The sequence below is a fragment of the Streptomyces decoyicus genome (assembly GCF_019880305.1).
GTDB lineage: Bacteria > Actinomycetota > Actinomycetes > Streptomycetales > Streptomycetaceae > Streptomyces > Streptomyces decoyicus.
Genome location: NZ_CP082301.1, coordinates 1,538,709 through 1,654,051, shown reverse-complemented (window position 1 = coordinate 1,654,051; position 115,343 = coordinate 1,538,709). Strand labels below are relative to the sequence as shown.

General features: G+C 71.0%; 100 protein-coding genes, 1 tRNA gene and 1 pseudogene (2 of these 102 cut by a window edge). 68 read left to right on the top strand and 34 right to left on the bottom strand.

Annotation, left to right across the window (positions count from 1 at the left end):
* The 5 genes from K7C20_RS07290 to K7C20_RS07270 all read right to left on the bottom strand — a co-directional run.
* Window positions 1–2,234 carry the 5' portion of a hypothetical protein gene (locus K7C20_RS07290; RefSeq protein WP_053208336.1) on the bottom strand. 298 nt of this gene lie to the left of the window's left edge, so 2,234 of the gene's 2,532 nt are visible here — the first part of the coding sequence; the start codon lies at window positions 2,232–2,234; its stop codon lies beyond the left edge, outside the window.
* 16 nt (window positions 2,235–2,250) lie between these two features.
* Entirely contained in the window at window positions 2,251–3,753 is a 1,503-nt protein-coding gene (locus K7C20_RS07285) for a caspase, EACC1-associated type (protein WP_053208335.1), read from the bottom strand.
* A gap of 4 nt (window positions 3,754–3,757) precedes the next feature.
* Window positions 3,758–4,168: an effector-associated constant component EACC1 gene (locus K7C20_RS07280; protein WP_048830083.1), complete on the bottom strand. Its 411-nt coding sequence runs from the start codon at window positions 4,166–4,168 to the stop codon at window positions 3,758–3,760.
* A gap of 132 nt (window positions 4,169–4,300) precedes the next feature.
* Entirely contained in the window at window positions 4,301–5,242 is a 942-nt protein-coding gene (locus K7C20_RS07275) for a pseudouridine synthase (protein WP_053208334.1), read from the bottom strand.
* Between the two features lie 195 nt (window positions 5,243–5,437).
* A tRNA-Leu gene (locus K7C20_RS07270) sits at window positions 5,438–5,525 on the bottom strand.
* A gap of 307 nt (window positions 5,526–5,832) precedes the next feature.
* On the opposite strand from K7C20_RS07270, the gene K7C20_RS07265 reads away from it, so the two are divergent.
* From K7C20_RS07265 to K7C20_RS07255, 3 genes are all read left to right on the top strand, one after another.
* On the top strand, window positions 5,833–7,158 hold the full coding sequence (locus K7C20_RS07265) for a M20/M25/M40 family metallo-hydrolase (protein ID WP_053208333.1): 1,326 nt from the start codon (window positions 5,833–5,835) through the stop codon (window positions 7,156–7,158).
* Between the two features lie 142 nt (window positions 7,159–7,300).
* Window positions 7,301–7,534: a chaplin gene (locus K7C20_RS07260; RefSeq protein WP_030086756.1), complete on the top strand. Its 234-nt coding sequence runs from the start codon at window positions 7,301–7,303 to the stop codon at window positions 7,532–7,534.
* A 172-nt stretch (window positions 7,535–7,706) separates the two neighbouring features.
* The gene (locus tag K7C20_RS07255) at window positions 7,707–8,516 is read left to right on the top strand and encodes a chaplin (RefSeq protein WP_030086755.1); all 810 of its coding nucleotides are present in this window, start codon (window positions 7,707–7,709) and stop codon (window positions 8,514–8,516) included.
* Window positions 8,517–8,601: 85 nt separating this feature from the next.
* On the opposite strand, the gene K7C20_RS07250 is transcribed toward K7C20_RS07255, so the two are convergent.
* Entirely contained in the window at window positions 8,602–8,790 is a 189-nt protein-coding gene (locus K7C20_RS07250; RefSeq protein WP_006607658.1) for a DUF5703 family protein, read from the bottom strand.
* A 47-nt stretch (window positions 8,791–8,837) separates the two neighbouring features.
* Between K7C20_RS07250 and K7C20_RS07245 the strand changes: the two genes are divergently transcribed.
* Complete coding sequence (locus K7C20_RS07245) at window positions 8,838–9,512, top strand: hypothetical protein (protein WP_030086754.1); 675 nt, start codon at window positions 8,838–8,840, stop codon at window positions 9,510–9,512.
* Window positions 9,513–9,654: 142 nt separating this feature from the next.
* Here K7C20_RS07245 and K7C20_RS07240 read toward each other — a convergent pair whose 3' ends face one another.
* Complete coding sequence (locus tag K7C20_RS07240) at window positions 9,655–12,381, bottom strand: helix-hairpin-helix domain-containing protein (protein WP_053208332.1); 2,727 nt, start codon at window positions 12,379–12,381, stop codon at window positions 9,655–9,657.
* Entirely contained in the window at window positions 12,378–13,361 is a 984-nt protein-coding gene (locus K7C20_RS07235; protein WP_030086743.1) for an aldo/keto reductase, read from the bottom strand. The genes K7C20_RS07240 and K7C20_RS07235 overlap by 4 nt, the downstream gene beginning before the upstream one ends.
* A gap of 127 nt (window positions 13,362–13,488) precedes the next feature.
* On the opposite strand from K7C20_RS07235, the gene K7C20_RS07230 reads away from it, so the two are divergent.
* Together K7C20_RS07230 and K7C20_RS07225 are read left to right on the top strand one after the other, a co-directional pair.
* Complete coding sequence (locus K7C20_RS07230) at window positions 13,489–14,544, top strand: LLM class F420-dependent oxidoreductase (RefSeq protein WP_053208331.1); 1,056 nt, start codon at window positions 13,489–13,491, stop codon at window positions 14,542–14,544.
* A 362-nt stretch (window positions 14,545–14,906) separates the two neighbouring features.
* Window positions 14,907–15,695 (top strand): hypothetical protein, encoded by a 789-nt coding sequence (locus K7C20_RS07225; protein ID WP_030086739.1) that lies wholly within the window; start codon window positions 14,907–14,909, stop codon window positions 15,693–15,695.
* Window positions 15,696–15,747: 52 nt separating this feature from the next.
* Here K7C20_RS07225 and corA read toward each other — a convergent pair whose 3' ends face one another.
* Window positions 15,748–16,743 (bottom strand): magnesium/cobalt transporter CorA, encoded by a 996-nt coding sequence (gene corA, locus K7C20_RS07220; RefSeq protein WP_030086737.1) that lies wholly within the window; start codon window positions 16,741–16,743, stop codon window positions 15,748–15,750.
* A gap of 59 nt (window positions 16,744–16,802) precedes the next feature.
* On the opposite strand from corA, the gene K7C20_RS07215 reads away from it, so the two are divergent.
* The 5 genes from K7C20_RS07215 (at window position 16,803) to K7C20_RS07195 (ending at window position 23,705) form a co-directional block, all read left to right on the top strand.
* On the top strand, window positions 16,803–17,501 hold the full coding sequence (locus K7C20_RS07215; protein WP_030086735.1) for a histidine phosphatase family protein: 699 nt from the start codon (window positions 16,803–16,805) through the stop codon (window positions 17,499–17,501).
* A gap of 120 nt (window positions 17,502–17,621) precedes the next feature.
* Window positions 17,622–18,212, top strand: coding sequence for a DUF3090 domain-containing protein (locus K7C20_RS07210; protein WP_078952757.1), 591 nt, complete (start codon window positions 17,622–17,624; stop codon window positions 18,210–18,212).
* 5 nt (window positions 18,213–18,217) lie between these two features.
* Window positions 18,218–19,099 carry an SCO1664 family protein gene (locus tag K7C20_RS07205; protein ID WP_030074437.1) on the top strand — a complete coding sequence of 294 codons (882 nt, stop codon included), beginning with the start codon at window positions 18,218–18,220 and terminating at the stop codon, window positions 19,097–19,099.
* A 132-nt stretch (window positions 19,100–19,231) separates the two neighbouring features.
* Window positions 19,232–20,461: a cysteine--1-D-myo-inosityl 2-amino-2-deoxy-alpha-D-glucopyranoside ligase gene (gene mshC / locus K7C20_RS07200; RefSeq protein ID WP_053208329.1), complete on the top strand. Its 1,230-nt coding sequence runs from the start codon at window positions 19,232–19,234 to the stop codon at window positions 20,459–20,461.
* Window positions 20,462–20,648: 187 nt separating this feature from the next.
* Window positions 20,649–23,705: an NPCBM/NEW2 domain-containing protein gene (locus tag K7C20_RS07195; RefSeq protein ID WP_030083969.1), complete on the top strand. Its 3,057-nt coding sequence runs from the start codon at window positions 20,649–20,651 to the stop codon at window positions 23,703–23,705.
* Window positions 23,706–23,811: 106 nt separating this feature from the next.
* On the opposite strand, the gene K7C20_RS07190 is transcribed toward K7C20_RS07195, so the two are convergent.
* Window positions 23,812–24,933: a PAC2 family protein gene (locus K7C20_RS07190; protein ID WP_078952832.1), complete on the bottom strand. Its 1,122-nt coding sequence runs from the start codon at window positions 24,931–24,933 to the stop codon at window positions 23,812–23,814.
* 261 nt (window positions 24,934–25,194) lie between these two features.
* On the opposite strand from K7C20_RS07190, the gene K7C20_RS07185 reads away from it, so the two are divergent.
* From K7C20_RS07185 to K7C20_RS07150, 8 genes are all read left to right on the top strand, one after another.
* Entirely contained in the window at window positions 25,195–26,538 is a 1,344-nt protein-coding gene (locus K7C20_RS07185; protein WP_030083965.1) for an enolase C-terminal domain-like protein, read from the top strand.
* The gene (locus K7C20_RS07180; RefSeq protein WP_053208522.1) at window positions 26,535–27,335 is read left to right on the top strand and encodes an SDR family NAD(P)-dependent oxidoreductase; all 801 of its coding nucleotides are present in this window, start codon (window positions 26,535–26,537) and stop codon (window positions 27,333–27,335) included. The genes K7C20_RS07185 and K7C20_RS07180 overlap by 4 nt, the downstream gene beginning before the upstream one ends.
* A gap of 61 nt (window positions 27,336–27,396) precedes the next feature.
* Window positions 27,397–28,428 (top strand): sugar ABC transporter substrate-binding protein, encoded by a 1,032-nt coding sequence (locus tag K7C20_RS07175; RefSeq protein ID WP_053208521.1) that lies wholly within the window; start codon window positions 27,397–27,399, stop codon window positions 28,426–28,428.
* Window positions 28,429–28,430: 2 nt separating this feature from the next.
* Window positions 28,431–30,056, top strand: coding sequence for a sugar ABC transporter ATP-binding protein (locus K7C20_RS07170; protein ID WP_053208520.1), 1,626 nt, complete (start codon window positions 28,431–28,433; stop codon window positions 30,054–30,056).
* Window positions 30,053–31,084 carry an ABC transporter permease gene (locus K7C20_RS07165; RefSeq protein WP_030083958.1) on the top strand — a complete coding sequence of 344 codons (1,032 nt, stop codon included), beginning with the start codon at window positions 30,053–30,055 and terminating at the stop codon, window positions 31,082–31,084. The genes K7C20_RS07170 and K7C20_RS07165 overlap by 4 nt, the downstream gene beginning before the upstream one ends.
* 8 nt (window positions 31,085–31,092) lie before the next feature.
* Window positions 31,093–32,094 carry an aldo/keto reductase gene (locus tag K7C20_RS07160; protein WP_030083956.1) on the top strand — a complete coding sequence of 334 codons (1,002 nt, stop codon included), beginning with the start codon at window positions 31,093–31,095 and terminating at the stop codon, window positions 32,092–32,094.
* A 23-nt stretch (window positions 32,095–32,117) separates the two neighbouring features.
* Window positions 32,118–32,951, top strand: coding sequence for an amidohydrolase family protein (locus tag K7C20_RS07155; protein WP_030083954.1), 834 nt, complete (start codon window positions 32,118–32,120; stop codon window positions 32,949–32,951).
* Between the two features lie 200 nt (window positions 32,952–33,151).
* A complete protein-coding gene (locus K7C20_RS07150; RefSeq protein WP_053208519.1) occupies window positions 33,152–33,937 on the top strand; it encodes an SDR family NAD(P)-dependent oxidoreductase in 786 nt (261 codons plus the stop codon).
* A gap of 27 nt (window positions 33,938–33,964) precedes the next feature.
* Here the strand turns inward: K7C20_RS07150 and K7C20_RS07145 are convergent, their stop codons facing one another.
* The 6 genes from K7C20_RS07145 to K7C20_RS07120 form a co-directional block, all read right to left on the bottom strand.
* Window positions 33,965–34,636 (bottom strand): FadR/GntR family transcriptional regulator, encoded by a 672-nt coding sequence (locus tag K7C20_RS07145; RefSeq protein ID WP_053208518.1) that lies wholly within the window; start codon window positions 34,634–34,636, stop codon window positions 33,965–33,967.
* A gap of 74 nt (window positions 34,637–34,710) precedes the next feature.
* Window positions 34,711–35,760, bottom strand: a complete 1,050-nt coding sequence (locus K7C20_RS07140; RefSeq protein WP_048829723.1) for a glycoside hydrolase family 18 protein — start codon at window positions 35,758–35,760, stop codon at window positions 34,711–34,713.
* Window positions 35,761–35,976: 216 nt separating this feature from the next.
* Window positions 35,977–37,581: a glycerol-3-phosphate dehydrogenase/oxidase gene (locus K7C20_RS07135; protein WP_030083944.1), complete on the bottom strand. Its 1,605-nt coding sequence runs from the start codon at window positions 37,579–37,581 to the stop codon at window positions 35,977–35,979.
* 2 nt (window positions 37,582–37,583) lie between these two features.
* Window positions 37,584–39,134, bottom strand: coding sequence for a glycerol kinase GlpK (gene glpK / locus K7C20_RS07130; RefSeq protein ID WP_053208517.1), 1,551 nt, complete (start codon window positions 39,132–39,134; stop codon window positions 37,584–37,586).
* A gap of 49 nt (window positions 39,135–39,183) precedes the next feature.
* Window positions 39,184–39,972, bottom strand: a complete 789-nt coding sequence (locus K7C20_RS07125) for an MIP/aquaporin family protein (RefSeq protein ID WP_030083941.1) — start codon at window positions 39,970–39,972, stop codon at window positions 39,184–39,186.
* A 229-nt stretch (window positions 39,973–40,201) separates the two neighbouring features.
* Complete coding sequence (locus tag K7C20_RS07120; protein WP_030083939.1) at window positions 40,202–40,966, bottom strand: IclR family transcriptional regulator; 765 nt, start codon at window positions 40,964–40,966, stop codon at window positions 40,202–40,204.
* Between the two features lie 261 nt (window positions 40,967–41,227).
* Here K7C20_RS07120 and metH point away from each other — a divergent pair, with 261 nt between their 5' ends.
* The 4 genes from metH (at window position 41,228) to K7C20_RS07100 (ending at window position 49,366) form a co-directional block, all read left to right on the top strand.
* A complete protein-coding gene (gene metH, locus K7C20_RS07115; protein ID WP_222892570.1) occupies window positions 41,228–44,737 on the top strand; it encodes a methionine synthase in 3,510 nt (1,169 codons plus the stop codon).
* Between the two features lie 256 nt (window positions 44,738–44,993).
* Window positions 44,994–45,695: an HAD family hydrolase gene (locus K7C20_RS07110; protein ID WP_030084826.1), complete on the top strand. Its 702-nt coding sequence runs from the start codon at window positions 44,994–44,996 to the stop codon at window positions 45,693–45,695.
* A gap of 375 nt (window positions 45,696–46,070) precedes the next feature.
* A complete protein-coding gene (locus K7C20_RS07105) occupies window positions 46,071–47,678 on the top strand; it encodes an ABC transporter substrate-binding protein (protein ID WP_030084824.1) in 1,608 nt (535 codons plus the stop codon).
* Window positions 47,679–47,767: 89 nt separating this feature from the next.
* Window positions 47,768–49,366: an ABC transporter substrate-binding protein gene (locus K7C20_RS07100; RefSeq protein WP_030084822.1), complete on the top strand. Its 1,599-nt coding sequence runs from the start codon at window positions 47,768–47,770 to the stop codon at window positions 49,364–49,366.
* A 113-nt stretch (window positions 49,367–49,479) separates the two neighbouring features.
* On the opposite strand, the gene K7C20_RS07095 is transcribed toward K7C20_RS07100, so the two are convergent.
* Window positions 49,480–50,151, bottom strand: coding sequence for a response regulator (locus K7C20_RS07095; RefSeq protein ID WP_020929992.1), 672 nt, complete (start codon window positions 50,149–50,151; stop codon window positions 49,480–49,482).
* A 38-nt stretch (window positions 50,152–50,189) separates the two neighbouring features.
* Window positions 50,190–51,140, bottom strand: a complete 951-nt coding sequence (locus K7C20_RS07090; protein ID WP_030084818.1) for a RecB family exonuclease — start codon at window positions 51,138–51,140, stop codon at window positions 50,190–50,192.
* Between the two features lie 173 nt (window positions 51,141–51,313).
* On the opposite strand from K7C20_RS07090, the gene K7C20_RS07085 reads away from it, so the two are divergent.
* The 3 genes from K7C20_RS07085 (at window position 51,314) to K7C20_RS07075 (ending at window position 54,403) form a co-directional block, all read left to right on the top strand.
* Entirely contained in the window at window positions 51,314–52,579 is a 1,266-nt protein-coding gene (locus K7C20_RS07085; protein WP_030084816.1) for a site-2 protease family protein, read from the top strand.
* A gap of 116 nt (window positions 52,580–52,695) precedes the next feature.
* The gene (locus K7C20_RS07080) at window positions 52,696–53,622 is read left to right on the top strand and encodes a tRNA (adenine-N1)-methyltransferase (RefSeq protein WP_053210174.1); all 927 of its coding nucleotides are present in this window, start codon (window positions 52,696–52,698) and stop codon (window positions 53,620–53,622) included.
* Between the two features lie 202 nt (window positions 53,623–53,824).
* Entirely contained in the window at window positions 53,825–54,403 is a 579-nt protein-coding gene (locus tag K7C20_RS07075) for a hypothetical protein (RefSeq protein ID WP_078953519.1), read from the top strand.
* Window positions 54,404–54,448: 45 nt separating this feature from the next.
* Here the strand turns inward: K7C20_RS07075 and K7C20_RS07070 are convergent, their stop codons facing one another.
* Window positions 54,449–54,742, bottom strand: coding sequence for a ferredoxin (locus K7C20_RS07070; protein ID WP_030084810.1), 294 nt, complete (start codon window positions 54,740–54,742; stop codon window positions 54,449–54,451).
* 249 nt (window positions 54,743–54,991) lie between these two features.
* Between K7C20_RS07070 and arc the strand changes: the two genes are divergently transcribed.
* From arc to prcA, 6 genes and pseudogenes are all read left to right on the top strand, one after another.
* Window positions 54,992–56,758: a proteasome ATPase gene (arc, locus tag K7C20_RS07065; protein ID WP_053210177.1), complete on the top strand. Its 1,767-nt coding sequence runs from the start codon at window positions 54,992–54,994 to the stop codon at window positions 56,756–56,758.
* A gap of 276 nt (window positions 56,759–57,034) precedes the next feature.
* Window positions 57,035–58,546: a depupylase/deamidase Dop gene (gene dop, locus K7C20_RS07060; RefSeq protein ID WP_078953518.1), complete on the top strand. Its 1,512-nt coding sequence runs from the start codon at window positions 57,035–57,037 to the stop codon at window positions 58,544–58,546.
* A gap of 189 nt (window positions 58,547–58,735) precedes the next feature.
* Window positions 58,736–58,954: a ubiquitin-like protein Pup gene (locus tag K7C20_RS07055; RefSeq protein WP_018087774.1), complete on the top strand. Its 219-nt coding sequence runs from the start codon at window positions 58,736–58,738 to the stop codon at window positions 58,952–58,954.
* Between the two features lie 250 nt (window positions 58,955–59,204).
* Window positions 59,205–59,429 (top strand): annotated as a pseudogene (locus K7C20_RS39225) (endonuclease domain-containing protein); the annotation flags it as partial.
* Window positions 59,430–59,511: 82 nt separating this feature from the next.
* Entirely contained in the window at window positions 59,512–60,357 is an 846-nt protein-coding gene (gene prcB, locus K7C20_RS07045) for a proteasome subunit beta (protein WP_030084802.1), read from the top strand.
* Between the two features lie 90 nt (window positions 60,358–60,447).
* Window positions 60,448–61,314: a proteasome subunit alpha gene (prcA, locus tag K7C20_RS07040; protein WP_030084800.1), complete on the top strand. Its 867-nt coding sequence runs from the start codon at window positions 60,448–60,450 to the stop codon at window positions 61,312–61,314.
* 44 nt (window positions 61,315–61,358) lie between these two features.
* Here prcA and K7C20_RS07035 read toward each other — a convergent pair whose 3' ends face one another.
* On the bottom strand, window positions 61,359–62,444 hold the full coding sequence (locus K7C20_RS07035; protein ID WP_409351341.1) for a LacI family DNA-binding transcriptional regulator: 1,086 nt from the start codon (window positions 62,442–62,444) through the stop codon (window positions 61,359–61,361).
* Window positions 62,445–62,555: 111 nt separating this feature from the next.
* Between K7C20_RS07035 and K7C20_RS07030 the strand changes: the two genes are divergently transcribed.
* The 11 genes from K7C20_RS07030 (at window position 62,556) to K7C20_RS06980 (ending at window position 74,144) form a co-directional block, all read left to right on the top strand.
* Window positions 62,556–63,815 carry an MFS transporter gene (locus K7C20_RS07030; protein ID WP_053210173.1) on the top strand — a complete coding sequence of 420 codons (1,260 nt, stop codon included), beginning with the start codon at window positions 62,556–62,558 and terminating at the stop codon, window positions 63,813–63,815.
* A gap of 9 nt (window positions 63,816–63,824) precedes the next feature.
* Window positions 63,825–65,186: a Pup--protein ligase gene (gene pafA, locus K7C20_RS07025; RefSeq protein WP_018087769.1), complete on the top strand. Its 1,362-nt coding sequence runs from the start codon at window positions 63,825–63,827 to the stop codon at window positions 65,184–65,186.
* 235 nt (window positions 65,187–65,421) lie between these two features.
* On the top strand, window positions 65,422–66,330 hold the full coding sequence (locus K7C20_RS07020) for an FKBP-type peptidyl-prolyl cis-trans isomerase (RefSeq protein ID WP_063754002.1): 909 nt from the start codon (window positions 65,422–65,424) through the stop codon (window positions 66,328–66,330).
* Between the two features lie 57 nt (window positions 66,331–66,387).
* Window positions 66,388–66,762 (top strand): FKBP-type peptidyl-prolyl cis-trans isomerase, encoded by a 375-nt coding sequence (locus K7C20_RS07015; protein ID WP_018087767.1) that lies wholly within the window; start codon window positions 66,388–66,390, stop codon window positions 66,760–66,762.
* 140 nt (window positions 66,763–66,902) lie between these two features.
* Complete coding sequence (locus tag K7C20_RS07010; protein ID WP_030084787.1) at window positions 66,903–67,871, top strand: helix-turn-helix transcriptional regulator; 969 nt, start codon at window positions 66,903–66,905, stop codon at window positions 67,869–67,871.
* A 16-nt stretch (window positions 67,872–67,887) separates the two neighbouring features.
* On the top strand, window positions 67,888–68,838 hold the full coding sequence (locus K7C20_RS07005; protein WP_030987042.1) for a helix-turn-helix transcriptional regulator: 951 nt from the start codon (window positions 67,888–67,890) through the stop codon (window positions 68,836–68,838).
* A gap of 67 nt (window positions 68,839–68,905) precedes the next feature.
* Window positions 68,906–69,166, top strand: a complete 261-nt coding sequence (locus K7C20_RS07000; RefSeq protein ID WP_053210172.1) for a hypothetical protein — start codon at window positions 68,906–68,908, stop codon at window positions 69,164–69,166.
* Window positions 69,167–69,182: 16 nt separating this feature from the next.
* Entirely contained in the window at window positions 69,183–69,386 is a 204-nt protein-coding gene (locus K7C20_RS06995) for a hypothetical protein (protein WP_030084781.1), read from the top strand.
* Between the two features lie 216 nt (window positions 69,387–69,602).
* Window positions 69,603–69,890, top strand: a complete 288-nt coding sequence (tatA, locus tag K7C20_RS06990; protein WP_030084780.1) for a Sec-independent protein translocase subunit TatA — start codon at window positions 69,603–69,605, stop codon at window positions 69,888–69,890.
* Between the two features lie 62 nt (window positions 69,891–69,952).
* Window positions 69,953–70,918, top strand: a complete 966-nt coding sequence (gene tatC, locus K7C20_RS06985; RefSeq protein WP_078953517.1) for a twin-arginine translocase subunit TatC — start codon at window positions 69,953–69,955, stop codon at window positions 70,916–70,918.
* A gap of 409 nt (window positions 70,919–71,327) precedes the next feature.
* Window positions 71,328–74,144 (top strand): DEAD/DEAH box helicase, encoded by a 2,817-nt coding sequence (locus K7C20_RS06980; protein ID WP_053210170.1) that lies wholly within the window; start codon window positions 71,328–71,330, stop codon window positions 74,142–74,144.
* A gap of 79 nt (window positions 74,145–74,223) precedes the next feature.
* On the opposite strand, the gene K7C20_RS06975 is transcribed toward K7C20_RS06980, so the two are convergent.
* Window positions 74,224–75,360, bottom strand: coding sequence for an LLM class flavin-dependent oxidoreductase (locus K7C20_RS06975; RefSeq protein ID WP_030084776.1), 1,137 nt, complete (start codon window positions 75,358–75,360; stop codon window positions 74,224–74,226).
* Between the two features lie 309 nt (window positions 75,361–75,669).
* Between K7C20_RS06975 and K7C20_RS06970 the strand changes: the two genes are divergently transcribed.
* Window positions 75,670–76,026 (top strand): L-rhamnose mutarotase, encoded by a 357-nt coding sequence (locus tag K7C20_RS06970; protein ID WP_030084774.1) that lies wholly within the window; start codon window positions 75,670–75,672, stop codon window positions 76,024–76,026.
* Window positions 76,027–76,152: 126 nt separating this feature from the next.
* Window positions 76,153–76,518: a VOC family protein gene (locus K7C20_RS06965; RefSeq protein ID WP_053210169.1), complete on the top strand. Its 366-nt coding sequence runs from the start codon at window positions 76,153–76,155 to the stop codon at window positions 76,516–76,518.
* 156 nt (window positions 76,519–76,674) lie between these two features.
* On the opposite strand, the gene K7C20_RS06960 is transcribed toward K7C20_RS06965, so the two are convergent.
* On the bottom strand, window positions 76,675–77,532 hold the full coding sequence (locus K7C20_RS06960; protein WP_030084770.1) for a siderophore-interacting protein: 858 nt from the start codon (window positions 77,530–77,532) through the stop codon (window positions 76,675–76,677).
* A gap of 49 nt (window positions 77,533–77,581) precedes the next feature.
* Complete coding sequence (locus K7C20_RS06955; protein WP_030084768.1) at window positions 77,582–78,496, bottom strand: 5'-3' exonuclease; 915 nt, start codon at window positions 78,494–78,496, stop codon at window positions 77,582–77,584.
* Window positions 78,497–78,723: 227 nt separating this feature from the next.
* Between K7C20_RS06955 and K7C20_RS06950 the strand changes: the two genes are divergently transcribed.
* Window positions 78,724–79,950: a quaternary amine ABC transporter ATP-binding protein gene (locus tag K7C20_RS06950; protein WP_030084765.1), complete on the top strand. Its 1,227-nt coding sequence runs from the start codon at window positions 78,724–78,726 to the stop codon at window positions 79,948–79,950.
* Window positions 79,943–82,549 (top strand): ABC transporter permease/substrate binding protein, encoded by a 2,607-nt coding sequence (locus K7C20_RS06945; RefSeq protein ID WP_030084763.1) that lies wholly within the window; start codon window positions 79,943–79,945, stop codon window positions 82,547–82,549. The genes K7C20_RS06950 and K7C20_RS06945 overlap by 8 nt, the downstream gene beginning before the upstream one ends.
* A gap of 128 nt (window positions 82,550–82,677) precedes the next feature.
* On the opposite strand, the gene K7C20_RS06940 is transcribed toward K7C20_RS06945, so the two are convergent.
* Together K7C20_RS06940 and K7C20_RS06935 are read right to left on the bottom strand one after the other, a co-directional pair.
* On the bottom strand, window positions 82,678–83,040 hold the full coding sequence (locus tag K7C20_RS06940) for a hypothetical protein (protein ID WP_150127328.1): 363 nt from the start codon (window positions 83,038–83,040) through the stop codon (window positions 82,678–82,680).
* Window positions 83,037–83,381: a hypothetical protein gene (locus tag K7C20_RS06935; protein ID WP_150127327.1), complete on the bottom strand. Its 345-nt coding sequence runs from the start codon at window positions 83,379–83,381 to the stop codon at window positions 83,037–83,039. Before K7C20_RS06935 ends, K7C20_RS06940 begins: the two co-directional genes overlap by 4 nt.
* Before the next feature lie 172 nt (window positions 83,382–83,553).
* Here K7C20_RS06935 and K7C20_RS06930 point away from each other — a divergent pair, with 172 nt between their 5' ends.
* Window positions 83,554–84,291 carry a helical backbone metal receptor gene (locus tag K7C20_RS06930; protein WP_078953516.1) on the top strand — a complete coding sequence of 246 codons (738 nt, stop codon included), beginning with the start codon at window positions 83,554–83,556 and terminating at the stop codon, window positions 84,289–84,291.
* Window positions 84,292–84,339: 48 nt separating this feature from the next.
* Here K7C20_RS06930 and K7C20_RS06925 read toward each other — a convergent pair whose 3' ends face one another.
* Window positions 84,340–85,494, bottom strand: coding sequence for a TDT family transporter (locus K7C20_RS06925; protein WP_053210176.1), 1,155 nt, complete (start codon window positions 85,492–85,494; stop codon window positions 84,340–84,342).
* 86 nt (window positions 85,495–85,580) lie between these two features.
* Here K7C20_RS06925 and K7C20_RS06920 point away from each other — a divergent pair, with 86 nt between their 5' ends.
* The gene (locus tag K7C20_RS06920; protein WP_053210168.1) at window positions 85,581–86,513 is read left to right on the top strand and encodes a LysR family transcriptional regulator; all 933 of its coding nucleotides are present in this window, start codon (window positions 85,581–85,583) and stop codon (window positions 86,511–86,513) included.
* 31 nt (window positions 86,514–86,544) lie between these two features.
* On the opposite strand, the gene K7C20_RS06915 is transcribed toward K7C20_RS06920, so the two are convergent.
* The 3 genes from K7C20_RS06915 to K7C20_RS06905 form a co-directional block, all read right to left on the bottom strand.
* Window positions 86,545–87,243 carry a gamma-glutamyl-gamma-aminobutyrate hydrolase family protein gene (locus K7C20_RS06915; protein WP_053210167.1) on the bottom strand — a complete coding sequence of 233 codons (699 nt, stop codon included), beginning with the start codon at window positions 87,241–87,243 and terminating at the stop codon, window positions 86,545–86,547.
* Window positions 87,244–87,373: 130 nt separating this feature from the next.
* A complete protein-coding gene (eat, locus tag K7C20_RS06910) occupies window positions 87,374–88,843 on the bottom strand; it encodes an ethanolamine permease (RefSeq protein WP_053210166.1) in 1,470 nt (489 codons plus the stop codon).
* A 132-nt stretch (window positions 88,844–88,975) separates the two neighbouring features.
* Window positions 88,976–89,707 carry a FadR/GntR family transcriptional regulator gene (locus tag K7C20_RS06905; RefSeq protein WP_030088535.1) on the bottom strand — a complete coding sequence of 244 codons (732 nt, stop codon included), beginning with the start codon at window positions 89,705–89,707 and terminating at the stop codon, window positions 88,976–88,978.
* A 73-nt stretch (window positions 89,708–89,780) separates the two neighbouring features.
* Here K7C20_RS06905 and K7C20_RS06900 point away from each other — a divergent pair, with 73 nt between their 5' ends.
* The 4 genes from K7C20_RS06900 to K7C20_RS06885 all read left to right on the top strand — a co-directional run bounded on the left by K7C20_RS06900 (window position 89,781) and on the right by K7C20_RS06885 (window position 94,737).
* Window positions 89,781–91,148, top strand: coding sequence for a glutamine synthetase family protein (locus K7C20_RS06900; protein WP_030088533.1), 1,368 nt, complete (start codon window positions 89,781–89,783; stop codon window positions 91,146–91,148).
* Window positions 91,149–91,159: 11 nt separating this feature from the next.
* Window positions 91,160–92,539 carry an aldehyde dehydrogenase family protein gene (locus K7C20_RS06895; RefSeq protein ID WP_048830314.1) on the top strand — a complete coding sequence of 460 codons (1,380 nt, stop codon included), beginning with the start codon at window positions 91,160–91,162 and terminating at the stop codon, window positions 92,537–92,539.
* Window positions 92,536–93,321, top strand: coding sequence for a 3-oxoacyl-ACP reductase (locus tag K7C20_RS06890; protein ID WP_030088529.1), 786 nt, complete (start codon window positions 92,536–92,538; stop codon window positions 93,319–93,321). Before K7C20_RS06895 ends, K7C20_RS06890 begins: the two co-directional genes overlap by 4 nt.
* A 123-nt stretch (window positions 93,322–93,444) precedes the next feature.
* On the top strand, window positions 93,445–94,737 hold the full coding sequence (locus K7C20_RS06885) for an HAD family hydrolase (protein WP_409351303.1): 1,293 nt from the start codon (window positions 93,445–93,447) through the stop codon (window positions 94,735–94,737).
* A gap of 115 nt (window positions 94,738–94,852) precedes the next feature.
* On the opposite strand, the gene K7C20_RS06880 is transcribed toward K7C20_RS06885, so the two are convergent.
* The gene (locus tag K7C20_RS06880; protein ID WP_053210165.1) at window positions 94,853–96,073 is read right to left on the bottom strand and encodes an amino acid deaminase/aldolase; all 1,221 of its coding nucleotides are present in this window, start codon (window positions 96,071–96,073) and stop codon (window positions 94,853–94,855) included.
* A gap of 203 nt (window positions 96,074–96,276) precedes the next feature.
* On the opposite strand from K7C20_RS06880, the gene K7C20_RS38095 reads away from it, so the two are divergent.
* The 4 genes from K7C20_RS38095 to K7C20_RS06860 all read left to right on the top strand — a co-directional run bounded on the left by K7C20_RS38095 (window position 96,277) and on the right by K7C20_RS06860 (window position 100,455).
* A complete protein-coding gene (locus K7C20_RS38095) occupies window positions 96,277–97,614 on the top strand; it encodes a hypothetical protein (protein WP_246655292.1) in 1,338 nt (445 codons plus the stop codon).
* Window positions 97,611–98,777, top strand: coding sequence for a type VII secretion-associated serine protease mycosin (gene mycP / locus K7C20_RS06870; protein ID WP_053208470.1), 1,167 nt, complete (start codon window positions 97,611–97,613; stop codon window positions 98,775–98,777). Before K7C20_RS38095 ends, mycP begins: the two co-directional genes overlap by 4 nt.
* A gap of 77 nt (window positions 98,778–98,854) precedes the next feature.
* Entirely contained in the window at window positions 98,855–99,586 is a 732-nt protein-coding gene (locus K7C20_RS06865; RefSeq protein ID WP_030083150.1) for an SseB family protein, read from the top strand.
* Between the two features lie 116 nt (window positions 99,587–99,702).
* A complete protein-coding gene (locus K7C20_RS06860; protein WP_030083148.1) occupies window positions 99,703–100,455 on the top strand; it encodes an MIP family channel protein in 753 nt (250 codons plus the stop codon).
* A gap of 107 nt (window positions 100,456–100,562) precedes the next feature.
* Here the strand turns inward: K7C20_RS06860 and K7C20_RS06855 are convergent, their stop codons facing one another.
* On the bottom strand, window positions 100,563–100,943 hold the full coding sequence (locus tag K7C20_RS06855; RefSeq protein ID WP_030083147.1) for a DUF1844 domain-containing protein: 381 nt from the start codon (window positions 100,941–100,943) through the stop codon (window positions 100,563–100,565).
* A gap of 333 nt (window positions 100,944–101,276) precedes the next feature.
* Here K7C20_RS06855 and infC point away from each other — a divergent pair, with 333 nt between their 5' ends.
* From infC to K7C20_RS06815, 8 genes are all read left to right on the top strand, one after another.
* Window positions 101,277–101,987, top strand: coding sequence for a translation initiation factor IF-3 (gene infC, locus K7C20_RS06850; protein ID WP_078952806.1), 711 nt, complete (start codon window positions 101,277–101,279; stop codon window positions 101,985–101,987).
* Window positions 101,988–102,114: 127 nt separating this feature from the next.
* A complete protein-coding gene (rpmI, locus tag K7C20_RS06845) occupies window positions 102,115–102,309 on the top strand; it encodes a 50S ribosomal protein L35 (RefSeq protein ID WP_006607578.1) in 195 nt (64 codons plus the stop codon).
* Window positions 102,310–102,413: 104 nt separating this feature from the next.
* Window positions 102,414–102,797 (top strand): 50S ribosomal protein L20, encoded by a 384-nt coding sequence (gene rplT / locus K7C20_RS06840; RefSeq protein WP_006607577.1) that lies wholly within the window; start codon window positions 102,414–102,416, stop codon window positions 102,795–102,797.
* Between the two features lie 133 nt (window positions 102,798–102,930).
* Window positions 102,931–103,785 (top strand): TrmH family RNA methyltransferase, encoded by an 855-nt coding sequence (locus K7C20_RS06835; RefSeq protein WP_030083144.1) that lies wholly within the window; start codon window positions 102,931–102,933, stop codon window positions 103,783–103,785.
* A gap of 83 nt (window positions 103,786–103,868) precedes the next feature.
* Entirely contained in the window at window positions 103,869–105,029 is a 1,161-nt protein-coding gene (locus K7C20_RS06830; RefSeq protein ID WP_053208469.1) for a sensor histidine kinase, read from the top strand.
* 191 nt (window positions 105,030–105,220) lie between these two features.
* Window positions 105,221–106,345 carry a phenylalanine--tRNA ligase subunit alpha gene (pheS, locus tag K7C20_RS06825; protein WP_030083139.1) on the top strand — a complete coding sequence of 375 codons (1,125 nt, stop codon included), beginning with the start codon at window positions 105,221–105,223 and terminating at the stop codon, window positions 106,343–106,345.
* Window positions 106,345–108,870 carry a phenylalanine--tRNA ligase subunit beta gene (gene pheT / locus K7C20_RS06820; protein ID WP_053208468.1) on the top strand — a complete coding sequence of 842 codons (2,526 nt, stop codon included), beginning with the start codon at window positions 106,345–106,347 and terminating at the stop codon, window positions 108,868–108,870. The genes pheS and pheT overlap by 1 nt, the downstream gene beginning before the upstream one ends.
* Window positions 108,871–109,192: 322 nt before the next feature.
* On the top strand, window positions 109,193–110,413 hold the full coding sequence (locus K7C20_RS06815) for a PP2C family protein-serine/threonine phosphatase (protein WP_030083133.1): 1,221 nt from the start codon (window positions 109,193–109,195) through the stop codon (window positions 110,411–110,413).
* Here K7C20_RS06815 and K7C20_RS06810 read toward each other — a convergent pair.
* On the bottom strand, window positions 110,388–111,326 hold the full coding sequence (locus K7C20_RS06810; RefSeq protein ID WP_030083131.1) for an oxidoreductase: 939 nt from the start codon (window positions 111,324–111,326) through the stop codon (window positions 110,388–110,390). The genes K7C20_RS06815 and K7C20_RS06810 overlap by 26 nt on opposite strands.
* An 82-nt stretch (window positions 111,327–111,408) precedes the next feature.
* Here K7C20_RS06810 and K7C20_RS06805 point away from each other — a divergent pair, with 82 nt between their 5' ends.
* From K7C20_RS06805 to K7C20_RS06795, 3 genes are all read left to right on the top strand, one after another.
* The gene (locus K7C20_RS06805) at window positions 111,409–111,999 is read left to right on the top strand and encodes a TetR/AcrR family transcriptional regulator (RefSeq protein WP_030083129.1); all 591 of its coding nucleotides are present in this window, start codon (window positions 111,409–111,411) and stop codon (window positions 111,997–111,999) included.
* Window positions 112,000–112,123: 124 nt separating this feature from the next.
* Window positions 112,124–113,461 carry a hypothetical protein gene (locus K7C20_RS06800; protein ID WP_030083127.1) on the top strand — a complete coding sequence of 446 codons (1,338 nt, stop codon included), beginning with the start codon at window positions 112,124–112,126 and terminating at the stop codon, window positions 113,459–113,461.
* 48 nt (window positions 113,462–113,509) lie between these two features.
* Window positions 113,510–114,040, top strand: coding sequence for an NUDIX domain-containing protein (locus tag K7C20_RS06795; protein ID WP_030083125.1), 531 nt, complete (start codon window positions 113,510–113,512; stop codon window positions 114,038–114,040).
* A gap of 30 nt (window positions 114,041–114,070) precedes the next feature.
* Here the strand turns inward: K7C20_RS06795 and K7C20_RS06790 are convergent, their stop codons facing one another.
* Both K7C20_RS06790 and K7C20_RS06785 read right to left on the bottom strand, forming a co-directional pair.
* Window positions 114,071–114,328 carry a hypothetical protein gene (locus K7C20_RS06790; RefSeq protein WP_030083123.1) on the bottom strand — a complete coding sequence of 86 codons (258 nt, stop codon included), beginning with the start codon at window positions 114,326–114,328 and terminating at the stop codon, window positions 114,071–114,073.
* 329 nt (window positions 114,329–114,657) lie between these two features.
* Window positions 114,658–115,343, bottom strand: partial view of a 3-hydroxybutyryl-CoA dehydrogenase gene (locus K7C20_RS06785; protein WP_030083121.1) — the 3' portion only. It continues 172 nt past the right edge of the window; the window shows 686 of its 858 coding nt (coding positions 173–858); the start codon falls outside the window, past its right edge; it ends in the stop codon at window positions 114,658–114,660.

Here is a 115,343-nt window from a genome sequence, read left to right as displayed (position 1 = left end):
GCCCGCGGCAGGCCCTGGAACAGCCGCCGGATGCCCTTGTCCAGACCGGCCTCCGGCAGGGCCTCCAGCCAGACCCGGGTGAACTCCTCGTCGGTGCTGCCCGCTTCGTCCAGGGCCCGTAGCGCCGCCTCGGGAAGTCCGGGCATCTGGTGGCCGAGCAGACCGGGGATCTCGCGCGGCTCCAGCCGCGCGGCGCGGCACTCCACGATCGCCCGCAGCAGCCAGACCCGGGTCTGCCACTGCGGCTCGGTACGGATCCCGTCCAGGCACTCCAGAGCGGTCAGGAACGCCTCCGAACGCATCGCCATCAGCGCCCGGTCCATCCCTTCGCCGAGCGAGGTGTGGCGTTCCGCGGTCCGCAGCGCGGTCTCGATCTCGTCCGCCTCGGTGGCGGCGGGCCCGGCCGGCTGGAGGGCCTCGATCATCCGGCGGGCGATACCGTGCGGCTGCGCCCGCAGCGCGTCGAGGAACCGGTCACCGAACTCCTCCTCGGTGCCCGGCTCTTCGGCCAGCCGGGCGAGGCCGTCCCAGAGTGACTGCGCGCCGGGCCCGGCGGCGTCGGACGGGGCGGGCTCGGCGTGGTCGGTGGCGTCCCGCACCACCAGCACGCCGCGCTCGGCATCGGCGAGCACCGCGGACCGGGCGGTGTCCACCAGGGTGTACGGGTGGCTGAACAGCAGCGCCGCATCCTCCGCGGTCGGCGGCAGATAGCGGCTGATCAGCACCGTGTGCGGGGTGAAGACATCCGACGGCGCGATGCCGTACCGGCGCAGTGCGCACCGCCACTCGAACCACAGCATCGGCGCGGCCTCCTTGCACCACGCGAGGAAGGCCCGTTCGGTGGCCGGGCTCTCGTCCGGTGCGACGCCCCGTAAGGCGGCATCGAGGAACCGTCCGGCGGCCACCTGCCGCGCCGGTGCATGCGGCCGGTGCACCGCCGTCTCCAACTGCTCGACCAGCTCGGCCATGCGCCGGGCCCACTTCTCCCGCATGGAGATCAGCTGCGGGACATTGACCTCGTAGTACTGCTCGGTCTCGCGCTCCTCGGGCTCGGTCAGCCGGATCGTCCGGCCGGTCGGCTCGTCGAACCGCTCCACCAGCAGCACCGTCGCCGGCCACAGCGCCCGCCGCTCCGCCGCATTCGCCCGGCTGAAGGCCGCCAGATCGGCCGTCAGCTGCCGGATCTCCGCCTCCAGCTGGTCCAGGCGCAGCCGTGCGTCCATGGTCAGCCGCTGGGAGAGCACCCGCTGGTGGGCCTGCTCGACGCCCAGATAGGCGTCCGTGGTGAACAGGTCCGGGCTGAACTCCAGTCCCACGGTGGCCCCGTGCCCCTTGGCGGTACGGAGGTACGGCTGAAGCGACACCAGAGCGCCGTCCGGTGAGCGCGGCGCCCGCAGGAAAGCCCGGTCCGTCTCACCCGCCGCCCGGTCCGCGAGCGCCCGCAACCCCTGGGCGTACGTCACCAGATCCGCATACGCGATATCCGCGACCTCCACCAGGCTGGTCTCATGGGCCAGCGACCGCAGCAGCCCGACGAAGTCGCGCAGCGCCCCGCGGGCCGTCGACGACGCGGCGTCCGCCACCGTCACCGACCGCGCACGGAAGGCCGACGGGATGTCGAGCGAGGGCTGTTTGCCGGACAGCCCGGCCGTCACCCGGATCAGCCCGACGCCGATGTGGTCCCCGACGAAGTCACCGCTGTCCGGGTCGCTCAGGCCGTTGACCCGCAGACAGGTCGTGAGCGCCGCCTGCACCACCTGCTGCCGGATCTCGGGAATGCCCTCGCCGACCACCAGCACTTCCACGGGGCCCTGTTCGTCCCCCGCCACCCACGCCCGCAGCAGCGACGAGGGCAGCGCGGCGCGCACCTGCGGCGCGAGCGCCGCCTTCGGCCCCCACACCGGTGGCGCGGGGAACAGCGGCCCGCACTCCGTGGACTCCCGGGCCCGCCGGGCACACCGTGCGACCGGGCTGTCGTCCGCCCCGAGGTCGCCGCCGGGGACCTGGAGCCCCAGCGCGCGGGCGTGCAGCACCAGTGCGAGATCGTCCTCGGTGTCGCCGAACAGCAGCTCGTCCGGGCACATCCGGAGCCAGTACTGCCACAGGCTTCTCACCAGGCGCTTCGGCACGGCCGGCCGGCTCTCCCGGAACCGCCGGCCGACCTGCTCGGCCTCCTTCGTGGTCCAGGTGTACGGCAACCGCTTCAGCAGCTCGTCGACGGCGTCCCCCCGCATGGATCTCCTCTCGTCGTCACCTGTCGCCGGCACACCGGAATCCGACGTTCCCGCGGCACTCGGCCGGTGACCGTGGCGACAGTTCCTCCCGCAGCCGCGCCGCGGGAGTGTCATACGCCCCGCCGCGCAGCACCGGTGCACCCGTGTCGTCCACGCAGATGTCCCAGACGTTACCGAGCAGATCGCCGATGTTGTACGGGTTCGGTGGGAATTCCCCGACCGGGGCCAACGCGGCATGACTGCCACGGAAGTTGACCCGGCCCGCGGCGATGTCCTCGCGCCACCACTCCCCGGTCCGCCCGGCCCGTGCCGCCAGCGCCCACTCCGCCACGGTCGGCAGCCGCAGCGCGACCCCCAGCCGGCGGCCCGCCCAGGCCGCATAGGCGCGGGCGGCGGGAAAGCTCACCGCCACCACGGGATGGCCGCCGCGCCCCACCGGAAAGTCCAGCCCGTCCCAGCCGCGCAGATAGTTGTCGTCCACGTACGTTCCCGCCGCCCGCGCGGCCTCCGGGCGCCAGTGCGCGTTGTCCGGATCGCGGAGGAACGCACGGAACTGGGCGTGCGTCACCGGATACCGGCCCAGCCGCACCGTCGTGGTCTCCGTCAGCGCCACCGTTGCCAGCTCCGGCCACGAAGGCGCTTCCTCGTCCGGCACTGCCACCGGGGGCGACGGCGCCGTACGGCGTGCCGGGGCCCCGGCACGACGCTCAGCCGCCCGCGGCACCGCGGCCTCCGGCGGACCGCCCCCGGCGTGCGGAGTGTCCGCCCCCGCCGCCCCGGCACGGTTACGGAACAGACAGATCTGCCCGGCGGAGTTGCGGTTGCTCTGCTGGGGCTGCGGCCGGGACTTCGCGAGGAGCGCCGCGGCCAGCTCCTCGAAGAGCGCCGACATGCTCAGCAGCGCAGGCCGCCCCGGCACCCCGGCGTCCAGCAGACGGATCAGCTCACCGGTGAACGCGGTATAGGTCTCTCCCGGCGGGGCCAGCGCCTGACGCGTCGCCGCGGTGGCGGTCAGTACGAAGGCCCCCTCGACGGCGACCCCGGGCACGAGATCCCCGCCGTGCATGAGGCCGCCCAGCGCCAGACCGCTCCAGCAGCAGTCCAGAATGACCACCTTGCGCCGGGCCGAGGGACGCCCGCCCGCCGGGGACAGCAGGATCGAGCGCAGCTCCTCGTAACGCAGCGCCGTGTGCGGCCGGTCCGGGTGCGACCCGGGCAGCGCGAGGTGGAGCTCCCCTGACTGCGGGTGGACCAGGCCATGGCCCGCGTAATAGAGCACCATGGTGTCGGTCGCCTCGGCGGCGGCGTCGAACACCGTGTCCAGGACCGTCTGCCGGGACGGCTGCCGCAGTACGCTGCACCGCTCGTCCGCCAGCCCCCAGACCGCCGGATCGCCCAGCAACTCCCGCAGCCGGCCGATGTTGTTCGCCACCGCGGGGATGTCGTCCAGCTCCGTATACGCATCCGTACCGATCAGGACGGCGCGTGAACGGGACGGGTCGGACAGCGCTCCCGCCAACGCACTAGTCCTGCCGGCCGGGCCGGTCCGCCGGCGCCGCGTCGCCCTCGCCGCGCCCCACCTCCGGGTCGCCGCCCTCGCCGAGCGCCCGCAGCACCCGCGCGACGGCCTCGGGATCCCCGCCGTCGACCGTCACCCTGGCCCCCGCGCGTTCGATGTGGACGCGCCCGGCGCGCGGCCGCGTGCTGCGCCAGCTCGCCACCGCCACCACCAGCGAGGCCAGCTGCACACCGCTGTCGAACACCGCCTCGACGGCCTCCAGGACCGGCCCCATGGGCCCGGGCTCCCCGGCCCGCCGCACCGGCGACAGCCCGGCTCCCGCGAGCACCTCGGGATCACCGCTCAGCCACGTGTACAGCGACTGTGCCGCCTCACCGGTCTCCGTGTCCTGCTCGACCCCGATCCGTACGCGCACCGCCGCCCCCGCCGCCGTCCGTGAACCCGTCCGAGCGGCCAGCATAAGTGGCGCCCCGCACCCTGGGGGCGTCTTTCGGATCAGGGCGGGCTCGCGGGGCCGGGTCCGAAAGACACCCCCCGGGGCCCACGATCACGCCATCGGGCCCGGGGCCCACCCCGCCAGCCGCAGCCCGCTCTCGAACCGCCGCGTCCGCCCGTTCACCGGATCGGTGAACTCCAGTACCTTCGCCAGCAGTTGAAGCGGCGCGGTGAAGTCGTCGGGGGCCGGGTCCCCGACGACCGGATAGACCGGATCGTTGAGGATCGGCAGCCCGAGGCCGTTCATATGAACCCGCAGCTGGTGGGTGCGGCCGGTGGCGGGCAGCAGCCGGTACCGCCCGAGCCCGCCCCGCCGTTCGACCAGTTCGATCCGGCTCTCCGCGTTCGGCGCCCCGGTCTCCTCGGCCGCGGCCATCACTCCGCGCTCCTTCACGATCCGGCTGCGCACGGTCACCGGCAGCGCCACCTTCCCGTCGTACGGCGCCACCGCTTCGTACTCCTTGCGCACCTGCCGGCCACTGAACAGACTCTGGTACGCGCCCCGGTCCTCGGGCCGTACGACGAACAGCGCCAGCCCCGCCGTCAGCCGGTCGAGCCGGTGCGCGGGCTGGAGCGCGGGCAGCGACAGGTCGCGCCGCAGCCGGGCCAGCGCGGTCTCGGTGATGTGCCGCCCGCGCGGAGTCGTGGCGAGGAAGTGCGGTTTGTCGGCGATCACGATCCGCTCGTCACGATGGACGATCCCCACCTCGAACGGCACCGGCACCTCCGGCGCGAAGTCCCGGTGGAACCAGACATACCGCCCCGGCTCGTACGGCTCACCCCCGCTCAGCGCCCCGCCCGTCCCGACGAACCGCCCGGCACCCAGCATCGCGTCCACCCGCTGCGCCCCGATCGCCCCCTGGAACCGGTCCACCAGATGATCCCGGACCGTGCCCCAGGCCCCGTCCGGATCGGCGGGCAGCCGCACCCGTACGGGATCGATCCCGTCACGCTGGGGCAGCGGTGCGGGAGGAAGGGGGGATCTGCGTCTCACCCGGCAAGAAAACCCCAGCTCGGCCGCGCCGCGCAATGCGCGGGCCGGGCCGCGGCACCCCGGCCCGCCGCACCGGAGGGCAGGGAGTGGCCGCCGGCACAGCTGATGTCCTGCGCCCCGGGTGCCGCACACCGCCCGCGACAGGAAACGCAAAAGGTGCCGGCTGAAGCTCAGCCGGCACCTTTTGCCTCGTGATGGTGTCCGAGGGGGGACTTGAACCCCCACGCCCGATAAAGGGCACTAGCACCTCAAGCTAGCGCGTCTGCCATTCCGCCACCCGGACAAGGTGTCTGCCGGTGCGGCCTGGGCCGTTCCGACGTGGAAAACAATAGCAAACCTTCGCGGGTGGTCGATCACCCGCACATGCGGCCGGATGCGGGGCTGTGACCAGGGCGTGTCGGGAGTATTGCGGCCTTGGGCACAGCGGGTGCCGGGTGGAGGATGGCGATGGACCCCGCCGCGGGCCGTGCTCCTCAGGGTGCGCGATGCGGCCGTGAAGCCAGAGGAGGCACTGTGAGTCAGCTCCGCGAGCGAACCATGGAGAGGTGGGTGCCCTGCGAATGCGGGGCCGGGCGAAGCGAGGTTTCGGCATGAGCGAGTCGCAGCAGCCGGGTACGGTCACCGGCGAGGACGAGGTCGTCGACCTGTGCCGGGATCTGATCAGGATGGACACCAGCAACTACGGCGATCACTCCGGCCCGGGAGAGCGGGCCGCCGCCGAGTACGTCGCGGAGAAGCTCGCCGAGGTCGGACTCGAGCCGCAGATCTTCGAGTCCCACAAGGGCCGTGCCTCGACCGTCGCCCGAATCGAGGGCGAGGACCGCTCCCGGCCCGGGCTGCTGATCCACGGGCACACCGACGTCGTGCCGGCCAACGCCGACGACTGGACCCACCACCCCTTCTCCGGCGAGATCGCCGACGGCTGCGTCTGGGGCCGGGGCGCGGTCGACATGAAGGACATGGACGCGATGACGCTGGCCGTCGTCCGTGACCGGCTGCGCAGCGGCCGCAAGCCGCCGCGCGACATCGTGCTGGCGTTCCTCGCGGACGAGGAGGCCGGCGGCACCTACGGCGCGCGCTACCTCGTCGACCACCACCCGCACCTCTTCGAGGGCGTCACGGAGGCGATCAGCGAGGTCGGCGGCTTCTCCTTCACCGTCAACGAGCAGGTGCGGCTCTACCTCATCGAGACGGCCCAGAAGGGCATGCACTGGATGAAGCTGACCGTGGACGGCAACGCCGGACACGGTTCGATGATCCACAAGGACAACGCCATCACCGAACTGTCCGAGGCGGTCGGGCGGTTGGGCCGGCACGAGTTCCCGGTGCGGGTGACCAAGACGCTGCGGTCCTTCCTCGACCAGCTCGGGGACGCGCTGGGTACCGAGCTCGACCCGGAGGACATGGACGCCACGCTGGCCAAGCTCGGCGGTATCGCCAAGCTGATCGGCGCCTCGCTCAAGAACACCGCCAACCCCACGCAGCTGGGCGCCGGCTACAAGGTCAACGTCATCCCGGGACAGGCCACCGCGCATGTCGACGGCCGCTTCCTGCCGGGCCACGAGGAGGAGTTCCTGGCCGACCTGGACCGGATCCTGGGCCCCCGCGTCAAGCGCGAGGACGTCCACGCGGACAAGGCACTGGAGACCACCTTCGACGGTGCGCTGGTCGACGCGATGCAGTCGGCGCTCCAGGCCGAGGACCCGATCGCACGCGCCGTGCCGTACATGCTCTCCGCGGGCACGGACGCCAAGTCCTTCGACGACCTCGGGATCCGCGGCTTCGGGTTCGCCCCGCTGAAGTTGCCGCCGGAGCTGGACTTCGCAGGGATGTTCCATGGTGTGGACGAGCGGGTGCCGGTGGACGGACTGAAGTTCGGGGTGCGGGTGCTCGACCGGTTCATCGACCAGAGCTGAATTCGGCGCGGATTTCCTGCCTTTCGCGCTGCCTTCGCTGAAAAGAGTGAACGGGCCGATGTGTTCGTAGCTTCAACAGCATTTTCTTCGTTGCAGTGAGTGCGGTCCGCGGCTGGGATCGTATTGCCTACAAGGAGGAATAATGATCAAGAAGATCGTCGCCGCTGCGGCAGTTGCCGGTGGTGTCGTGCTCGCCGGTGCGGGCCTGGCCGTTGCCGACTCGGGTGCCCAGGGCGCGGCCCTGAACTCCGCTGGTGTGGTTTCCGGTAACACCATCCAGGTGCCGGTCCACGTTCCGGTGAACGCCTGTGGCAACACGGTCTCCGTGATCGGGCTGCTGAACCCCGCGTTCGGTGTGGGCTGCGTCAACAAGTGACCTTCCGGCTTCCTTTGGCGTTGTATTTGCATCCGTAAGGGTCTGGCTCAGCTCGGCTCCGGAACGCGCGCCACGCATTCCGGAGCCGCTGGGTATTCGGCGGGCGGGTGGATCTTTTCAAGCAACGCCACTTGCTCGTATTCCTGTAAGGCACTAGGCAGGGGAACAACCTATGAGACAGGTCGCACGAAAGGGCCTGATCACCATGGCGGCCGCCAGTGGCGTACTCGCCCTGGCCGCCGGCTATGCACACGCCGACGCGGGAGCCGCCGGAGGCGCGGCGAACTCGCCCGGCGTGGGATCCGGCAACAATGTTCAGGTACCGGTTCACGTTCCGGTGAACGCCTGCGGTAACACCGTCAATGCCGTCGGGCTGCTGAACCCCGCGTTCGGCAACCGCTGCGCCAACGTCGGCGGCGGCGGGCAGCACGCCGGTCACCACAACCAGGGCGGGCACACGGGCGCCGGCGCCGCCGGCAGCACCTCGAACTCGCCGGGGGTCGTGTCGGGCAACAATGTCCAGGCTCCGGTCGACGTACCGGTGAATGCCTGCGGCAACAATGTCTCGGGGGGCGGGCTGCTGAACCCGGCCTTCGGCAACCACTGCTCCAACGGGTCTTCGCACACCCCGGGCAGGCCGCACCACCCGGGGAAGCCCCACCACCCGGGCAAGCCCCACCACCCCGGCAAGCCCCACCACCCCGGCAAGCCGCATCACCCGGGCAAGCCGGAGAAGCCGCACCACCCGGGGGACGGCCACCACCCGGGCAAGCCCCAGCAGCCGGGCAAGCCCCAGCAGCCGGGCAAGCCCAGCAAGCCGCACACCCCGGGGTCGCATCCGCAGACCGTGACGCCGCACAAGCCTGCCGGGCATCTCGCGCAGACGGGTGCCGGAACGATCGGCTACGCGGTTCCGGCCAGCGCCGGAATGCTGCTGGGGGGCGCCCTGCTCTACCGCAAGGCGCGCGCCGCACGCCGGTGATCAGCAGCAGATAGCGCCCTGGCGCTCCACGGAGCGGGCCCTGCCGAGCGGGGCCCGCTCTGCCGTGTTCAGGCGCTGGTGGCGCTCACCAGGTGGCGCGGAGCTGGCGGATGATCCGGCGGCGCAGCCGCACCTTGCGGCTGCCGTCCGGGTTCAGGCGCAGTCGGTCCAACTCCCAGTGTCCGTACTCGGCATGGTCGGTCAGCAGGCGTGTGGCGGCCTTCCGGGACACTCCCCGGGGCACGTACACATCGCAGAATTCGTATTCCGGCATCGCATCTATTGTGCGGGACCGGCCCCGGTACGGATAGCGTCTGCACTATGTCTGATGCTGCGCAGCCTTCCGCTGCCGAGGTACGTGCCGCCGCCGAGGCGGTCAAAGCCGCGCTGGACCGTCACCTCGACGCGGTCGAACGCCGCTCGGGGCAGGATGACCCGGCCGTCTACGCCGCGTTCGACGAGCTCGCCGCGGCGGCTGAGGTCTATGACGAGTTGCTCTACGACACCTACGACGAGGTCACCCCCTTCGAGATCCCCGGGAACGATGCGCTGCCCGCCTACGCGGGCCCGGAGGAACCGAGCGCGCTGAGCGTGCTGATCCGGCGCGATTACACCGTCGCCGAACCGCAGCGGCTGCTGCACCAGGCCCAGCGCATCGCCGATCTTGATCCGGACGCCGCCGACGAGGCGGCGGGCGCCGGGGCCGATGCCGCCGCGGTCGTCGGCACCAGCGTGCATGCCGCGCTCGGTGTGCTCTTCGGGGAGTTCGAACCGGACGAGATCGCCTCCCGGCACAAGGAGTTCGGCCTGGAGGAGGGCGACTCCACCCTCTGGGTGGCGGCCGCCGACGACCCGGCCGAGCCGGGGGAGTGGTTGTCCGCGCCGTTCGACCAGGCAGACCCGCAACGGGTGGTGTGCCGCTTCGACGTCAGCGCGGTCTTCGACGAGGAGCTCGGCGACGACGACCTGCTGGAGCCGCTCGACCACGAGCGGTGAGGGCTCCCCGGGGTGCGCTCCTGCCCTGCCGTCGCCGCACCCTGACCGCATACGCCGCTGTCCCGGCCCGCCGGCAGAAACCTGCCGACGGCCGGGGCGGCGGCCTTTCGGTGTTGCGAGCGGGGGAGCGGGCGGGACGGGCTCAGCCGGCCGTCGAGGGCTCCTCGGCGCTCTGCACGCTCTGCTGCAGCAGGGTCCGCAGCCGGGTGGTGCGCTCCTTGACGGGCACCTCGGCGACCGCACGGGGCAGCGCCTGGTCGACGCCCTGGACGACCGACAGATGCTGCTCGCCGCGGCTGAAGGCCGTGTAGACCCAGGCGCGGGTCAGACCGCCGGCGGCGTCCCCGGGAAGTACGACCACCGTGGCGGGCCAGCGCATCCCGGCCGCCTGATGCGCGGTGAGCGCCCAGCCGTGGCGTACGGCTCCCGCGCCGACCTGCTCGCGCGGCACCACGGTCGCGGAGCCGTCGCAGTCGAGATGCAGCCCTGCCGCGTCCGCGCCGGTGACCGTGCCGGGGACCGTGCGGCCGGGTGCCGGGGCGTAGGCCACGCGGTCGCCGGGGTCGAAACCACCGAACCGGCCGGGGCCGGGGTTGAGCCGCTCCTTGAGGGCGGCGTTGAGCGCGCGGGTGCCGGCCGCGCCGCCGTGGCCGACCGTGATGACCTGCGTCCGGTCCGCGGGAACACCCAGCGCCCGGGGCACGGAGTCGGCGACCAGCTGGACGGTGCGGTGCACCGCCTCGCCGGCATCCCGCACCGGGACGATCACCACTTCCTTGCCGGGCGCCTCGACCTGGCTCAGCTCACCGATGCCGATGCCCGACACCAGCTCGCCGATCGGGCCGAAGTCCGGGGTACGCGAGGCGACCTGGGGGCAGAAGCGGGCCGCGAGCAGATCGGCGAACAGCCGGCCCGGACCGGCGGACCACAGGACGCCCGGGTCGCCGCTGAGCACCAGGCGGGTCCCGTCGGTCAGCGACTCGACGAGCAGCGCGGCGGTCTCCAGATCCAGCTGCGAGGCGTCCAGCACGACCAGCAGATCGAGCGCGAGCGCCCCGTGCGCGTCCCGGCCCGGTCCCTGCTGCCCGGACAACAGGCCGGAGACGGTCACCGCGGCCGCGTCGAGGCCCGTGGGGCCGGCGGCAGCGTCGTCCGGCGCGCTCTCGGTGAGGTGTGCGGCCAGGCGCCGGCGGCCGTTCTCGGTGTGCGTGGCGCCGAACGCCCGCAGCCCCAGCGAGCGGGCCGCGGCGATCAGCGCGGCCGGTTCGGCGCGGGCCGCCTCGGCGCCGGTGTGTGCCACCAGACCGCTGTGCGCGGCGGCGCGGATGAGCTCCGCGGCCGACGGGGACGGGGCGGCGGCCGCCGCGGCCTCCCAGGCGGCGGCGGAGGGGCGGACGGGCCGGTGCGGGGTGTCGTCGACGCCGGCGGGGGCGCCGGCGGTTTCGGCCCGGGAAGCGGGGTCGGCGGCGCTCTCCGCGGACGGGCCGCCGTCGGCGGCCGTCGGCTGCGCACCGGCCGTTCCGTCGCCGGGCCCCTCGGCCTCCGCCGCCGGGTCCTGCTCCGGCTCCGCCACCGCTTCGAAGGTGTTCAGCAGCCGCGCCAGACCATCGGCGACGCTCTCCTCGGCCATCGCGAACCGGTCCAGGCCGAGCAGGATCCGGACCGGCTGCTCCTCCTCGTCGTCGTCACCCGCGGCGGGACGGGCGCGGCCCGGCTCCTCGATCGCGTCCTGGAACACCAGCACGGCACCATCCGCGATGGCGGTCTGCAGGGCCTCATCGGGGTCGGGCACCGAGCGCTGGGTGAGCGCCGCACGCAGCGCGGCGGCCTCCAGGGCGGAGTGCCCGGCCACGGCGGCCTGCTCCAGCAGCCAGCCGACCAGCGCCTGGGCGCGCCGCTCGTCGCCCGGCCCGCAGGCGGGGCCGAGTAGTGCCCGGGCAAAGCCGTCGGCCTGTTCGGGGCGCACCCCGGGCACGCCGAGCAGCTGCCAGGGGTCCTCGCTCAATGCCTCGGCCGCCCGCTCCCCGAGCGCCTCAGCGGCCGGCTCCGCCAGCGACTCCGGAGCGCCGCCCGCCGCGAGGACCTGCCGTACGCCCTCGATCCCGGGAGCCGTGGTCACGGCGGGGCGGGCGGCGGGGGCCGGACCGGCAGGGGCAGCTGCGCCGGCCGGGTTCGTGGCGCCGGCGTCCGCGACGGGAGGACGGGCCGGGCCGTCGGTCGCCTCTGCGGCACGCGGCCCGGCCATCTCCGGGACCGGGCCCGTAGTGGGGCCGCCCTGCGGGGTGCTGCCGCCGCTGTCCCGGGCGTCCTTGGGGGGACGGGCGGCCGGCTTGGCGGGGCGCGGGGCGTCATTGAAGAACGAAGCGGCCGCGCGCTCGCCGCTCTCCACGGCCCGCACGGCCGCCGCCAGCGCGTCCGCGGTCGCCTTGGCCGACGCGGACACCGAAGGCTGCTGCGCCGCACTGGAGTCCTGGGTCCCGGCCTCGACACCGGCTGCCGCGGGCGCCGACTCGCTCACCGCCGCGTCCGCGTCCGCGCCCGGGGTCACGGGGCCGTCCGGAGTCGCTTGGTCTTCGCCCGGGTTCGCGGAGTTCTCCGGGGTCGTTGGGCCGTCGCCTGGGGTCGTCGAGTTCTCCGGGGTCGTTGGGCCGTCGCCCGGGGTCGCGGAGTTCTCCGGGGTCGTTGCGTCGTCGCCCGGGTTCGCCGAGTTCTCCGGGGTCGTTGCGTCCTCGTCCGGGTTCGCGGAGTCTTCCGGGGCCGGCGCGTCCGCGCCCGGTGCCGAGGTGTGCTCGGGTGTCTGGGCATCCGCAGTCCCGGGCGCGGCCTCCTGCTCGGGCGGGGTTTCGCCGGCGAGGCGGTCGGTACTCACAGCGTGCTCCAGTCGTGATCGGGGTAGTGGTGCACCGGAGCCGATACATCGTCCAGCGCCCGGCGGATCTCGTCAGGAAGACTAAGGGTCTCCACTGACAATGCGGCTCTGAGCTGCTGCGCTGTGCGGGCGCCCAGGATCGGTGCGGTGACTCCGGGGCGGTCGCGGACCCAGGAGAGCGCGACCTGGAGCGGGGTGACGGCCAGTCCGTCGGCGGCGGTGCTGACCGCTTCGACGACCCGGCCCGCCGTCTCGTCGAGATAGGGCGCGACGAACGCCGCCAGATGCTCCGAGGCGCCCCGCGAGTCGGCCGGAGTGGCATGGCGGTATTTGGCGGTCAGCACGCCGCGGCCGAGCGGCGACGACGGCAGCAGACCGATACCGAGATCGGCCGCCGCGGGCAGCACCTCCCGCTCGACGCCGCGCTGGAGCAGGGAGTACTCCATCTGTGCGCTCGCCAGCCGGTTGCGCACCCCGGGCGCCGCGAGCTGCCAGGTGCCGGCCTTGGCGAGCTGCCAGCCGGAGAAGTTCGACAGCCCCACGTAGCGCGCCCGGCCGCTGGTGACGGCGAGGTCGAGGGCGTGCAGGGTCTCCTCCAGCGGCGTGTGCGGATCGAAGGCGTGCAGCTGCCACAGGTCGATGTAGTCGGTGCCCAGCCGCGCCAGGGAGGCGTCCAGGGCGGCCAGGAGATGGCGCCGGGAGCCGTCGACGCGGCGGTCCGCCTCCAGGACGCTGCCGGCCTTGGTCGCGATCACCAGGTCCTCGCGCGGAACGAGCCCTTCCGTCAGTCGGCCCAGGAGGTACTCGGCACCGCCGTCGGCGTAGATGTCGGCGGTGTCCACGAGGGTGCCGCCGGCCTCCCAGAACGCCTTGAGCTGGTCGGCGGCTTCCTGCTCGTCCGTGTCGCGGGCCCAGTTCAGGGTGCCGAGCCCGAGGCGGGACACGCGAAGACCCGTACGGCCGAGGTGCCTTTGCTCCATGGGCCTTGAGATTACTGGCCATGAGCCGGGAACAGGGGACCTGTGGACAACCTGCCGATGACGACCGGCGGGGGCGCGCGCTACAGTCCCCGCAACAGCGACGTTACTGATGGGTAAGGGGAGCGGCATGAGGCTTGGCATCAACCTCGGCTACTGGGGCGCCGGGATGGACTCCGACAATCTCGCGGTGGCACAGGAGGCCGACCGCCTCGGCTACTCCGTCTGCTGGGCCGCGGAGGCCTATGGCTCCGACGCCGCCACCGTGCTCTCCTGGGTCGCGGCGCAGACCGAGCAGATCGACATCGGTTCGGCGATCTTCCAGATCCCGGCGCGTACGCCCGCGATGACCGCGATGACGGCCGCGACCCTGGACTCGCTCTCCGGCGGCCGCTTCCGGCTCGGCCTGGGCGTCTCGGGGCCGCAGGTCTCCGAGGGCTGGTACGGCGTCAAGTTCGACAAGCCGCTGGCGCGCACCCGCGAGTACGTGGACATCGTCCGCAAGGCCATGACGCGCGAGCGGCTGTCCTACCAGGGCGAGCACTGGACGCTGCCGCTGCCCGACGGCCCCGGCAAGCCGCTGAAGCTCACCGTGCACCCGCAGCGTGAACACATCCCGCTCTACATCGCCGCGATCGGCCCCAAGAACCTCCAGCAGACCGGTGAGATCGCCGACGGCGCGCTGCTGATCTTCCCCTCGGCCGACCACCTGGAGGAGACCGCGATCTCGCACCTCCGGGCCGGCCGGGAGAAGGCGGGCAAGACCCTGGACGGCTTCGACGTCTGTCCGACGCTGCCGCTGGCCGTCGGCGCGGACAAGGACATCAGCGCGCTGGCCGACATGTTCCGTCCGTACACCGCCCTGTACGTCGGCGGTATGGGCAGCCCGAAGCAGAACTTCTACAACCAGCTCGCACAGCGCATGGGCTACGGGAAGGAAGCCGCCGAGATCCAGGGCAAGTACCTGTCCGGCGACAAGGAAGGTGCCGCCGCCGCGATCCCGGAGCGGCTCATCGACCAGACCACGCTGCTCGGTTCCGTGGAGCGGATCGCCGAGCGGATGCAGGCCTACGCGGCGGCCGGAGTCACGACCCTGACGCTGGCCCCGGCGGGCTTCACCCTGGAAGACCGGCTGGCGTCGCTGCGGGCCGGTACCGAGGCCCTGGAGCGCGCCGGTCTGGCGTAGGGCCTCTCGTTCGGGTCAGACCGGGCTCGCGTGCCCCGGTCGCTGGTCCGGCCGGATTCAGGCGAAAGACCCTGGGTCACGGAGGCGGCGGCGTCCTCCGGGGGAGCCTGCCCGAAGGCCCCGCACCCGGCCCGGCGCCCGCGGCGCCGGGCCGGCGAGGCCCGCGGCCGTGGTGGGGGCTCGGGGGATCTTCCCCGCCACGGCCGTCACGCAGCACAACGCGGTGACGAGTGCGCGGGTTACGCCTTCCACCAGGACAGATATCGCCCGAACGGCCGTACGGGCCACCGCTGCGGTTGCCGCGCACGGCACACCCCATTTGACTTTTCCTTTACGGGTGTGTCCGTTCGGAGGTGGCGCAGATGTTCTCGGCCCGAAGCCTGTTCCAGGAGATCGTCGACAACGACGACTCCTACCGCCTGTTCTGCTCCATCGCGGCCAGCGGTGAGGCCCAGGGCGGCTGGGAGAACGGCAGGATCGCCGCCCTGATGCCCGCCTCCATGCGCGAGCTGGCCCCCAAGGTCACCCGGCACGGCGCCGACGAGGACAAGCACGGCCGGATCTTCCACGCCCTGCTGCGCAAGCGCGGCCTGACGCCGGCCGACGTCCCCGAGGAGACCGACTACACCGCGCTGCTGGAGCGGCAGGGCATCGGCCTGGCGCACGACAAGCTGCGCCGCGACGAGCCGCTCACCGAGCTCGACATCATCACCTACCTCGCCCACAGCCGGGTCACCGAACAGCGCGCCGCCGACCAGATGGTGATGCTCAACAAGCACTTCGGCCACCACCCCGAGGTGGGCAACGCGATCAAGGTGATCTCCCACGACGAGGACAACCACCTCGCGTACTGCCACGAGGAGCTGCTGCGGCTGGCCCGCCTCGGCCACGGCCGGGCCATCCAGCGGATCCTGCTCGACTGCGCGCACGCCGAGATCGTCGTCTACCGGGACGTCAGCCTGGCCGTGATGGACCACATGGGCCGCATTCTGCAGTGGCCGACGGCGAAATCCGCCGCGCTCACCGCCGGGATCCGGGCGATGTACGGGTATGAGCGGCTGGGCGGCTGGCGGCGGATGGTCAGCCTCCGGATGCCCGAGCGCCGGGATCCGCTGGGCGGCCCGGCCGCCTCGGCGCCGGAGTTCGCCTGAGTCGTCCGGCCGTCCAGCGGTCCGGCGCCTCCGCCCGTCCGGCCCCGCGGCGTCACAGCCAGCCGCGGCGCTTGAACAGCCGGTACAGCGACACCTCGATGATGACCATCACCAGCAGAATCGTCGGATAGCCCAGATGCCACTTCAGCTCCGGCATGTAGTCGAAGTTCATGCCGTAGATACCGGCGATCAGGGTCGGCACGGCCGCCAGCGCCGCCCAGGCCGAGATCTTGCGCATGTCGTCGTTCTGCCGTACGCCCATCTGCGCCAGATGGGCGGAGAGGATGTCCGAGAGCAGCCGGTCCAGGCCCTCCACCGACTCGTTGGCGCGGGTGAGATGGTCGTCGACATCTCGGAAGAAGGGCCGGGCGTGGTCGTGTACGAACGGCACCCCGGGACTCTGCAGGCGGGCCATCGGCTCCGCCAACGGGCCGGTCGCCCGGCGGAATTCGAGCACCTCGCGCTTGAACGCATAGATCTCGGCGGCGGTGTTCTTGGTGTCCCGGCCGCGTACCGGGGCGAACACCTCCGCCTCCAACTCCTCCAGATCCAGCTGGAGTTCGGCGGACACCTCGATGTAGTGGTCCACCACCGCGTCACTGACCGCGTACAGCACCGCCCCCGGACCGTGCCGCAGGATCTCCGGGTGCTCCTCCAGCCGGCGCCGCACCGTCGCCAGCGGGCTGGCCTCCCCGTGCCGGACGGTGACGACGAACGCCTCGCCCACGAAGACCATCAGCTCCGACGCGGTCACCGTGTCGGCCTGGTCGTCGTAGGTGATCGGCTTCAGCACCATGAACAGCGAGTCGTCATAGACCTCCAGCTTGGGCCGCTGGTGTGCCTTGAGCGCGTCCTCGACGGCCAGCGGGTGCAGCCCGAATTCGCTGCTGACGAGGACGAACTCCTCCTCCGTCGGCTCGTGCATCCCCAGCCACAGGAAGGCGTCCCCCTTGGCCCGCGCCTCCTCCAGCGCACGGGAGAAGTCGGTCGCACACTCGGCGCGGCGGCCGTCCCGGTAGATGGCGCTGTCCACGATCACACTTGGCATTCTCGCTCGTCGCAGCGTCACCTGCCAGGAACACCGGCAAGGAACGTAGGGTGGCGCTCATGCCCACGCTGATCCTGCTGCGGCACGGCCGCTCCACCGCCAACACCGCCGGAGTGCTCGCCGGACGGGCCCCCGGCGTCGCGCTCGACGAGCGTGGCGCCGCCCAGTCCGCCGCGCTGCCCGCACGGCTGTCCCAGGTGCCGCTGACCGCCGTCGTCTCCAGTCCGCTGCAGCGCTGCCGGGAGACCGTGGCGCCGCTGCTGGACGCCCGGCCGTGGCTCTCGCTGCACATCGAGGACCGGATCAGCGAATGCGACTACGGCGACTGGTCGGGCCGCAAACTCGCCGAACTGGGCGACGAGCCGCTGATGGAGGTCGTCCAGCAGCACCCGTCCGCTGCCGCCTTCCCCGGCGGCGAGTCGATGCGCGCGATGCAGGCCCGCGCGGTGGACGCGGTGCGAGACTGGAACGCCCGTATCGAGGAGGCGCACGGCCCCGAGGCGGCCTACGTCATGTGCTCGCACGGCGACATCATCAAATCCCTGGTCGCCGACGCGCTGGGCATGCACCTCGACCTCTTCCAGCGGATCTCCGTCGAGCCCTGCTCGGTCACCGCGATCCGCTACACCCGGCTGCGTCCCTACCTCGTACGGCTCGGGGACACCGGTGATTTCGGATCGCTCGCGCCCCGGGAGGACGGCGGCAGCCCGGCGGCCGAGCGGGACGCGGCAGTCGGCGGTGGTGCGGGAGCAGCGTGATCAGTCGGCGCAGTAGGGTGGTGCGACGGCGCTGCCCGCCACGCACCTGCGATCCGCGCAGTGACCGCAGGACGTGCAGCGACCGCAGTGACCCCGCAGTCGAGCAATCGGAGCAGGACGTTGTCCCGTCAGGTGTTCTTCTACGACGCGCCGGACCGCTTCGTGGCCGGTACGGTCGGGCTGCCTGGCCGCCGTAGCTTCTACCTCCAGGCCACCGCCTCCGGCCGCACCACCAGCGTCGCCCTGGAGAAGACCCAGGTCGCAGCCCTCGCCGAGCGGATCGACGAGCTGCTGGACGAGGTCGTGCGGCGCAGCGGCGGCAACGCCCCGGTGCCCGCCGTCTCGCCCACCGAGCTGACCGACACCGCCCCGCTGGAATCGCCCGTCGAGGAAGAGTTCCGGGTCGGCACGATGGCGCTCGCCTGGGACGGCGAGGACGAGCGGATGATCGTCGAGGCCCAGGCCCTGGTCGAGCTGGACGCGGACACCGACGAGGACCTCGCCGACGCCGAGGAGCGGCTGCTCCAGGACGACGAGAACGGCCCGCCGATGCTCCGGGTGCGCCTCACCGGAACCATGGCCAGGGCGTTCGCCAAGCGGGCGCTGGAAGTCGTGAACGCCGGCCGCCCGCCGTGCCCGCTGTGCAGCCTGCCGCTCGACCCGGAGGGACACGTATGCCCGCGCCAGAACGGATACCGACGGGACGCCTGAGCGCCATGGAGCCCGCAGTCGAGCCGGCCGCGCCGCTGCCCGGTCCCGCCGAGGCGCAGGAGCCGCCGACCGCACCGGAGACCGCCGCAGGCCTGCCGGACGCCGTGCTCGCCGACGGTGAGCTGACCGTACGCGGCCGCATCCAGGAGGCGTCCAACGCCGTGCTCTACTGCACGGTCGCCCACGACGGCCACACCGCCGCCTGCGTCTACAAGCCGGTCGCGGGCGAGCGCCCGCTGTGGGACTTCCCCGACGGCACGCTCGCCCAGCGCGAGGTCGCCGCGTACGAGGTCTCCCGCGCCTGCGGCTGGGATCTGATCCCCCCGACGGTGCTGCGCGAGGGCCCGTACGGCACCGGCATGGTCCAGGAGTGGATCGATCCGCCGGAGAACAGCGACGAGGTGCCCGAGTTGCTGGCGCTGGTGGAGGACGAGGAGCCGGGGCCCGGCTGGAAGGCGGTCGGCCTCGCGCAGATCGGTGAGGGCCGTACGGCGCTGTTGGTGCATGCCGACCATCCACGGCTGCGGCGGCTCGCGGTGCTCGACGCCGTGATCAACAACGGGGACCGCAAGGGCGGCCATCTGCTGCCGGGCGCCGGCGGACAGTTCTTCGCGATCGATCACGGCGTGACGTTCAACGCCGAGGACAAGCTGCGCACGCTCCTGTGGGGGTGGGCGGGGGAGCCGCTGACCGACGAGGCACTGGAGGCCCTGCGCGGCCTGGAGCGGGAACTGGCGGACGCCACGCCGCTCGCCGCCCGACTGGCCGAACTGATCACGGATGACGAGATCGACGCGCTGCGGGCGCGGGTGGCCGCACTGCTGAGCAGCGGCCGGCACCCGGAGCCGAGCGGCGAATGGCCCGCCATTCCCTGGCCGCCCGTGTGACCTCCGGGCGGGGCGCCGGGTGGCATCGCCGGACTTCCCTTGCATGTTCGGCCGCCGCGCACAAGACCGCCTTTCCGGCCAGACCTCTGATCCGGTTCGTATGCGGAACATCCGTCCGGTTAGGCTCAGGTCATGCATGCATGGCCCGCTTCTGAGGTCCCCGCCCTGCCTGGCCAGGGCCGCGACCTGAGGATCCACGACACCGCGACCGGCGGACGGGTAACCCTCGACCCCGGTCCCGTCGCCCGTATCTACGTCTGCGGCATCACGCCGTACGACGCCACCCACATGGGGCACGCGGCGACCTACAACGCGTTCGACCTCGTTCAGCGCGTGTGGCTCGACACGAAGCGCCAGGTTCACTACGTGCAGAACGTCACCGATGTCGACGATCCGCTGCTGGAGCGGGCCGTGGCCACCGGCGACGACTGGACGGCGCTCGCCGAGCGGGAGACCGCTCTCTTCCGCGAGGACATGACGGCCCTGCGGATGCTGCCGCCCCGCCACTACATAGGCGCCGTCGAGTCGATACCCGGCATCGTCCCGCTGGTGGAGCGGCTGCGCGAGGCCGGCGCCGCCTACGAGTTGGACGGTGACACCTACTTCTCCGTCGAGTCCGACGCGCACTTCGGCGAGGTGTCCGGCCTGGACGCCGCGGCGATGCGGCTGTTGTCCGCCGAGCGCGGCGGCGACCCGGAGCGCGAGGGCAAGAAGAACCCGCTCGACCCGATGCTGTGGATGGCCGCCCGTGACGGCGAGCCGAGCTGGGACGGCGCCTCGCTGGGCCGCGGCCGGCCCGGCTGGCACATCGAGTGTGTCGCCATCGCCCTGGACCACCTCGGCATGGGCTTCGACGTCCAGGGCGGCGGCTCCGACCTCGCCTTCCCGCACCACGAGATGGGCGCCTCGCACGCCCAGGCGCTCACCGGCGAGTACCCGTTCGCCAAGGCGTATGTGCACGCCGGGATGGTGGCCCTGAACGGCGAGAAGATGTCCAAGTCCAAGGGCAATCTCGTCTTCGTCTCCACGGTGCGGCGCGACGGGACCGACCCGGCGGCGATCCGTCTGGCGCTGCTCGCGCACCACTACCGCGCCAACTGGGAGTGGACCGACTCGGTGCTGACGGAGGCCGAGGAGCGGCTGGCGCGCTGGCGTGCCGCGGTCTCCCGTCCCGACGGCCCGTCCGCCGACGCGCTCCTGGAGGAGATCCGTACGGCGCTCGCCGACGACCTGGACTCCCCGGCCGCCCTCGCGGCCGTGGACCGCTGGGCCGCCGCGCAGGCGTCCGACGGCGGCACCGACGAGGGCGCCCCCGGCCTCGTCTCCCGCGCGGTCGACGCGCTCCTCGGCGTGGCCCTGTGACGGCAGCCCGCTGACCGACGCCTTCCGTCCTTCGGGGCGCTTCCGCCGAGTGGCGGGGGCGCCCCTTTCACTGCCCCGCTTTTACTGCCCCGCCCCGAACCCACCCCCGCCCCGCCGGCCAGAAGTCCAGCAACGGGACCCGAGAATCCATGGTCGCCGCGCCCGGCGGCGCGCTAGAGCTGCGGGCATGAGGAAACCAACAGGACTGCGGGCGGCGGTCGTTGCCGCGCTGCTGGGGCTCGCGGCGGCCGTCGCGGGGCCGGTGGGCAGCGTACGGGCCGACGGCCCCGCACCCGCACAGACCGTCGGCGACATCACCGGCTTCGCGGCGGACGGGCCCGTCTACCATCTGCACGCCGGCCGCGCCGAGGCCCGCGTCAGCTTCGTGACGGACCGCACCTTCCGCGTCGAACTCGCCCCGGACGGCGCGTTCTCCGACCCCACCGGCAAGGACATCGTGCTGCCCCAGGGCGCGCCGCCCGCCACCCACTGGCGGGACGCCGGGGACGCCTACGAACTCAGCACCTCCCAGGTCACCCTGAAGGCCTTCAAGGCGCCGCTGCGCTTCGAGCTGCGACGGGCCGACGGCTCGCTGGTGTGGTCCGAGGCGAAGGGGCTGAGCTGGGACGACAAGACCACCACCCAGGCCCTTGCGCGCGGCGCCGACGAGCAGTTCTACGGCGCCGGCATGCAGAACGGGCGCGGCAACACCTCACACCGCGGCCACACCGTCGAGGTCGGCGTCGACTACCACTGGGACGACGGCGGACACCCCAACTCCGTGCCGTTCTACCTCTCCTCCGCGGGGTACGGGGTCTTCCGCAACACGTACGCGCCCAACACCTACACCTTCGGCCAGCCGGTGACGACACGCGCGAAGGAACGGCGCTTTGACGCCTACTACTTCGCCGGGCCGAGTGCCAAGGACGTCATCGGCCAGTACACCTCGCTGACCGGAAAGCCCTTCCTGCCGCCGGTGTACGGCCTGGAGATCGGCGATTCGGACTGCTATCTGCACAATGCGAACCGGGGGGAGCGGCACACCCTGGACTCCTTGAAGACCGCCGACGGGTATGTGCAGCACGACCTGCCCAACGGCTGGATGCTGGTCAACGACGGCTACGGATGCGGCTACGAGAACCTCGCCGAGACCTCGAAGGGCCTCGGCGAGCGGAAGATGAAGCTCGGCCTGTGGACCGAGGACGGTATCGGCAAACTCGCCGACCAGGTCAAGGCCGGCCAGCGGATCGCCAAGCTGGATGTCGCCTGGGTCGGCGACGGCTACAAATTCGCGCTGGACGGCTGCAAGGACGCGTACCGGGGCATCGAGGACAACAGCGATGCGCGGGGCTTCACCTGGGCCCCGGAGAGCTGGTCGGGGGCCCAGCGCTGCGGTGTCCAGTGGTCCGGTGACCAGAGCGGCACCTGGGACTACATCCGCTGGCAGATACCGACCTACGCGGGCGCGACGCTGTCCGGCCTCGCCTACACGACCGGCGATGTGGACGGCATCTTCGGCGGCAGCGCCAAGACCTACGTCCGCGATCTGGAGTGGAAGTCCTTCCTCCCGGCGATGATGACGATGGACGGCTGGGCCGACAGCGACAAACAGCCCTATCGCCGCGGTGAGCCCTACACCTCCATCAGCCGGAAGTATCTGAAGCTGAAGGAGTCGCTGCTGCCGTACATGTACTCCTACGCGGCGGAGGCGACCCGGACCGGCGTGGGGCCGGTGCGCCCGTTGTCGCTGGAATACCCCGATGACCCGAAGGCCGCCACCGACGCCGCCAAGTACGAGTTCCTGACCGGCCGGGACTTCCTCGTCGCGCCCGTCTACCAGGACAGCGACACCCGCGACGGCATCTATCTGCCGAAGGGCACCTGGGTCGACTACTGGTCAGGGCGCACCTACCAGGGCCCGGTCACGGTCGACGGCTACAGCGCCCCGTTGGACACCCTGCCGCTGTTCGTCAAGGCCGGTGCCGCCGTGCCCATGTGGCCGGGCATCAGGTCGTACCAGGACCGGACGGCACACTCGCCGCTCGCCTGGGACATCTATCCGCAGGGCCGTTCCTCGTTCACGCTCTACGAGGACGACGGGGTGACCCGTGCGCACCGGGACGGCCACAGTGCCACCCAGCGGGTGCGGGTGGCGGCGCCGCGCTCCGGGGGCGGCGACGTACGGATCGACGTCGGCGCCTCCCGGGGCTCGTTCCGGGGCAAGCAGACCGCCCGGCCGTACCGCTTCACCGTGCACACCGGGGACGCGCCGCGCGGCGTCGCACTGGACGGCCGGGCGTTGAAGCGGCTGCCGTCCGCGGGCGCGTTCGAGGCGGCGCGGGAGGGCTGGTTCCACGACCCGGCCGACCGCGCGGGTGTCGTCCGGATCAAGACCGCCTCCCGCCCCACCGACCGCGCCTTCGGGCTGAAACTGACGGGCGCGAGCGCGGTCGGCGGCCGGACTCCGGGCGCGGGGGTCACGGTCACCTCACCGGGCGGCCAGGAGGTGACCAAGGGCGCGGTGACGACCGTACGGACGGCCGTCACCGCGGGAACCCGTACGGCACACGGGGTGTCGGTGTCGCTGTCCGCGCCGGAGGGCTGGACGGTCTCGGCGCCGGTGCGCCATGCACGGATCGCCGCCGGCACCACCCGGCGCGACGCGCTGACGCTCACCGCGCCCAAGGATGCCAGGAGCGCCGACCCGGTCACGGTCACCGCGACCGTCCGCTACCGCTCGGCCGGTGCGCCGCGGACGGCGGTGCACCGCTTCGAGGTGCGGCCCGTACCGCCGGCGCCGGCCGAGGACACCTGGGCGAGTGATCTGGAGTGGCTGAGCGAAGCCAATGGGTACGGGCCGGCCGAACGCGACCGCAGCAACGGGGAGTCGGGGGCGTCGGACGGCCATCGGCTCACCCTCGCCGGGAAGACGTACGACAAGGGCATCGGGACACACGCCGACTCGGACCTGGAGTTCTTCACCGGCGGGCGCTGTACGTCCTTCACCGCGGACGCCGGGATCGACGACGAGATCGCCGACTACGGGGAGGCCGCCTTCTCCGTGGAGGCGGACGGCAAGGTGCTGTGGGCCTCACCGAAGCTGACCGGGAAGTCGGCGCCGGTGGCGGTGGAGGTGCCGCTCGGCGGGGCCCGGCACGTCCGGCTCAAGGTGACCGATACGGACGGCAAGAAGTCCGGCGATCACGGCGACTGGGCGGGGGCGCGCTTCCACTGCTCGGGATGACCGGGGCCCGCACCGGGCGGGCGGTGTGACGCACGGGCGCCGGACCGGCTCGATGGCCGGTCCGGCGCCCATGGTGTGCTGGTGCGCTGTGGTGCGCTCCGCGCCCTCAGCTGCCGGTGTCCTCCGGGTCGTCCTCCGGCTTCGGGGAATCGGCGGAGCCGGCGGAGTCCGGGCCACCTGAGGGGTCGGCAGCGTCCGCGGAGCCCTTGCCCGCGTCCTTCGGTCCCGTACCCGTCTCGTCGCCGGGCTTCGGCTCGCGCGGCTCCTTGGACACCGGGCGGGGCGGGCGGGTGCGGCCGCTGGGGGAGTCGCGGAGGTAGGAGCTGTCGCGTCCTTCCGTGAGCCCGCCTTCGGTCGCCACGCCGGGACCGGCCTGGGGGTCACGGCGGCGCAGATAGCGCTCGAACTCGCGGGCGATGGCCTCGCCGGACGCCTCCGGGAGGTCCGCGGTGTCCCGCGCCTCCTCCAGCGACTGGACGTACTCGGCGACCTCGCTGTCCTCGGCCGCCAGCTGGTCCACGCCCAGCTGCCAGGCGCGCGCGTCCTCGCTCAGCTCACCGAGCGGGATACGGACGTCGAGGAGGTCCTCCAGGCGGTTGAGCAGGGCGAGGCTGGCCTTCGGGTTGGGCGGCTGGGACACGTAGTGCGGCACCGCCGCCCACAGGCTCACCGCGGGGACGCCCGCGTGGGTGCAGGCTTCCTGGAGGATGCCGACGATGCCCGTCGGGCCTTCGTAGCGGGACTCCTCCAGATCCAGCCGGCGGGCGAGATCCGCGTCGGATGTCACCCCGCTGACCGGGACCGGGCGGGTGTGCGGGGTGTCGCCGAGCAGCGAGCCCAGCACCACCAGCATCTCCACGCCCAACTCATGGGCGAAGCCCAGGATTTCGTTGCAGAACGAGCGCCAGCGCATGCTGGGCTCGATACCGCGGACCAGGACGAGATCGCGGGTCCGCCCCTTGCCGTTCGGGTCGCCGACGCGGACGACGGAGAGCCGGGTCGTCGGCCAGGTGATCTTGCGTACGCCGCCGTCCAGGAAGACGGTGGGACGGTTCACCTGGAAGTCGTAGTAGTCCTCCGCGTCCAGCGCGGCGAAGACCTCGCCCTTCCATTCCCGGTCCAGATGTGCGACCGCGGCGGAGGCGGCGTCGCCGGCGTCGTTCCAGCCTTCGAACGCGGCCACCATGACCGGGTCGATCAGCTCGGGCACCCCCTCGAGCTCGATCACCCAGCGCCTCCTTCCGACCGGTCCGGCCGCCTGGGGCGGCTGCCGGCAGCAGTTCCATTACGTGCGTTCCCCAGACTACGGCGTCCGTGGTGCCGGTCCGCAGCCCCTTTGCGTGAAGGGGTCGCGATTCATCCGATCTGTTGCGGGGGCTGTTCGGTCAACTTCCGTACGGGGTCTGGACGCTGCCTTGGCGGCGGGTCTATACATCGGATGACCCGGAAAGGTCCGATGTTCTTCCGCAACATCCCAGGGGGCATGCGCATGGCTGTGACCGACACCGTCACCGGGCTCGAGGTCCACGACGTCCGCTTCCCCACCTCGGAGCAGCTCGACGGCTCGGACGCCATGAACCCGGACCCCGACTACTCCGCCGCCTACGTCGTGCTGCACTCCGCCGGCGGACCTCCGGGACACGGCCTCTGCTTCACGATAGGACGCGGCAACGATGTCATGGCCGCCGCGATCCGGTCCCTCGCGCCGTACGTCGTCGGCCGCCCCGTGCCCGTCACCGCCGCCGCGCTCGCCGCACTGCACCACGACCTCACCCACGACTCCCAGCTGCGCTGGCTCGGCCCCGAAAAGGGCGTGATGCAGATGGCGGCCGGCGCCGTGATCAACGCCGCCTGGGACCTGGCCGCCGCCCGGGCCGGCCTGCCGGTCTGGGAGTTCCTCGCCGCGCTGACGCCCGAGGAACTGGTCTCCCTCGTCGACTTCCGCTACCTCTCGGACGCCCTGACCCCCCACGAGGCGCTGGCCATCCTGCGCGCCGCCGCCCCGGGCCGGGCCGAGCGCGCCGCCCGCCTCAAGGCCGAGGGCTACCCCGCCTACACCACCTCGCCCGGCTGGCTCGGCTACGACGACAGCAAACTGGTGCGGCTGGCGAAAGAGGCGGTGGCCGACGGCTTCGGGCAGATCAAGCTGAAGGTGGGGGCCGACCTCGACGACGACAGACGGCGGATGCGGCTGGCGAGGGACGCGGTCGGCCCCGGCGTACGGATCGCCGTCGACGCCAACCAGCGCTGGGACGTGGCCGAGGCGGTCCGCTGGATGACCGAACTCGCGCCGTACGCCCCGCACTGGATCGAGGAACCGACCAGCCCGGACGACGTCCTGGGGCATGCCGCGGTGCGCTCGGGCCAGCCCGTGAAGGTCGCCACCGGCGAGCACGTCGCCAACCGGGTGGTCTTCAAACAGCTGCTCCAGGCCGGCGCCGTGGACTTCGTCCAGATCGACGCGGCGCGGGTGGCCGGGGTCAACGAGAACCTCGCGATCCTCCTGCTGGCCGCGAAGTACGGCGTACCGGTGTGCCCGCACGCGGGCGGGGTCGGGCTGTGCGAGCTGGTGCAGCATCTGGCGATGTTCGACTACGTCGCGGTGTCCGGCAGTTGGGAGGACCGGGTGATCGAGTACGTCGACCATCTGCACGACCACTTCAGCGATCCCGTCGTCGTCGAGCGCGGCCGCTACCGCGCCCCGACCGCGCCCGGCTTCTCGGCCCGGATGAAGCCCGCGTCGGTCGCCGCCCACCGTTTCCCCGACGGGCCCGTGTGGCGTGCCCGTCAGCCCCCGCAGAGCCGGCACGGCGAACAGGAGGTCCCCGCATGAGTTCCGGACCGCACCACGGCCGGCCGCCGGCCGACTTCGAGGGGATGACCGCACTCGTCACCGGCGGCGGCTCCGGCATCGGAGCGGCCACTGCCGCCCTGCTGCTGGCGCGCGGCGCCAAGGTCGCCGTCCTCGACCGTGACCCCTCCGGCGCGCCCGCCGGGACCATCCAGGTCAAGGGCGATGTCACCTCCGACGCCGCGGTACGCGCCGCCGTCGCCGAAGCGCTGGGGGAGCTGGGCGGCGCCCTGCACACCCTCGTCGGCAATGCCGGCATCGGCGCCGTCGGCACCGTCGAGGACAACGACGACGGGGAGTGGAGCCGGGTCCTGGACGTGAACGTGCTGGGCCTGGTGCGCACCGCCCGCGCCGCGCTCCCGGCGCTGCGCCGTGCCGCCGCCGACGCCCCGGGCCGGGTCTCCCTCACCCACACCTGCTCCATCGCCGCCACCGCCGGTCTGCCGCAGCGCGCGCTCTACAGCGCCAGCAAGGGCGCGGTCCTCTCGCTGACCCTCGCGATGGCCGCCGACCACCTCCGTGAGGGCATCCGCGTCAACTGCGTCAATCCGGGCACCGCCGACACCCCGTGGGTCGGCCGGCTGCTGGACCGGGCCGACGACCCGGCCGCCGAACGCGCCGCCCTCCACGCCCGCCAGCCGATGGGCCGGATGGTCACCGCCGACGAAGTGGCCGCCGCCATCGCCTCGTTGGCGTCCCCGGCCGCCTCCGGCATCACGGGGACGGCGCTCGCCGTGGACGGGGGAATGCACGGGCTGCGGCTGCGGCCCGCCACCTGACCGGCCACGACCCGTACAGCGCCCCGCATCCCAGCCGCACACCACGACCGAGGGACCACCCATGAGACTGCGTACGACCGGCGCGGCGGCCTGCGCCGCGGTGCTCGCCACCGCCGCGCTGGCCGGCTGCAACCGCGGCAGCAGCGCCGCGGGCGGCAAGATCGGCATCGACATGCCCCGTACGGACACCGACTTCTGGAACTCCTACCAGCAGTACCTCGAAAAGGACCTGGACCACGGCGGACCGGCCGCGCTGCCGCTGTCCAACTCGCAGAACGACATCGCCAAGGTCGTCTCCAATGTGCAGGCGCTGACCGACCAGGGTGCCAAGGCGATCGTGGTGGCACCGCAGGACACCGGCGCCATCGCCGCCGCACTACAGCGCCTGGAGCAGAAGAAGATCCCGGTGGTGAGCGTCGACACCCGCCCCGACGAGGGCAAGGTCTACATGGTCGTACGCGCCGACAACCGCGCCTACGGCGAGAAGTCCTGCGACTACCTCGGCAGAAAACTGGGCGGCAGGGGCCGGGTCGCCGAACTCCAGGGCGACCTCAGCTCGATCAACGGCCGGGACCGCTCCGAGGCGTTCGCGGCGTGCATGAAGAAGAAGTTCCCGAAGATCACCGTGCATGAGCTGGCCACCGACTGGAAGGGCGAGGTCGCCTCCGGCAAGCTCCAGAGCCTGCTCGCCCAGCACCCGGACCTCGACGGCATCTATATGCAGGCCGGCGGCGCCTTCCTCCAGCCGACGCTCGCCCTCCTGGAACAGAAGAAGCGCCTGAAGCCGGCCGGCTCCGACGGGCACATCACCATCATCTCCAACGACGGCATCTCGGACGAACTGGACGCGATCCGCGCCGGAAAGATCGACGCCACCCTCTCCCAGCCCGCCGACCTCTACGCCAAGTACGCCCTGTACTACGCCAGGGCCGGCCTGGAGGGGAAGACCTTCAAGCCGGGGCCCACCGACCACGGCTCCACCATCGTGAAGATCAAGAACGGTCTGGAGGACCAGCTGCCCGCGCCCCTGGTCACCAAGGACACCGTCGACGACAGGAAACTGTGGGCCAACCAGCTCGAGAAGAAGAAGTAACGGTGGAGACGGACGACCGCACGGCGGCGGTGCACGCCGAGGGAATCGTCAAACGCTACGGTCCCACCGTCGCCCTCGACGGCGCCCGGCTGACCGTACGGCCCGGGGAGGCGCACGCCCTGGTGGGCCGCAACGGGGCCGGCAAGTCCACCCTGGTGTCCGTGCTGACCGGCATGGCACGCCCGGATGCCGGCCGGGTCACCTTCGGCGGCGAGCCCGCGCCCGGCTGGGGTGACACCGTGGCCTGGCAGCGCAAGGTCGCCTGCGTGTACCAGAAGTCGATGACCGTGCCGGAGCTGACCGTCGCGGAGAACCTCTATCTGAACCGTTTCCAGGGCGAGCGCACCATCCGCTGGCGGGCGCTGCGTGAGCGGGCCCGCGAGCTGCTCGCCGGATACGGCGTCGAGGTCGACCCGGCCGCCCGGATCAAGGAACTCGGCGTCGAGCAGCGGCAGTTCGTGGAGATCGCCCGCGCGCTGTCCTTCGGCGCCCGGCTGATCATCCTCGACGAGCCCACCGCCCGGCTGGACGCCGGCGGGATCGACCGGCTTTTCGGCAAACTGCGTGCACTGCGCGCCCAGGGCGTGGCCTTCCTGTTCATCTCGCACCACCTCCAGGAGGTCCACGAACTGTGCGACACCGTCACCGTCTTCCGTGACGCCCGGCATGTACTGACCGCGCCCGTCCCCGGGCTGGCCAAGGACGCGCTGGTGGCGGCGATGACCGGCGAGCAGGCGGCGCCCGCGCGGCAGCCGCGGCCGGGGGCGCGCCCGGCGGGCGAGCCGGTGCTGCGGACCCGGGGGCTGTCCGCCGAAGGGCACTTCGCACCGCTCGACCTGACCGTACGGGCCGGTGAGGTGGTGGGGCTCGCGGGCGCCACGGCCAGCGGGAACACCGTGATCGGCGAGACGCTGGCGGGGCTGCGGGCCCCGGACGGCGGCCGGATCGCGGTACGCGGGCGGCCGGTCCGTACCGGCAGCGTGCCGCACGCCCTCGCCGCGGGCATCGGCTACGTCCCCGAGGACCGGCACCGCGAGGGGCTCGTCCCGGGCCGCAGCGTCGCCGAGAACGCCACCCTCACCGTCGCCGACCAGCTCGGGCCGCTGGGCACCGTACTGCCCTCCCGGACCCGCGCCTTCGCCCGGCGGATGATCGCGTCACTGGACATCAGGACGACCGGGCCGGGCCAGCCGGTGTCCGGGCTCTCCGGCGGCAACCAGCAGAAGGTCGTGATCGCCCGCGCGCTGGCCCGCGAGCCCGCCGTGCTGGTCGCCGTCCGGCCCACCAACGGCGTCGACGTGAAGTCGAAGGACGCGCTGCTGGGCGTCGTACGGGCGGTCGCGGACGGCGGCAGCGGCGCCGTGATCGTCTCCGACGAGCTGGACGATCTGCGGATCTGTGACCGGGTGCTGGCGGTCTTCCACGGCCGGGTGACCGCCGAATTCGCCGCCGGCTGGCGCGACCACGAACTGGTCGCCGCGATGGAGGGCATGGCGGCCGGCGCCGAGGACGCCCCGCCGGGCAGCACGGGCGCCGCCGAGGACGCCCGGCCCGGCGCGGCCGGCGCCGGCCGGGCACCCGCACCGGACCTCCGTACGACGCAAGGAACGGAAGGAACCGCGCCATGACCGAGACCGCAACGCCGTCGGCCACCGACGCGGTGGACGGCCCGCCGCGCAGCCGGCCCCGGATCGATCCGGCCCGCTGGCGGGACTTCTCCCTGGTGCCGGTGATCTTCGTGCTGGGCGTCATCGGCTTCATCGTGTCGCCCGCGTTCCTCACCCAGGACAACCTCGTCGGCGTCATCCAGCAGTCCACGGAACTGGGTCTGCTGGTGCTCGGCGAGGCGCTGATCCTCATCAGCGGGCGGATGGACCTGTCGCTGGAGTCCACCATCGGGCTGGCCCCGGTGGTGGCCCTGTGGCTGGTGATGCCCGCCCACGGCGCCCGCTTCGCCGGGCTGGAACTCCTCCCCGCCTGGACGGCGGTCCCGCTCTGCCTGGCCGTGGGCGCGGCGATCGGCGCCGCCAACGGCTTTCTCATCCTCACCCTGCGGGTCAACGGCTTCATCGCCACCCTCGGCATGCTCACCATGCTCCGCGGCCTGCAAGTGGGCATCTCCGAGGGCCAGTCCCTCGGCAATGTCCCGGAATCCTTCGCCTACTTGGGCAAGGCCGACTGGCTCGGCATCCCGGCCGCCGTCTGGATCTGCCTCGCCCTCTTCGGGCTCGGCGGCGCGGCTCTCGGCTACCTCCGGCACGGGCGGGCGCTGTACGCCATCGGCGGCAACCCGGAGGCGGCCCGCGCGGCCGGCGTACGGGTGGACCGCATCACCTGGATCGTGCTGGCCGTCGGCGGGGTGCTCGCCGCCTTCGCGGGCATCCTCTACACCGGCCACTACGGCGCGGTCTCCGCGAGCCAGGGCAACGGCTGGATCTTCCAGGTGTTCGCCGCCGCGGTGATCGGCGGCATCAGCCTCAAGGGCGGCCGGGGCACCCTCTTCGGCGCGCTCACCGGCGTCCTCACCCTCCAGCTCGTCATCAATGTGATGACCCTGGGCGGCGTGCCACCGCTGTGGACCCAGTTCCTCAACGGCATGATCATCATCATCGCGCTGGTCATCTCCCGCTTCACCAGCGGCGAGAAGCAGGACTGAGGTGCTGCATGAGTCATCCCCCGTACGGCCCACGGGAGTTGGGGCGGACCGGCGTCACCGTCCCGCCCCTGGGCCTGGGCTGCGCCCCGCTCGGCAACCTCTACCGCGCGATCCCCGAGGAGCAGGCCCGGCACGTCGTCCACACCGCCCTCGCCACCGGCGCCGGCTACTTCGACACCGCGCCGCACTACGGCGTCGGGCTGTCCGAGGAGCGCCTCGGCCGGGCGCTGCGCGGCCGCGACCGGGCCGGCTACACCCTTTCCACCAAGGTCGGCCGGCGGCTGCGCCCGCTCGCGCCGGGGGAGCGGGCGGCCGGTGAGGGCTTTGTCGGCACCCCCGCACGGGCCCGGGTGCGGGACCTCTCCCGCGACGGTATCCGCGCCACGCTGGACGCGTCCCTGGAGCGGCTCGGTGTGGACGCCGTCGACATCGTCTATCTGCACGACGTCGAGGACCACCTGCGCGAGGTGTACGAGACCGGCTTCCCGGCCCTCGCCGAGCTGCGCGCCCAGCACGTGGTGCGCGCCATCGGCTTCGGCATGAACCACAGCGATGTGCTGGCCCGCCTGGTCGCCGGCCTGGACGTGGATGTGGTGCTCTGCGCCGGCCGCTGGACCCTGCTGGAGCGCACCGCCTTCGACGATCTGCTGCCGGAGTGCGAGCGCCGCGGCACCTCGGTGGTCGTCGGCGGCGTCTACAACTCCGGTCTGCTGGCCGACCCGTCACCCGGAGCGCCGTACAACTACGCACCCGCGCCCGCCGCCCTCGTGGAGCGGGCTCGTCAACTTGCCGCCGTCTGCGCGCAGTTCGATGTTCCCCTCAAGGCCGCCGCGCTCCGCTTCCCCTTCGGGCACCGCAGCGTCGCCTCCGCCGTCGTCGGCGCCGCCACCCCCGAGGAGATGGCCGAGAACGCCGCACTGTTCACCCATGACATCCCGGACGAGCTGTGGCATACGCTCGTCGCCCGCGGCCTGCTCGACCCCGATCTGCCGCTGCCCCTGCACCACTGAGCCCGACCCGGAGCGCGCCACTGATGCGTATCGACGCCCATCACCATCTGTGGGATCTGAGCCGGCGCGAACAGCCGTGGATGAACGGGCCGTGGGCCGATCCGATCCGCCGCAGTTATGCGCTGACCGACCTCACTCCGCATCTGACCGCGCACGGCGTCGACGCCACGATCCTCGTCCAGTCGTCGTCCTCGTACGAGGAGACCGCCGAACTGCTCACCCTGGCCGCGGGGGAGGGCCCGGTCGCCGGAGTCGTCGGCTGGGCCGATCTGCCCGATCCCGCGCTCACGGAGGTCCTCGCGGCGCTGCCCCCCGGGCTGGTCGGCGTCCGGCATCAGGTGCAGGACGAACCGGACCCCGACTGGCTCGTCCGGCCGGAGGTGCTCCGGGGGCTGGGCATGCTGGCCGACGCCGGCCTGGTCTACGACCTGCTGGTCACCCCGCGCGAACTGCCCGCCGCACAGACCGCGGTACGCGCCGTGCCGCGGCTGTCCTTCGTGCTGGACCACGCGGCCAAACCGGCCGTCGCCGCGGGGGACTGGCAGCCCTGGGCGGACGCCGTCACCGCGCTCGCCGGCCTGCCGAACGTCAGCTGCAAGCTGTCCGGGCTGGTCACCGAGGCCGACTGGGACGCCTGGCGGCCGCAGCAGATCCTCCCCTACGCCCGGCACGTCCTGGAGGCCTTCGGACCCGGCCGGGTGATGTTCGGCTCCGACTGGCCGGTGTGCACGCTGGCCGCCGGCTACGAGGACGTCGTGGCGCTCGCGCAGTCGGCCACCGGCCACCTCGGGACGGTGGAACGGTCGGATGTCTTCGGGGGAACGGCCGGGCGGGTCTACGGAGTCGGGGCCTCGTAGCCGCAGGGCCCCCGGCCCCGCCGATGCGGCGTCCGGATTCCGCCAGCTTCGGATCGCGCCGCGCCGGAGGATCGAGTCATACCGCGGAGAACACCGGCACAGCGGTGCACCTCCGGCGGACTCCAGCCGGCTCCGTACGCCTGCGGACAGCTGCGTACGGCTGCGGACGACAACGGATGACTCGACACAAAGGTGATGACATGACGGCGACCGTGATGACGGCGACGACTGCGGCGGCGAACGGCACCCGGCCCCTCACCGGCAAGGTGGCCCTGGTGACCGGCGGCAGCCGGGGCATCGGCGAGGCGACGGCGCTGCGGCTGGCCGCCGACGGCGCGGCGGTGGCCCTGACCTACCTGAGCCGGCAGGACCAGGCCGAGCAGGTGGTCAAGGAGATCGAGCGGGGCGGCGGACAGGCCTGGGCGGTACGGGCCGACAGCGCTGACGCGGAGGCGGTGCGGTTCTCGGTGGCCGCCACCGTCGAACGGTTCGGGCGGCTGGACATCCTGGTGAACAACGCGGGCACCGGCGTGATGGGCCCCTTCGAGGGGATCTCCCTCGACGATGTCGACCGGGTGCTGCGGACCAATGTCCGGGGGCCGTTCCTGGCGGCGCAGGCCGCGGCCGCGCATCTGGCCGAGGGCGGCCGGATCATCTCCATCGGCAGCTGCATGGCCGAGCGGGTCGCCTTCCCCGGCGGCACCCTCTACGCCACCAGCAAGGCCGCCCTCACCGGCCTGACCCGGACCCTGGCCAAGGAGCTGGGGCCGCGCGGCATCACCGCCAACCTCGTCACGCCGGGTCCCATCGACACCGAGATGAACCCGGCCGACGGCGAGAGCGCGGAGATGCAGGCCGGGCTCACCGCCCTGGGGGCGTACGGCCAGGCCCGGGATGTCGCGGCGACCGTGGCCCATCTGGCGGGCGAGGGCGGCCGCTACATCACCGGCGCCTCGATCGCGGTGGACGGCGGGTTCGCGGTCTGACCGGCGGCGCGGCGGCGGGCGCGGACCTCACAGCGACGAGCGCAACCACTGCTCCACGCTGGCGATATGGACCGTGGCCCACGCCCGCGCCGCCTCCGCGTCCCGGTCGCGCAGCGCGCCGAGGATCGCGCGGTGTTCGGTGAGGGTGCGGGCCACCGCGTCCTTCTGGGTCAGCCCCCGCCAGACCCTGGCCCGGGTGGTCGGTCCGGACAGCCCGTCCAGCAGCGAGCAGAGCACGGAGTTGCCGGACGCCGCGACGATCCCGCGGTGGAACTCCAGATCGGCGGCGACCAGGTCCTCGACCGAAGGTCTGGGCCCCAGCGCGTCCAACTGGGCCTCCAGGGAATCCAGTTCCGCCGGGCCTATCCGGCCGGCCGCCATCGCCGTGGCGGCCGGCTCCAGGATCCGGCGGACGGCGAGGAACTCCAGCACCGTGTCATCGCGGTGGAAGTCCACCACGAAGCTCATGGCCTCCAGCAGCAGTTGCGGATCGAGGCTGGTGACGTACGTACCGTCGCCCTGGCGCACGTCCAGGATGCGGATGAGGGACAGTGCGCGCACCGCCTCGCGCAGCGAGTTGCGGGACAGGCCGAGCTCGGCCGCCAGCTCGCTCTCCTTCGGCAGCCGGTCGCCCGGCCGCAGCGCGCCGGAGACGATCATGCCCTTGATCTTCTCGATGGCCTCGTCGGTGACCGCCATGCCGACCTCCCCGCTCGGACCCGCCCGGATATCGCCACCCGGATGCCGTCACAGACATCCGATGTCTGAGCTCATTATGACCCGTCACGCGCCCCCCATCCGCTCCCGTAAGCAGCCCAGTCCTCGTCCGTGGCGGCGAAGTCGACATACAGCGCCGTTCCGAACCGCCGGCGCCCCGGGTCCTCGCGGGTCAGCCCGAGACGTATGCCCCGCACCGCGGCCCGTACCGTCTCCGCCGAGGCGTGATGGCCGATGCCGTCGGTGTGGAAGAACGGCAGCCCCATCAGCAGATCGGTGTCCGGCCCCGTCGCCTCCAGCGCCAGCCGGGTCTGCTGCGCCACATAGCCGCCGTACAGGCTCTCGGCCGGCATGCCGGTGTCGTACGACATCAGCGCGATCTGGTCGACCCGGCGCGCCACCTGTCCGAAGAAGTGCTGGGATATCCACTTGCGGTGGCCCGTGACCGCCCCGCTGACCGTGTGCAGTCCGGGCAGCGGATCGATCTGGTGCACGGCGACGGACAACAGCCCGCCCCCCTCCCGGACCGCGGGCCCGAGCCGGTCCAGCAGCCGCAGATAGTCGGCGTTGTCGGAGTGCAGGGGCTCCAGATCCAGATGGACGCCGGCGAACCCGTCCGCCCGCACCTGACGGGCGCTTGCCACGATCGCCCGGCGGGCCGCGGCATCCGAGAGGCGCAGCCCGCCCCGCTCACCCGCCTCGTACACCAGCCGGTCGCCCAGCCAGGCGTGCACCCGCACCGACGGCAGGGCACGGTGCAGCGCGCCGATCAGCCACCGCGCCCGCGGATAGGCGCGACGGGCCGGCGGCAGGGTGCCGTCATGCTCCAACGGCCCGGCGTGTACGTACAGATCGCGTATACCGGAGCCTTCGAGCCGCCGCCGCAGCGCCGCCACATCGGAGGCGTCCCGCCGCCCGTCCACCCAGGCGTGCCCCAGCCAGAGCGCATCCCGCCCCCGGGTCGTCGTCTGCGGAGCGGCCGCTCCCGCGTACTGGGCGCGCAGTGCCGTACCCGCCAGCGCCACCGGCAGCACGATCAGCAGGGCGACCGCCCAGGCCGCCCACTTCCCCGCCCGCCGCCATCGGCGCCCGCCTTGCCGAGCCATCGTCGTCCCCCCGTTGATGTGTCTCGGTGCACATCATCGCAGCCGCCACTGACAGTGACCGCCGACCCGCCCCGCCCCGGCCCCGCATGCGGTGCCACCGGCGGAGACGGTGATGGGGCGGCCCCCCGTGGACCGCCCCATCGTCACGCGCTGTACGTCACCGTGAGGTGCCGTCAGGTCCCGTCGGCCGCGGTCCGCCGCGGCCGTGCGCTGCCGTCAGCCGGCCAGCATGTCCTTGACCTTGGCCCGCACGTCCTCCGTGTCCAGGCCGCGGATCATCAGGGTCGTGCGGCGGCGCAGCACGTCGTCGACCGTCTCGGCCCACTCGTTGTCACGGGCGTAGGCGACCTGCGCCCAGATCTCCGGCGCGTCCGGGTGGATGCGCTCGGCCAGCGCCGGGTTCTCGTTCGCCAGCCGGGCGATGTCGAAGGACAGCGAGCCGTAGTGGGTGGCGAGGTGCCGCGCGGTCTCCGGGGCCATCCGCGGACCGGGCGTACCGCCGTCGATGAGCAGCCGGTGCGCGACCGCGTTCGGGTTCGCGATACCGGGCAGCGGGAGCTTCTTCGGCAGGTGCGCGATCGGCTCCATGTCGTCGGCCAGCGGGTGGCCGGGCAGCGCGGCGAGCTTGTTCATGACCGTACGGCCGATGTGCCGGAAGGTCGTCCACTTTCCGCCGGCCACCGACAGCATGCCGCCGCTGCCCTCGGTCACGACCGTCTCGCGCTTGGCCTTGGAGGTGTCGCCGGGGCCGCCGGGCAGCACCCGCAGACCCGCGAAGGAGTACGTGATCAGATCACGCGACAGCTGCTGGTCGCGGACGGAGAAGGCCGCCTCGTCCAGGATCTGCGCGGTGTCCTTCTCGGTGACCGCGACATCCGCCGGGTCGCCCTCGAACTCCTCGTCCGTGGTGCCCAGCAGCAGCATGTCCTCCCAGGGGAGGGCGAAGGTGATGCGGTACTTGTCGATCGGGGTGGCCAGCGCGGCCTTCCAGGGCGCGGTCCGCTTCAGGACCAGGTGCGCACCCTTCGACAGCCGGATGGAGGGGGCCGCGTTCGGGTCCTCCATCTTGCGCAGGTGGTCCACCCACGGGCCGGTGGCGTTGAGGACCAGCCGGGCGTTGACGCCGAACTCCTGGGCGTCCGTCCGGTCCTTGAGCTCCGCACCGGTGACCCGGCCCTGGGTGAAGCGCAGGCCGGTGACCTCGGCGTGGTTGAGGACCGTGGCGCCGGCCTCGACCGCCGCACGGACGGTCATCAGCGCCATCCGGGAGTCGTTCATCTGGTCGTCGCCGTACACGGCCACGGCCTTGAGGTTGTCCGTCCGCAGCTCCGGCACGTCGCGCTGGGCCTTGGCCGGGGATATGACATGGCCGACGCCGTCGCCGAACGCGGACAGCGCGGAGTAGGCGAAGACGCCCGCGCCGAGCTTGGCCGCGCCGTGCGGTCCGCCCTTGTAGACGGGCAGGTAGAAGGTCAGGGGGTTGGCGAGGTGCGGTGCCACCTGACGGGACACCGCACGCCGCTCGAAGTGGTTCTCCGCCACCAGCTTGACCGCACCGGTCTGCAGGTAGCGCAGACCGCCGTGCAGCAGCTTGGAGGAGGCGGAGGAGGTGGCGCCGGCGAAGTCACCGGCGTCCACCAGCGCCACCCGCAGTCCGGCCTGTGCGGCGTGCCAGGCGGTGGAGATGCCCAGGATGCCGCCGCCGATCACCAGGAGGTCGTACGTCGCCTTGGAAAGCTGCTCCCGAGTCTCGGCACGGCTCGCGTGCGAACCACTGGCCGGGTGCGTCCCGAGTGCCGGGACGCTCTGCAGGGTGCTCATGTTTACTCCTCGACAGTGCTGTCATCGAGCCAGCCCATGGACCGTTCCACGGCCTTGAGCCAGCTCTTGTACTCGCGGTCACGGGTGGCCGCATCCATCCGGGGGGTCCACTCGGCGGCCCGGCGCCAGTTGGCGCGCAGCTCGTCGGTGCTGGACCAGAAGCCGACGGCCAGTCCGGCCGCGTAGGCAGCGCCGAGGCAGGTCGTCTCGGCGACCATCGGGCGCACCACAGGAGCGTCCAGGAAGTCCGAGATGGTCTGCATCAGCAGGTTGTTGGAGGTCATACCGCCGTCGACCTTGAGCGCGGTCAGCTCGACGCCGGAGTCCTTGGTCATGGCGTCGGTGATCTCGCGGGTCTGCCAGGCGGTGGCCTCGAGCACGGCGCGCGCGATGTGCGCCTTGGTGACATAGCGGGTCAGGCCCGCGATGACACCGCGCGCGTCCGAGCGCCAGTAGGGGGCGAACAGGCCGGAGAAGGCCGGCACGAAGTACGCGCCGCCGTTGTCCTCGACCGTGCTGGCCAGGGTCTCGATCTCGGCCGCGCTGTTGATCAGCCCCATCTGGTCGCGCATCCACTGGACGAGCGAGCCGGTGACGGCGATGGAGCCTTCCAGGGCGTAGACCGGCTGCTGGTCGCCGATGCGGTAGCCGACGGTGGTCAGCAGCCCGTTGTAGGAGTTGACCGGCTCGTGGCCGGTGTTCATCAGCATGAAGGTGCCGGTGCCGTACGTGGACTTGGCCTCGCCCTGCTCGAAGCAGGTCTGGCCGAACAGCGCGGCCTGCTGGTCGCCGAGCGCCGAGGCGACCGGGACACCGGCCAGCACACCGCTGGTGGTACGGCCGTAGACCTCGGCGGACGACTTGATCTCCGGCAGCACGGCCGCCGGGATCTCCATCGACGCGAGGATCTTCGGGTCCCACTCGAGACGGTGGAGGTTCATCAGCATGGTGCGCGAGGCGTTGGTGACGTCGGTGACGTGCACTCCGCCGTCGACGCCGCCGGTCAGGTTCCAGATGACCCAGGAATCCATCGTGCCGAAGAGGATGTCGCCGCGCTCGGCGCGCTCGCGCAGGCCCTCGACGTTGTCGAGCAGCCAGCGGATCTTCGGGCCGGCGAAGTACGAGGCCAGCGGCAGGCCGGTCTCGCGGCGGAAGCGGTCCTGGCCGACGTTGCGGCCGAGCTCCTTGCAGAGCGCGTCGGTGCGGGTGTCCTGCCAGACGATGGCGTTGTGGACCGGCTCACCGGTGGTGCGGTCCCACAGGACGGTGGTCTCGCGCTGGTTGGTGATACCGATCGCCTTGACGTCGGCGGCGGTCAGCCCGGCCTTGTGGACGGCGCTGTCGACGACCTGCTGGACGTTGGTCCAGATCTCGGTGGCGTCGTGCTCGACCCAGCCCGGCTTCGGGAAGATCTGCTCGTGCTCCTTCTGGTCGACCGAGACGATCCGGCCGTCCTTGTCGAAGACGATGCAGCGGCTGGACGTGGTGCCCTGGTCGATGGCCGCGATGAACGGGCCGTGCCCGTGCGAGGAGGTGCTGGGGGTGTCGCTCATGGTGTGCTCCAAGAAGTCTGTGCGGGCGGAGTCGGGGCGGTCAGGCGGCTCAGGCGAAAGCCACCTGGTAGATGCCCCCGGCGATGGCCCCGCCGATGAGCGGGCCGACGACCGGGATCCAGGCGTAGCCCCAGTCTGAACCGCCCTTGTTCTTCAGCGGCAGAAGCGCATGCACGATGCGCGGACCGAGGTCGCGGACCGGGTTGATCGCGTACCCGGTCGGACCGCCCAGCGACAGACCGATGCCGGTGACGACCAGCGCGACCAGCAGGGTGCCGATGACGCCGACGCCCTTTCCGTTGTCGCTCAGACCGAGAGTCAGGATCGACAGCACGAGCACGATGGTGGCGATGATCTCGGTGGCCAGGTTCTGCACCACGTTCCGGATCTCCGGGCCGGTGGAGAAGATGCCGAGGACCGGTCCGGCCGACGGCGCGGCGGACTGGTCGACCATTCCCTCTTCGCCGGTGTGGTCGGCCAGGACCTCGGGGTCACTCAGATGGGCCTGGAACTGTCCGTAGTACGTGATCCACACCAGCACCGCGCCGATCATGGCGCCGAGCATCTCGCCGCCGAGGTAGACGGGCACCTGGTTCCACTCGATGCCGCCCTTGATGGCGACACCGATGGTGACCGCAGGGTTGAGGTGTGCGCCGGACTTCGCGGCGATGTAGGCACCCGTGAGGACGGCGAAGCCCCACCCGAAGGCAATGGCGACCCATCCGGCGTTGAACGCCTTGGAGCGCTTGAAGGTGACGGCGGCGCAGACGCCACCGCCGAGCAAGATCAGAACAGCGGTACCGATGGTCTCGCTGATGAAGATGTCGGAGCTGGACACCCGCGACTCCTTTGTCCTTCGTCCAGGGGAAGACGAACCCCGGGTCCCGTCCGGTGGTCCGCGCCCTCCGAGAGGGCGATGGTCGGCCCGCGGCGATGCCCCACCATAGCGAATATTGTCGTTAGGTGTTCGACAATGCCGACCGACGAACGGCAGTTTTGTTCACCGTGAGAACCCCGTCAAGGGTTCCGTGGCCAAAAACTTAGGTGAACTTATGGGGTGAATCCGGTCAGAATCGCCCTGCACCAAGATCCCGGGATACAGCGCGTGCGCAATCCCTCACGGCAGCGATGATTTCCGGCCGCACTTCACCCTCCTGACAGACCCGCTCCACCGCTCCTGTGACCCCCACCGCACCCACCGGCATCCGCCGCCGGTCATGGATCGGCGCGGCCACCGACGCCACGCCCTCCCAGGTCTCCTCCACGTCCGCGGCCCAGCCCCGCGCCCGCGTCATGTCCAGCAGTCCCTCGAAGTCCGCCAGGCCGGTCACCGTGTGCGGGGTGAACGCCGTCCGGTCCGCCTCGACGATCTCGCTGTGCGCCACCGGGTCGTACGCCGACAGCACCTTGCCCAGCGCCGTACTGTGCAGCGGCTGCATCGCGCCCACCTCCAGCACCTGCCGGCTGTCGTCCGGCCGGAAGACGTGGTGGACGATCAGCACGCCCTGCTGGTGCAGTACGCCCAGGTAGACGGCCTCACCGCTGGAGCGGGCCAGATCGTCGGTCCATACCAGGGCGCGGGCCCGCAGCTCGTGCACGTCCAGGTAGCTGTTGCCCAGCCGCAGCAGCTCCGCGCCCAGCTGGTAGCGGCCGGAAGTGGCGTCCTGCTCGACGAAGCCCTCCTGCTGCAACGTGCGCAGGATCCCGTGGGCGGTGCCCTTCGCCAGTCCCAGCGAGGAGGAGATGTCGGAGAGTCCCAGTCGCCGTTCCCCTCCTGCGAGCAGCCGCAGCATCGCTGCGGCGCGCTCCAGCGACTGGATGGTGCGTGCCATCGGGCAACCTCCGAAGTGAGCGGTTCGACAATGCTGAACGATATCGGCCCATGCCGACTGGAGTCAGCGATCCGGGAACTTCTTGCTGAGCGAACCGGAGTCTGCCAACGATCACGGTTGGTGCAGGCAGCGGGGTGGAAGAGTGCTGTCCACGGCGTGGAACGGGGAACACGTGTACCGAACCGGCAGCTACGCTGGCCGGGTGCGCCCTCTGCCGGAGGGTGCAAAGCCGACAGCCGTCGCAACCACGGGAGCATCTCCATGGCCTCGAACATGCCATCGTCCTTCAATACGTCCCGCGTCGAGTCGCTGCGTGCGGCCCTGGCCTCGCGGGTGGTGGTCGCCGACGGTGCGATGGGCACCATGCTGCAGGCGCAGGACCCGACCATGGAGGACTTCCAGCAGCTGGAGGGCTGCAACGAGATCCTCAACGTCACCCGGCCCGACATCGTGCGTTCGGTGCACGAGGAGTACTTCGCGGTCGGTGTGGACTGTGTGGAGACCAACACCTTCGGTGCGAACTTTGCGGCGCTGGCGGAGTACGACATTCCCGAGCGGGTCTTCGAGCTGTCGGAGTCGGGTGCGCGCATCGCCCGGGAGGTGGCGGATGAGTTCACCGCCTCGACGGGTCAGCAGCGCTATGTGCTGGGGTCGATGGGTCCGGGGACGAAGCTGCCGACGCTGGGCCATGCCCCGTATGTGACGCTGCGCGATGCCTATCAGCAGAACGCCGAGGGGATGATCGCCGGCGGTGCGGACGCGCTGCTGGTGGAGACGACGCAGGACCTGCTCCAGACGAAGGCCGCCATCCTGGGTGCGCGCCGTGCGCTGGCGGTCACGGGCAGTAATCTGCCGGTGATCTGTTCGGTGACGGTGGAGACGACCGGCACGATGCTGCTGGGGTCGGAGATCGGTGCGGCGCTGACGGCGCTGGAGCCGCTGGGCATCGACATGATCGGTCTGAACTGTGCGACCGGTCCGGCGGAGATGAGTGAGCATCTGCGGTATCTGGCGCGGCATTCGCGGGTGCCGATCGCGTGTATGCCCAATGCGGGGCTGCCGGTGCTGGGCAAGAACGGTGCGCATTACCCGCTGACGGCGGGGGAGCTGGCCGATGCGCAGGAGACGTTCGTTGCGGAGTACGGGCTGTCGCTGGTCGGGGGGTGCTGCGGCACGACGCCGGAGCATCTGCGGCAGGTCGTCGAGCGGGTGCGGGGGATCGCTCCGCCGGTGCGGGAGCCGCGTCCGGAGCCGGGGGCGGCTTCGCTCTACCAGACGGTGCCGTTCCGTCAGGACACGTCGTATCTGGCGATCGGTGAGCGGACCAATGCCAACGGGTCGAAGAAGTTCCGTGAGGCGATGCTGGAGGGCCGCTGGGACGACTGTGTGGAGATGGCCCGGGACCAGATCCGTGAGGGTGCGCACATGCTCGACCTGTGTGTCGACTATGTGGGCCGTGACGGTGTGGCGGACATGGAGGAGCTGGCCGGCCGGTTCGCGACGGCCTCGACCCTGCCGATCGTGCTGGACTCCACGGAGCTGAACGTCATCCGGGCGGGTCTGGAGAAGCTCGGTGGCCGTGCGGTCATCAACTCCGTCAACTACGAGGACGGCGACGGGCCCGAGTCGCGCTTCGCGAAGGTCACCGAGCTGGCGGCCGAGCACGGCGCGGCGCTGATCGCGCTCACGATCGACGAGGAGGGCCAGGCCCGCACCGTCGAGCACAAGGTCGCCATCGCCGAGCGGCTGATCGCCGATCTGACCGGTAACTGGGGTATCCACGAATCGGACATCCTCATCGACTGTCTGACCTTCACGATCTGCACGGGTCAGGAGGAGTCGCGCAAGGACGGTATCGCCACCATCGAGGCGATCCGTGAGCTGAAGAAGCGTCACCCGGACGTCCAGACGACGCTGGGCCTGTCGAACATCTCCTTCGGTCTGAACCCGGCCGCGCGGATCGTGCTGAACTCCGTGTTCCTGGAGGAGTGCGTCAAGGCCGGTCTGGACTCGGCGATCGTGCACGCGAGCAAGATCCTGCCGATCGCGCGGCTGGAGGAGGAGCAGGTCAAGGCCGCCCTCGACCTCGTCTACGACCGCCGCAGCGAGGGCTACGACCCGCTCCAGAAGCTGATGGAGCTGTTCGAGGGCGTCAACACCAAGTCGATGAAGGCCGGCCGGGCCGAGGAACTCCTGGCGCTGCCCCTGGACGAGCGCCTCCAGCGGCGCATCATCGACGGGGAGAAGAACGGCCTGGAGGCGGACCTCGACGAGGCCCTCCAGGACCGTCCGGCCCTGGCCATCGTCAACGACACCCTGCTGGAGGGCATGAAGGTCGTCGGTGAGCTGTTCGGCTCCGGGCAGATGCAGCTGCCGTTCGTGCTCCAGTCCGCCGAGGTGATGAAGAGCGCGGTGGCCCATCTGGAGCCGCATATGGAGAAGTCCGACGACGAGGGCAAGGGCACGATCGTGCTGGCCACCGTCCGTGGTGACGTCCATGACATCGGCAAGAACCTCGTCGACATCATCCTGTCCAACAACGGCTACAACGTCGTCAACCTCGGCATCAAGCAGCCGGTCTCGGCGATCCTGGAAGCCGCCGAGGAACACCGCGCCGACGTCATCGGGATGTCCGGTCTCCTGGTCAAGTCCACGGTGATCATGAAGGAGAACCTCGAAGAGCTCAACCAGCGCAAGATGGCGGCCGACTTCCCCGTCATCCTCGGCGGCGCCGCCCTGACCCGCGCCTACGTCGAGCAGGACCTTCACGAGATCTACGAGGGCGAGGTCCGCTACGCCCGCGACGCGTTCGAGGGCCTGCGTCTGATGGACGCCCTGATCGCCGTCAAGCGCGGCGTGCCCGGCGCCACCCTCCCCGAACTCAAGCAGCGCCGGGTGCCCAAGCGGGACACGGCCGTGCTGGAGGTCGAGGAGCCGGAGGGCGCGGTGCGCTCCGACGTCGCCATCGACAACCCGGTCCCGGAACCGCCGTTCTGGGGCACCCGCGTCGTCAAGGGCATCCAGCTCGCCGACTATGCGTCCTGGCTGGACGAGGGCGCGCTGTTCAAGGGGCAGTGGGGCCTCAAGCAGGCCCGCACGGGTGACGGTCCGACGTACGAGGAGCTGGTGGAGACCGAGGGCCGCCCCCGGCTGCGCGGCTGGCTCGACAAGCTCCAGACCGAGAACCTCCTCGAAGCGGCCGTCGTGCACGGCTACTTCCCGTGCGTGTCCAAGGGCGAGGACCTGATCCTGCTGCACGAGGACGGCACCGAACGCACCCGCTTCACCTTCCCCCGCCAGCGCCGCGGCCGGCGCCTGTGCCTGGCCGACTACTTCCGCCCCGAGGAGACCGGCGAGAGGGACGTCGTCGGCCTCCAGGTCGTCACCGTCGGCTCCAGGATCGGCGCAGCAACCGCCGAACTCTTCGAGGCCAACTCCTACCGCGACTACCTCGAACTCCACGGCCTGTCCGTGCAGTTGGCCGAAGCACTCGCCGAATACTGGCACGCCCGGGTCCGCGCCGAGCTGGGCTTCGCGGGTGAGGACCCGGCCGATGTCGAGGACATGTTCGCGCTCAAGTACCGCGGCGCGCGCTTCTCGCTGGGTTACGGCGCCTGCCCCGACCTGGAGGACCGCGCCAAGATCGCCGACCTGCTCCAGCCGGAGCGGATCGGTGTCGAGCTCTCCGAGGAGTTCCAGCTCCACCCCGAGCAGTCCACCGATGCCATCGTGATCCACCACCCGGAGGCCAAGTACTTCAACGCGCGGTAGCCCGGTGCACCCGGCCGGGGCGACCCGCAGATCGCCCCGGCCGGATCGCTGTGTCGGTCGGTAACACTCGGTAATCCCGTATGAGCAGCTCAGGGCCGCCCGCAAAGACCCCAGAACGCCGCCTACCTCTGCCAGGACGCATTTCGGCCCGTACCGTCGTACACTTATCGGTCCGGTAGCGGCCGGTCGTTTCCCCAGCCGGGGATGGCGACCGGCCCTTTCGTCCCTTCGGGGACGTCGTAACGGAGGTGGATGGATGACCAGCAGCATCCCCGTAGTCGGCACCCGAACGGCCGAAGCCGCGACCCTCCAAGCCGTGTTCCTCGATCTGGACGGCACCCTGGTCGACACCGAGGGGTTCTGGTGGGAGGCGGAGGCGGAGGTCTTTGCCGAACTCGGGCACATCCTCGACGACACCCACCGCGAAGTCGTGGTCGGCGGCCCGATGACCCGCAGCGCCGGGTATCTGATTCAAGCCACCGGCGTCGACATCAGCCTGACCGAGCTCAGCATGCTCCTCAATGCCGCCTTCCTCGCCCGGATCCGGCGCGGCGTGCCCCTCATGCCGGGCGCCCGCAGGCTGCTGGCCGAGCTGGCCGCGCACGGGGTGCCGGCCGCGCTGGTCTCCGCCTCGCACCGCGCCATCGTCGACCAGATGCTGCATTCGCTGGGCCCGGAGAACTTCCGGCTGACCCTGGCGGGCGACGACCTGGAACGCACCAAACCGCACCCGGACCCGTATCTGACGGCTGCCGCGCGGCTGGGGGCGGACCCGGCGTGCTGTGCGGTCATCGAGGACACGCTGACCGGTGTGACCGCAGGTGAGGCGGCGGGCTGCCCGGTCGTGGCGGTGCCCTCGGTGACGGCGATCCCGCCGGCCGTGGGGCGCACGGTCGTGCGTTCGCTGGAAGAAGTGGATCTGTCATTTCTCCGAACGCTCATCACGGAAAGCCGTTGAGCCGTGCACTGAGCGTGGTTCGGAGAAAGCCGTCCGGAACCGAGGGGAGCGGCCCGCTCATTTTCCGTGACGAATGCGATGACTGAATTTCTGCATCGCCCCGGGTCCTTGAATGCGTGACGTTTCTCACGTGCCGGGCCGTCGACAGCGGGTCCCATGGGTGGTCCAAGGGGTGCCTCGGGGGTCTTCGGCGGGGGTAAGTGTCCGGATTGGTGGAGCAACGTGCGAATCGTTCCACCGTCCGGATATCGATCGCCCGGGTGTCGTTATCCACGCGCCATATCGATACAACTCCTTTGTGTCTGAGAGCGGCTGGCCGTTCCTACTAATGTCGACGCGAGCAACACCTCTGCGCTGATAAGGAACCTGCCCACGATGAATCGCAAGACCCTGGTGCTGCCGGCGCTGGCCGGTCTCCTCGCCCCCGTCCTCGCCGCCTGTGGCAGCACGGACGGTGCGGGCGAAGGCGGCGATCCGATCGTCGTGGGAGTCGCCACCCAGATCGAGGCGACCAAGGCGGCGCCCGCGCCGCTCGACCCGGCGCAGGCCTATGACGTCGACGCGTGGAACATGCTGCGCGGCACCCTCCAGACGCTGATGCGGCTGCCCAGGACCGGCACCGCGCCGGTGCCCGAGGCCGCCGAGTCCTGCGGGTTCCGCGACACCCAGAATGAGCAGTACCGCTGCAAGCTGCGCAGTGGCCTGAAGTTTTCGAACGGTCATGCCCTGACGGCGCAGGACGTCAAGTTCTCCATCGACCGTATGCGGACCATCAACAACACCAACGGCCCGGTGTCGCTGCTCAGTGACATCGACAAGGTCGAGGCGCCCAGCGACACCGAGGTGGTCTTCCACCTCACCAAGCCGGACGCCACGTTCCCGCAGAAGCTCGCCACGCCCGCGGCGGCCATCGTCGACGGTGCCGTGTACCCGAAGGGCCGCCTCTACAGCGGCTTCGACGTGGTCGGCTCCGGTCCGTACACGCTCAAGACGGAGCGTAAGAACAACCGCATCACCAAGGCCACCTTCACGAAGAACCCCACCTACAAGGGCGGGGTGAACGTGAAGAACGACAAGGTGGAGATGCATTTCTTCGCCGACTCCAAGGCCACGGAGCAGGCGCTGCGCAAGGGGAGCGTCGACCTGATGTACCGCGGGCTGTCGCCCGACCAGATCAAGGGCCTGGAGAACGCCCGCGACAAGCACCTCATGCTCCAGGAGATGCCGGGTCAGGAGATCCGCTACCTCGCCTTCAACACCAAGGACCCGGCCGTCTCCAACAAGGCCGTGCGGAAGGCGATGGCGCAGATCGTCAACCGCTCGGAGCTGGTGCGCGACGTCTACTCCTACACCGGCGACCCGCTCTACTCGATGGTTCCCACCGGCCTCACCGGTCACATCAACTCGTTCTTCAGCAAGTACGGGAACCCCAGCGCCGCCGCCGCCCGCAAGACGCTCCAGCAGGCGAACATCAACACCCCGGTGAAGTTCACGCTCACCTACACCACGAACCACTACGGCTCCAGCACCGGCAAGGAAGTCCGCGCGCTGGCGAGCCAGCTCAACAGCACCAAGCTGTTCGACATCGGCGTCAAGGGCGTCGACAGCTGGCAGCAGTTCCGCACCGACGCCCTGGACGGCAAGTACAGCGTCTACAACATGGGCTGGTTCGCCGACATCCCGGACCCGGACAACTACATCGCGCCGTTCATCGGCAAGCAGAACTTCCTCGGCTCCCCCTACCGCAACACCAAGATCGAGTCGCAGCTGATCCCGGACAGCCGGCAGCAGTCCGACCGCAACGCCGCCGCGGCCAACTTCAAGCAGGCGCAGGACATCATCGCCGATGATGTACCGCTCCTCCCGCTGTGGCAGGGCAAGCAGTACGTCGTCGCCCGCGACGACGTCACGGGCATCGAGTGGGCCCTCAACTCCTCCTCCTCGCTCCAGATCTGGGAGCTCAGCCGCGGCGTCGCCGACTGAGCCCGCGGACGCGGCCCATGCAGTACACACCCGCCGCGGCCACCCCGCCGCGGCCCGACAGGCACCACCCAGAACGTGAGGACCGTTTAGTGAGGAAGCGTGACCAGTGGCTGGCCGCCCCGATCGGAGCGGGGCTGGCAACAGCTCTGCTTGCGGTCGCCGGGTGCGGCACGGACGACTCGGGAGCGGCCGGCAACGGCGAGCCCGTGGTCATGGGAATGACGGACAAGGTCGTGTCCACCGACCCCGCGGCCGGATACGAGCCCGGCTCCTGGCTGTTGTTCAACAACGTCTTCCAGTCCCTGCTGAGCTTCCCCAAGGGAGGCACCACCCCCGAGCCGGAAGCCGCCGAGCGCTGCGGGTTCACCGACGGGGAGAGCAAGGTCTACCGCTGCACCCTGAAGGACGGCCTCACCTTCAGCAACGGTGACAAGCTGACCTCCAAGGACGTCAAGTACTCCTTCGACCGCACCCGGCGCATCAAGGACGTGAACGGCCCCGCCGTGATGTTCTCCGCGCTGGACAAGGTCGAGGCGCCGGACGCCAAGACCGTGGTCTTCCGGCTGAAGTCGCCCGACGCGACCTTCCCCATGAAGATAGCCTCGGGCGCCGGCTCCATCGTCGACCACGCCGAGTACCCCGCCGACCGGCTGCGCACCGACGGCAAGGCCGTCGGCTCCGGTGTCTACACCCTCAAGGACTACAGCTCCAAGAAGGCCGTCTTCGCCGTCAACGGCTCCTACAAGGGCCCGGCCAAGGTCAAGAACTCCGGTATGACCGTGAAGTTCTTCAACGCCGCCGACAAGCTCAAGAAGGCCGTCGAGGGCGGCGATGTCGATGTCGCCTACCGCGGCCTGGCGATGAAGGACATCGCGGCGCTGGACAACGCCTCGCTGAAGCAGCAGCACGGCACCCAGGTCGTGGAGGGCGCCAGCGCAGAGGTCATGCACCTGGTGTTCAACCTCAAGGACCCGGTCGCCGGCAAGCCGGGCGTCCGCAAGGCGATCGCCTACCTCCTGGACCGCTCCACCCTCGTCCGGGACGTCTACCAGCGCACCGCGGTGCCGCTGTACTCCATCGTCCCGGCCGGCATCACCGGCCACAGCACGTCCTTCTTCGACACCTACGGCGACCGCCCCAAGCCCGACAAGGCGAAGGACGCGCTGCGCTCCGCCGGCCTCAACGGCAAGGTGCCGCTCACGCTGTGGGCCACCCCCGACCGCTACGGCCCCGGCACGGTCCCGGCCTTCGAGGAGATCGCCCAACAGCTCAACCACAGCGGGCTGTTCGACGCCAAGGTGCGCACCCTGCCCACCAAGGAGTACGAGCAGGGCATGGCCGACGGCAAGTTCGGCGTCTACGTCAAGGGCTGGATCCCCGACTATCCGGACCCCGACAACTTCACCGCGCCATTCTTCGGCAAGGACAGCGTGGTGGCCAACAACTACAGCTCGCCCACCATCACCGGCCAGCTGCTGCCCAAGACGGCCGACCAGCCGAACCGCGGCGCCACCAAGGCCCAGTTCCGGGAGCTGCAGAAGATCGTCGCGGAGGACGTGCCGATGATCCCGATCTGGCAGGGCAAGCAGTACGCGGTGGCCCGCGACGGTGTCTCCGGTCTGGAATGGACGCTGGACTCCTCGACCGTCTTCCGGTTCTGGGAGATCAGCAAGGCCTCCGAGGCCTGACCCCGGCGCTGAAGCGGAAGCCTGACCGGCTCCGCTCACCACGACGGCGGGGCTCCCGGGAATTCCCGGGAGCCCCGCCGTCGTCCGTGTGCCGGGCCGTCAGACCCCCACGGCTACTGCGCGCCTGGGCGCACCAGCCCGCTCTCGTATGCGTACACCGCCGCCTGCACCCGGTCGCGCAGCCCCAGCTTCGTCAGCACATGCCCCACATGCGTCTTCACCGTCGTCTCGCTCACGAACAGATCCGCGGCGATCTCCGCATTCGACAGCCCGCGCGCCACCAGCTTCAGCACCTCCACCTCGCGCTCGGTGAGGGTGTGCAGCGTGTCCGGAACCGGCTCCTCGCCCGACGGCAGATGCCCCGCGTACTTGTCCAGCAGCCGGCGCGTGATGCTCGGCGCGAGCATCGCCTCGCCGCCCGCCACCACCCGGATCGCCTGCACCAGTTCATTGGCCGGCGCGTCCTTGAGCAGGAAGCCGCTCGCCCCCGCCCGCAGCGCCTCGACGACATACTCGTCCAGATCGAAGGTCGTCAGCACCAGTACCTTCGCCGGGCCGTCCTTCGCCGGGCCCGTGATCTGCCGGGTCGCCTCGACGCCGTCCATCCGGGGCATCCGGATGTCCATCAGCACCACATCGGGCTGCAGTGCCCGCACCTGCTCCAGCGCCTGGAGACCGTCACCGGCCTCCCCGACGACCGCCAGATCCTGCTCCGCCTCCAGAATCATCCGGAATCCCGTACGCAGCAGGGGCTGGTCGTCGACCAGCAGGACGCGGATGGCCACGAGCTCTCCTTTGATAGGCCTGTCCGGGCGATCAGCGCCTAGATTTCCCCCATTCTGCCCTGCGGCACCACACCGCCGTCCGCCGGGCGCACCTGGAGCGGATACACCGGGGGAGTGCCGCCGAATTCCGGACAGTGCGCCTGGTGGTCGCACCAGCCGCACAGCTTCGTCGGCCGCGGCCGCCAGTCGCCCGTCGCCGTCGCCAGCTGGATCGCCTCCCACAGCGCCAGCAACTTCCGCTCCACGCCCCGCAGATCGGCCTCACCCGGGTCGTACGTCACCACATCGCCGCTGCCCAGATAGACCAGCTGGAGCCGCCGCGGCACCACACCGCGCAGCCGCCACATCACGAGCGCATAGAACTTCATCTGGAACAGCGCGCCCTCGGCGAACTGCGGCCGCGGCGCCTTGCCGGTCTTGTAGTCGACGATCCGCACCTCGCCCGTCGGCGCGACATCCACCCGGTCGATGAACCCCCGCAGCTGGAGCCCCGAATCCAGCACCGTCTCGACATACAGCTCACGGTCCGCCGGCTCCAGCCGCGTCGGATCCTCCAGCGAGAACCACCGCTCCACCAGCGCCTCGGCCTCCGCCAGCCACTGCGCCAGCCGCTCCCCCTCCGCGTCCTCGGCGAACAGCTCCGCCAGCTCCGGCCGCTTGGCGAGCAGCTTCTCCCACTCGCCCCGCACCATCGCGCGCGCCCCGCCGGCCGTACGCTCCGCCGCCGGAGCGTCGAAGAGCCGCTCCAGCACCGCATGCACGACCGTGCCGCGCGTCGCCGCCGCGCTCGGCTTCTCCGGGAGTCTGTCGATCACCCGGAAGCGGTACAGCAGCGGACACTGCATGAAATCGCTCGCCCGCGACGGCGACAGCGCCACCGGCGCCCGCGCCCCCTCCGCGCCCCGCGCCTCCGCCCCGGCAGTCTCCCTGCCGGACCCGCCTTGCCCACTCTGCGTGCCCGCCTCGGCCTGCTCCGTGCTCCATCCCATGCCACAAAACCCTACGGCCCGCCACTGACAAGCGCGGACGGGTCACCGCGCAAGGGCCCCGCAGCGGATCAGGCCGGGGCGCTCCGCATACCATCGAGGCCGGACCCCTGCGCCCTGCCTGTCGAGATATCAGGCCGAGCAGGGGCGAAAGCCGTATTCGATGAGGGGACGCCGTGGACGAGAGCGGGAAGTCGCAGGACCCCGAGGAGTCCGTGCGGTCCCAGCCGCCCGAGCCGCCCGAGCCCAGCAAGGAGCCCAGGACACCTCCGCCGGGCAAGAGGAGGGGCAGCGGCGGCGGCATCCTGATGGGCCGCCCCTTCGGCGTGCCCGTCTACGTCGCCCCCAGCTGGTTCCTCGTCGCCGCCCTGATCACCTGGGTCTTCGGCGGGCAGCTGGAGCGCGTACTGCCCGAGCTGGGCGCCGCCCGCTACCTCGTGTCGCTCTTCTTCGCGGTCGCCTTCTACGCCTCGGTCCTGGTCCACGAGCTGGCCCACACCGTTGCCGCGCTCCGCTTCAAGCTCCCCGTACGCCGCATCCAGCTCCAGTTCTTCGGCGGCGTCTCGGAGATCGAGAAGGAGACCGAGACCCCCGGCAGGGAATTCGTCCTCGCCTTCGTCGGCCCGCTGCTCTCCCTCGCCCTCGCCGGGGTCTTCTACGCCGCTATGCAGCTGGTCGAGCCCGACACGGTCCCCGGCGTCCTGGTCGCCGGCCTGATGATCTCCAACCTCATCGTGGCGATCTTCAACCTGCTGCCCGGCCTGCCCCTGGACGGCGGCCGGATGCTGCGCGCCCTCGTCTGGAAGATCACCGGCAAGCCCATGAGCGGCACCATCGCCGCCGCCTGGGTCGGCCGCGCGCTCGCCGTCACCGTCCTCATCGGACTGCCGCTGCTCACCCATACCGGCGCCCTCGGCAACGCCCGGCCCGAGATCGGCGGCGCCGACTCGCTCACCGACGCCCTGCTCGCCGCGATCCTCGCCGCCATCATCTGGACCGGCGCCGGCAACAGCCTGCGCATGGCCCGGCTACGGGAACGCCTCCCCGACCTCAGCGCCCGCACCCTGACCCGGCGCGCCGTCCCCGTCGAGACCGACACCCCGCTCTCCGAGGCGCTGCGCCGCGCCAACGACGCCGGCGCCCGCGCCCTGGTCGTCGTCGACCGCCAGGGCACCCCCACCGCCCTCGTCCGCGAGGCCGCCATCGTCGGGGTCCCCGACCACCGCCGCCCCTGGGTCCCCGTGGGCACCCTCGCCCAGGAACTCAAGGAAGGCATGCGGGTCTCGGCCGAACTCGCGGGAGAAGACCTCCTGGAGTACCTGCGCGCCACCCCCGCCACCGAATACCTCGTCGTCGAGGAGACCGGCGAGATCTACGGCGTGCTGTCCACCGCCGACGTCGAGCGGGCCTTCGTCTCCGCCATGGCCCGTAAGCCTGCTTGATCAGGGTCGGTTCGCCGCCGGGGGCGCCGAAGCCGGAGTCGCCGCGCCCCCTTCGGCTCACTCGCCCCTACGGCCCACTGGTCGGCGGGGCCTCAACGGGCCGGTAGGCTGGTCACATGTCCGAACCGACCGGTGCCGCCCGCCGTCGCGGGCCCTTCAAGGTCGGGGACCAGGTCCAGCTCACCGATCCCAAGGGACGCCACTACACCTTCACGCTCGAAGAGGGAAAAAGCTTCCACACCCACAAGGGAGCCTTCCCCCACGACGAGCTGATCGGTGCTCCCGAGGGCAGCGTTGTCCGTACCACCGGGAACGTCGCCTACCTCGCGCTGCGCCCGCTGCTCCCCGACTATGTCCTGTCCATGCCCCGCGGTGCCGCCGTGGTCTACCCCAAGGACGCGGGGCAGATCCTGGCGATGGCCGACATCTTCCCCGGCGCCCGCGTCGTCGAGGCCGGTGTGGGCTCCGGCTCGCTCAGCAGCTTCCTGCTGCGCGCCATCGGCGACGACGGCATGCTGCACTCCTACGAGCGCCGCGCCGACTTCGCCGAGATCGCCACGCAGAACGTCGAGCGCTACTTCGGCGGCCCGCACCCCGCGTGGACGCTCACCGTCGGTGACCTCCAGGACAACCTCTCCGACACCGACGTCGACCGCGTCATCCTCGACATGCTCGCCCCCTGGGAGTGCCTGGAGGCCGTCTCCAAGGCCCTGGTCCCCGGCGGCATCCTCTGCGCCTACGTCGCGACGACGACGCAGATGGCCCGCACCGTCGAGGCGATCCGCGAACACGGCACCTTCAACGAGCCGTCGGCCTGGGAAACCATGGTCCGCACCTGGCACGTCGAGGGCCTCGCCGTCCGCCCCGACCACCGCATGATCGGCCACACCGGCTTCCTGCTGACCGCCCGCCGCCTCGCCGACGGCGTCGAGCCCCCGCTGCGCCGCCGCCGCCCCGCCAAGGGCGCCTACGGCGAGGACTACACAGGGCCCGGCAAGGACCAGGCAGCTGCCTCCGGAGGCGGCTCGGCCGAGCGCGGCTGACCGTCCGGAACCGGCCACCGAACCACTGGGCGCCGCCGACGAGTTCCCCACCGGGAACCGCCGGCGGCGCTCCTTCGTTTCCACCACCGGATCTGCACGGAAAACTCCGGCCCGGCCGGTTCCTTGGCGCATCCTCCTGTGGAACGATGCTGGGCACTCCCACCGGTACAGCACTTCACAGGAGTTACCCCGCGTGCAGCCCATGGCAGGCCAGGACCTTTTGCACACCCAGCCGCGCCCCATGCACTGGCTCGCCACCGCCACCGCCATCTCGGCGGTCGTCGCGGCCGCGTCCCTCGTCCAGCCCCCCGACGCCAAGGCCACGACCTCCCCCGCCGCCGCTGCGGCCGGGCACCGCTCCGCGGCCGCCCCCGACCCGGACAAGGTGACCTTTCCGGTCGACTGCGGCCCCAACCGCCTCGACGTGGTGAAGAAGGCCTCGGGCGACCTCGACGGCGACGGGACGACCGAGACGGTCGCGGTGGTCCGCTGCCACAGCGGGACCGGCACGCCCCCCAGCGGCGTCTACGTCCTCGCGCAGCCGTCCGACCCCAAGGCCGCACCCCGGATCGTGGCGACACTCCTCGCGCCCGCCCGGCAGCGCAGCGTCCAAACCCTCACCATCAAGGATGGCGCGATCTCAGCGGCAATCCTGGGCTACTCCACGCTCGACGTTCCGCGCTGCTGCCCGGACGTGCACAAGAGCGTCAAGTGGCAATGGAAGGGCGGGAAGTTCGTTCAGAGCGAACTCCCCGCCGCGATGGGCACCAGGCGTGTGTGACCCGTCACATGATGTGGCCGGCCGATGCGTTCCGCGCCGCGCCGGCTACTCCGCGTCCGGGCCGTAGACCTCGACGAGGTCCTTGACGCGGCGGACGTGGATGCAGTCCCCGGGGCACTCCTTCGCGGAGTCCCGCACGTCATCGAGCAGTTTCAGCGGGACGGGCGTTGTCGCGCCCTTGTCCTGGAGCAGCTCGTCGTCGCCGCTCTTCACATAAGCCAGCCCGTCGATGTCGAGCTCGAAGACCTCCGGCGCGTACTGCGCACAGATGCCGTCCCCGGTGCACAGATCCTGGTCGATCCATACTTCCAGCTCTGGGGCTTCGTCCTGTGCGGTCATCTCGCCTGCCGTTCCTGCGTACGTGAACCGTTTTTGCCTAAGTGGCGCCAGCCCTGACGGGTGTTGACCGACTCGACGATACAACCGCTCGCTTTCCGATGTTGTTGGGTGGGTATTCCCTTGGCGTGAGGACGTGCGCAAGGGTGAAGATCGGACACGCCCCGACAGTCTTTTCGATCTAGGGGTTTCAACCTGCACCGGCCCAGGTAGGGTCAGGAAGCGTCCAGCTCCTTGGAGGAGGTGAGGACCGTGGCAGCCCACGACGACGACATCAACCGCGGCATCCGGCCGGGGCGAGGGTCTGAAGATCCCGCCGGTCAGGTTGCCTATCTCGAGCAGGAGATCGCCGTCCTGCGACGCAAGCTCGCCGACTCTCCGCGTCACACGAGGATTCTCGAAGAGCGGATCGTCGAGCTGCAGACCAACCTGGCCGGCGTCTCGGCGCAGAACGAGCGTCTCGCCAATACTCTCCGCGAGGCCCGCGACCAGATCGTCGCGCTCAAAGAGGAGGTCGACCGGCTCGCGCAGCCGCCGGCCGGCTTCGGTGTCTTCCTGCAGGCGAACGAGGACGACACCGTCGACATTTTCACCGGAGGCAGAAAACTCCGGGTGAATGTCAGTCCCAGCGTGGAGACCGAGGACCTCAGGCGCGGCCAAGAGGTCATGCTCAATGAAGCGCTCAACGTGGTCGAGGCCATGGCGTACGAGAGCGCCGGCGACATCGTCACCCTCAAGGAGATCCTCGAGGACGGCGAGCGCGCCCTGGTGATCGGGCACACCGACGAGGAACGGGTGGTGAGGCTCGCCGAGCCGCTGCTGGACATCACCATCCGCCCCGGCGACGCCCTGCTGCTCGAACCCCGTTCCGGCTACGTCTACGAAGTCATCCCGAAGAGCGAGGTCGAGGAACTCGTCCTCGAAGAGGTCCCGGACATCGACTACACCAAGATCGGCGGTCTGGGCGGCCAGATCGAACTGATCCGGGATGCGGTCGAGCTTCCGTACCTCTACCCCGACCTCTTCAAGGAGCACGAACTCCGCCCGCCCAAGGGCGTCTTGCTCTACGGCCCGCCGGGCTGCGGCAAGACTCTCATCGCCAAGGCGGTCGCCAACTCTCTCGCCAAGAAGGTCGCCGAGGTGACCGGGCAGCCCGCGGGGAAGAGCTTCTTCCTCAACATCAAGGGCCCCGAGCTGCTCAACAAGTACGTCGGTGAGACGGAGCGGCACATCCGGCTGGTCTTCCAGCGCGCCAGGGAAAAGGCGAGCGAGGGCACCCCCGTCATCGTCTTCTTCGACGAGATGGACTCCCTCTTCCGCACCCGGGGATCCGGCGTCAGCTCGGACGTGGAGAACACCATCGTCCCGCAGCTGCTCTCCGAGATCGACGGTGTCGAGGGCCTCGAAAACGTGATCGTGATCGGTGCCTCGAACCGTGAGGACATGATCGACCCGGCGATCCTGCGCCCGGGCCGCCTCGACGTGAAAATCAAGATCGAGCGTCCGGACGCGGAAGCCGCCAAGGACATCTTCTCGAAGTACCTCACCGAAAGGCTCCCGCTGCACTCCGACGACCTCGCCGAACACGGCGACTCGCGGAAGGCCGCAGTAAGCGGAATGATTCAATCCGTCGTCGAGCAGATGTATGCGGAATCCGAGGAAAATCGCTTCCTGGAGGTCACCTACGCCAATGGTGACAAGGAAGTCCTCTACTTCAAGGACTTCAACTCCGGTGCGATGATCGAAAACATCGTAGGACGCGCAAAGAAGATGGCCATCAAGGCCTTCCTCGAACACAATCAGAAGGGGCTTCGGGTCTCCCACCTCCTCCAGGCATGCGTGGACGAGTTCAAGGAGAACGAGGACCTGCCCAACACCACCAACCCGGACGACTGGGCCCGGATCTCCGGAAAGAAGGGCGAGCGGATCGTATACATCCGCACGCTCGTCACCGGAAAGCAGGGCGCGGACACCGGTCGCTCCATCGACACGGTGGCGAATACCGGCCAATACCTGTAACACCGCTCTCCGGCTGCGGATGTCCTGCACGGGGCGTCCGCAGCCGGATGCTTTTCCGGGGGCGCCAGAGCCGCACCCCATAAGGGCGCGGTGGACCAGGAAAAACCGGACTGGAGCAATGACTGTAATGATCTCCCCAGCGCCGCTAAGGCGTTCTAGGCTCGTCGGTACCGCTGCGTCACGCTGTGCGGGCGTGGGGCACGCACACGGACCGGAAGCACAGCGGTACTTGAGCGCCGACCCCATCAGGGGGCGCCGCCGGGCAAGGAGGGCCGCATGACCGTACGGCGAGTAATGGGAATCGAGACGGAGTACGGGATCTCCGTCCCCGGCCACCCGAACGCCAATGCCATGCTCACCTCGTCCCAGGTCGTCAACGCCTACGCGGCCGCGATGCACCGGGCACGCCGTGCCCGCTGGGATTTCGAGGAGGAGAACCCGCTGCGGGACGCCCGCGGCTTCGACCTCGCACGCGAAAATGCGGACGCCAGCCAGCTCACGGACGAGGACATCGGCCTGGCGAACGTGATCCTCACGAACGGCGCCAGGCTCTACGTCGACCATGCCCACCCCGAATACAGCGCCCCCGAGGTCACCAATCCGCGGGACGCCGTGCTCTGGGACAAGGCCGGCGAGCGGATCATGGCCGAGGCCGCCGAACGGGCCGCCCAGGTCCCCGGCGCCCAGCCCATCCACCTCTACAAGAACAACACCGACAACAAGGGCGCCTCGTACGGCACGCACGAGAACTACCTGATGAAGCGGGAGACCCCCTTCTCGGACATCGTGCGGCACCTGACGCCGTTCTTCGTCTCCCGCCAGGTGGTCACCGGCGCCGGCCGGGTCGGTATCGGCCAGGACGGCCATGAGCACGGCTTCCAGCTCAGCCAGCGCGCCGACTACTTCGAGGTGGAGGTCGGCCTGGAGACGACCCTCAAACGGCCCATCATCAACACCCGCGACGAACCGCACGCGGACGCGGAGAAGTACCGCCGGCTCCACGTGATCATCGGGGACGCGAACCTCTCCGAGATCTCGACGTATCTGAAGCTGGGCACCACCTCCCTGGTGCTCTCCATGATCGAGGACGGCTTCATCGCCGTCGACCTGGCCGTCGACCAGCCCGTCCGCACCCTCCACCAGGTCTCGCACGACCCCACTCTGCAACACCTGATCACGCTCCGCAGCGGCCGCACGCTCACCGCCGTACAGCTCCAGATGGAGTACTTCGAGCTGGCCCGCAAATACGTCGAGGACCGTTACGGAGCGGATGCGGACGACCAGACCAAGGACGTCCTGACCAGGTGGGAGGACGTGCTCGGCCGGCTGGAGAACGATCCGATGAGCCTGTCCGGCGAGCTGGACTGGGTCGCCAAGCGCGAGCTGATGGAGGGCTACCGGCGCCGCGACGGCCTGGACTGGGACGCGGCGCGGCTGCACCTCATCGACCTCCAGTACGCCGACGTACGGCCCGACAAGGGCCTGTACAACCGTCTGGCGGCACGCGGCAAGATGCAGCGCCTTCTGGACGAGCCACAGGTCGAGCGGGCCGAGCAGAAGCCTCCAGAGGACACCAGGGCCTATTTCCGCGGCCGCTGCCTGGAGCAGTACGCGGACGATGTCGCGGCCGCTTCCTGGGATTCGGTCATCTTCGACCTGCCCGGTCGTGACTCCCTGCAACGGGTTCCCACACTGGAGCCGCTGCGGGGGACCCGTAAGCACGTCAAGGAGCTCCTTGACCGCTGTCGGACCGCAGAGGAGCTGGTGAGGACGCTGTCCGGCCGCTGAGTTTCGGCAGGTGCACGACAGAATTTGCCGGGATGCACAGCCGATTCACGGCTGAAATCGTCGTGGGGCGGGAATCATCGAGGTGACTCCCGGGCGTTGCAGCAAGTGCAGGGCCGATGTCGGACCCTGCTTGTAGGGTCGGATCTTGAAGGTCACATCGAGCGGGGCGAACCGAGCGGGGTGAGGGACATGGCGACCAAGGACAGCGGCGGCGGACAGGCAAAGGCCACGCGTTCCACCGAAGAGGTCGAGGAGCAGACGCAGGACGCGGAGGCCTCGGAAGACCTCAAGGAACGCCAGGAAAAGTTGTCGGACGACGTGGACTCGGTGCTGGACGAGATCGACGATGTTCTCGAGGAGAACGCAGAGGACTTCGTGCGGTCATTTGTTCAGAAAGGTGGACAATAGGCCCCGAAGCGGACATGGCTGGCTCGGGGGGACCGAAATGCTGTTCGCGGTGCGAGCGGGCACTGCCGACAGCCGCCTTCTCCAGTAACAAGTCGACGCGAGACGGCCTTCAGGCGTACTGCCGGGAGTGCTCCGCGGAGTACTGCCGGCAGCGTCAGGCGGCCAAGGGGCGGACGGCCCGCGAGAACGTCCCCGTGCCTCGGGGGTCCAAGCGGTGTCCGCAGTGTCGTGAAGTGAAAACGCATGACCAGTGGGAGCGCAACAAGTCGTCGTCGGACGGTTGGGCGAGTTATTGCCGGCCGTGCAGGGCGGAACGGAACCGGGAGAGTCACCTCAAGCGCCACTACGGCCTCACCGTGGCCGAGCGGGACGCGATGATCAAGGCACAGTTCGGTATCTGGCGATCTGTCTTGAGCCGGGCCCGAGGCATGTGGATCACGACCACGATACGGGTAAGGTCCGAGGCGTACTGTGCTTCAACTGCAATTCGGCACTCGGCAAGTTGAGGGATGACCCGACGCCATGCGCAGGGCCATCGCATATCTGGAAGGAAACGTGTGGAAGCCAATACTCGAAGCACCGGGCGTCTACCGGCTGCCTTCCTGACGCCTGGATCCTCGTCGTTCATGGATTTCCTCGGCGAGCACTCGCCCGGTCTGCTGCCCAGCAACCGCCCGTTGCCGCCGGTGCAGGGCGCCATCGAGGCGCCGCACGGCACGACGATCGTTGCCGCGGCGTTCCCGCAGGGCGTGGTGCTCGCCGGTGACCGGCGGGCGACAATGGGCAATGTCATCGCGCAGCGTGATATCGAGAAGGTTTTCCCGGCCGACGAGTATTCGGCGGTCGGCATCGCGGGCACGGCAGGCCTCGCGGTGGAGATGGTCAAGCTCTTCCAGCTGGAGCTGGAGCACTTCGAAAAGGTCGAGGGTGCCCAACTCTCCTTGGAGGGCAAGGCGAATCGTCTGTCGACGATGATTCGCAGCAATCTGGGAATGGCCATGCAGGGCCTGGCCGTGGTGCCGTTGTTCGCCGGCTATGACCTCGACCGCGACAAGGGCCGTATCTTCTCGTACGACGTGACCGGCGGGCGGTCGGAGGAGCACGGTTTCGCGGCGACGGGTTCCGGCTCGGTCTTTGCGCGCAGCGCGCTGAAGAAGCTCTTCCGGGAAGATTTCACGGAGAATCAGGCCGCCACCGCCGTCGTCCAGGCGCTCTATGACGCCGCCGACGACGACTCGGCGACCGGCGGGCCCGATATGGCGCGGAAGATCTACCCCATCGTCACGGTGATCACCGAAGACGGCTTCAAGAAGCTCACCGACGACGAGGTCTCGGAGATCGCCCGTGCCGTGCACGAGCGCCGCCTCGAACAGCCCGACGGCCCGCGCGCCGCGCTGCTCTGACGGGACGGATGTTCCGTAATGCTCCCCCGGCCCCGCCGGGGGAGCCCCCAGCCACTGCGAGACCTTTTGACAGGAAGGGACGGATAGCCGGTGTCGACGCCGTTCTATGTCTCACCCCAGCAGGCCATGGCCGATCGCGCCGAGTACGCCCGCAAGGGCATCGCCCGCGGCCGTAGTGTCGTGGTGCTGCAATACACCGACGGCGTGGTATTCGTCGCCGAGAATCCCTCCCGCGCCCTGCACAAGGTCAGCGAGATTTATGACCGGATCGCCTTTGCGGCGGTCGGCAAGTACAACGAGTTCGAGAATCTGCGGATCGGCGGTGTGCGCTACGCCGATCTGCGGGGCTACACCTACGACCGTGAGGACGTGACCGCGCGGGGCCTGGCGAATGTCTATGCCCAGACGCTCGGCACGATTTTCTCCAGCGCCGCCGAGAAGCCGTACGAGGTCGAGCTGATCGTCGCCGAGGTCGGTGCCGCTCCCGAGGACGACCAGATCTACCGGCTGCCGCATGACGGCTCGATCGTCGACGAGCACGGCTCGGTGGCGGTCGGTGGCAACGCCGACCAGATCAGCAGCTACCTCGACCAGCGTCACCGCGACGGTATGACGCTGGCCGAGGCGCTCAAGCTGGCGTTGGATTCGCTCTCCCGGGACAACAACGGCGGTGAGCGCACGCTGACCGCCGAGCAGCTGGAGGTCGCGACGCTGGACCGTACGCGCCCGCAGCAGCGCAAGTTCAAGCGGATCCTGGGGCGGCAGCTCTCCCGGCTGCTGGACGAGAGCGGCGGGGCGGATGCCGGGGACGCGGCGGCGGACGCCGATGCGGATGCCGGTGCCGGGGAGTCCGGGGCCGCCGCCGAGGGCGCCGGGGACAAGGGCTCCAAGGGCAAGGGAACCAAGGGCAAGGGCGCTTCGGGCGAGGACGGCCCCGAAGGGGAGCCTCTGCTCTGACGTAACGCTGTGGGGCGGGTGCCCCTGTCGCGCGCCCCGGTGGGTCACTGCCCGCCGGGGCGCGCGGCGTTTTCGGGGGCGTCCGGGGGCGGGGCGGTGGAGCCGCGGCTGATCAGTTCGACCGGCAGGGCGGGGGCCTCGGCGGGGCGGCCGTCGAGCACGCTCATCAGGGCCCGCATGCCGGCCTCGCCGAATTCCTCGGCGGGCAGTCGTACGGTCGTCAGCTCCGGCTCGACGGCGACGGCCAGGGCCAGGTCGTCGAAGCCGGTGACGGAGACGTCCTCGGGGACCCGCAGGCCCAGCCGGCGTACGGCCTTGCAGGCGCCCGCGGCGATGATGTCGTCGTCGCAGAGCAGCGCCGTGGGGCGGGGGCCGGGGGCGGTCAGGGCGGCGTGTGCGGCGTGCAGCCCGGCGTCGACACCGAGGGCGGCCGGTTGGCGGCGCAGCAGCATGCCGGGGACGCCGTCGCATGCTGCGGTGACGGCGCGGGCGCGCAGATCGAAGGTCCAGGAGTGCACATCGGCCGCGAGGTGGGTGATGCGGCGGTGGCCGAGCGCTGTCAGATGGGTGGTCAACTGGCGCGCGCCGTCGGCGATGTCCAGGTTGACGGTGGCGGTGGCCCGGTCGTCGTCGGGGTCGCTGTCCAGCATGACCAGCGGCAGGTCCGCGTCCCGGAGTGCGGTGAGGGCCTCGGCGGCCATGGAGGAGGCGATGACGCCGTCCAGGGTGGCCGAGGCGGAGCCGAAGGGGTCGCGGGCGGGGCCGATGCCTTCGGGGGAGGGGTAGAGGACGACTCCGAAGTCGTGGGCGGCGGCGATCCGGGCCGCGCCGGTGTAGACGCGGGCGAAGAATTCGGTGGTCAGGGCGGGGACGACCAGCAGGGCGGTGCGGGTGCGGCCCATCCGCAGACTGCGGGCGGCGAGGTTGGGGCGGTAGTCCAACTGGCGGGCGGCGATGCGGACCGCCTCGGCCTTGGCGGGCGAGACCCGGCCGCGCCATTTGTCGCCCAGGACGAGCGAGACGGCGGCCTGGGAGACTCCCGCGGCGCGGGCCACGTCCCGGCTGGTGGTGCGGCCGCCGGCCGGGCGCCTGCCGAGGGGGGTGGTCTCGTTGCTGGTCACCTGGGGTATCGCTCCTCGCGTCGCCGTTGCGGGGTGGACCTGGGGTGGGGGTCATGATACGTATAACGGCGAAGGTTATACGTATCACGTCCGTCCGCTCCGGGCGGGAAAGGGGCAGGGATGGCCGCGGGATATGCGGAGCTGCTCAGAACCCGGCACGCGGCCAGGCTCCTGGTGGGGACGCTGGTCGGCAGGCTGCCGAACGCCACCGCCGCGCTGGCGGTGGTTCTCTTCATCCGCGCCGAGGGCGGCAGCTACGCCCTGGCCGGCGCGCTCTCCGCGGTCTACGGCGTCTGCAATGCCGTCGGCCAGCCACTGCTGGGGCGGGCGGTGGACCTCTTCGGCCAGCCGCGGGTGATGCTGCCCGCCTCGGTGCTCTCCGCGCTCGGTATGACGCTGCTGGCGGTCGTCGGCCTGGATGTGCTGTGGCTCGCCTACGTCGCCATGGTGATCGCCGGCTTCTTCACCCCGCCACTGGAGGGCGGCCTGCGGGCGCTGTGGCCCGGGGTCCTCAAGCGCGCGGACCGGGTGCATGCCGCCTATGCGCTGGACGCGGTGGCGCAGGAAGTCATGTTCGCGGTGGGGCCCTTGCTGGTGACGCTGTGCGTGGCGGCCTGGTCGGAGGGGGTGGCGCTGCTGGTGATCAACCTGCTCGGGGTGCTCGGCGCACTCTCCGTGGTCGTCTCCGAGCCGTCCCGGCAGTGGCGCAGCGGTCCGCGGGAGGCGCACTGGCTGGGTGCGTTGCGCTCGGCCGGGATGCTGGTGCTGATCGGCGCGTTCTTCTTCGTGGGGCTGGCGCTGGGGTCGATCGCGGTCGCGGCGGTCGCTTACGCCGACGAGCACGGCGGGGGGATGGTCTCCAGCCTGCTGCTGTCCTCGCTGGGTGTCGGCGCGCTGGCCGGCGGCCTCGTCTACGGCGCGCGCGAGTGGCCGGGGCGGCCGGAGGGCCGGCTGCGGCTGCTGACCGCCCTGCTGGCACTGGGCTATCTGCCGCTGGTGCTGGTGCCGGGTGTCGTGGGGATGACGGCGTTGACGGGTGTCGCGGGGGTGTTCCTGGCGCCGGCGCTGGCCTGTGCGTTCGTGGTGGTGGACCGGCATGCGCCCCAGGGCACCGTGACGGAGGCGTTTTCCTGGCTGGTGACGACGTTCGGTGTCGGGTCGGCGGTGGGCGCTTCGGTGGTGGGTCCGGCCGTGGGGAGCGGCGGCGCGGTGGCGGGTTTCGCGGTGGCCGGAGCCGGTGGGCTCGCCGCGCTGCTCGTCCTTTTGTCGACGAAGCGATTCCTCGGGGATCCCGTGCCGCGTACGGCAGATGCGGTCCCGGCGGAAAATGATCGAAACGGGGCTGTCGAACCCGGTTTCAGAGCAGGCCGTCAGGCGTAATGTTCAGTCATGGACCGCCGCATTTTCGGGCTGGAGAACGAGTACGGCGTCACGTGCACGTTCAGGGGACAGCGCCGACTGTCGCCTGACGAAGTGGCGCGGTACCTCTTCCGCCGTGTCGTGTCATGGGGCCGCAGCAGCAATGTCTTCCTGCGGAACGGCGCCCGCCTGTACTTGGACGTGGGTTCGCACCCGGAATATGCAACTCCCGAGTGCGACAACGTGACCGAACTGGTCACTCACGACAAGGCCGGCGAGCGTATTCTCGAAGGCCTGCTCGTCGACGCCGAACGCCGCCTGCATGAGGAGGGAATCGCGGGCGACGTGTATCTCTTCAAGAACAACACCGATTCGGCGGGAAACTCCTACGGGTGCCACGAGAATTATCTCGTCGCCCGCCATGGTGAGTTCTCCCGGCTCGCGGACATCCTCATTCCGTTCCTCGTCACCCGTCAGCTGCTGTGCGGCGCGGGCAAGGTGCTGCAGACTCCGCGGGGCGCCGTCTACTGCGTCAGCCAGCGTGCGGAGCACATCTGGGAGGGCGTCTCCTCGGCGACGACCCGTTCCCGGCCGATCATCAATACCCGCGACGAACCGCATGCGGATGCCGAGCGGTACCGCCGGCTGCATGTCATCGTCGGTGACTCCAATATGTCCGAGACGACCATGATGCTGAAGGTCGGGGCCACCGACCTCGTCCTGCGCATGATCGAGGCGGGCACGGTCATGCGGGATCTGACGCTGGAGAACCCGATCCGGGCCATCCGCGAGGTCAGTCACGACATCACGGGCCAGCGCAAGGTGCGGCTGGCCAGCGGGCGCGAGGCATCGGCGCTCGAAGTCCAGCAGGAGTACTACGAGAAGGCCGTGGATTTCTGCGACCGCCGCGGAATCCGTACGGGCACCGTCGAGCGGGTCCTGGAACTGTGGGGCCGGACGCTCGAGGCGATCAGGGACGAGGAGCTCGACCGCATCTCGACCGAGATCGACTGGGTGATGAAACATCAGCTCATCGAGCGGTACCGCACAAAGAACAACATCACCATGTCCCACCCCCGGGTGGCGCAGATAGACCTCGCGTATCACGACATCCACCGCCGCCGAGGGCTGTACTACCTCCTGGAGCGGAAGGGGCAAGCGGCGCGGATCTGTAACGACTTGAAGATCTTCGAGGGCAAGTCGGTGCCGCCGCAGACCACTCGCGCCAGGCTGCGCGGCGACTTCATTCGCCGGGCACAGGAGCAGCGCCGTGATTTCACGGTCGACTGGGTGCATCTCAAGCTGAATGACCAGGCGCAGCGCACGGTCCTGTGCAAGGACCCGTTCCGTTCGGTGGACGACCGGGTGGAGAAGCTGATCGCCGGCATGTGAGCCGATTCCGGTGAGGGTGCGGTGCACCGCGTCCGGGCGGATTCCGTCGTGGGTCCACGGCGGGAAATCCGACCCGTTCGGGTGGCGGTGTCCGAGGCGTGTGGGGCCGGTGAGGGTGCCGGTCGAGTGCAACAGTGGCGGGGCCCATGTGACATGGACCCCGCCACTGTTGCGTGGCGTGGTTAGAGTGGCCCAGTCCATTCACTTTGATCGCAGCCCGTCTTGAGGGATTTACGTGCGCCGACGCCGAATCGCAGCCCTGATCGCCGTGCCCCTGTTTCTCGTCTCCGCAGCGGCCTGCGGCAATGACGACTCACCCAAGGCCGGCTCAGTGCCGGCGGTGAGCGGGCAGGCGGATGCCAAGCCCAAGGTGGCAAAGGGCGAAGGCGACCCGCCCAAGAAACTTCAGGTCAAGGTGCTGAAGAAGGGCAACGGCCCGGTGGTGAAGAAGGGCGACGCCCTCAATGCCAACTACCTCGGCCAGACCTGGAGCGGCTCCGCCTTCGACAACAGCTGGGACCGTGGTGCGCCGGCCACCTTCGAGATCGGCAGCGGCAAGGTCATCAAGGGCTGGGACGAGGGTCTGGTGGGTCAGAAGCTCGGCAGCCGCGTCGAGTTGGTGATCCCGCCGGACAAGGGCTACGGCGCGCAGGCGCAGCAGAAGATTCCGGCGAACTCCACGCTGGTCTTCGTCGTGGACCTCAAGAAGGTCATGCCGAACAAGATCGAGGGCAAGCCGGTCGCGCAGGACAACGCCGAGCTGCCCAAGGTGGGCACCGACATCAACGACAAGGCGCCGAAGATCACCATCCCCAAGGGCCAGGACGCCCCGAAGGACATCGAGAGCGAGACGATCATCGAGGGCAAGGGCGCGAAGATCGGCAGCAAGGCCACCGTGCGTGCCAACTACACGGTGGTCACCTGGAAGGACGGCAAGGTGATCGCCGACACCTGGGCGCCGGGGCAGTCCGGGGCGCAGGAGGTGCCCATCGCGCAGCTGCCGGGCTGGCAGGAAGGCCTCAAGGGCAAGAAGGCCGGCAGCCGGGTGCTGATCGTGGTGCCCAAGAGCAAGCTGACCCCGGAGCAGCAGAAGTCCATCGGATCGGATCTTGCCTTCTCCGTGGATGTCCTCAACGTCAGCTGACGTTGATCTGCGAGACTGAGGCAGTAATCGTAAAGATTCGTAAGTAGGAGCACATTCGTGAGCATCGACAAGCCCGAGATCGACTTTCCTGAGGGCCCGGCTCCCACCGAGCTCGAGATCGTGGACCTGACGGAGGGCGACGGGCCGGTCGCCAAGGCCGGGGACACCGTCTCCGTCCACTATGTCGGCGTGTCGTTCAGCACCGGCGAGGAGTTCGACGCGAGCTGGAACCGCGGCAAGCCGCTCCAGTTCCAGCTGGGCGCCGGCCAGGTCATCGCCGGCTGGGACCAGGGCGTGCAGGGCATGAAGGTCGGCGGCCGCCGCCGGCTGACCATCCCCGCGCACCTGGCGTACGGCGACCGCGGTGCCGGCGGCGGCCGGATCGCCCCGGGCGAGACGCTGATCTTCGTCTGCGACCTGGTCTCCGTCTGAGACCGGTGCCGGTCGCCGCGCGCGACCGCTGCTGACGTGTCCGAGGGCCCGCGCCGCGATGGCGCGGGCCCTCCGGCTTTTGCCCTGACCTCCCCGAGCGGTACGGTCAACGATCGGGAGTTCAACGAGAAAGGGCGTCGATGGCGATTGCCAAGGCCGAGCGGCTGATGAACCTGGCGCTGTGCCTGCTGGGGACACGACGCCCGCTGACCAAGCGGGAGCTCAGGTCCTCCATCGAGGCCTATATCGAGGCGGGCAGCGACGACTCGTTCAACCGCATGTTCGAGCGCGACAAGGACGATCTGCGCGAGCTCGGCCTGGTCATCGAGACCGTCGAGGGTATCGAGGGCGACATCGGCTATCTCGCCCGCCGCGACAGCAACCGCCTGCCCCCGATCACGCTGGACGCCGAGGAGGCCGCCGCCCTGGGGCTGGCCGCGAAGATCTGGCAGCAGGCCCGGCTGGCGGGCGCCGCCAGCGGCGCGCTCCAGAAGCTGCGCGCGGCCGGTATGCCGCTGGCCGGCGACGGCGCGGACTATGACGCCGGGCAGCCGCACAGCGCCCTGGAGCCCCGTATCCCGGCCCATGAGGCCGCCTTCGAGCCGCTGATGCTGGCCTGCCGCGACCGCCGCCCCGTCGTCTTCGACTACCGCAAGTCGAACGCCGCCCACCCGGAGCAGCGGCAGGTCGAACCATGGATCCTCGAATGCTGGCGGGGTCATTGGTACGTGGCCGGCTGGGACCGCGAGCGCCAGGCGGAGCGGGTCTTCCGGCTCTCCCGGATCACCGGCAAGGTCCGTTCCCGGCAAGGGGCGTTCACCGCTCCGGTGCCCGATCACGTCACCGTCCGCGAGACCGTCGAGAGCTGGGCCGGGGAGACCGCCACCGGCACCGCACGGATCAGGCTCCGCGCCGAGCACGGCTATCCGCTGCGCGCCCGTGCGCTCACCGTTCGCGACCTGGGCGACGGCTGGGACGAGCTGGAGATTCCCAACGGCCACGGACTCGACGCCTGGCTGGTGGAGTTCGGGCCCGACGTGGTCGTACTGGAACCCGCGGAACTGCGCGCCGAGGTCATCGACCGGCTGCGCGCCGTGGCCAAGGGCTGAGAGGGATACGAGACCCATGGCGACGAACGCGATCGACCAGACCCGCCGGATGCTGTCCCTGGTGACCTATCTGCGCGAGCGCCCCGGTGCCCGCGTCGGCGACGTCGCCCGCGCCTTCGGCATCACCGAGGACGAGCTGATCACCGACCTCGACATCCTGCCGATGTGCGGTACGAGCTTCCGCGGCGGCGACCTCCTGGACATCGACACCGACGGCGACCGCATCTGGTGGCACAACCCCGACGATGTCGCCGAGCCGCTGCGGCTGGCCGCCGACGAGGCGACCGCCCTGCTCGTCGCGGCCCGTGCGGTGGCCACCCTCCCCGGGCTGCGCGAGGGCGACCGGCAGGCGCTGCTGCGCGCCACCGCGAAGCTGGAGGCGGCGGCCGGTGAGGCGGCCGGCGCCAGTGCCCGGCTGTCGGTGACCTTCGAGTCCGAGGGCGGGGTGTTCGCCGATGTGGACCGCGCCATCGCCGAGCGGCGCCGGCTGTGGCTGCGCTACTACTCCCCGGCCCGTGACGAGCTGACCGAGCGCGAGGTCGACCCGATCCGGCTCTTCGCCGTCGGACACACCTATATGGAGGCGTGGTGCCGGCTCTCGGAGGCCCGGCGCACCTTCCGTCTCGACCGGGTCGCCGAGATCAAGCTGCTGGACGCGCCCGCCGATCCGCCGCCGGTCGAGCTGCGCGATCTGTCGGAGGGGCTGGTACAGCCCGCGGCCGAGGACCCCGAGGTGTCCATCGAGGTCGGGCCCGGCGGCCGCTGGGTCGCCGAGTACTACCCGCACGACAGCGCCGAGGAACTCCCCGACGGCGGACTGCGCATCACGCTGCGCACCCCCGACCCGGCCTCGCTGCGGCGGCTGGCGCTGCGACTGGGCCGCGACGGCCGGATCGTGGCGCCGCAGGCCCTCGCGGACAGTGCGCGGCAGGCCGCCGACCAGGCGCTCGCGGCGTACGGCGAGTGAGCGCGGCGGACCGGGCGGCGCGCGGCTCGCGTCGTGTCGCGCAGGGAGAAGGAGGAGGCAGCGAAGGATGACGTCCACGAGGGCGACCACCGCCCTGGCGGGCATGAGCGCTCCGGTGGTCTTCAAAGCGGCCTGCCCGGACTGCCGGGGCCGCTTCGAGCTGGCCTCGGAGGCCTTCCGGCTGGCGATCGGCGGCAGCAGCCGCACCACCTTCTACTCCTTCACCTGCCCCGACTGCCGCCGTGCGGTGCGCAAACCGGCCGGCGAGCGGATCATCGAGCTGCTCACCGGCGGCGGGGTCCGCACGCTGCGGCTGCACACGGGCTGACCGATAGGCTCGCCCCATGCTCTGGCCCATGATCGCAATCGCCCTCGGCTTCGTCGGGATCGCCGTGCTCGGTGCCCTCGCCGTCCGCGTCTTCGCCGAAGTACGACGGCTTGCCCGCCAGGTCGGAGCGACGTCGGAGCGGATCCAGCGAGCCGCCGAGGACCTGGAGCGGGCCGCGGCTCCATTGGCCGCATCGGCGCATCGGCGGGAAACGGAGTAGCGGGCGTGACGGGCCAAAGCCCTCGTACGTGTGGACGGTAGGCTGTTCCGCAGGGCCGAGCGTGAGGCGCGGCCCGCTACTCGGAGTGCGCACAGGGGTTGCCCAGCGTTTACCCGTGAGCGTTACGATCGCTGCTAGCACGGCGGGCGGACGGATGTCCGGCCAAGTCAGGTAGCTCCATCCCCAGCCGCCTCGGTGAGAAGGTAGACGCTTATGTTGTTCGGAAAGATCGGCGCTCCCGAGATCATTCTCATTCTCGTCGTCGTCGTCCTGCTGTTCGGCGCCAAGAAGCTGCCCGACATGGCGCGCTCGCTCGGCAAGTCCGCCCGCATCCTCAAGAGCGAGGCGAAGGCGATGAAGTCCGAGGGCGGCCAGAAGCAGGAAGCCCCCTCCGACCCGCCGAACCCCGACTCGCAGAGTGCGACCCGGACGATCAAGGCGGCGCCTGGTGACGTGAACGGTGCTCGGCCGGTTGCCGAGAACGATCACAGCGTGCAGCGCTGAATCCAGGGCTTGACTGTGGCAGTGGCGCGTCCACTGCCCGTCGCATGAGATGAGGACGTGGGTTGCTCAAGTCTGCCCCCAACAAACAACAGAAGGCGAAAGACCCCGAGGGGCGCATGCCCCTCGTGGAGCACCTGCGTGAGCTCCGCAACCGGCTCGCCAAGGGCTTGCTGGCCATTGTCGTCGCGACGGTCGTCGCGGCCTTCTTCTACGAAGAGATCATCAACTTCTTCACGAAGCCGGTGTTGCAGTCGGTGGGCTGCAACTCACTCTTCACCGACCTCGCCAAGCAGGAGAAGGGGTCGCGATGCGCCAGCATCGTGATGATGGACCTGCTCGGCCCCTTCACTCTCGCGCTGAAGGTCTCCCTGGTCGCCGGTCTCATCCTGTCGGCGCCGGTCTGGCTCTACCAGCTCTGGGCCTTCCTCGCCCCGGGGCTGCACCGCAACGAGAAGAAGTACACGCTCAGCTTCGTCGGCGTGGGGTTTCCGCTGTTCGTGGCCGGCGGCTACTTCGCGTACCGGGTGCTGCCCACCACGGCGGACGTCCTCATCGCCTTCACGCCGGCCGGTATCGGCAACCTCCTCACGCTGGACAAGCTGCTCGACCTCATCGCCCGGATGGTCATCGTCTTCGGCCTGTCCTTCGAGCTGCCTCTGCTCCTGGTCATGCTGAACTTCGCCGGCGTCATCACCGCCAAACGCATGCTCGGCTGGTGGCGGGCGATGGTCATGGGCATCACGGTCTTCGCGGCGATCGCGACACCGAGTACGGACCCGCTGACCATGCTTGCCCTGGCCGTCCCGATCACCGTGCTGTACTTCGGCGCCGTCGGGATCGCGCTGGCCAACGATGCCCGACGGCGGCGACGGCTCGCGGCGGAGCCGGCCGACGACGAGGCCTCCGACCTCGATCTGACGCCTGCGGAGATCGGCGAGATCGAGCCGGTGGCGGCGACGGCGGCGTTGCCGGAGAAGGCGAGCGGAGACGGCGACACGAGGCGCGGCAGCTTCGACGACGTCACCTGACGAGGCCGGCGGGCCGGGCCCTGGCGGCCCGGCTCGGCACGGCTCGCGGAGGCGGCCGTGTGAGGCCGAGGGACCGCGGAAGGGGGAGGCTCCTGTGGAGCCTCCCCCTTCACCGTGATCCGCCCGCCGGGTCTACCCCGGCTGACACAGGCTCAGCAGTACTTGATGCCCGTCGGGGACGTCTCTGGTCGTGAGGCGCCGCTGAAAGATCCCGCGGATGCACGGGATGATCAAGATGATCGTAGGGGATCTCTGTGATCATGACAGCGAATTCGTTCCACCCCGGTGCCCCGCCGCCCCGCTCCCTCGTGCACGGGCGCCCCGGCGTTCCGGGACCGAAGGGGGGCGGGCAAAGGCTGCCCATAATGATCGGTCGTTGTCAGAGGTGGCCGGTAGGCTCGTAAGCACGATGACCGAGGACATGTCCCCTGCTGAACGCTATGCCGCCGCCAAGCTCCGGGCGGCCGAGCAGGCCACCGCACTCGCCCCTTTCCGAGAAATGTACGACTTTGGCCTGGATCCGTTCCAGGTCGAGGCGTGCCAGGCCCTGGAGGCCGGCAAGGGCGTGCTGGTCGCGGCCCCCACCGGATCCGGAAAGACGATCGTCGGCGAATTCGCCGTCCACCTGGCCCTGGAGCAGGGCCGAAAATGCTTCTACACCACGCCCATCAAGGCGCTGTCCAACCAGAAGTACCAGGACCTGGTCAAGCGTTACGGCGCCGACAAGGTCGGTCTGCTGACCGGCGACAACAGCGTCAACTCCGAGGCTCCGGTGGTCGTGATGACCACCGAAGTACTGCGGAACATGCTCTATTCCGGCTCGCAGTCGCTGGTCGGGCTCGGCTATGTGGTCATGGACGAGGTGCACTACCTCTCCGACCGCTTCCGCGGTGCCGTCTGGGAAGAGGTGATCATCCATCTCCCCGAGTCGGTGACGCTGGTGTCACTGTCGGCCACCGTCTCCAACGCCGAGGAGTTCGGTGACTGGCTGGACACGGTCCGTGGCGACACCGCCGTGATCGTCTCCGAGCACCGGCCGGTGCCGCTGTGGCAGCACGTCCTCGCGGGCCGCCGGATATACGACCTGTTCGAGGAGCGGGACGGGCAGAGCGGCGGCCGCCGCGAGGTCAATCCCGATCTGGAGCGGCTGGCGCGCATGGAGAACAGCCGGCCGACGTTCGGCCGGGACAAGCGCCGGGGCCGCAATCTGCGCGAGGCGGACCGCGAGCGTGAGCGGCGCCAGCGTGCCCGGATCTGGACGCCGAGCCGCCCGGAGGTCATCGACCGCCTCGACAACGAGGGCCTGCTGCCCGCGATCACCTTCATCTTCAGCCGCGCAGGCTGCGAGTCCGCCGTCCAGCAGTGCCTGTATTCGGGCCTGCGGCTCAACGACCAGGAGGGCCGCGAGCAGGTCCGTCGCATAGTGGAGGCGCGGACGGCCGGCATCCCGGACGACGACCTCCATGTGCTGGGCTACTACGAGTGGTTGGAGGGCCTGGAGCGGGGCATCGCGGCGCATCACGCCGGCATGCTGCCGACGTTCAAGGAGGTCGTCGAGGAGCTGTTCGTGAAGGGCCTGGTCAAGGCCGTCTTCGCCACCGAGACGCTGGCGCTGGGCATCAACATGCCCGCGCGTTCCGTGGTGTTGGAAAAGCTCGTGAAGTGGAACGGTGAGCAGCACGCCGACATCACTCCCGGCGAGTACACCCAGCTGACCGGCCGCGCCGGGCGCCGCGGGATCGACATCGAGGGCCATGCGGTGGTGCTGTGGCAGCGGGGGATGAACCCGGGCGCGCTGGCCGGGCTCGCCGGGACCCGTACGTATCCGCTGCGGTCCTCCTTCAAGCCGTCGTACAACATGGCGGTCAACCTCGTCTCCCAGTTCGGCAGGCACCGTTCGCGGGAGCTGCTGGAGATGTCCTTCGCGCAGTTCCAGGCCGACAAGTCGGTGGTCGGGATCTCGCGGCAGGTGCAGAAGAACGAGGAGGGGCTGGAGGGCTACCGCGGCTCGATGACCTGCCACCTCGGCGACTTCGAGGAGTACTCCCGGCTGCGGCGGGAGTTGAAGGAGCGGGAGACGGAGCTGGCCAAGCAGGGCGCGGCGCAGCGGCGGGTGGCGGCCGCGGCGGCGCTGGAGAAGCTGAAGCCCGGCGATGTCATCCATGTGCCGACCGGCAAGTACGCGGGCCTGGCGCTGGTCCTCGACCCCGGTATGCCCTCGGGGCGGACGAACGGCCATCGCGGCTTCGATCCGCAGGACGGGCCGCGGCCGCTGGTGCTGACCGCCGAGCGTCAGGTCAAGCGGCTGGCGTCGATCGACTTCCCGGTGCCGGTCGAGGCGCTGGACCGGATGCGGATCCCCAAGTCCTTCAACGCCCGCAGCCCGCAGTCGCGCCGCGATCTGGCGTCCGCGCTGCGGACGAAGGCCGGTCATGTCGTCCCGTCGCGGCATCGCAAGCCGCGCTCGGAGGCGGCCGACGACCGGGAGATCGCCCGGCTGCGTACGGAGATCAGGGCGCACCCCTGCCATGGCTGTGCCGAGCGTGAGGACCACGCCCGCTGGGCGGAGCGCTATCACCGACTGCTGCGCGACACCCGCCAGTTGGAGCGCCGGATCGAGGGGCGGACAAACACCATCGCCCGCACCTTCGACCGGATCTGCGCACTGCTGACCGAGCTGGACTACCTCGAAGGCGACACGGTCACCGACGAGGGCCGCCGGCTGGCCCGGCTCTACGGCGAGCTGGATCTGCTGGCGAGCGAGTGTCTGCGCGAGGGCGTCTGGGAGGGCCTCGGCCCGGCGGAGCTGGCGGCCTGTGCCTCGGCGCTGGTGTACGAGGCGCGGCAGGCGGACGATGCGGTGGCGCCCAAGCTGCCGGCCGGCAAGGCCAGGGACGCGCTGGGCGAGATGGTGCGTATCTGGGGCCGGCTGGACGCCCTGGAGGAGGACCACAAGATCAACCAGGCGGAGGGCGTCGGACAGCGCGAGCCGGACCTCGGCTTCGCCTGGGCCGCGTACCGCTGGGCCTCCGGCTTCGGCCTCGACGAGGTGCTCCGCGAGGCCGAGATGCCCGCCGGTGACTTCGTCCGCTGGTGCAAGCAGCTGATCGATGTCCTCGGCCAGATCGCGGCGGCGGCCCCGCCCGGCGGCACGGTCGCGCGTACCGCCCGTAAGTCCATGGACGGTGTGCTGCGCGGCGTGGTGGCGTATTCGTCGGTGGGCTGAGCGGCAGCGGCCGGTTCCGGCCTGAGCGGTACGGCGCCGCACCCCCGTCCGGCGGGGGTGCGGCGCCGACTGCTGTCGCCTAACGGGCGGCGGCGGGTGACAACGCCTGCCGGCCGCCGGTGGCCGCCCGCTCCGCGTCGCGCTTGGCGACCTCCTCGCGCACGATCGGGATGACATACCGGCCGAAGTCGATGGCGTCGTCGAGCAGGTCGTAGCCGCGCGCGGAGAGGATGTCCACGCCCAGGTCGTAGTAGTCGAGCAGGGCCTCGGCGACGGTCTCCGGCGTGCCGACCAGGGCCGTGGAGTTGCCCGCGCCGCCGGTCTCCGCGGCGGTCGGGGTCCACAGTGCCCGGTCGTGCCGCTCGCCCTCGGCGGCCACCGCCAGCAGCCGCTGTGACCCGGCGTTCTGCGGGTTCGTCAGCGGATGCCGGCGGCTGAGCGGGCCGCCCGCCTTGCGTGCCCTGATCCGCTCCAGGGTGCGGTGGGCCTTCTCCCAGGCCAGCTCCTCCGTGGGCGCGATGACCGGCCGGAACGCGACCTGGATCCTGGGCACGTCGCTGCGGCCGGCCGCCCGCGCCGCGGCCCGCACCGAGGCGATCTGCTCGGCGGTCTGTGCCAGCGGCTCGCCCCACAGGCAGTAGATGTCCGCCTCGGCGCCGCCCGCCGCGTACGCCGCCGCCGAGGAACCTCCGAACGACACCTGGGGGTGCGGCTGCTGGACGGGGAAGGTGTCCGAGACGAAGTCACGGAAGCGGTAGTGGGTGCCCTCGTGGTCGAAGGGCTCGTGGGTGGTCCAGATCTTCTTGACGAGGCGGATGTATTCGCGGGTGCGGTCGTAGCGCTCGTCCTTGGTGAGGGTGTCGCCCTCGCGGCCCTGCTCGTGGTCGTTGCCGCCGGTGATGAAGTGGACCGCGAGCCGGCCGTCGCTGATCCGGTCCAGCGTCGCGAAGGTCTTCGCGGCGAACGTCGGATAGGAGACGTTGGGGCGGTGCGCCACCAGGATCTGAAGGGTCTCGGTGCGGGCCGCGACATAGGCCGCGGCCGGGGAGGGGTCGGGGGAGCCGGAACCGTAGGCGAACAGCACCCGGTCCCAGCCGTACTCCTCGTGGGCACGGGCCAGTTTCAGCGTGTAGGCCTTGTCGAAGGAAGCGCCGGAACGGGGGGTGACTTCGGAACCGTCGTTGGTCGCGGCAATGCCGAGGAACTCGACAGGCATGGTGATGGCCTCGTCTTCTCGTAGGTCGTGCGCTCGTGGGCATGCGCGTGGGGCATGCGGGCGTACGGGATGGCCGTACGGCGGAGGGGGATGTACTGCGCTACGAAGAAGTCAGCGGCAACAGGAGGCCGACCACACTCGACCGAAGTCGATGTGGTCGCGGGTGACCAGCCGCTGCTGAGGACGCATGGGGTCAGTGGAACAGGCAGATGCCTGCGCCGTCAACCAATTCCCGCAACGGCAGGACGACTTCGCGGCGGTCCGGGGCGGCAGGGTGCGGCCGCCGGGGTGGTGGGGAAGGCTTCCGCCATGTGTGCGACACGCGACGAGGGCGCCACCCCGGTACGGCGCCTCGGCAGGCTCATCACCTTGCGCCCGGAACACCGCGAGGAGTATCTGCGGCTGCATGCGGAGGTCTGGCCCGAGGTGCTGGCGATGATCACCGCCTGCCATCTCCGCAACTACTCGATCTTCCTCGAGGGCGATGTGCTGTTCTCGTATGCCGAGTACGTCGGGGAGGACTACGCCGCCGACATGGCCCGGATGGCGGCCGACCCGGTGACCCGGCGGTGGTGGCAGCTCACCGATCCCTGCCAGGAGCAGACCGAGGGCGCCGTACCGGGGGAGTGGTGGACACCGATGCGGGAGGTCTTCCACCACGACTGAGCCGGCCGGCGCTCCGGTCCGCGTGCCCGGACGGGGATGCCGACGGGCTCTTCGACGGGGCGCCCGACGGGGCTCCTGGCGGTAATCGCCGCGACAGACCCCCGGAGCCGGTGGAAGGCTGACGGCATGATTGATCACATCGCGATCCAGGTCAGCAATGTGGCGGCGAGTGCGGAGTTCTACGACCGTGTCCTCGCCCCGCTCGGGGGGCAACGGACCAAGGAATTCGGCGAGTTCATCAGCTTCGGCACCACCGGACACACCCTCTGGCTCGTCCCTGCCACCGACGACGGCCCGGCCCGCGAGGTGCACCTCGCCTTCGCCGCGGACGGCCGCGCGGCCGTCGACGCCTTCCACGCCGCGGCCGTTGCGGCCGGCGCCGAGTCCCTGCACGCGCCACGGCTGTGGCCCCAGTACCACGCGTCGTACTACGGGGCCTTCGTCCGTGACCCCGACGGCAACAACATCGAAGCGGTCTGCCATACGCCGTAGCGCGGGCCCCTTCCACCGCCGAGATCGTGACCCGGGCCTGCGGGCCTACGGGCCTACGGGCCTACGGGCCTACGGGCCTACGGGCCTGCGGGCCTGCGGGCCTGCGGGCCCGCGAGGGTCCCGCCGTAGAAGGGCCGGCCGGGTCGTACCGCCGGGTCAGGAGGCCGTCGCCGTCGCGGACTCCTGCTCGGCCTCGACCTGCTGGTTCCAGTCGCGCTTGGCGGCCTGCCAGCCGTCCTCGTCGTGGCCTGTGCGCCAGTAGCCGGAGATGGACAGGGCCTCGCGGGGGATGTCGCGCTCGACGCGGAGCAGGCGCCGCAGCTCCTTCACGAACCCCGCCTCGCCGTGCACGAACGCCTGGACCCGGCCGGCCGGGAACTCCAGCGCCCGTACGGCGGCGACCAGTTCGCGGCCGACCGGTGCGGCCCCGCGGTACAGCCAGCGGATCCCGGCGCCGGCCGGTACCTCCAGCTCCTGGCGTTCCTCCGGGCCCGCCACCTCGATGAAGGCGTGCACCGGTACGCCCGCGGGCATCCGGGCCAGGGATGCGGCGATGGCCGGCAGTGCGCTCTCGTCGCCCGCCAGCAGATGCCAGTCGGCGCCGGCCTCCGGGACGTAGGCGCCGCCCGGACCGAGAAGGAAGATCTCCTCGCCCGGCTTCGCCGCGGCCGCCCACGGTCCGGCCACGCCCTCGTCGCCGTGCACCACGAAGTCCACGGTCAGCTCGCGGGTGGTGGGGTCCCAGGCCCGGACGGTGTACGTACGGGTCCTGGGCCAGCGGTTGCGGGGGAACTCGGCGCGGATCTGCGCGATGTCGAACGGCTCGGGGTACTGCACGCCGGGCAGCGGAAAGACCAGCTTGACGTAGTGGTCGGAGAACTCGCCCGCCGTGAACTCCCCCAGCCCCTCACCGCCCAGCACCACGCGGACCATGTGCGGGGTGAGCTGCTCGGTGCGCTGCACCCGGGCGCGGTGCAGGGTGGGCTTCTTGCGGGACGGACGCTCAGCTGCCACGGCGATCTCCCCTGATGCGATACTTATTAGGTATACCTAACCTAACAGGTCATCGGCGGAGCGTGAGGAGCAGGCGCTGCAATGCGCCGCCGAGGCCCCACTGGTCGGCCAGCGCTTCCAGCCGCACGGGGTCGGCCGGTTCGTTCGGCAGGGTGTGGTCGACGGCCGGGACGGCCACGTCGGTGGCCACCTTCACGACCTTCGGGGCGACCGCGACATACGGGCGGGCCTCCAGCAGCCGCTTGCGCTGGGCGGGGGTCACCTTCGAAGCGGGGTCCTCGGCGGCGGCCATGATGCCCGCCAAGTTGCCGTAGGCGTCCAGCAGTTTCGCGGCCGTCTTCTCGCCGATGCCCGGGACGCCGGGCAGGCCGTCGCTGGGGTCGCCGCGCAGCAGCGCCAGATCGACGTAGCCGGGGCCGTCCACGCCGTACTTCTCGCGCAGCAGCGCCTCATCGGTGATCTGGAGGGTGCCGACGCCCTTGAGCGGATACAGGATGCGGATGCCGCGCCGGTCGTCGACGAGCTGGAAGAGGTCGCGGTCGCCGGTGACGATGTCCACCGGGCCCTTGGCCTGTGCGGTCAGGGTGCCGATGATGTCGTCGGCCTCGTAGCCGGCCGCCCCGATACGGGCGATGCCCAGGGCGTCCAGGACGTCCTCGATGACCGGGACCTGGGGCGAGAGGGTGTCGGGGATCTCCTCCTCGTCGGGCTCCGCGGATCCGGCCGGGGATTCCTCGGCGACCCGGTGTGCCTTGTACGAGGGGATCAGGTCGACCCGCCACTGGGGGCGCCAGTCGAAGTCCATGCAGGCGACCAGGTCGTCGGGGTGGTGGTCCTGGACGAGCCGGGCGATGAAGTCCAGCAGGCCGCGCACCGCGTTCACCGGGGTGCCGTCCGGGGCTTTGACTGATTCCGGTACCCCGAAATAGGCGCGGAAGTAGAGAGAGGCGGTGTCGAGGAGCATCAGGCGTCGAGTCACATCCCGCATCTTGCCGTATGCCCCATACGTCACGCGGATGTGAGGTGAATCACCGTCTTGTTTGAGCCGCATAAAGAAGGGCAGGCGCGCAGCCGGAGTGGACCCGATCGAAATTCAACTTTTCGACCGGTAAAGGCGGGCGGAACCCGCGCCACTCCACGACCTGGCTACGGGGGTGGCAGGTCGTCACTGGTTCGACAAGAGAGGCATATGTGTCCAGGCTGCAAGCCGAGCACCTGTACAAGGTGTTCGGCAGACGACCCGAGGACGCGGTCCGCAAGCTCGAAGCCGGCGCCAGCCGGGAGGACCTGCGGGCCGAAGGCACCACCGCTGCGGTGATCGACGCGTCGATCGAGGTGGACGAGGGCCAGATATTCGTCGTCATGGGTCTGTCCGGGTCCGGCAAGTCCACCCTGCTGCGCACGCTCAACGGGCTGCTGGAGCCGACGTCGGGAACCGTCCGGTTCGACGGCCAGGACCTCACCTCGCTCAGCGACAAGGAGTTGCGCAAGGTCCGCTCCGAGAAGATCTCCATGGTCTTCCAGCACTTCGCGCTCTTCCCGCACCGCAGTGTGCTGGAGAACGCCGCCTACGGCCTCGAAGTGCAGGGTGTACCGCGCGCCGAGCGTACGAAGCGCGCCACCGAAGCGCTCGAACTCACCGGGCTCAAGGGCTGGGAGAAGTCCTGGCCCGACGAGCTGTCCGGCGGGATGCAGCAGCGCGTGGGCCTGGCCCGTGCGCTGGCCACCAATGCCGACCTGCTGCTGATGGACGAGTCCTTCAGCGCGCTCGACCCGCTGATCCGCCGCGATATGCAGGACCAGCTGCTGGAGCTCCAGAAGGCGCTGAAGAAGACCATCGTCTTCATCACCCACGACCTGAACGAGGCCATGCGGCTCGGCGACAAGATCGCTGTGATGCGCGACGGCCGGATCGTCCAGATCGGCAGCGCCGAGGACATCCTCGTCACGCCGGCCAACGACTATGTCGCCTCCTTCACCCAGGACGTGGACCGTACGCGGGTACTGACCGCGGGCGCGATCATGGCCGAGGTCGGGACCGTGCTCGGCGCCACGACCCCGGAGGGCAAGAAGCTCGCCACTGCGGCGGAGTTCCGGGCCGCCGCACCTGCCACGGTCGGTGTCGACACCCCGCTGGTCGAGCTGTTCACGCCCTGCTCGACCAGCACCGTTCCGGTCGCCGTGACCGATGAGAAGGGCGAACTGGTCGGCGCTGTGACGGCCGAGCGGCTGCTCGCCGTCCTCGGCGAATCCGCGGCGCAGGACCCGGCCCCGGCCGTTCCCGTCCAGGCCGAGGCCAAGACCTCGGGCGACGGGATATCCGCGGACAAGACGCCCGCGGACGAGACCTCCGAGCAGACGTCCGGCAACGCGCCCACGGACCACGACCCCGAGGACAAGGTGAGCGCCGGTGCCTAGGATTCCGATAGGCAGTTGGGCCGACAGCCTGGTCGAATGGCTGCGGGACCATGCCGAGTGGCTCTTCCACTTCGTCACGACCGTGCTGGGGGGCTTCTACGACGGCATCCTCACGGTCCTCTCCGGCCCCGAACCGCTGCTCCTGACGGGCATCTTCGCGGTGATCGCCTGGTGGCTGCGCGGTCTGCCGGCCGCTGTGCTGACCTTCCTCGGCTTCGCCTTGATCGATTCGATCGAGCAGTGGCACCAGACCATGCAGTCGCTCTCGCTGGTGCTCGTGGCCTGCATCATCACCATCGCGGTCGCCGTACCGCTCGGTGTCTGGGCGGCCCGCAACCGTGCCGTCAGCGGGGCGGTGCGTCCGGTCCTGGACCTGATGCAGACGATGCCCGCGATGGTCTACCTGATCCCCGGCATCCTCTTCTTCGGCCTCGGTGCCGTCCCCGGCATCGTGTCGACCATCGTCTTCTCCATGCCGCCCGCGGTCCGCATGACCGAACTGGGCATCCGGCAGGTCGACGGCGAACTGGTCGAGGCCGCCGACGCGTTCGGCACCCATCCCCGGCGCACGCTCTTCCGCGTACAGCTGCCGCTGGCCCTGCCGACGATCATGGCCGGTATCAACCAGGTCATCATGCTGGCGCTGTCCATGGTCGTCATCGCGGGCATGGTCGGCGGCGCCGGTCTCGGCGGCACCGTCTACCTCTCGCTCAGCTCGGTCGATGTGAAGCTGGGCGCGGAGGGCGGTCTCGCGGTCGTCATCCTCGCGGTGTACCTGGACCGGATGACCAGTGCGCTCAACCAGCGGGTCTCCCCGCTCGGCCGGCGCGCGCTGGCGAAGGCGCAGGCCGCGCTCGGCGGCCTGAAGTTCCTCCACTGGAAGCCCGCGACCTCTGTCGCGACGGTCGCGGTGGTGGTGCTCGCGCTCATCGCCGGAGGGATGAGCTTCGCCGGCAAGGAGAGCGGTGGCGCGGCGGGCACCGACGGCAACGGCCGGCCGGTCAGCCTCGGCTACGTCAACTGGGACGAGGGCAAGGCCACGACGTTCCTGTGGAAGGAAATCCTCGAACAGCGCGGGTACAAGCCCAAGGTCCAGGCCCTGGATGCCGGCCCGCTCTTCACCGGCCAGGCCCGTGGTGACATCGACGTGCAGACCAACGCCTGGCTGCCGACGACCCACGCGGAGTACTGGAAGAAGTACAAGGACAAGCTCGAGGACCTGGGCGCCTGGTACGACAAGACCTCCCTGGAGATCGCGGTCCCGTCCTACATGAAGGACGTCAAGACCCTGGACGACCTCAAGGGCAAGGGCGGCACGTTCGGCGGGAAGATCGTCGGCATCGAGCCCGGCGCGGGCGAGATGAAGATCCTCAAGGACAAGGTCCTCAAGGACTACGGCCTGGGCGGCGAGTACAAGGTCATGGAGTCGAGCACCTCGTCCATGCTCACCGAGCTGGACCGCTCGATCCACGACAAGAAGCCGATCGCCGTCACGCTGTGGTCGCCGCACTGGGCCTACGACAAGTACAAGCTGACCAAGCTCAAGGACCCCAAGGGCTCGTTCGGGTCCGGGGACAGCCTGCACATGCTGGGCCGCAAGGGCTTCTCCCACGACGAGCCCCAGGTCGCGGGCTGGATGAAGAAGTTCCACCTCGACGAGAAGCAGCTCACCAGCCTCGAGAGCGAGGTCAAGAACGCCGGTACGGGGCATGAGCAGGAGGGCGTGCGCGCCTGGCTCAAGCAGCACCCGGGGCTGGTCAACAAGCTGGCGCCGTCCGCCAAGGCCGCCTACGCCAAGGGCAAGGACGCGGGCAAGACCCCGACCATGGGCTTCCCGGCGTGGGACGAGGGCATTGCCACGACGTACCTCTGGAAGAACATTCTGGAGAAGCGGGGCTACCGGCCGAAGCTCCAGAACCTCGATGTCGGGCCGATGTGGACCGGACTGTCGACGGGGCAGATCGATGTCGAAACCGACGCCTGGCTTCCGGTGGCGCAGAAGCAGTACTGGGACAAGTACAAAGACGATCTGGTCGACGTCGGGGCCTGGTACGACAAGACCTCCCTGGAGATCGCCGTACCGTCCTACGTCAAGGGTGTGAAGACCCTGGACGATCTGCGCAAGCACAAGGACACCTTCGGCGGCAAGATCATCGGAATCGAGCCGGGCACCGGCGAGATGAAGCGCCTCAAGAGCGTGGTGTCGCCCGCCTACGGCTTGGACGGCTTCGACGTCACCGAGGCCGGGACCAGCGCCATGCTCACCGAGCTGGAGCGGGCCTACGACAAGAAGGAGCCCATCGCGGTGGTCCTGTGGTCCCCGCACTGGGCGTACAGCAAGTACGACCTCACCAAGCTCAAGGACCCGCAGGGCACCTGGGGCGCCAACAACCAGATCAAGACGATCGGCAACAAGAGCTTCCCGAAGAAATTCCCGGAGTTCAACGGCTGGTTGAAGAACTGGAAGATGAGCGCCGATGAGCTCGGCAGCCTGGAGAAGGACATTCAGGCCGCCGGAAAGGGCAACGAGGACAAGGGCGTCCAGAAGTGGATCGATGCCCATCCGGGCATCGTCGACAAGATGGCACCCGTGAAGTAATCCTCACCGGCGTCCACTTCGCCGCGGCGAGCCCCGCCACCGGAACGTTTCGGTGGCGGGGCTCGGCTGTTTCCGGTCCGCGGTACGGAATGCGAGGCGGACGGATCGGCGGTGCGGCGGGATATGCCTCAGAACTTGCGGCACAGGAGCTTGAAGGTCTCGACCTTGGCCCCGTCGAACTTTCCCGGCACGTCCAGCGCATAGATCCGGTATTTCACCGAACGCAGTCCGGTCGGGGTGGGCCGTTCCGTGAGCAGATAGTTCTTGCGGCCGAAATCCTGGGTCCAGACGTGGTGCCCCTTACCCGGGATCTTGAACTTGTGCACGATGTGGCCGACGGCCTTGGAGACGATGATGACTTCCTGGCCCTTGCCACAGCGCTTGTAGCCGCCCTCCTTCTCGGTGGCGTGCGCGGCGCCCGGGGCGAGGAGCAGCGTGGCCCCGGCGGCGGCCAGCACCGCAGCGATCTTCTTCTTCATGCGGAAAGTCACCGGTTTCCCTTCACGCTGCAGAATCCGTACACCTTGACCAGGGTCTTCTTCGTGCCCCAGACCGAGGTCACCTTCCAGTAGACCTGGTGCCGCCAGGTGGGAATGGCCTTGGACGAGATGCCGGAGGGGTCGTTCCAGTACTCCTGGGTGTGCACTTTTCCGCTCGGGACCCGCCAGCTGACCCGGAATTTCGCGGCGCCCTTGACGTAGATGAACGCAGTGTCATAGGCGCCCGGGCATCCCGTGCCGCCCGACTTGGAATGGAATCCCTTGACCGGAGCGGCCTGTGCCGGCGCACTGAGCGCCAAAGGCGAAACGAGTGCGAGACCCGTGGCCAACACGCTGAGGAGAGTGCCCTTTCGGCGGTGGCTGTGCATGCAGAAAATCCCTCGGTTCTCCCTTGGTGATGCTTGATCAACTCGCGTCGATCCTAGGGAGACGAGGGCTGTCCCCGCTATTGTCCGATGGTGCACAACCGCCCGTCGCGAGCGGTGAATTGCGTACCCTGGCGCCATGATGAGCCGCACTCCGCCGCGCCGCGTGGTCTCACTCGTCCCCTCGCTGACGGAGGCGGTCGCCTGCACCGCGCCCGGCCTGCTGGTGGGGGCCACCGACTGGTGCAGCGAGCCGGCCGGACTCGATGCCGTGCGCATCGGCGGCACCAAGAACCCGGACACGGAACGGATCGCCGCCCTCGCCCCCGACCTCGTGATCGCCAACGAGGAGGAGAACCGGGAGCCGGATCTCGCCGCGTTGCGCGCCGCCGGGATCACGGTGCTGGTCACCGAGGTACGGACCCTGCCGCAAGCGTTCCGGGAGCTGGAGCGGGTCCTCGTGCACGGCTGCGGGCTGGCCCGGCCCGAGTGGCTGGACGCCGCCGAGGCCGCCTGGCGGGACCTCCCGGTCCGTCCGGCCGGGCGGACGGCGGTGGTGCCGGTCTGGCGCCGGCCGTGGATGGTGCTGGGCCGGGACACCTTCGCCGGTGATCTCCTGGCCCGCCTGGGCGTCCGCAACCTCTACGCGGACCATGCCGACCGCTACCCCCGTATCCCGCTCGACGCCCTCCGCGCCTGTGCCGCCGACCTCGTGGTGCTGCCCGACGAGCCCTATCGCTTCAGCGCCGAGGACGGTCCCGAGGCGTTCCCGGGACTGCCCGCCGCGCTGGTCAGCGGCCGGTATCTGACCTGGTACGGGCCCTCACTGGGGCGCGCCCCGGCCGTACTGGCACAGGCCTTGGCCGGGGCGCGGTGAGCGGGCGTGCCAGGCGCTGTGAGGCAGACGGGACTGTGACGCCAGGCCCTACGCCGTGACCGGCCGGGGCGGTGCCAGGAGACGGCCGCGGACCAGGCCGATGGCCGTGCGGGTGCCGGCCACCGCCACGGCGGTCACGAGGAGCGCGAACAGGCCCACCGCGAGCCGGTCGAAGGCGCCGAGACCGGTGCGCACGGCCAGGCCCGCCGCGCCCGTGACACAGGTCCCGAGGGGGAAGGTGAAGCCCCACCAGGTCATCGCGAAGCCCATGCCGTTGCGGAAGGCGCGCACCACCATCGCGGTCGCGATCGCCAGCCAGAGGAGCGCGAAGCCCGTCACCGGGACGCCGTAGAGCACCGCGAAGGCCCCCATGGCGTGGGCGGAGGAGGCGTCCACGACACCCGGTGCCGCATGGGCGAGGTTGGCCAGCGCGGTGGTGGACTGCCCCAGGGGGCCCAGGACGAGGAACAGCGTGGGGGTGAGCGCGAGGGGCAGCGGGCCGTGGTGGATCAGCCGGGACAGCACGAGCGGCAGGACGAGCAGCGTGGCCAGCAGGGACATGCCGAACAGGGCATAGCAGGTGAACAGCAGGGCCTCCCGCCACTGGCCGGCCGGCAGATGCGGCACCAGGGCCGGGCCCAGCGCCGCCGAGACCATGGGGGCGACCAGCGGCAGGAGCCAGACGGGAGAGGCGCTGCCGGTCTCGATGCGGTGCCGGGTCACCATCAGATACGGAATCGCCGCGGCCGCCGTGAGGCCGACGAGGGTCCCCAGGGTCCACAGGACCGCGTCGGCGGCCAGCGCGGCCGGCTCCCCGATGACGTCCCGGCCCACGGCGAGCGTGCCGCCGCCCACCGCCAGCAGCGCCATCGCCAGACACCCGTAGAAGGGGGCGACGGCCGGGTCGAGCAGATGGCGGCGCGCCTGGTCGCCGTGGCGGATCCAGTGCACGGTTCTGGCGGCCAGCAGCGTCAGCAGCATCAGCGCCGACAGTGCCCAGACGACCTGGTAGGCGGTGCGCAGGCCCGGTGCGGTGAGCGGCAGGACCGCACCGGCGTTGGCGACGATCGCGGTGCCCATGACGGCGGCGTACCAGTTCGGTCCGAGATGGCGGACCGAGGCTGCGGTGGCGGGTACGCCGGGGCCGGCGGCGGGGCCCGCGGCGGCGCCGGGGCGGGAAGGTGCTTGCGCGAGAGTTGCCATGGGAACAGCGTCGTCGCCCGGGACGCCCGCCACCAGGGACCTCGTGTCTATGAGGGCATAAGCTGGGGTTATGTGCAGGGGGACTTATGAGTGATGAGGAAGGGCCCGGCGCCGTGCCGCTGTCGCACCGGGTCCCGGATCTCGGTGCGCTGGAGCTGCTGCTCGCCGTCGCCCGGCTCGGCAGCCTGGGGCGGGCGGCCCGTGCGCGGGGCATCAGCCAGCCCGCCGCCAGCAGCCGTATCCGGTCGATGGAGCGGCAGTTGGGGGTGGCGCTGGTCGAACGCTCACCGCGCGGCTCCCGGTTGACGGACGCCGGCGCCCTGGTGACGGACTGGGCGCGGCGGGTGGTGGAGGCGGCCGAGGCCTTCGACGCGGGCGCGCAGGCGTTGCGGGGGCAGCGTGATTCGCGGTTGCGGGTCGCGGCCAGCATGACGATCGCCGAGTATCTGCTGCCGGGGTGGCTGATCGCCCTGCGCGCGCAGCGGCCTGGGACCGCGGTGTCGCTGCTCGCGGGCAACTCCAGCGTGGTCGCCGAGCGGTTGCTGGGGGGCGCGGCGGACGTCGGATTTGTGGAGGGGCTGGAGGTGCCGTCGGGGCTGGACGGGACGGTCATCGGGCATGACCGGCTGGTGGTGGTCGCGGCCCCGTCCCATCCCTGGGCCCGGCGCCGTACGGAGCTGACCGCCGCCGAACTCGCCGCCACCCCGCTGATCCTGCGCGAGCGGGGCTCGGGGACCCGCCAGGTGCTGGACGCGGCGCTCGCCCGGCACGGCGGGCTGGCCGAGCCGCTCCTCGAACTCGCCTCGACCACCGCCGTGAAGGCGGCCGTGGTGAGCGAGGCGGCGCCGTCCGTCCTCAGTGAACTCGCCGTCGGTGAGGAGCTGACCGCTCGCCGGCTGGTCGAGATTCCGGTGCGCGAGCTGCGGCTCGGCCGCGATCTGCGGGCCGTGTGGCCCGCCGGTCAGCGGCCCGCGGGCCCGGCCCGGCAGCTGCTGGGGCTGACGCGCGGGGCGCACTGAGCGGGCCGCCGGGGCCCAGGGCCCGTCCCGGTCACTCCCCGGCGGACGTCCCGCGCGCCGCCGCCACCAGGGCCTCCATCACCCGGGTGTCGTCCCCGGCCTCGGGGTGCCACTGCACCGCCAGGGTGAAGCCGTACGCGCCCGGGAGTTCCAGCGCCTCGATGGTGCCGTCCTCCGCATAGGCGGAGGCCAGGAGCCCGCGGCCGAGCCGGTCCACGGCCTGGTGGTGGTACGTCGGCACGGAGACCGGCTCGGGCAGCGTACGGCCCAGCAGGGTCCCGGGGACCGGCTTGATGTCGTGCCGGTCGAAGACTCCGGGGGCTCCGGCATGCCCGTCGAGGTGCTGGACGAGGGTGCCGCCCAGCACCACGTTCAGCAGCTGGAGCCCGCGGCAGATGCCCAGCAGCGGGACGCCGCCCGACAACGCGGCCTCGATCAGGGCCAGTTCCCAGGCGTCCCGGTCCAGGGCCGGCGGGCCGGTCCTGGGGTGCGGCTCCGCGCCGTAGCGGGCCGGCTCCACATCCGCGCCGCCGGCGATCACCAGCCCGTCCAGACGGGCGACGGTCTCGGCGGCCGTGGCCGGGTCGCCCGGCGGCAGCAGCGCGGCCAGCCCGCCCGAGCGCTGCACCAGCTTCGGGTATCCGGCGGGCACCAGCGCGGCGGGCAGGGCCCACACCCCCCACCGGGCCTCTTCCTGGTACGTGCTGATGCCGATGAGGGGCTGGGACATGGGGTGTGGTCCTCCGTGGGGGGCGGGCGGGCGGTGCGGGGACGGGCGGGGCCGGCCGGGATGCCCCGGCCGGCCGTTGCTGCGTACCGGCGTACCGGCGTACCGGCGTACCGGTGTACCGGCGTACCGGTCAGGTGCGTTCGAGCTCGGCCTCCGCCGCCGCCAGCGCCGCGAACTCCTCCTCGGGCGCCGCGGCGACCAGCCGGTGGCGGGAGTAGAAGGCGAAGTAGGCGAGCGCGACGGCGTAGACACCGAGGGCGATGAAGGCGGCTTCCTTGTCGACCAGGAACGTCGCCACAAGCGCCGAGCAGGCCAGGACGAACGCGACGGACGAGGTCAGCAGGCCGCCGGGGGTGCGGTAGGGGCGGGGCAGGCCGGGCTCCCGGCGGCGCAGCACGATGTGCGAGAGTGCCATCAGTGCGTAGGAGATCGTGGCGCCGAAGACCGCGACATTGAGCATCCGGGCACCGTCGCCGGTGGCCGCGGCGAGTGCGAAGCCCAGCGCACCGGGCACCAGCAGCCCCAGGTAGGGAGCCTTGCGGCGGCTGGTCAGGGAGAGGAAACGGGGCAGATAGCCGGCCCGGGAGAGCGCGAACAGCTGGCGCGAACCGGCGAAGATCAGGGAGAAGAAGGACGCCACCAGGCCCGCGAGACCGGCGTAGTTGACGATCCGGCTGACGGTGGTCGGCTTGCCGTGCGGCTGGAGCGCCTGGACCAGCGGATCGCCCACCGACTGGATCGCCGCCGAGCCGCGCGCCCCGGTCGCGGCGACAAAGGTGATCAGCGCCAGCACCAGCAGGATGCCCATCGCGGCGGCCATCGCCTTGGGCAGGGAGCGGGCCGGGTCCTTGGTCTCCTCGGCCGCCAGCGGTACGCCCTCGACGCCGAGGAAGAACCACATGCCGAACGGGAAGGACGCCCAGATGCCCAGAATGCCGAACGGCAGCCAGGAGTTGGCCCCGAAGGCGCCTGCCTTGACGGGGATGTCGTTGAGCGTGTCCACATGGAAGTCGGTCAGTGCGGCGATCGCGAAGACGACGACGGCGGCGACGGCTATGGCGGTGACGATCAGGCTGAAGCGCAGCGCCTCGCCCACGCCCCACAGATGGATCCCGATGAAGATCGCGAAGCAGGCGAGATAGACGGGCCAGCTGGAGTGCAGGCCGAACAGGCCGAGCGATTCGACGTAGTCACCGATGAAGATGGAGATCGCGGCGGGCGCCAGCACATATTCGATCAGGATCGCGGTGCCGGTCAGAAAGCCGCCCCAGGTGCCCAGGGCGCGTCGGGCGAAGCCGTAGCCGCCGCCGGCGGTCGGCAGGATCGAGGCCAGCTCCGCCAGCGCGAAGACCAGGCACGTGTACATCAGGCCCATCAGGACGGCGGCGATCGCCAGGCCGCCGAAGCCGCCCTGCGCCAGACCGTTGTTCCATCCCGAGAAGTCGCCGGAGACGACGTAGGCGACGCCCAGGCCGGTCAGCAGCAGGGGTCCCGCACTGCCGCGGCGCAGTGTCCGCCGCTCCAGATAGGTCTCGTCGGACGATGTGCCGCCCGCGGGCCCGATGGGCGGTGCGGTCTGCGAATCCGTGTTGTCGGCCATGAGCCGCTCCTGCCTCGCCGAGGGGATAACGAGCAAAGGTTTAGCCGCATACCTTTGCTGGCGGGTCGCCTCAGCGCAAGACCTGGACGTAAAAGAATGGTGAACGCACCCGCAGGGTCCCCGGGCGGGTGCTCAGGGTGACGGAGCCGTCAGGAAGCCCCGCAGCAGCGCCGCCGTCCCGCAGCAGTGCTCGCGCATCACTTCGCGGGCACCGTCCGCATCGCCCTCCAGCACCGCCTCGACCAGTGCGGTGTGCTGGGTCTGCGAATGCTCCAGGTTCCGGACCAGGAGCGGAATGCAGTCCAGGAGATCGTTGACGCCCGCCCGTACCGCCGCGTACTGCGCCGCCAGCGACGGTGAGCCGGACAGCTCCGCGAGGGTCAGATGCAGCAGGGTGTCGCGCCGGCGGTAGTCGGCGAGCGGCGCCTCCTGGGTGGCCGCGAGCGCCGCCCGCAGCCGGTCGCTCTGCGCGTCGGACAGCCCGTGGGCCGCGCACAGCCCGGCCGCTCCCACCTCCAGCACTTCCCGGAAGCGCAGGGTGTCCTCGACGTCGATCTTCTCGATCCGGCGCCGCAGCTCGGCCTCGCCCGGGTTCTCCGTGCGCACCCGTACGAACGTGCCGCCGTAGCGCCCGCGCCGGCTCTCCACCAGGCCCTCGTCCTGGAGCACCTTGAGCACCTCGCGCAGGGTGACCCGGCTGATCTGGAGCCGTTCGGCCAATTCCCGCTCGGCGGGCAGCCGTTCGCCCTGGGGCACCAGGCCGAGCCGCACGATCTGGAGTATCTGCTCCAGCGCTTCCTCGAAACCGTTGCCCGCCCGCACCGGCCGCAGCACGGGTGCCAGCCGATCGACCGCACCGTCCATCGATACCCCTTCCCAATCAATGGTTCGTGTGCCTACCTTATGACCTCCGGATGCAGTGACAGGAGGCAACACCGTGGCAGACCGCACGCCCCCACTCTCCGTCGAGGAGCTCAGGGTCCTCGTCGACGCCGGGGAGATCGACACTGTCGTCCTCGCCTTCACCGATATGCAAGGCAGGCTCCAGGGCAAGCGGTTCGCGGCCCGATACTTCCTCGACACCGTCCTCGAACACGGTACGGAGGGCTGCAACTACCTCCTCGCCGTCGATGTCGACCTCAACACCGTCGAGGGCTACGCGATGTCCTCCTGGGAACGCGGCTACGGCGACTTCGCCATGCACGGCGACCCCGGCACCCTGCGCCGCACCCCCTGGAACCCCGGCACCGCGCTGATCACCGCCGACCTCGCCTGGCACGACGGCTCACCGGTCGTCGCCTCCCCGCGGCAGATCCTGCGCCGCCAGCTCGACCGGCTCGCCGAGCGCGGCTGGAGCGCCCACGCCGGCACCGAGCTGGAGTTCATGCTCTTCAAGGACACCTACGAAGACGCCTGGTCGCGCGGCTACCGCCAGATGAACCCCGCCAACCAGTACAACGCCGACTACTCGGTCCTCGGCACCGGCCGGGTCGAACCCGTGCTGCGCCGGATCCGCAACGAGATGGGCGCGGCCGGCATGACCGTCGAGTCCGCCAAGGGCGAGTGCAACCTCGGCCAGCACGAGATCGTGTTCGTCTACGACGAGGCGCTCACCACCTGCGACCAGCACTCCATCTACAAGACGGGTGCCAAGGAGATCGCCGCCCAGGAGGGCATGTCGCTCACCTTCATGGCGAAGTACGACGAGCGCGAGGGCAACTCCTGTCATATCCACCTCTCGCTCCAGGACGCGGAGGGCCGGCCGGTGCTGGCCGACGACAGCGGCCCGTACGGCATGTCGAAGACCATGCAGCACTTCCTGGCGGGCCAGGTCGCCGCGATGCGTGACTTCACGCTCCTCTACGCGCCCAACATCAACTCCTACAAGCGCTTCCGCCCCGGCTCCTTCGCGCCCACCGCCGTCGCCTGGGGCCCCGACAACCGCACCTGCGCCCTGCGGGTGGTCGGCCACGGCCGCGCCCACCGCCTGGAGAACCGCCTGCCCGGCGGCGATGTGAACCCCTACCTCGCGGTCGCCGGCATGGTCGCGGCGGGCCTGTACGGAATCGAGCACGAGCTGGAACTCCCCGAGGCGACCACGGGCAACGCCTACACCGGCGACGCCGCTCACGTCCCCACGACGCTGCGCGAGGCCGCCGAGCTGTGGGAGAAGAGCCCGATCGCCCGGGATGCGTTCGGCGACGAGGTCGTCGACCACTACCGGCACATGGCGCGCGTCGAGCAGGACGCCTACGACGCCGCCGTCACGGACTGGGAGCGCTTCCGCTCCTTCGAGCGCATGTAAGGAACCTGACCGTGTCCACTGGTCTGCACGAGCTGCACATCCTCAACCCGGCGACCGAGGAGGTGGTGGCGACCGTCCCCACCACCTCCCCCCAAGAGGTCGATGCCGCGGTCCGGCGGGCCGCCGCCGCCCAGGAGGCCTGGGCGGCCGTGGCACCCGGCGACCGGGCCCGCATCCTGCGCCGGTTCGCCGAGGTCGTCGACGCCCACATCGCACCGCTCGCCGAACTCGAACTGAAGGAAGCCGGCCACCCTCTGGGCAACGCCCGGTGGGAAGCGGGCAACGTCCGCGATCTGCTGCACTACGCGGCCGGGGGAGTGGAGCGCCTGAACGGCACCCAGATCCCCGTCTCCGGCGGCCTGAACATCACCGTCCAGGAGCCGCTCGGCGTCGTCGCCGTCATCGCCCCCTGGAACTTCCCGATGCCGATCGCCGCCTGGGGCACCGCCCCCGCGCTCGCGGCCGGCAACGCCGTGCTCCTCAAGCCCGCCGAGACCACCCCGCTCACCGCGCTCAAGCTCGCCGAGCTGGCGCTGGAGGCCGGGCTCCCCGAGGGCCTCTTCCAGGTCCTGCCCGGCGAGGGACCGGTCACCGGCACCGCGCTGGTCGACCACCCCGGCGTCGCCAAGGTCGTCTTCACCGGCTCCACCGCCACCGGCCGGCAGATCGCCGCCCGCTGCGCGGCGCAGACCAAGCGGCTCACCCTCGAACTCGGCGGCAAGAGCCCCAATATCGTCTTCGCCGACGCCGACCTCGAAGCCGCCGCGGCCGCCGCCCCCGGCTCCTTCCTCGACAACACCGGCCAGGACTGCTGCGCCCGCAGCCGCATCCTCGTCCAGCGCTCCGTCTACGACCGCTTCATGGAGCTGCTGGAGCCCGCCGTCAAGGCGTTCACCGTCGGCGACCCGGCCGACCCCCCCACCCAGATGGGCCCGCTGATCTCCGCCGCCCAGCGCGAGCGGGTACGGTCCTACGTCCGCGAGGACGCCCCGGCCGCCATCCGCGGCGAGGCCCCCGCCGGCAAGGGCTTCTGGTACCCGGCCACCGTCCTGGAGGGCCGCCCCGACGACCGTACGGCCGTCGAGGAGATCTTCGGCCCGGTCGCCGTCGTCCTGCCCTTCGAGGACGAGGCCCACGCCGTCCGGCTCGCCAACGCCGGCGACTACGGCCTGGCCGGGTCGCTGTGGACCCGTGACGTCGGCCGTGCCCTGCGGGTCTCGCGCGGCGTCGCGGCCGGCAACCTCTCCGTCAACTCCCACAGCGCAGTGCGCTATTGGACCCCCTTCGGCGGCTTCAAGCAGTCCGGCCTCGGCCGTGAACTGGGCCCCGACGCACTGACCGCCTTCACCGAGACCAAGAACATCTTCATCAGCACAGAGGAGACCCAGTGACCGACCAGACCGCAGTGTGCCGCCGCCTCGTCGGCCGTACCGCCGTGATCACCGGTGCCGGCAGCGGCATCGGGCTGGCCACCGCCCGCCGACTGGCCTCCGAGGGCGCCAACGTCGTCTGCGCCGACATCGACGAGACGGCGGGCAAGGCCGCGGCCGCCGAGGTCGGCGGCCTCTTCGTCCAGGTCGATGTGACCGACTCCGACCAGGTCGAGGCGCTCTACAAGACCGCCTTCGACACCTACGGCTCGGTCGACATCGCCTTCAACAACGCCGGGATCTCCCCGGACGACGACGACTCGATCCTCACCACCGGACTGGACGCCTGGAAGCGCGTCCAGGAGGTCAACCTCACCTCGGTCTACCTCTGCTGCAAGCACGCGCTGCCCTACATGCGCGACCAGGGCCGCGGCTCCATCATCAACACCGCGTCCTTCGTGGCCGTGATGGGTGCCGCCACCTCCCAGATCAGCTACACCGCCTCCAAGGGCGGCGTGCTGTCCATGTCCCGCGAACTGGGCGTCCAGTTCGCCCGCGAGGGCATCCGGGTCAACGCCCTGTGCCCCGGGCCGGTCAACACCCCGCTTCTCCAGGAGCTGTTCGCCAAGGACCCGGAGCGCGCCGCGCGCCGCCTGGTGCACGTCCCCGTCGGCCGGTTCGCCGAGCCCGAGGAGATCGCCTCCGCCGTCGCCTTCCTCGCCAGCGACGACTCCTCGTTCGTCAACGCCGCCGAGTTCCTGGTCGACGGCGGTATCGCGGGCGCCTACGTCACCCCCGTCTGACGCGTCCGTCCCGCCGCCCCGGAACCGGCGGGACCCGAAGGTAAAGTCCGACATCCACACCGGGACCGGCACCACCGTGTGCCGGTCCCGGCGTGCTCCCCGCCCCTCACCACGGAGGACACATTGGGTACTACAGGCTCCAAGAGGTACGCCCTCGCCCTGGGACTGGCAGGGGCCGCCACCCTCTCGGCGCTCACGGCCACCGCGCCCGCCACCGCCGCCCCCGCAAAGGCCCCGGCGCGCGCCGCCTGTCCCCAGCTCTCCACGAGCATCAAGTGGTACGGCCACAACCGCGCCAAGCTGCAGAAGATGATCGACGAGCGCGGCAGCTGCTCGGGGCACCACGGCCCGCGCCCCGTCGCCGCCTTCGACTGGGACAACACCGTCGTCAAGAACGACATCTCCGACGCCACGCTCGCCTGGGCGCTCCGGCACGACAAGATCCTGCGGCCCGCCGACTGGCGGGACACCAGCCCCTGGCTGACCGAGGCCGCCGACCGCGCGCTGACCGAGGCCTGCGGCACCGACGTCCCGGCCGGCCGCCCGCTGCCCACCGCCGAGAAGACCGCCTGCGCCGACGAGATCATGGAGATCCGCGGTGAGGCCAGGACCATGAGCGGGGCAGAGGCCTTCGCCGGCGACTGGAACCACCGCCGTACGGTGCCCGAATACGCCTGGGTGCCCCAGCTGTTCGCCGGTCTGCGGCCCGCGACGCTCACCTCGTACGCCAAGAAGGCCCGCGCCGAGAACCTCGCCGCGCCCGTCGGCACCGAGCAGACCGTCGGCACCCACAAGCTCGCCGGCTACATCCGCTACTACGACCAGCAGAAGGACCTGATACGCACCCTGAAGCGGGCCGGCTTCGACGTCTACATCGTGTCCGCCTCCGCCGAGACCGTGGCCGAGGCCTGGTCCTCCGGTGTCGGTGTGGACGCCGCGCACACCATCGGCGTGCGCAGCATGGTCGACGGCGGCCGGTTCACCACCGGCATCCGTGGCTGCGGCGACGTCAAGGACGGCCACGGCGAGGTGATCCCGTACATCGACGGCAAGCGCTGCTGGATCAACCAGGAGATCTTCAAGGTCAAGGGCGCAGCGGCCTGGCGCAAGCAGGACCCGGCCCACCGCATCGCCCTCGGCGGCGGTGACGCCGACACCGATGTGACGTTCGTGAACGACGCCACCGGCGCGCATCTGGCCGTCAACCGCAACAAGAACGAGCTGATGTGCCGCGGCCTGGACAACGCGGACGGCCGCTGGGCGGTCAACCCGATGTTCATCGACCCGCTGCCCCGCAAGTCCGGCGCCTACCCCTGCGCCACCGAGGGCTACACCCGCCCCGACGGCAGCCTCGGCCCGGTCCGCCGTGCCGACGGGAGCATCGTGCCCGACCAGCAGGACCGCATCCACGGCTGACGGCGACGAGCCGCCCGCCGTACGGGCCTGTCCTCGCACCCGGCCGGGTGCGAGGACAGGCCCTCGGCAGGAAGGCAGGCCCCGGGCACCGACCGTTCACGGCACGGACGCATGCTCAGAGGAACGCGTGGCCCTCGCCCCGGTACGTCGGCACCGTCCCCACCACCCGGTCCCCGTCGATCAGTTGCAGCTCCGTGAACCGCTCACACAGCTCTCCGGCCTTCGCATGCCGGAACCACACCTTGTCGCCGATCCGCAGCCCCTCCGCGGCCGGGCCCAGCAGCGGTGTCTGCACCTCGCCGGGGCCCTCCTGCGGGTCGTAGCGCAGCCCGGCCGGCAGATACGGCACCGGCAGCCGGTCCGGACCCGCGACTCCCGACGCCGGATAGCCGCCGCCCAGCACCGTCACCACTCCAGGGCCCGGACGGCGCACCACGGGCTGGGCGAACAGCGCCGCCGGACGCCCGCTGAACGAACGGAAGTTGTCGAAGAGCCGCGGCACGTACAGCCCCGACCCGGCCGCGATCTCGGTGACCGCCGCCTCCGCCGCGGTGTGCTGCACGCTGCCGGTCCCGCCGCCGTTGACGAACTCCAGCCGCGGCGCCACCGCCCGCACCGCCCGTACGGCCTCCCAGCGCCGCTGCGCCAGCTCCTTGCGCGCCGCCGCCTGCATCACCCGGATCGCCCGCGAGAACACCGGCTTGCCGGCCACCTCGTCGCCCACACCGGCCACATGCCCCTCGTACGCCATGAGCCCCACCAGCCGGAAACCGGGGCGGCGCACCACCGAACGGGCCAGCGCGGCCAGTTGGGCGGGCGTGCGCAGCGGCGAGCGGCGGGCACCGACCCGCACCTTGCCGCCCACCAGCCGGTAGGAGGTGTCCAGTTCCAGGCACACCCGCACCTCCTCGCCCGCCCCGCCGGCCGGCCGGGCCGCGTCGATCAGGTCCAGCTGCGCCGGGTCGTCGGCCATCACCGTCACCGCGGCCGCGAGCTTCGGATCGGCGGTCAGCTCGGCGAAACCCGCCCGGTCCACCGAGGGGTAGGCCAGCAGGATGTCCGTGAAGCCCGAACGCGCCAGCCACAGCGACTCGGCGAGCGTGAAGCTCATGATCCCCGCGAAGCCGTCCCGCGCCAGCACCCGCTCCAACAGCGCCCGGCAGCGCACCGACTTGCTCGCCACCCGGACCGGCTTCCCCTTCGCGCGGCGCACCAGATCGGCGGCGTTGGCGTCGAAGGCCCGCACGTCGACGACGGCCAGCGGCGCGTCAAGGTGTGCGGTGGCCCGGTCGTAGGAGGCTTTGTCGCCATACGTATCGACTGTGTGCGGGGACATGGCCGCAGCCTGCCAGACCTCTCTACCACTGGGTAGGGGAGAGATTGCGACAGAGCGGACATGGGTTGGAGCACCGACGGCAGCAGCCCTTACAGTGGCTTGACACCGCAACCAGCAGGTCAGCGGCGTGTTGTCCGGATACGAACCACCGTGCCCCGATTGCGGATCGGGTCCGGAGGCCAGCGGCGCAAGGGGGAGCGCGGGTGAGCACCGACGCTGAATTCGCCGATGCGCGACACATCCCACCCATACCCCCGCAGCCACCCCGGCGGCCCGCCGCGGCGCCGGAGCCGGCCGAGGATCCGCAGACGGCCGTGCTGCGCCGGGTGCCGCCCCCGCCGTCGTCCGCACCGGCCGCCCCGTCCGGCCCCACCGCACCCCCGGTCCCGCCGCGTCCCGCCGCCCCGCCCCGTGTGCAGCAGCCCCCCGCCGGTGACCGGCAGCCGCCCCGCCCGGACCGCGCGCCCGGCTTCCCGGCCCCCACCGGGCCGGCCGCGCCCGGCACCCCGCCGCCGCCCGCCGCCCGCCCCGCCGCCTTCCGTGACACCGCCGCCTTCCATCTGGCCAACAGCCAGGAACTGTGGAGCGGCCCCGGTGAACGCGGCGCCGGTCAGGGCACCCGTGAGCCCGCCTCCGCCACCGCACCGGCCGCGCCCGGCGGGCGGCCGCCGGGCCCCGCGGCCGCGCGCCCGGCACAGGTGCCCTGGCCCCGAAACCCCCTTCCTCCCCAGGGAGTCGGTCCGGCCACCGGCGTACCGGCCGCCCCCTCCCGCCGTCCCGGCGCCCGGGTGCTCGCCGCCGCGGCCTGCCTGGTCCTCGGCATCGGCCTCATCGGCGGTGCGGCGGCCGGGGGTTGGCTCACGGAGAAGGCCGTCGGCTCCCCACCCGACGCCGAGGCCGCGTTCGCCAAGGGCCACGACGTCTGGCGCAACACGCCGGTCGACACGCTCTTCCCGCGCACCGTCAACGGCCTGGGCGTCGGCCCCGGCGGCGCCGACCGGACCTGGACCCGGATCGCGGTCGCCCCCGACAGCGCCTGCAAGGGTGCCTTCGACCCGAAGCTCGCCGCCGCACTCGCCCCGGCCGGCTGCGTCCGGCTGCTGCGCGCCACCTACGTCGACGCCACCCGCAGCGGCTTCATCACGGTCGGGGCGCAGATCACCAAGGCCGACCAGGCCGGGATGATGGCCCTCAACACCCGCTTCAGCACCAAGAACCTGGGCATCCGCACCGACCTGATGCCGCTGCCGTACGCCGCCAAGGGCACCTTGGCGGCGGATTTCGGGCGCGCCCAGCGGGCCAGCTGGACGGTCCGGGTGCTCACCGACCTCCCGGCCGTCGTCTTCGCCGTCTCCGGCTTCGCCGACGGCCGCACGTTCACCGAGCCGCAGCCCGCCGAGGCCGCGACCCGGCCCGGCGCCACCACCGCCCCCGCCGAATCCGGCCTGGGACACGACGCGAAGGACCTGGCGGACCGTATCGAGGCGGATTTCCGCAAGGCGGCCGGCAGCCCCACGCAGACAAGGGAGGCCTCGTCATGACGAAGACCGTGCTGCGCGGCACCGCCCTCGCACTGGCCTCCGCGGCACTCGCCGTACTGCCCGCCGTACCCGCACGGGCCGACGCCCTCCGCGCCCAGGAGTGGGCCCTCCAGGCCGTCCACGCCCAGCAGGCCTGGCGCACCACCAAGGGCGAGGGCATCACCGTCGCCGTCCTGGACACCGGTGTGGACGCCAACCACCCCGACCTCGCCGGCCAGGTGCTGCCCGAGCAGGACCTGGTCGGCTTCGGTGCCGGGTCCGGAGACGACGCATGGGCCCGGCACGGCACCGGAATGGCCAGCATCATCGCAGGCCACGGCCATGGCGCCGGCCGCGAGGACGGAGTGCTCGGGCTCGCCCCGGCCGCCAGGATCCTGCCGGTCCGGGTGATCCTCGAAGACAGCGACCCGCAGCGCGAGCGGGCCCGCTCCGAGAAGGCGGGCGCTCTCGCCGACGGCATCCGCTGGGCCGCCGACCACGGCGCCGACGTGATCAACATGTCGCTGGGCGACGACAGCGAATCCGCGCACCCCGAGCCGCGCGAGGACGCCGCCATCCAGTACGCCCTCGGCAAGGGCATCCCCGTCGTCGCCTCCGCCGGAAACGGCGGCCAGAAAGGCAACCACGTCTCCTACCCGGCCGCCTACCCGGGCGTCATCGCGGCCACCGCCGTCACCCATCTGGGCGGCCGCGCCCGCTTTTCCACCCGCCACTGGTACGCCACGGTCAGCGCACCCGGCTTCGACATCGTCATGGCCGACACCGACGACGGCTATCTCTCGGGCTGGGGCACCAGCCCCGCCGCGGCCTTCGTCTCCGGCGCCATCGCCCTGATCCGCTCCGCACACCCCGACCTGAGCCCGGCCCAGATCCGCCGGCTGCTCACCTCCACCGCCCAGGACAGCCCCGACGGCGGCCGCGACGACGACTACGGCGCCGGCCTGATCGACCCCGCGGCCGCCCTCGATGCCGCGGCAGACCTCAAGCCCACCCCGCAGAAGCCGGCCCCCGCCGGCTACACCACCCGCTACTTCGGCCCCGGCCCCACCGCCGACGCCGACGACACCCCCGTCAACTGGCTGCCCTGGGCCGCCGGTGCCGCCGGCCTGGGCCTCGTCGCGGCCGCCGTCGTCCTCTGGCGCGGCCGCCCCGCCCGCCCCTGACCGGCAGACGCCCACCGGGCGGGCGCCCCACCGGCCCGGACGGCAAAGGCACCACCCCCGGCCGATACGCTCACCTCGTGCAGAAGAACATCCCGGACCCCGGTTTCTCCGACGACGACGGCTCCGCCGACCCCGCGCTCGCGGCGGCCCTGGCGGCGTACGGGTCCGACCGGGCCGCCGAGCCCCAGCTCCTGTCGGCGCTGGCCGACGCACGCGTCCTGGTGCCCGTGGTGGCCGTCCTCGGCGAGGTCGAGACCGGCCCCGACGGCCTGCGCCGCGAAAAGACCAGCGACATGGCCGTACCCACCCTCCAGGCCCCGGACGGCCGTCGCGCCCTCCCGGCCTTCACGTCCATGGAGACCCTCCAGCGCTGGCGCGCCGACGCCCGTCCCGTCGCGGTCCCGCTCCAGCAGGCCCTGCTCGCCGCGTCCCACGAGAAGGCCGACACGGTCGTCGTCGATCTCGCCGGTCCGGTCACCTACCAGCTCACCGGCCCCGCCCTGCGCGCGCTGGCCGAGGGCCGCACGAGCGCCGATCCGCTCGCCGACCCGGCCGTCACCGACGCCCTGCGCGCCCTGCTCGACGCCGAGCCCGGGGTGCTCGTCGCCCGTCTCGCGCCCTCCGACGAGACCGACGCCACCCTCGCCCTCCGCCTCGCCCCCGACGCCCGTGCCACCGAGGTGGCCCAGCGGCTGGCCGGGGCGCTGGCTGCCGACGAGGTCCTGCGCGCCCGGCTCGTGCGCGGCCTGGACCTGGCCCTTCTGCCGCCCGGCGCCACGACGGCCGGAGAAGCGCTCTACCGGCGCTGAGCGCCAGCGCCGGGGCCCGGACGCGATGGCCGGGCCCCCGGCCGCCGACGGGCGGGTTCGTCTCCAGGACCGCACAATGCGAGGAGAGCTCAAGATCCACGCGAGGAGAGCCCCCCATGGAGAAAAAGGAGATCTCGACGGTACTGACCCGCGCGGTCGTATCCGAGTTCCTCGGCACCCTGCTCCTGGTGTTCTTCGCCGTCGGCTCGGCAGTGCTGGCGGGCGAGTACATCGGCACCTTCGGCATCGCCCTGGCCTTCGGCTTCACCATGGTGGCGCTGGCCTACGCCCTCGGCCCGATCTCGGGCTGCCACCTCAACCCCGCCGTGACGCTGGGCATGCTCCTGGCCCGCCGGATCGGGCTGCGGACGGCCGCCGAGTACTGGATCGCCCAGGTGGTCGGCGCCATCGTCGGCTCCGCCCTGCTCTTCCTGGTGGCCCGGCAGATCCCGGGGCTCCAGACCCATGCGTCCTTCGGTACGAACGGCTGGGGCGACCGCTCGGCCGTGCACCTCAACCTCGGCGGTGCCTTCGTCGCCGAGATGGTGATGACCTTCCTGCTGGTCTACGTGTGGCTGTCGGTCACCCACAAGGTGGCCGTGATCGGCTTCAACGGCCTGGCGATCGGCCTGGCCCTGGCCACCGTCCACCTCATCGGCATCCCGCTGGACGGCACCTCGGTGAACCCGGCACGCTCCATCGGCCCGGCGCTGTTCGCGGGCGGCGCGGCCATCACCCAGCTGTGGCTGTTCATCGTCGCGCCACTGATCGGCGCCGCCATCGCCGCGGTGGTGCACCCGATCACCCACCCGCCGCACGAGCCGGTCCTCGTCGCCGACGATGCGGTACCGCACGAATCCACGGAGTGAAACGGCCGACGCGCACCCGAGGCGCGCCGCACACCCGACGAGCCCCGGCCGTTCCCGGGCCGGGGCTCGTCGTCTGCGTCTTTGGGCGGCAGTGCCGCGGTCCGGCCTCAGCCGTAGACGGGGCCGGTGTACTTCTCCCCGGGGCCCTGACCCGGCTCGTCCGGCACGACCGAGGCCTCGCGGAACGCCAGCTGGAGCGACTTCAGACCGTCCCTCAGCGGGGCCGCGTGGTACGAGCCGATCTCGGTGGCGCTGGCGGTGACCAGCCCGGCCAGCGCCTGGATGAGCTTGCGCGCCTCGTCGAGGTCCTTGTGCGCCGCGCCCTCCTCGGCGAGACCGAGGTTGACCGCCGCCGAACTCATCAGATGCACCGCGACCGTGGTGATCACCTCGACCGCCGGCACCTCGGCGATGTCACGGGTCATGGCGTCGAAGTCGGGGTTCGCCGCGTTCGGCGCGTCGGGCTGCTGCGGTGTCTGGTCGCTCATGTCTTCGGGCTTCTTCCTGCTGAGGGGACGGCTCCAGCCTATGGGCACCGGGCCCGGACCCCGCGTCCGGGAGTGTCATCCTGGACGCGGGGACGCGGCCCCGTCCGCACACGAGTGGGTGCCACCCCTTGACTCGTGTATTCTGGTACTCCGACCGGCCGGACACGCATGTGACCGGCCCACAAGTGGAGGCTCCGATCTCCCACCCGGCCGACCTCAGGGTTGGCGGGTCAACGGTCCGGCTGCGCCCCGCGAGACATCGCGGCGGTGCTCCAGATCTATGTGGAGCCCCGCCTGTGTCCCGTCCGGGGCATTTTTCGTGTACCGGCGCGGTTGGTCACACCAAAAAGACGTTACGCGGCAGTCCGCCAGGCCGTCGCGTGGTGCTACCGAGGAGGATCCATCAGCGCCGAGCCCCGCATCAACGACCGGATTCGCGTTCCCGAAGTGCGACTTGTCGGTCCCAGCGGCGAGCAGGTCGGGATTGTTCCGCTTGCCAAGGCCCTTGAGCTTGCTCAGGAGTACGACCTCGACCTGGTCGAGGTGGCGGCGAACGCTCGCCCGCCCGTCTGCAAGCTCATGGACTACGGAAAGTTCAAGTACGAGTCGGCCATGAAGGCCCGTGAGGCGCGCAAGAACCAGGCGCACACGGTCATCAAGGAGATGAAGCTCCGGCCGAAGATCGACCCGCACGACTACGACACCAAAAAGGGTCACGTCGTCCGGTTCCTCAAGCAGGGTGACAAGGTCAAGATCACGATCATGTTCCGTGGTCGCGAGCAGTCCCGCCCCGAGCTGGGCTTCCGGCTGCTGCAGCGGCTCGCGTCCGACGTGGAGGACCTCGGCTTCATCGAGTCGAATCCGAAGCAGGACGGCCGAAACATGATCATGGTCCTCGGTCCGCACAAGAAGAAGACCGAGGCGATGGCCGAAGCCCGCGAGGCGCAGGCCGCCCGCAAGGCGGAGCGCCAGGGCGGAGTTGCCGCGGACGAGTCCGCCGACGAGCCCGCCGAGGAGCCCACCGAGGAGCACGCCCAGGCGTGATCCCCGAGGCGTGCGCCCCGGAGTCCGTCCGGGGCACCGCGCCGCGGACACCTAACCGATACATCTGACGCTCCCGCTTGCCGGATCCCTGCCTGCGGGAGCGCCACTGACGAGGAGAGAACGGCGCATGCCGAAGAACAAGACGCACAGCGGTGCCAGCAAGCGCTTCAAGATCACCGGCTCCGGCAAGGTGCTCCGCGAGCGCGCCGGCAAGCGCCACCTGCTCGAGCACAAGTCGTCCCGCGTGACGCGTCGCCTCACCGGCAACGCCGAGATGGCCCCGGGCGACGCCGCGAAGATCAAGAAGCTTCTCGGCAAGTGAGCCGCCGCGCCCCACTGACTGGAGGGGGCGCGCGACTCGGACCGGGACTCAATCGATTCGGGCCGTGTGACGACAACCACGGCCCCGCTACAAGGAGTTAACAAGTGGCACGCGTCAAGCGGGCAGTCAACGCCCACAAGAAGCGCCGGGCGATCCTCGAGCAGGCCAGCGGCTACCGTGGCCAGCGCTCCCGCCTGTACCGCAAGGCGAAGGAGCAGGTCACCCACTCCCTCGTCTACAACTACAACGACCGCAAGAAGCGCAAGGGCGACTTCCGTCAGCTGTGGATCCAGCGCATCAACGCCGCTGCCCGCGCCAACGGCATGACGTACAACCGCTTCATCCAGGGTCTGAAGGCCGCCAACATCGAGGTGGACCGCAAGATCCTGGCCGACCTCGCGGTGACGGACGCCAACGCGTTCGCCGCGCTCGTCGAGGTTGCCCAGAAGGCGCTTCCGAGCGACGTCAACGCCCCGAAGGCTGCCTGAACCTCAGCCTGACGACGTTGTGATGCGGACCCGCAGGCCCCGGCCTGCGGGTCCGCTGCTTTTCCGGACCGGGCCAGGTCTCTTCGGACGGACCGGCCCCCACGCACCGAACCAAAGAAGCGAGCCGCCGCCCATGGGCACCCCCGAGCTGATCTCCCCGCGTTCCCCGCGCGTCACCGCCGCCCGGCGGCTGGCCCGCCGCGCCTTCCGCGGCAAGGAGCGCCGGTTCATCGCCGAGGGCCCGCAGGCCGTACGGGAGGCCATCGCGCACCGCACGGGCAGCGCTCCCACGCTCATCGAGCTGTTCGCCACCGTCGAGGCCGCCGAGCGGCACGCCGAGATCGTCGAGGCGGCCCGCGCCGCCGGGGTGCGGGTGCACTTCGCCGACGACCGGACCATCGCCGACATCTCCCAGACCGTCACTCCGCAGGGGCTCCTGGGCGTCTGCGAGTTCCTCGACTCGCCGTTCGAGGAGATCCTCGCCGCCCGCCCGCAGCTGGTCGCGGTGCTCGCCAACGTCCGTGACCCCGGCAACGCCGGCACGGTGCTGCGCTGCGCGGACGCCGCGGGCGCGGACGCCGTCGTGCTGACCGACGCCTCCGTGGACCTCTACAACCCCAAGTCCGTACGGGCCTCGGTCGGTTCGCTCTTCCACCTCCCGGTCGCGGTGGGCGTACCGGTCGAGCGGGTGGTCGGCGGGCTCCAGGCCGCCGGCGTACGGATCCTCGCCGCCGACGGCGCGGGCGACCGTGACCTGGACGCCGAGCTGGACACCGGCTCCATGTGCGGGCCCACCGCCTGGGTCTTCGGCAACGAGGCCTGGGGTCTGCCGGAGGAGACCCGGGCGCTGGCGGACGCGGTCGTACGGGTCCCCATCCACGGCAAGGCCGAGAGCCTCAACCTCGCGACGGCCGCCGCGGTCTGCCTCTACGCCTCCGCCCGCGCCCAGCGCAGCCCCGGCGGATGCCGCGCGGTGTCACCCGCCTGAGGGGCGTACCGGGGAACTCCGCGGCACTTCCGATCCGAGCTAGTAGGCTTGCGTGCTCGGGGGCCCGGAAGGGGGTAACGGGGATGAGTGTGAGGACTTCCGGCACCGCAGTCACCGCTGGCAGCAGCCCGTCCGACGGACCGGCACGCGGGCCGTCGCCCACGACTGCCGCGGCACCGGACATCCTGGGGACCGGTCTCGGACTGGATCCCGACGACCTGCCCGACGGTCTGGTCGTCGCCGACGAGACCGGCCGGGTGATCTGCTTCAACGCCGCGGCGGCCAGGATCACCGACATCACCCCCGAGCACGCGCTCGGCCGCCCCCTCGAACACGCCCTGCCGCTCCAGGACATCGAGGGCCGCCGCTGGTGGCGGCTCACCGACCCCTACGGCGGGCTCGCCATCCGCCGCGGCCAGCCCGAGCGCAATCTGCTGCTCGGCGGCCGCGAGGTGCTGGTCTCCGCCCGCTATGTCCGCAGCCGGCCGACGGGTCCCGTGCAACGGCTGGTGATCGCGCTGCGCGGCACCGAGGCCCGGCGCCGCACGGAGCTCAGCCACGCCGAGCTGATCGCCACCGTCGCCCATGAGCTGCGCTCGCCGCTGACCTCCGTCAAGGGCTTCACCGCCACCCTCCTCCAGAAGTGGGAACGTTTCACCGACGACCAGAAGCGGCTGATGCTGGAGACGGTGGACGCCGACGCCAACCGCGTCACCCGGCTGATCGCCGAGCTGCTGGACATCTCCCGGATCGACTCCGGCCGTCTGGAGGTGCGTCGGCAGCGGGTCGACATGAGCGCCGCGGTCCGCCGGCACGTCCAGGCGCAGACCACCGCCGGCCAGCGCCCGGACCGCTTCCTGATCCGGATGCTGGAACCGCTGCCCGATCTGTGGGCGGACCCGGACAAGGTCGACCAGGTGCTGGGCAACCTGCTGGAAAATGCGGTGCGCCACGGCGAGGGAACCGTCACCATCGAGGTCGGACCGGTATCGGATACGACCAGCACGGAGGGGACGAGCGTCACCGTGAGCGACGAGGGCCCCGGCATCCCGGAGGAATCGATGAGCCGCGTGTTCACCCGCTTCTGGCGGGGCAGCAAGCGCGGCGGCACGGGCCTGGGCCTCTACATCGTCAAGGGCATCGTCGAGGCCCACGGCGGGACGATCACGGTCGGCCGGGCGCCGGCCGGCGGCGCGCAGTTCCGATTCAGCCTGCCCGTCGCGGCCCCGGCCTTCATGGCCTGAGCGGACGCGGCGGGCGCCCCGCACGGGGGCGCGGACCGGCCGCGCGGCCCGTCCCCCTTAGACTTGACCTTTGGCACCTTTGGCGCACAGGCATCGCGGGCACAGCGCGGGCTCGGCATCCGGCCTTTGTGATCGAAGAGCCGAGGCGACGCGAGCCAAGCCAAGCCAGTCCACCGGAAGCACGGGAAGAGATGTCCGCACCCAATAAGTCGTACGACCCTGTCGAGGTCGAAGCCCTGAAACCGGAAGAGATCGCCGCACGGCTGGACGAGGCGCTGGCCGCCATCGCCGCCGCGGCCGATCTCGAGGAGCTGCGTGAGGTGAAGGTCGCGCACACCGGCGACCGCTCGCCGCTCGCGCTCGCCAACCGTGAGATCGGCGCCCTGCCCCCGCACGCCAAGGCGGACGCCGGCAAGCGCGTCGGCCAGGCCCGTGGCCGGGTGAACCAGGCGCTCAAGGTCCGCCAGGAGGAGCTGGAGGCCGAGCGCGACGCCCGTGTGCTGGTCGAGGAGGCGGTGGATGTCACGCTGCCCTACGACCGCACCCCGGCCGGTGCCCGGCACCCGCTCACCACGTTCATGGAGCGGGTCGCGGACGTCTTCGTGGCCATGGGCTACGAGGTCGCCGAGGGCCCCGAGGTCGAGGCGGAGTGGTTCAACTTCGACGCCCTCAACTTCGTGCCCGACCACCCGGCGCGCCAGATGCAGGACACGTTCTTCGTCCAGGGCAACGGCACCGAGGGCGATGAGTCCGGTGTCGTGCTGCGCACCCACACCTCGCCGGTCCAGGCCCGTACGCTCGTCGACCGCGAGCCGCCGGTCTACGTCGTCTGCCCGGGGCGGGTCTACCGCACCGACGAGCTGGACGCCACGCACTCCCCGGTCTTCCACCAGATCGAGCTGCTCGCCGTCGACGAGGGCCTGACCATGGCCGACCTCAAGGGCACCCTCGACCACATGGTCCGGGCGCTGTTCGGCCCCGACATGAAGACCCGGCTGCGGCCGAACTACTTCCCGTTCACCGAGCCGTCCGCCGAGATGGACATGGTCTGCTACGTCTGCCGTGGCGAGTCCGTGGGCAACCCCGACCGCCCCTGCCGCACCTGCTCCAGCGAGGGCTGGATCGAGCTCGGCGGCTGCGGCATGGTCAACCCCAAGGTGCTCGTGGCCTGCGGCGTCGACCCGGAGAAGTACAGCGGCTTCGCCTTCGGGTTCGGCATCGACCGGATGCTGATGTTCCGGCACAACGTGGAAGACATGCGCGACATGTTCGAAGGCGACGTCCGGTTCACCCGGCCGTTCGGGATGGAGATCTGATGCGGGTCCCGCTTTCTTGGCTGCGGGAGTACGTCGACCTGCCGGCGACGGAGACCGGCCGTGACGTACAGGCCAAGCTCATTGCCGTCGGCCTGGAGGTCGAGACCGTCGAGCGCCTCGGCGAGGGCCTCAAGGGTCCGCTCGTCGTCGGCCAGGTGCTGACCATCGAGGAGCTGGAGGGCTTCAAGAAGCCGATCCGCTTCTGCACGGTGGATGTCGGCCAGGCCAACGGCACGGGCGAGCCGCAGGAAATCGTCTGCGGCGCGCGGAACTTCGCCGTCGGCGACAAGGTCGTGGTCGTCCTCCCCGGCGCCGTGCTGCCCGGCGACTTCAAGATCGCCGCGCGCAAGACGTACGGCAAGACCTCGCACGGCATGATCTGCTCCGGCGACGAGCTGGGCATGGGCGACGACGGCACGCACGGCATCATCGTGCTGCCGCCCGAGTACGAGGTCGGCACCGACGCGATCGAGCTGCTGGAGCTCGTCGACGAGGTGCTGGACATCGCCGTCACCCCGGACCGCGGCTACTGCCTGTCGATGCGCGGTGTCGCCCGTGAGGCCGCCACCGCCTACGGCCTGCCGCTGCGCGACCCGGCGCTGCTGGACGTGCCGCCGCCGAACGCCGCCGGCTACCCCGTCCAGGTCTCCGACCCGTTGGGCTGCGACCGCTTCACCGCCCGTACGGTCACCGGCCTGGAGCCCGGCGCGCGCACCCCGCTGTGGATGCAGCGCCGGCTCCAGAAGGCCGGGATGCGTCCGGTCTCGCTGGCCGTCGACATCACCAACTACGTGATGCTGGAGCTCGGCCAGCCGCTGCACGCCTACGACCGCACCAGCGTGGACGGTCCGATCGGCGTCCGGCGGGCGGCCCCCGGTGAGAAGCTGACCACCCTGGACGGCACCAAGCGGGTGCTCGACGCCGCGGACCTGGTCATCACCGACAACCGCGGCCCCATCGGCCTCGCGGGTGTCATGGGCGGCGCCAACACCGAGATCGCGGGCGGGGTCACCGACCCCGGGACCGGCGAGCAGCGCGGCACCACCGACGTCGTGATCGAGGCCGCGCACTTCGACGCGCTCTCCATCGCCCGTACGGCCCGCCGCCACAAGCTGTCCTCGGAGGCCGCCAAGCGCTTCGAGCGCGGGGTGGACCCGGAGGCCGCGTCCGCCGCCGCGCAGCGCACCGTCGACCTGCTGGTGCTGCTCGCGGGCGGCACCGCCGAGGACGGCGTCACCGAGGTCGTCACGCCCAGCGGGCCGCGCACGATCACCATCTCCGCCGACCACCCGGACAAGGTCGCCGGCGTCGCCTACGGCCGGGAGACCGTCGTCCGCCGCCTCCAGCAGGTCGGCTGCGACGCCTACGGCCAGGACGAGCTGGTCGTGACCGTGCCGTCCTGGCGGCCGGATCTCAGCGAGCCGAACGACCTGGCCGAAGAGGTCATCCGGCTGGAGGGCTACGAGAACCTGCCCTCCACCCTCCCGAAGCCGCCGGCCGGCCGTGGGCTGACCGAGCGTCAGCGGCTGCACCGCAGGGTCGGCCGGGTGCTGGCCGGTGCGGGCTATGTCGAGGCGCTGAACTACCCGTTCACCGGCTCGCACGTCCTCGACCAGCTCGGCATCGAGTCCGACGACCCGCGCCGCGCGGCCGTCACCCTCGTCAACCCGCTCTCCGACGAGGAGCCCGACCTCCGTACGACGCTGATCCCGGGTCTGCTGAACGCGCTGCGCCGCAACTACGGCCGCGGCACGCACGATCTGGCGCTCTTCGAGACCGGACCGGTCTTCCGGGCGACCGGTGACGAGCAGCCGGCCAGCCGGCTGGTCGTGGACCGCCGGCCGACCGACGACGAGATCGCCTCGCTGGACGCCTCGCTGCCGCAGCAGCCGCGGCGTGCCGCCGTGGTGCTCGCCGGGGGGCGTGAGCAGGACGGCTGGTGGGGCGGCGCACGCCCCGCGGTCTGGGCCGACGCCATCGAGGCGGGCCGGACCGTCGCACGGGAGGCAGGGGTCGAGCTGATCGTCCGTCAGGACCAGCACGCCCCGTTCCACCCGGGCCGCTGTGCGGCGCTGCTCGCCGTCGTCGACGGTGAGGAGATCCTCGTCGGCAACGCCGGTGAGCTGCACCCGCGCGTCATCAAGACGCTGGCCCTGCCCGAGCGCACCTGCGCGATGGAGATCGACCTGGACCGGCTGGAGCAGGCCGGCACCGGACCGCTGCGGGCCCCGAAGATCTCCGCCTTCCCGGTCGCGACCCAGGACGTCGCCCTCGTGGTCGACGACTCCGTCCCGGCCGCCGAGGTCGAGGGCGCGCTGCGCGACGGTGCGGGGGAACTGCTGGAGTCGCTGCGGCTGTTCGACGTCTTCACCGGTGAGCAGATCGGCGCCGGAAAGAAGTCGCTGGCGTATGCGCTGCGCTTCCGTTCCGCCGACCGGACGCTGACCGCCGAGGAGGCCTCGGCGGCGCGTGACGCGGCGGTCGCGGTGGCCGTGGAGCGGACGGCAGCGGTGCTGCGCGGCTGAACACGGCCCGCCACGGCGTGATCGAGGGGTGAGGGCCCGGACGGTGAGACCGTCCGGGCCCTCACCCTTTTCCGCTGAGCGGCGGGAAGGTGCGGAGGGGCAGGGCGGGTGCCCTGAGGCCGCCCGCGGCTGGTGTGGGCGTGGCCGTCGGTCCCAGGGAGACGATCAGATCCGTACACCATCACTCAATCGGGTGATGGTGTACGGATCGTCGTCGGACGGATACGGAACGTCGCAAGAATCGACCAGGTCGTGGCGGGCCGCGCGTAGGCGCGGCAGCGGGCCCGACCGACCCGCTCAACGCCTTAGGGGGACCACCGGCATGATCCGAACCCGGGCGAGGGGCGGAGCACGCGCCGGAGCGGAAACCGCGCGGCGCGCCTTCGTCTTCGTCCTGCCCGGCCTCTGGGTGCTCGGGGTGGTGGCCTGGGAGCTGTGCCATCCGACCAGCGGCCGGCTGTTGCAGCTGCTCTCCGCCGCACCGGCCATCGCCTGCGCGGGCACCGGCCGCCGCCAGTGTGTGCTGCTCGGCGGGCTGTGCGCGCTGCTCGCGCTGGTGCCGTTCGGCGAGGTGGAGCCCGGTGCCGGGGCGGGCACGCGGATCATCACCTGCGGTGCGACCCTCGCGGTGATCGGCGCCAGCTATCTGACGGCGGGGCGGCGGCTGCGGCTGGTCCGGGAGTTGGAGCGCACCCGGGAGGTGGCCGTCGCCGCACAGCGGGTGGTGCTGCGGCCGTTGCCCCGGCGGATCGGCGGGGTGCTGCTGGCGGCCGACCATCTCTCCGCGAGCGAGGGTGCCATGGTCGGCGGGGATCTCTACGAGGTCGTGGGGACCCGGCACGGGGTGCGGGCGGTGATCGGGGATGTGCGCGGGCACGGCCTGGAGGCCATAGGCACGGTGGCGGCGATGCTCGGCAGCTTTCGCGAAGTGGTGCACGACGAGCCCGAACTGGGCGACGTGCTGCGGCGGTTGGAGCGGTCGCACCAGCGGCATCTGCGGGAGCGGGCGCTTGCCGAGGGCCCGGTGGCCGGCGCCGGGGAACCGGAGAATGCGCTCGCGGAGGAGTTTGTGACGCTGCTGCTTCTGGAGGTGGCGCAGGACGGGTCCGTCACGGCGCTGAACTGCGGGCATCCGTGGCCGTACCGGGTCGCCTGCCGGGCGGTCGCACCGGTCGCACCGGCCGAGCCGATGCCGCCGTTGGGGCTGTTCCCGTTACCGGAGCAGCTGTCCGTGGTGCGGTGCGGGCGGCTGCGGCCCGGGGAGGGGCTGTTCCTGCACACCGACGGGGCGGCCGACGCGCGGGATGCGGCGGGGGAGTTCTTTCCGTTGGCGCAGGAACTGCGCAGCAGCGTCATGGCGGCCGCGGCACCGTGCGGTCCCTCGCCGTCCGGTGTGGTCGGGGAGGTGCGGAAGGCGCTGCTGCGGCATGCGGGCGGGCGGCTGACGGATGATGTGGCGCTGCTGATGCTGAGCAATGACCGGGTGCGGGTGCCGGCGTCGTCGGCCGGCACCCCGCCTACCGGGGAGCGCCTTCCGCGGTGACCTCCCGGCCGGTCGGGGAGGGGAAGGCGACACCGGTCAGTTCCTCGGACGCCTGCCACAGCCGCCGGGCGCTCTCCGGGTCGCTGGCAGCGGCCGTCCTGCCGACCATCGTGGGTGCGCCGCGCATCTCGCCGACGCCGTCGGGGCCGAGGTAGGAGGCACCGGGCAGGTCCTGGGTGGCGGCGTAGAGCGTGGGCAGCGCACCGGCCTTGTTGTCCTGGGCGACCACGCGGTTGCCGACCTGCATCACCGCGCGCCGCAGCACGCTGACATCGGCGCCCTGGAGGTTGGTGGCGGCCCAGCCCGGGTGCGCGGCGAGGGCGCGCACCGGCGATCCCGCGGCGGCGAGACGGCGCTGAAGCTCCAGGGTGAACAGCAGGTTGGCCAGCTTGGACTGGCTGTAGGCGGTGACGGGGCGGTAGGCGCCGGTCAGGTTCAGGTTGTCGAAGTGGATGCGGTTGCCGGGCATCCGGTGGGCTCCGGAGGAGACGGTCACCACGCGGTCGGTGACGTGCGGCAGCAGCAGGTTGGTCAGCGCGAAGTGACCGAGGTGGTTGGTGCCGAGCTGCATCTCGAAGCCGTCCTTGGTCCGGGACTCCGGGATGTTCATGACACCAGCGTTGTTGATCAGCAGATCGACCGGACCGTGCCAGGCGGCGGCGAACTCGCGTACGGAGGCGAGGTCGGCCAGGTCGAGGCGGCGGACCTCGACGCTGCCCCGGGCGCCGCGCACGGTGTCGGCGGCGGCCTCGCCGCGTGCGGTGTCGCGAACGGCGAGGACGACATGGGCACCCGCGCGGGCGAGGGCGTCGACGGTGGCGATGCCGAGTCCGCTGTTGGCGCCGGTCACCACGGCGGTGCGGCCGGTCTGGTCGGGAATGTCGGTGGCGTTCCATTTCGGGGTGTGAGTCATGGGCATCAATGTAGGCAACGCCAACAATGATGTCAATGCCAACAATGTAGCCAGTGAATACATGGGGGATAGGATGGCGGTCATGCAGACTCGTCGTTACCACCACGGAGACCTGCGCGCCGCGCTGCTCACCCGCGCCGAGCAGACGCTCCGCGAGAAGGGCCCCGGCGCACTGTCCCTGCGGGAGCTGGCCCGCGACCTCGGCGTCAGTCATGCCGCGCCGAGCCGGCACTTCAAGGACAAGCAGGCGCTGCTCGACGCGCTGGCGCTGGCCGGATTCGAGCGGCTGGACGAGGCGCTGGCGGCGTCCCGGGCGGCGGGCGAGACCTTCGCCGACCGGCTCGGCGGGCTCGTCCGCGCCTATGTGGACTTCGCCCTCGCCAATGCCGAGCTGCTCGACCTGATGTACACGGTCAAGCACGACCCGGCGGCGTCCGAAGCGCTGATCACGGCCGCTCAGCGGCTGGGGGCGATGGCGGGGGAGCTGGTCGCGGAGGGCCAGCGCAGCGGTGAGGTGCGGGAGGGGCCCGTCGACGACATCGGGATGCCGGTGTTCACCACCCTGCACGGATTCGCCAGCTTCGCGGTGAGCGGTGTGCTCTCCGCCGAGCAGGTCGGGTCCGGCCTCGATGCGGTCATCGCGTACATGGTGCGGGGCTGCGCGCCGCGTTGAGCCGCCGACGCCCTTCACACCCCGTGTGAGGGGCGGTTGACTACGCTCGACTCACGGAGTCGTGGAGTCGACGAGGCCGTGAGCCGGGGGCCCGCGGGCGGGCCCGGCTCACCGGGAGGCCGGTATGGAGCCCAACACCCTGCTGGACGCGATCCTCGACGAGGCCGGTATCTCGCATGCCGGGCTCGCCGCACGCATCAACCAGCTCGGCAGGTGTCGTGGTCTGGCGCTGCGCTACGAACACACGGCGGTGGCCCGGTGGTTGAAGGGGCAGCGGCCGCGTGGGCAGGTGCCCGATCTGATCTGCGAGATCCTCGGCGAACGGCTGCACCGGCCGGTCGGGCTCGACGACATCGGCTTCAGCGGTCCGGGGTCGGCGCGCGCCTCCGGCACCCCGCTCTCCGGTTTCGTCGAACGGGCCACCGCGCTGTGGCGGTCCGATGAGCAGCAGCGGCCGCACCTCCTCGACGCCCCGGCGCTCACCGGAACCTCGGCGGTCATCCCCGTATGGGAGTGGGAGAACCCTCCCGAGGACTCCGATGTGTCGCGCGACGGGCTGACCCGGGTCGGTACGGCCGACATCGAGATGCTGGGCGCCGCGCGGACGCACTACGAGACGATGTACCGGAAGGCGGGTGGTGTCGCTACCAGAGCACGCATCGTGGGATTCCTCAACGCCGAGGCGGCGCCGCTGCTGCGGGGCAGCTACAGCGATGCGACGGGACGTCAGCTCCACCGGGCGACCGGCGGGCTGGTCGCGGTCGCGGGCATCTGCGCGTACGACTCGGACTCTCTCGGGCTGGCCCAGCGCTACTTCCATCAGGCGTTACGGCTGGCCAAGGCCAGCGGGGACCGCGGCCTGGGCGCGTATGTCATCGCGCTGCTGGTCAACCAGTCCCTCTTCGTACGGGAATACCGCCAGGCCGTCGCCTTCGCGGAGGCGGCGCTGCGGGCCGCGGGCCCGCAGATCACCCCGGCGCTCTCCGCGGACCTCTACGCGATGCAGGCCAAGTCCTACGCCCGGCTCGGCGACGGCGCGGGCGCGCTGTCGTGCATCCGGCGTGCGGAGGCGGCCGCGGAGCGCATCCGGCCCGGCCTGGAGCCCGCCGAGACGGGCTACGTCCAGCCCGGCCTGGTGAACGTACAAGTGGCGGAGGCGCTGCTCAGCCTCGGTGACCTGCGGGCCGCCCGGGAGCAGGCGGACGCCGCCGTCGACACCCCCGCACACGACCGCGGCCGGGTCCACCGGCTGGCCATGCTCACCCATATCGAGCTGCGCCAAGGCGATGCGGACCGGGCCGTGGCCAATGCCGCGCAGATGACGGAGCAGGCTCGCGGCATGGAGTCGCAACGGCTGCGGGACCGGCTGCGGGCGGTGCGCGAGCATCTGGCGGAGACCGGGAGCTCCGCGACGGACGAGGCTGCCGATCTCATCGACGAGGTGCTGCGCGTTCCCCTCTGACCGGGCTCGTGTCACCTTGCCGGCTCCTCAGCGGAAGGTGGCAGTTACGTGCGTTGGAACAATCTCAGCGAAAAGCCCGTCTACGCGAACCCCTGGTTCCGGGTCAATCTGGCCGATGTGGAACTGCCCGACGGCCGTCACCTGGATCACTATCTGATCCGGATGCGTCCCGTCGCCGTGGCCACGATGGTCAATGAGGCCAATGAGGTGCTGCTGTTGTGGCGGCACCGGTTCATCACCGACACCTGGGGCTGGGAGCTGGCCGCCGGTGTGGTCGAGGACGGCGAGGACATCGCGGCGGCGGCCGCCCGGGAGATGGAGGAGGAGACCGGGTGGCGCCCGGGGCCCCTCCACCATCTCCTGACGGTGGAGCCCTCCAATGGCCTCACCGATGCCCGGCATCACCTCTACTGGTCCGAGGAGGGCGAGTACACCGGTCTGCCCCAGGACGGCTTCGAATCCGAGCGGCGGGAGTGGGTCTCACTGAAGCTGGTGCCCGACATGGTGGCGCGAGGGGAGGTGCCGGCCGCCAATATGGCCGCCGGGCTGCTGATGCTGCACCACATCCGGCTGGGCTGACCGGACCTGGCCGGTGACCGCGACCGGCGGTCATCGGCCCATGGCCTGCCACAGTGCGACCACCAGCGCCGCGAGCCCCGTGAGTGCGGCGAGGGACGGCAGTGGCCAGCGGGTGCTCTCCAGTCGTGTGACGCGGGCCTGCAGTTCGTCCGCGTCACGCTCCTTCTGCTCGGAGCGCTGGGCGAGCAGCGCGAGTTGGCCGTCGACACGGGCGGTGCGGACGTCCAGGAGGCGTCTCAGCTCCGCTAAGTCGGCGGTGACCAGATCGGGTTCGGGGTGGGCGGTCACGGTCCGCTCCTCATTCCTTCAGTCAGTGACGTCGTGGTCCGTACGGGCATCAGTCAACTGCGCTGCGGCGAAGGAAGGGAGCGTGTGCGGTGGGGATATGCGGGTCTGCGGCGCACACCCCGTGTGAAGTGACGGGGGGTGACGGCGGGCGGCCATTCGTACGGGGTGTGAAGGGAGCACTCCGAACGGGGCGCTTCACACGCTCCCGTACGCGCCCGCGCGGGGGTTGACTCGGAGGTGCCACGGGGGCCGACGCCGGCGGACGGGCGCCCGCCGGCCCGGGGTCCGCCCGCCGGTTTCCCCCGAGCGGCGGGCGGACCGCCCCGGACTCAGTACGAGTAGAAGCCCGACCCGGACTTACGGCCCAGCCGGCCCGCGTCGACCATCCGCGCGAGCAGCGGGGGAGCGGCGTACAGGGGTTCCTTGTACTCGTGGTACATCGACTCGGCGACCGAGGCGACGGTGTCCAGGCCGATCAGGTCGGTCAGCTTGAGCGGGCCCATCGGGTGGGCGCAGCCCATCTCCATGCCGTTGTCGATGTCCTCGCGGCTGGCGATGCCCGACTCGAACATCCGGATCGCGGAGAGCAGGTACGGGATGAGCAGGGCGTTGACGACGAAGCCCGAGCGGTCCTGGGCGCGGATCGCATGCTTGTCCAGCACGTCCTGCACCAGGGCCTCGGCCCGCTTGATGGTCTCCTCGCCGGTGGTCAGCGCGGGGATCAGCTCGACGAGCTTCTGCACCGGTGCCGGGTTGAAGAAGTGGATCCCGATGACCTGGTCGGGGCGGGAGGTGGCGACCGCCAGCTTCACCAGCGGGATCGACGAGGTGTTGGACGCCAAGATGGCGTCCGGCCGAGTGATCACCTGGTCGAGGACCTGGAAGATCTCGGTCTTGACCTGCTCGTTCTCCACGACGGCCTCGATGACGAGGTCGCGGTCGGCGAACTCACCGAGGTCGGTGGTGAAGCTGAGCCGGTCGAGCGTCGCGTCGCGCTCCTCGGCGGTGATCTTGC

What these genes read in the sequence shown, in the direction of transcription:
- K7C20_RS07080 (WP_053210174.1), top strand. Translation starts at nt 52,696, where the DNA reads ATGTCCGAACCGACCGGTGCCGCCCGCCGTCGCGGGCCCTTCAAGGTC.
- K7C20_RS07110 (WP_030084826.1), top strand. Translation starts at nt 44,994, where the DNA reads ATGACCAGCAGCATCCCCGTAGTCGGCACCCGAACGGCCGAAGCCGCG.
- K7C20_RS07195 (WP_030083969.1), top strand. Translation starts at nt 20,649, where the DNA reads ATGAGGAAACCAACAGGACTGCGGGCGGCGGTCGTTGCCGCGCTGCTG.
- K7C20_RS07265 (WP_053208333.1), top strand. Translation starts at nt 5,833, where the DNA reads ATGAGCGAGTCGCAGCAGCCGGGTACGGTCACCGGCGAGGACGAGGTC.
- K7C20_RS07070 (WP_030084810.1), bottom strand. Translation starts at nt 54,742, where the DNA reads ATGACCGCACAGGACGAAGCCCCAGAGCTGGAAGTATGGATCGACCAG.
- K7C20_RS07205 (WP_030074437.1), top strand. Translation starts at nt 18,218, where the DNA reads ATGGAGCCCGCAGTCGAGCCGGCCGCGCCGCTGCCCGGTCCCGCCGAG.
- K7C20_RS07075 (WP_078953519.1), top strand. Translation starts at nt 53,825, where the DNA reads ATGGCAGGCCAGGACCTTTTGCACACCCAGCCGCGCCCCATGCACTGG.
- K7C20_RS07150 (WP_053208519.1), top strand. Translation starts at nt 33,152, where the DNA reads ATGACGGCGACCGTGATGACGGCGACGACTGCGGCGGCGAACGGCACC.
- K7C20_RS06805 (WP_030083129.1), top strand. Translation starts at nt 111,409, where the DNA reads ATGCAGACTCGTCGTTACCACCACGGAGACCTGCGCGCCGCGCTGCTC.
- K7C20_RS06995 (WP_030084781.1), top strand. Translation starts at nt 69,183, where the DNA reads ATGCTCTGGCCCATGATCGCAATCGCCCTCGGCTTCGTCGGGATCGCC.
- K7C20_RS07005 (WP_030987042.1), top strand. Translation starts at nt 67,888, where the DNA reads ATGGCGACGAACGCGATCGACCAGACCCGCCGGATGCTGTCCCTGGTG.
- K7C20_RS06855 (WP_030083147.1), bottom strand. Translation starts at nt 100,943, where the DNA reads ATGAGCGACCAGACACCGCAGCAGCCCGACGCGCCGAACGCGGCGAAC.
- K7C20_RS07260 (WP_030086756.1), top strand. Translation starts at nt 7,301, where the DNA reads ATGATCAAGAAGATCGTCGCCGCTGCGGCAGTTGCCGGTGGTGTCGTG.
- K7C20_RS07185 (WP_030083965.1), top strand. Translation starts at nt 25,195, where the DNA reads ATGGCTGTGACCGACACCGTCACCGGGCTCGAGGTCCACGACGTCCGC.
- pafA (WP_018087769.1), top strand. Translation starts at nt 63,825, where the DNA reads ATGGACCGCCGCATTTTCGGGCTGGAGAACGAGTACGGCGTCACGTGC.
- K7C20_RS07180 (WP_053208522.1), top strand. Translation starts at nt 26,535, where the DNA reads ATGAGTTCCGGACCGCACCACGGCCGGCCGCCGGCCGACTTCGAGGGG.
- K7C20_RS07250 (WP_006607658.1), bottom strand. Translation starts at nt 8,790, where the DNA reads ATGCCGGAATACGAATTCTGCGATGTGTACGTGCCCCGGGGAGTGTCC.
- K7C20_RS07135 (WP_030083944.1), bottom strand. Translation starts at nt 37,581, where the DNA reads ATGAGCACCCTGCAGAGCGTCCCGGCACTCGGGACGCACCCGGCCAGT.
- K7C20_RS07140 (WP_048829723.1), bottom strand. Translation starts at nt 35,760, where the DNA reads ATGGCTCGGCAAGGCGGGCGCCGATGGCGGCGGGCGGGGAAGTGGGCG.
- K7C20_RS06810 (WP_030083131.1), bottom strand. Translation starts at nt 111,326, where the DNA reads ATGACTCACACCCCGAAATGGAACGCCACCGACATTCCCGACCAGACC.
- K7C20_RS06980 (WP_053210170.1), top strand. Translation starts at nt 71,328, where the DNA reads ATGACCGAGGACATGTCCCCTGCTGAACGCTATGCCGCCGCCAAGCTC.
- K7C20_RS07245 (WP_030086754.1), top strand. Translation starts at nt 8,838, where the DNA reads ATGTCTGATGCTGCGCAGCCTTCCGCTGCCGAGGTACGTGCCGCCGCC.
- K7C20_RS06915 (WP_053210167.1), bottom strand. Translation starts at nt 87,243, where the DNA reads ATGTCCCAGCCCCTCATCGGCATCAGCACGTACCAGGAAGAGGCCCGG.
- pheS (WP_030083139.1), top strand. Translation starts at nt 105,221, where the DNA reads ATGTCCGCACCCAATAAGTCGTACGACCCTGTCGAGGTCGAAGCCCTG.
- K7C20_RS07105 (WP_030084824.1), top strand. Translation starts at nt 46,071, where the DNA reads ATGAATCGCAAGACCCTGGTGCTGCCGGCGCTGGCCGGTCTCCTCGCC.
- K7C20_RS06835 (WP_030083144.1), top strand. Translation starts at nt 102,931, where the DNA reads ATGGGCACCCCCGAGCTGATCTCCCCGCGTTCCCCGCGCGTCACCGCC.
- K7C20_RS06925 (WP_053210176.1), bottom strand. Translation starts at nt 85,494, where the DNA reads ATGGCAACTCTCGCGCAAGCACCTTCCCGCCCCGGCGCCGCCGCGGGC.
- K7C20_RS07000 (WP_053210172.1), top strand. Translation starts at nt 68,906, where the DNA reads ATGACGTCCACGAGGGCGACCACCGCCCTGGCGGGCATGAGCGCTCCG.
- pheT (WP_053208468.1), top strand. Translation starts at nt 106,345, where the DNA reads ATGCGGGTCCCGCTTTCTTGGCTGCGGGAGTACGTCGACCTGCCGGCG.
- K7C20_RS07120 (WP_030083939.1), bottom strand. Translation starts at nt 40,966, where the DNA reads ATGGCACGCACCATCCAGTCGCTGGAGCGCGCCGCAGCGATGCTGCGG.
- corA (WP_030086737.1), bottom strand. Translation starts at nt 16,743, where the DNA reads ATGCCAAGTGTGATCGTGGACAGCGCCATCTACCGGGACGGCCGCCGC.
- K7C20_RS06955 (WP_030084768.1), bottom strand. Translation starts at nt 78,496, where the DNA reads ATGCTCCTCGACACCGCCTCTCTCTACTTCCGCGCCTATTTCGGGGTA.
- K7C20_RS07090 (WP_030084818.1), bottom strand. Translation starts at nt 51,140, where the DNA reads ATGGGATGGAGCACGGAGCAGGCCGAGGCGGGCACGCAGAGTGGGCAA.
- K7C20_RS07165 (WP_030083958.1), top strand. Translation starts at nt 30,053, where the DNA reads ATGACCGAGACCGCAACGCCGTCGGCCACCGACGCGGTGGACGGCCCG.
- K7C20_RS06905 (WP_030088535.1), bottom strand. Translation starts at nt 89,707, where the DNA reads ATGGACGGTGCGGTCGATCGGCTGGCACCCGTGCTGCGGCCGGTGCGG.
- K7C20_RS07010 (WP_030084787.1), top strand. Translation starts at nt 66,903, where the DNA reads ATGGCGATTGCCAAGGCCGAGCGGCTGATGAACCTGGCGCTGTGCCTG.
- K7C20_RS07160 (WP_030083956.1), top strand. Translation starts at nt 31,093, where the DNA reads ATGAGTCATCCCCCGTACGGCCCACGGGAGTTGGGGCGGACCGGCGTC.
- rpmI (WP_006607578.1), top strand. Translation starts at nt 102,115, where the DNA reads ATGCCGAAGAACAAGACGCACAGCGGTGCCAGCAAGCGCTTCAAGATC.
- K7C20_RS07235 (WP_030086743.1), bottom strand. Translation starts at nt 13,361, where the DNA reads ATGGAGCAAAGGCACCTCGGCCGTACGGGTCTTCGCGTGTCCCGCCTC.
- K7C20_RS06830 (WP_053208469.1), top strand. Translation starts at nt 103,869, where the DNA reads ATGAGTGTGAGGACTTCCGGCACCGCAGTCACCGCTGGCAGCAGCCCG.
- K7C20_RS06970 (WP_030084774.1), top strand. Translation starts at nt 75,670, where the DNA reads ATGTGTGCGACACGCGACGAGGGCGCCACCCCGGTACGGCGCCTCGGC.
- glpK (WP_053208517.1), bottom strand. Translation starts at nt 39,134, where the DNA reads ATGAGCGACACCCCCAGCACCTCCTCGCACGGGCACGGCCCGTTCATC.
- K7C20_RS06815 (WP_030083133.1), top strand. Translation starts at nt 109,193, where the DNA reads ATGATCCGAACCCGGGCGAGGGGCGGAGCACGCGCCGGAGCGGAAACC.
- K7C20_RS06880 (WP_053210165.1), bottom strand. Translation starts at nt 96,073, where the DNA reads ATGTCCCCGCACACAGTCGATACGTATGGCGACAAAGCCTCCTACGAC.
- K7C20_RS07030 (WP_053210173.1), top strand. Translation starts at nt 62,556, where the DNA reads ATGGCCGCGGGATATGCGGAGCTGCTCAGAACCCGGCACGCGGCCAGG.
- mycP (WP_053208470.1), top strand. Translation starts at nt 97,611, where the DNA reads ATGACGAAGACCGTGCTGCGCGGCACCGCCCTCGCACTGGCCTCCGCG.
- K7C20_RS06930 (WP_078953516.1), top strand. Translation starts at nt 83,554, where the DNA reads ATGATGAGCCGCACTCCGCCGCGCCGCGTGGTCTCACTCGTCCCCTCG.
- K7C20_RS07225 (WP_030086739.1), top strand. Translation starts at nt 14,907, where the DNA reads ATGTTCTCGGCCCGAAGCCTGTTCCAGGAGATCGTCGACAACGACGAC.
- K7C20_RS07155 (WP_030083954.1), top strand. Translation starts at nt 32,118, where the DNA reads ATGCGTATCGACGCCCATCACCATCTGTGGGATCTGAGCCGGCGCGAA.
- K7C20_RS06965 (WP_053210169.1), top strand. Translation starts at nt 76,153, where the DNA reads ATGATTGATCACATCGCGATCCAGGTCAGCAATGTGGCGGCGAGTGCG.
- K7C20_RS06800 (WP_030083127.1), top strand. Translation starts at nt 112,124, where the DNA reads ATGGAGCCCAACACCCTGCTGGACGCGATCCTCGACGAGGCCGGTATC.
- K7C20_RS07215 (WP_030086735.1), top strand. Translation starts at nt 16,803, where the DNA reads ATGCCCACGCTGATCCTGCTGCGGCACGGCCGCTCCACCGCCAACACC.
- K7C20_RS06920 (WP_053210168.1), top strand. Translation starts at nt 85,581, where the DNA reads ATGAGTGATGAGGAAGGGCCCGGCGCCGTGCCGCTGTCGCACCGGGTC.
- K7C20_RS06860 (WP_030083148.1), top strand. Translation starts at nt 99,703, where the DNA reads ATGGAGAAAAAGGAGATCTCGACGGTACTGACCCGCGCGGTCGTATCC.
- K7C20_RS07175 (WP_053208521.1), top strand. Translation starts at nt 27,397, where the DNA reads ATGAGACTGCGTACGACCGGCGCGGCGGCCTGCGCCGCGGTGCTCGCC.
- K7C20_RS07055 (WP_018087774.1), top strand. Translation starts at nt 58,736, where the DNA reads ATGGCGACCAAGGACAGCGGCGGCGGACAGGCAAAGGCCACGCGTTCC.
- K7C20_RS06975 (WP_030084776.1), bottom strand. Translation starts at nt 75,360, where the DNA reads ATGCCTGTCGAGTTCCTCGGCATTGCCGCGACCAACGACGGTTCCGAA.
- K7C20_RS07255 (WP_030086755.1), top strand. Translation starts at nt 7,707, where the DNA reads ATGAGACAGGTCGCACGAAAGGGCCTGATCACCATGGCGGCCGCCAGT.
- eat (WP_053210166.1), bottom strand. Translation starts at nt 88,843, where the DNA reads ATGGCCGACAACACGGATTCGCAGACCGCACCGCCCATCGGGCCCGCG.
- K7C20_RS07145 (WP_053208518.1), bottom strand. Translation starts at nt 34,636, where the DNA reads ATGGCGGTCACCGACGAGGCCATCGAGAAGATCAAGGGCATGATCGTC.
- dop (WP_078953518.1), top strand. Translation starts at nt 57,035, where the DNA reads ATGACCGTACGGCGAGTAATGGGAATCGAGACGGAGTACGGGATCTCC.
- K7C20_RS07230 (WP_053208331.1), top strand. Translation starts at nt 13,489, where the DNA reads ATGAGGCTTGGCATCAACCTCGGCTACTGGGGCGCCGGGATGGACTCC.
- metH (WP_222892570.1), top strand. Translation starts at nt 41,228, where the DNA reads ATGGCCTCGAACATGCCATCGTCCTTCAATACGTCCCGCGTCGAGTCG.
- mshC (WP_053208329.1), top strand. Translation starts at nt 19,232, where the DNA reads ATGCATGCATGGCCCGCTTCTGAGGTCCCCGCCCTGCCTGGCCAGGGC.